The organism is Nocardia grenadensis (genome assembly GCF_050942415.1).
GTDB classification, from domain to species: Bacteria; Actinomycetota; Actinomycetes; order Mycobacteriales; family Mycobacteriaceae; genus Nocardia; species Nocardia grenadensis.
Genome location: NZ_CP192054.1, coordinates 1,887,302 through 2,002,644 on the forward strand (window position 1 = coordinate 1,887,302; position 115,343 = coordinate 2,002,644).

General features: G+C 69.2%; 101 protein-coding genes (1 of these 101 cut by a window edge). 61 read left to right on the top strand and 40 right to left on the bottom strand.

All coding sequences use genetic code 11. The annotated features are described in order from the left end of the window. The 4 genes in view from ACQPYS_RS08515 to ACQPYS_RS08530 are tightly spaced (at most 25 nt apart) and all read right to left on the bottom strand, a layout consistent with a single transcriptional unit that may run on beyond the window. Positions 1–16, bottom strand: the start of a protein-coding gene (locus tag ACQPYS_RS08515) for an LppM family (lipo)protein (RefSeq protein WP_433492237.1). It extends 755 nt beyond the left edge of the window; only the first 16 of its 771 coding nucleotides appear in the window; it begins with the start codon at positions 14–16; its stop codon lies off the left edge, out of view. Between the two features lie 25 nt (positions 17–41). Further along, positions 42–884 (bottom strand): carotenoid biosynthesis protein, encoded by an 843-nt coding sequence (locus ACQPYS_RS08520; protein WP_433492238.1) that lies wholly within the window; start codon positions 882–884, stop codon positions 42–44. Further along, on the bottom strand, positions 869–2,434 hold the full coding sequence (locus ACQPYS_RS08525) for a phytoene desaturase family protein (protein ID WP_431941548.1): 1,566 nt from the start codon (positions 2,432–2,434) through the stop codon (positions 869–871). Before ACQPYS_RS08525 ends, ACQPYS_RS08520 begins: the two co-directional genes overlap by 16 nt. Continuing rightward, complete coding sequence (locus tag ACQPYS_RS08530; protein WP_433492239.1) at positions 2,431–3,048, bottom strand: GNAT family N-acetyltransferase; 618 nt, start codon at positions 3,046–3,048, stop codon at positions 2,431–2,433. Before ACQPYS_RS08530 ends, ACQPYS_RS08525 begins: the two co-directional genes overlap by 4 nt. A gap of 234 nt (positions 3,049–3,282) precedes the next feature. On the opposite strand from ACQPYS_RS08530, the gene ACQPYS_RS08535 reads away from it, so the two are divergent. From ACQPYS_RS08535 to ACQPYS_RS08650, 24 genes are all read left to right on the top strand, one after another. After that, entirely contained in the window at positions 3,283–3,675 is a 393-nt protein-coding gene (locus tag ACQPYS_RS08535) for an SAV_6107 family HEPN domain-containing protein (protein WP_063036374.1), read from the top strand. Positions 3,676–3,868: 193 nt separating this feature from the next. Further along, complete coding sequence (locus ACQPYS_RS08540; protein WP_063036373.1) at positions 3,869–4,300, top strand: DUF3040 domain-containing protein; 432 nt, start codon at positions 3,869–3,871, stop codon at positions 4,298–4,300. A gap of 485 nt (positions 4,301–4,785) precedes the next feature. After that, positions 4,786–5,217, top strand: coding sequence for a division/cell wall cluster transcriptional repressor MraZ (gene mraZ / locus ACQPYS_RS08545; RefSeq protein ID WP_039823743.1), 432 nt, complete (start codon positions 4,786–4,788; stop codon positions 5,215–5,217). Positions 5,218–5,496: 279 nt separating this feature from the next. Then, a complete protein-coding gene (gene rsmH, locus ACQPYS_RS08550; RefSeq protein WP_433492240.1) occupies positions 5,497–6,474 on the top strand; it encodes a 16S rRNA (cytosine(1402)-N(4))-methyltransferase RsmH in 978 nt (325 codons plus the stop codon). Between the two features lie 229 nt (positions 6,475–6,703). Further along, positions 6,704–7,606, top strand: coding sequence for a hypothetical protein (locus ACQPYS_RS08555; protein WP_433492241.1), 903 nt, complete (start codon positions 6,704–6,706; stop codon positions 7,604–7,606). Further along, on the top strand, positions 7,603–9,570 hold the full coding sequence (locus tag ACQPYS_RS08560) for a peptidoglycan D,D-transpeptidase FtsI family protein (protein ID WP_157107236.1): 1,968 nt from the start codon (positions 7,603–7,605) through the stop codon (positions 9,568–9,570). Before ACQPYS_RS08555 ends, ACQPYS_RS08560 begins: the two co-directional genes overlap by 4 nt. Positions 9,571–9,659: 89 nt before the next feature. Continuing rightward, positions 9,660–11,276 (top strand): UDP-N-acetylmuramoyl-L-alanyl-D-glutamate--2,6-diaminopimelate ligase, encoded by a 1,617-nt coding sequence (locus ACQPYS_RS08565; RefSeq protein ID WP_433492242.1) that lies wholly within the window; start codon positions 9,660–9,662, stop codon positions 11,274–11,276. Further along, positions 11,273–12,826: a UDP-N-acetylmuramoyl-tripeptide--D-alanyl-D-alanine ligase gene (locus tag ACQPYS_RS08570; protein ID WP_433492243.1), complete on the top strand. Its 1,554-nt coding sequence runs from the start codon at positions 11,273–11,275 to the stop codon at positions 12,824–12,826. The genes ACQPYS_RS08565 and ACQPYS_RS08570 overlap by 4 nt, the downstream gene beginning before the upstream one ends. Beyond that, complete coding sequence (mraY, locus tag ACQPYS_RS08575) at positions 12,823–13,899, top strand: phospho-N-acetylmuramoyl-pentapeptide-transferase (protein WP_030523849.1); 1,077 nt, start codon at positions 12,823–12,825, stop codon at positions 13,897–13,899. Before ACQPYS_RS08570 ends, mraY begins: the two co-directional genes overlap by 4 nt. A gap of 49 nt (positions 13,900–13,948) precedes the next feature. Further along, positions 13,949–15,415 (top strand): UDP-N-acetylmuramoyl-L-alanine--D-glutamate ligase, encoded by a 1,467-nt coding sequence (gene murD, locus ACQPYS_RS08580; RefSeq protein ID WP_433492996.1) that lies wholly within the window; start codon positions 13,949–13,951, stop codon positions 15,413–15,415. Continuing rightward, a complete protein-coding gene (ftsW, locus tag ACQPYS_RS08585; RefSeq protein WP_431941543.1) occupies positions 15,412–16,848 on the top strand; it encodes a putative lipid II flippase FtsW in 1,437 nt (478 codons plus the stop codon). The genes murD and ftsW overlap by 4 nt, the downstream gene beginning before the upstream one ends. Continuing rightward, positions 16,845–17,990 carry an undecaprenyldiphospho-muramoylpentapeptide beta-N-acetylglucosaminyltransferase gene (gene murG / locus ACQPYS_RS08590; protein ID WP_433492244.1) on the top strand — a complete coding sequence of 382 codons (1,146 nt, stop codon included), beginning with the start codon at positions 16,845–16,847 and terminating at the stop codon, positions 17,988–17,990. The genes ftsW and murG overlap by 4 nt, the downstream gene beginning before the upstream one ends. 11 nt (positions 17,991–18,001) lie before the next feature. Continuing rightward, the gene (gene murC / locus ACQPYS_RS08595) at positions 18,002–19,498 is read left to right on the top strand and encodes a UDP-N-acetylmuramate--L-alanine ligase (protein WP_063036367.1); all 1,497 of its coding nucleotides are present in this window, start codon (positions 18,002–18,004) and stop codon (positions 19,496–19,498) included. Between the two features lie 33 nt (positions 19,499–19,531). Then, on the top strand, positions 19,532–20,197 hold the full coding sequence (locus ACQPYS_RS08600; protein ID WP_433492245.1) for a cell division protein FtsQ/DivIB: 666 nt from the start codon (positions 19,532–19,534) through the stop codon (positions 20,195–20,197). A 385-nt stretch (positions 20,198–20,582) separates the two neighbouring features. Then, the gene (gene ftsZ / locus ACQPYS_RS08605; protein WP_431941540.1) at positions 20,583–21,875 is read left to right on the top strand and encodes a cell division protein FtsZ; all 1,293 of its coding nucleotides are present in this window, start codon (positions 20,583–20,585) and stop codon (positions 21,873–21,875) included. Positions 21,876–22,000: 125 nt separating this feature from the next. Further along, entirely contained in the window at positions 22,001–22,732 is a 732-nt protein-coding gene (gene pgeF / locus ACQPYS_RS08610; protein ID WP_431941539.1) for a peptidoglycan editing factor PgeF, read from the top strand. Between the two features lie 160 nt (positions 22,733–22,892). Next, positions 22,893–23,711, top strand: coding sequence for a YggS family pyridoxal phosphate-dependent enzyme (locus ACQPYS_RS08615; RefSeq protein WP_431941538.1), 819 nt, complete (start codon positions 22,893–22,895; stop codon positions 23,709–23,711). 268 nt (positions 23,712–23,979) lie between these two features. Continuing rightward, entirely contained in the window at positions 23,980–24,756 is a 777-nt protein-coding gene (locus ACQPYS_RS08620; RefSeq protein WP_431941537.1) for a cell division protein SepF, read from the top strand. 90 nt (positions 24,757–24,846) lie between these two features. After that, positions 24,847–25,149, top strand: coding sequence for a YggT family protein (locus ACQPYS_RS08625; RefSeq protein ID WP_030523839.1), 303 nt, complete (start codon positions 24,847–24,849; stop codon positions 25,147–25,149). 63 nt (positions 25,150–25,212) lie between these two features. Then, the gene (gene wag31 / locus ACQPYS_RS08630; protein WP_063036362.1) at positions 25,213–26,058 is read left to right on the top strand and encodes a DivIVA-like cell division protein Wag31; all 846 of its coding nucleotides are present in this window, start codon (positions 25,213–25,215) and stop codon (positions 26,056–26,058) included. Between the two features lie 56 nt (positions 26,059–26,114). Further along, positions 26,115–26,312 carry a hypothetical protein gene (locus ACQPYS_RS08635; protein ID WP_030523837.1) on the top strand — a complete coding sequence of 66 codons (198 nt, stop codon included), beginning with the start codon at positions 26,115–26,117 and terminating at the stop codon, positions 26,310–26,312. Positions 26,313–26,674: 362 nt separating this feature from the next. After that, on the top strand, positions 26,675–29,812 hold the full coding sequence (gene ileS, locus ACQPYS_RS08640) for an isoleucine--tRNA ligase (protein WP_433492246.1): 3,138 nt from the start codon (positions 26,675–26,677) through the stop codon (positions 29,810–29,812). A gap of 297 nt (positions 29,813–30,109) precedes the next feature. After that, a complete protein-coding gene (locus ACQPYS_RS08645) occupies positions 30,110–31,051 on the top strand; it encodes a hypothetical protein (RefSeq protein WP_433492247.1) in 942 nt (313 codons plus the stop codon). Positions 31,052–31,367: 316 nt separating this feature from the next. Further along, complete coding sequence (locus ACQPYS_RS08650) at positions 31,368–31,847, top strand: NlpC/P60 family protein (protein ID WP_433492997.1); 480 nt, start codon at positions 31,368–31,370, stop codon at positions 31,845–31,847. A 33-nt stretch (positions 31,848–31,880) separates the two neighbouring features. Here ACQPYS_RS08650 and ACQPYS_RS08655 read toward each other — a convergent pair whose 3' ends face one another. Then, a complete protein-coding gene (locus ACQPYS_RS08655) occupies positions 31,881–32,756 on the bottom strand; it encodes a UTP--glucose-1-phosphate uridylyltransferase (protein WP_063036358.1) in 876 nt (291 codons plus the stop codon). 397 nt (positions 32,757–33,153) lie between these two features. On the opposite strand from ACQPYS_RS08655, the gene ACQPYS_RS08660 reads away from it, so the two are divergent. From ACQPYS_RS08660 to ACQPYS_RS08685, 6 genes are all read left to right on the top strand, one after another. Continuing rightward, entirely contained in the window at positions 33,154–34,590 is a 1,437-nt protein-coding gene (locus tag ACQPYS_RS08660) for a DNA polymerase IV (RefSeq protein WP_433492998.1), read from the top strand. 96 nt (positions 34,591–34,686) lie between these two features. Further along, positions 34,687–35,193, top strand: a complete 507-nt coding sequence (locus ACQPYS_RS08665; RefSeq protein WP_063036542.1) for a hypothetical protein — start codon at positions 34,687–34,689, stop codon at positions 35,191–35,193. 135 nt (positions 35,194–35,328) lie between these two features. Continuing rightward, the gene (locus ACQPYS_RS08670; RefSeq protein WP_433492999.1) at positions 35,329–38,541 is read left to right on the top strand and encodes an arabinosyltransferase domain-containing protein; all 3,213 of its coding nucleotides are present in this window, start codon (positions 35,329–35,331) and stop codon (positions 38,539–38,541) included. A 34-nt stretch (positions 38,542–38,575) separates the two neighbouring features. After that, the gene (locus ACQPYS_RS08675) at positions 38,576–41,002 is read left to right on the top strand and encodes an HAD-IC family P-type ATPase (RefSeq protein ID WP_433492248.1); all 2,427 of its coding nucleotides are present in this window, start codon (positions 38,576–38,578) and stop codon (positions 41,000–41,002) included. Positions 41,003–41,422: 420 nt separating this feature from the next. Continuing rightward, positions 41,423–42,475: an IS110 family transposase gene (locus tag ACQPYS_RS08680; RefSeq protein ID WP_433492249.1), complete on the top strand. Its 1,053-nt coding sequence runs from the start codon at positions 41,423–41,425 to the stop codon at positions 42,473–42,475. A gap of 287 nt (positions 42,476–42,762) precedes the next feature. Next, positions 42,763–43,581 (top strand): PhzF family phenazine biosynthesis protein, encoded by an 819-nt coding sequence (locus tag ACQPYS_RS08685; protein WP_063036514.1) that lies wholly within the window; start codon positions 42,763–42,765, stop codon positions 43,579–43,581. Here the strand turns inward: ACQPYS_RS08685 and ACQPYS_RS08690 are convergent, their stop codons facing one another. From ACQPYS_RS08690 to lspA, 3 genes are read right to left on the bottom strand one after another with little or no spacing between them, the layout of a single operon-like run. Beyond that, complete coding sequence (locus ACQPYS_RS08690) at positions 43,582–44,280, bottom strand: hypothetical protein (protein ID WP_433492250.1); 699 nt, start codon at positions 44,278–44,280, stop codon at positions 43,582–43,584. 6 nt (positions 44,281–44,286) lie between these two features. Continuing rightward, on the bottom strand, positions 44,287–45,213 hold the full coding sequence (locus ACQPYS_RS08695) for an RluA family pseudouridine synthase (protein WP_063036505.1): 927 nt from the start codon (positions 45,211–45,213) through the stop codon (positions 44,287–44,289). After that, the gene (lspA, locus tag ACQPYS_RS08700; RefSeq protein WP_084480821.1) at positions 45,210–45,950 is read right to left on the bottom strand and encodes a signal peptidase II; all 741 of its coding nucleotides are present in this window, start codon (positions 45,948–45,950) and stop codon (positions 45,210–45,212) included. Before lspA ends, ACQPYS_RS08695 begins: the two co-directional genes overlap by 4 nt. Before the next feature lie 217 nt (positions 45,951–46,167). On the opposite strand from lspA, the gene ACQPYS_RS08705 reads away from it, so the two are divergent. From ACQPYS_RS08705 to ACQPYS_RS08735, 7 genes are all read left to right on the top strand, one after another. After that, the gene (locus ACQPYS_RS08705; RefSeq protein ID WP_433492251.1) at positions 46,168–47,058 is read left to right on the top strand and encodes a hypothetical protein; all 891 of its coding nucleotides are present in this window, start codon (positions 46,168–46,170) and stop codon (positions 47,056–47,058) included. Between the two features lie 92 nt (positions 47,059–47,150). Next, the gene (locus tag ACQPYS_RS08710; RefSeq protein ID WP_063036503.1) at positions 47,151–47,612 is read left to right on the top strand and encodes a VOC family protein; all 462 of its coding nucleotides are present in this window, start codon (positions 47,151–47,153) and stop codon (positions 47,610–47,612) included. Between the two features lie 85 nt (positions 47,613–47,697). After that, entirely contained in the window at positions 47,698–48,450 is a 753-nt protein-coding gene (locus ACQPYS_RS08715; protein WP_433492252.1) for a LytR/AlgR family response regulator transcription factor, read from the top strand. Next, positions 48,447–48,815, top strand: coding sequence for a hypothetical protein (locus ACQPYS_RS08720; protein WP_431940956.1), 369 nt, complete (start codon positions 48,447–48,449; stop codon positions 48,813–48,815). Before ACQPYS_RS08715 ends, ACQPYS_RS08720 begins: the two co-directional genes overlap by 4 nt. 45 nt (positions 48,816–48,860) lie before the next feature. Further along, positions 48,861–50,618, top strand: a complete 1,758-nt coding sequence (locus ACQPYS_RS08725) for a cation acetate symporter (protein ID WP_431940955.1) — start codon at positions 48,861–48,863, stop codon at positions 50,616–50,618. A 162-nt stretch (positions 50,619–50,780) separates the two neighbouring features. Next, entirely contained in the window at positions 50,781–51,134 is a 354-nt protein-coding gene (locus ACQPYS_RS08730) for a DUF485 domain-containing protein (RefSeq protein ID WP_431940954.1), read from the top strand. A 2-nt stretch (positions 51,135–51,136) separates the two neighbouring features. Beyond that, entirely contained in the window at positions 51,137–52,765 is a 1,629-nt protein-coding gene (locus tag ACQPYS_RS08735; RefSeq protein ID WP_433493000.1) for a solute symporter family protein, read from the top strand. Between the two features lie 106 nt (positions 52,766–52,871). On the opposite strand, the gene ACQPYS_RS08740 is transcribed toward ACQPYS_RS08735, so the two are convergent. Together ACQPYS_RS08740 and ACQPYS_RS08745 are read right to left on the bottom strand one after the other, a co-directional pair. Next, positions 52,872–54,041: a sensor histidine kinase gene (locus tag ACQPYS_RS08740; protein ID WP_063036599.1), complete on the bottom strand. Its 1,170-nt coding sequence runs from the start codon at positions 54,039–54,041 to the stop codon at positions 52,872–52,874. 435 nt (positions 54,042–54,476) lie between these two features. Beyond that, complete coding sequence (locus ACQPYS_RS08745) at positions 54,477–54,923, bottom strand: hypothetical protein (protein ID WP_433492253.1); 447 nt, start codon at positions 54,921–54,923, stop codon at positions 54,477–54,479. Between the two features lie 252 nt (positions 54,924–55,175). Between ACQPYS_RS08745 and dnaE the strand changes: the two genes are divergently transcribed. Then, the gene (gene dnaE / locus ACQPYS_RS08750; protein ID WP_084480819.1) at positions 55,176–58,727 is read left to right on the top strand and encodes a DNA polymerase III subunit alpha; all 3,552 of its coding nucleotides are present in this window, start codon (positions 55,176–55,178) and stop codon (positions 58,725–58,727) included. Between the two features lie 16 nt (positions 58,728–58,743). On the opposite strand, the gene ACQPYS_RS08755 is transcribed toward dnaE, so the two are convergent. Together ACQPYS_RS08755 and ACQPYS_RS08760 are read right to left on the bottom strand one after the other, a co-directional pair. Continuing rightward, positions 58,744–59,058 (bottom strand): hypothetical protein, encoded by a 315-nt coding sequence (locus tag ACQPYS_RS08755; RefSeq protein ID WP_063036489.1) that lies wholly within the window; start codon positions 59,056–59,058, stop codon positions 58,744–58,746. Continuing rightward, entirely contained in the window at positions 59,055–59,558 is a 504-nt protein-coding gene (locus ACQPYS_RS08760) for a YbaB/EbfC family nucleoid-associated protein (RefSeq protein WP_431940952.1), read from the bottom strand. Before ACQPYS_RS08760 ends, ACQPYS_RS08755 begins: the two co-directional genes overlap by 4 nt. A gap of 247 nt (positions 59,559–59,805) precedes the next feature. On the opposite strand from ACQPYS_RS08760, the gene ACQPYS_RS08765 reads away from it, so the two are divergent. Beyond that, entirely contained in the window at positions 59,806–59,973 is a 168-nt protein-coding gene (locus ACQPYS_RS08765; RefSeq protein WP_081877120.1) for a DUF4236 domain-containing protein, read from the top strand. A 10-nt stretch (positions 59,974–59,983) separates the two neighbouring features. On the opposite strand, the gene ACQPYS_RS08770 is transcribed toward ACQPYS_RS08765, so the two are convergent. From ACQPYS_RS08770 to ACQPYS_RS08810, 9 genes are all read right to left on the bottom strand, one after another. Then, positions 59,984–60,397 (bottom strand): hypothetical protein, encoded by a 414-nt coding sequence (locus ACQPYS_RS08770; protein ID WP_433492254.1) that lies wholly within the window; start codon positions 60,395–60,397, stop codon positions 59,984–59,986. A 311-nt stretch (positions 60,398–60,708) separates the two neighbouring features. Continuing rightward, entirely contained in the window at positions 60,709–61,434 is a 726-nt protein-coding gene (locus ACQPYS_RS08775; RefSeq protein WP_431940949.1) for an amino acid ABC transporter ATP-binding protein, read from the bottom strand. A gap of 3 nt (positions 61,435–61,437) precedes the next feature. After that, positions 61,438–63,228: an ABC transporter substrate-binding protein/permease gene (locus ACQPYS_RS08780; protein WP_433492255.1), complete on the bottom strand. Its 1,791-nt coding sequence runs from the start codon at positions 63,226–63,228 to the stop codon at positions 61,438–61,440. A 73-nt stretch (positions 63,229–63,301) separates the two neighbouring features. Next, complete coding sequence (locus ACQPYS_RS08785) at positions 63,302–64,285, bottom strand: phosphotriesterase family protein (RefSeq protein WP_431940947.1); 984 nt, start codon at positions 64,283–64,285, stop codon at positions 63,302–63,304. Between the two features lie 298 nt (positions 64,286–64,583). Further along, positions 64,584–65,870, bottom strand: a complete 1,287-nt coding sequence (locus ACQPYS_RS08790; protein ID WP_433492256.1) for a PucR family transcriptional regulator — start codon at positions 65,868–65,870, stop codon at positions 64,584–64,586. A 413-nt stretch (positions 65,871–66,283) separates the two neighbouring features. Next, positions 66,284–67,144, bottom strand: coding sequence for a helix-turn-helix domain-containing GNAT family N-acetyltransferase (locus tag ACQPYS_RS08795; protein ID WP_433492257.1), 861 nt, complete (start codon positions 67,142–67,144; stop codon positions 66,284–66,286). A gap of 393 nt (positions 67,145–67,537) precedes the next feature. Continuing rightward, positions 67,538–68,824: an amidase gene (locus ACQPYS_RS08800; RefSeq protein ID WP_433492258.1), complete on the bottom strand. Its 1,287-nt coding sequence runs from the start codon at positions 68,822–68,824 to the stop codon at positions 67,538–67,540. Then, positions 68,821–70,641, bottom strand: a complete 1,821-nt coding sequence (locus ACQPYS_RS08805; protein WP_433492259.1) for a hydantoinase B/oxoprolinase family protein — start codon at positions 70,639–70,641, stop codon at positions 68,821–68,823. The genes ACQPYS_RS08800 and ACQPYS_RS08805 overlap by 4 nt, the downstream gene beginning before the upstream one ends. A gap of 1 nt (position 70,642) precedes the next feature. Beyond that, positions 70,643–72,721, bottom strand: a complete 2,079-nt coding sequence (locus ACQPYS_RS08810; RefSeq protein ID WP_433492260.1) for a hydantoinase/oxoprolinase family protein — start codon at positions 72,719–72,721, stop codon at positions 70,643–70,645. A gap of 249 nt (positions 72,722–72,970) precedes the next feature. Between ACQPYS_RS08810 and ACQPYS_RS08815 the strand changes: the two genes are divergently transcribed. The 7 genes from ACQPYS_RS08815 to ACQPYS_RS08845 all read left to right on the top strand — a co-directional run bounded on the left by ACQPYS_RS08815 (position 72,971) and on the right by ACQPYS_RS08845 (position 80,445). Then, complete coding sequence (locus ACQPYS_RS08815; protein ID WP_063036475.1) at positions 72,971–73,531, top strand: MaoC family dehydratase; 561 nt, start codon at positions 72,971–72,973, stop codon at positions 73,529–73,531. After that, positions 73,528–74,739, top strand: coding sequence for a CaiB/BaiF CoA transferase family protein (locus ACQPYS_RS08820; protein ID WP_433492261.1), 1,212 nt, complete (start codon positions 73,528–73,530; stop codon positions 74,737–74,739). The genes ACQPYS_RS08815 and ACQPYS_RS08820 overlap by 4 nt, the downstream gene beginning before the upstream one ends. Then, positions 74,736–76,115 carry an MmgE/PrpD family protein gene (locus ACQPYS_RS08825; protein ID WP_433492262.1) on the top strand — a complete coding sequence of 460 codons (1,380 nt, stop codon included), beginning with the start codon at positions 74,736–74,738 and terminating at the stop codon, positions 76,113–76,115. Before ACQPYS_RS08820 ends, ACQPYS_RS08825 begins: the two co-directional genes overlap by 4 nt. A 40-nt stretch (positions 76,116–76,155) precedes the next feature. Continuing rightward, entirely contained in the window at positions 76,156–77,319 is a 1,164-nt protein-coding gene (locus ACQPYS_RS08830; RefSeq protein ID WP_433492263.1) for an acyl-CoA dehydrogenase family protein, read from the top strand. Then, positions 77,316–78,173 (top strand): HpcH/HpaI aldolase/citrate lyase family protein, encoded by an 858-nt coding sequence (locus ACQPYS_RS08835; protein ID WP_063036467.1) that lies wholly within the window; start codon positions 77,316–77,318, stop codon positions 78,171–78,173. Before ACQPYS_RS08830 ends, ACQPYS_RS08835 begins: the two co-directional genes overlap by 4 nt. Before the next feature lie 55 nt (positions 78,174–78,228). Then, positions 78,229–78,978, top strand: coding sequence for a FadR/GntR family transcriptional regulator (locus ACQPYS_RS08840; RefSeq protein ID WP_431940938.1), 750 nt, complete (start codon positions 78,229–78,231; stop codon positions 78,976–78,978). 243 nt (positions 78,979–79,221) lie between these two features. Next, complete coding sequence (locus ACQPYS_RS08845) at positions 79,222–80,445, top strand: serine hydrolase domain-containing protein (protein WP_433492264.1); 1,224 nt, start codon at positions 79,222–79,224, stop codon at positions 80,443–80,445. A 4-nt stretch (positions 80,446–80,449) separates the two neighbouring features. Here ACQPYS_RS08845 and ilvA read toward each other — a convergent pair whose 3' ends face one another. Together ilvA and ACQPYS_RS08855 are read right to left on the bottom strand one after the other, a co-directional pair. Beyond that, positions 80,450–81,805 (bottom strand): threonine ammonia-lyase IlvA, encoded by a 1,356-nt coding sequence (ilvA, locus tag ACQPYS_RS08850; RefSeq protein ID WP_433493001.1) that lies wholly within the window; start codon positions 81,803–81,805, stop codon positions 80,450–80,452. Between the two features lie 109 nt (positions 81,806–81,914). Next, positions 81,915–82,349 carry a nitroreductase family deazaflavin-dependent oxidoreductase gene (locus tag ACQPYS_RS08855; protein ID WP_063036459.1) on the bottom strand — a complete coding sequence of 145 codons (435 nt, stop codon included), beginning with the start codon at positions 82,347–82,349 and terminating at the stop codon, positions 81,915–81,917. Between the two features lie 158 nt (positions 82,350–82,507). Between ACQPYS_RS08855 and ACQPYS_RS08860 the strand changes: the two genes are divergently transcribed. Both ACQPYS_RS08860 and ACQPYS_RS08865 read left to right on the top strand, forming a co-directional pair. After that, on the top strand, positions 82,508–82,738 hold the full coding sequence (locus ACQPYS_RS08860) for a hypothetical protein (protein WP_433492265.1): 231 nt from the start codon (positions 82,508–82,510) through the stop codon (positions 82,736–82,738). Positions 82,739–82,874: 136 nt separating this feature from the next. After that, positions 82,875–84,287: an amidase gene (locus ACQPYS_RS08865; protein ID WP_431940935.1), complete on the top strand. Its 1,413-nt coding sequence runs from the start codon at positions 82,875–82,877 to the stop codon at positions 84,285–84,287. Between the two features lie 11 nt (positions 84,288–84,298). Here ACQPYS_RS08865 and treY read toward each other — a convergent pair whose 3' ends face one another. Next, positions 84,299–86,701, bottom strand: a complete 2,403-nt coding sequence (treY, locus tag ACQPYS_RS08870) for a malto-oligosyltrehalose synthase (protein ID WP_433492266.1) — start codon at positions 86,699–86,701, stop codon at positions 84,299–84,301. Positions 86,702–86,923: 222 nt separating this feature from the next. Further along, on the bottom strand, positions 86,924–87,481 hold the full coding sequence (locus ACQPYS_RS08875; RefSeq protein WP_063036450.1) for a cupin domain-containing protein: 558 nt from the start codon (positions 87,479–87,481) through the stop codon (positions 86,924–86,926). Between the two features lie 29 nt (positions 87,482–87,510). Here ACQPYS_RS08875 and ACQPYS_RS08880 point away from each other — a divergent pair, with 29 nt between their 5' ends. Further along, positions 87,511–87,945 carry a MarR family winged helix-turn-helix transcriptional regulator gene (locus tag ACQPYS_RS08880; protein WP_433492267.1) on the top strand — a complete coding sequence of 145 codons (435 nt, stop codon included), beginning with the start codon at positions 87,511–87,513 and terminating at the stop codon, positions 87,943–87,945. Positions 87,946–88,124: 179 nt separating this feature from the next. Beyond that, positions 88,125–89,414, top strand: a complete 1,290-nt coding sequence (locus tag ACQPYS_RS08885) for an adenosylmethionine--8-amino-7-oxononanoate transaminase (protein WP_433492268.1) — start codon at positions 88,125–88,127, stop codon at positions 89,412–89,414. 62 nt (positions 89,415–89,476) lie between these two features. Here the strand turns inward: ACQPYS_RS08885 and ACQPYS_RS08890 are convergent, their stop codons facing one another. The 8 genes from ACQPYS_RS08890 to ACQPYS_RS08925 all read right to left on the bottom strand — a co-directional run bounded on the left by ACQPYS_RS08890 (position 89,477) and on the right by ACQPYS_RS08925 (position 98,349). Next, positions 89,477–91,078: a DUF2339 domain-containing protein gene (locus tag ACQPYS_RS08890; RefSeq protein WP_433492269.1), complete on the bottom strand. Its 1,602-nt coding sequence runs from the start codon at positions 91,076–91,078 to the stop codon at positions 89,477–89,479. A 563-nt stretch (positions 91,079–91,641) separates the two neighbouring features. Further along, a complete protein-coding gene (locus ACQPYS_RS08895) occupies positions 91,642–93,369 on the bottom strand; it encodes an aminotransferase class I/II-fold pyridoxal phosphate-dependent enzyme (protein WP_433492270.1) in 1,728 nt (575 codons plus the stop codon). Positions 93,370–93,630: 261 nt separating this feature from the next. Further along, entirely contained in the window at positions 93,631–94,263 is a 633-nt protein-coding gene (locus tag ACQPYS_RS08900; protein ID WP_431940966.1) for a response regulator, read from the bottom strand. A gap of 117 nt (positions 94,264–94,380) precedes the next feature. After that, the gene (gene macS, locus ACQPYS_RS08905) at positions 94,381–95,553 is read right to left on the bottom strand and encodes a MacS family sensor histidine kinase (protein ID WP_433492271.1); all 1,173 of its coding nucleotides are present in this window, start codon (positions 95,551–95,553) and stop codon (positions 94,381–94,383) included. Between the two features lie 20 nt (positions 95,554–95,573). Further along, positions 95,574–95,798 (bottom strand): hypothetical protein, encoded by a 225-nt coding sequence (locus tag ACQPYS_RS08910; RefSeq protein WP_063036443.1) that lies wholly within the window; start codon positions 95,796–95,798, stop codon positions 95,574–95,576. Positions 95,799–95,807: 9 nt separating this feature from the next. Then, positions 95,808–96,539 (bottom strand): dethiobiotin synthase, encoded by a 732-nt coding sequence (bioD, locus tag ACQPYS_RS08915; protein ID WP_433492272.1) that lies wholly within the window; start codon positions 96,537–96,539, stop codon positions 95,808–95,810. Continuing rightward, positions 96,536–97,690 (bottom strand): 8-amino-7-oxononanoate synthase, encoded by a 1,155-nt coding sequence (locus ACQPYS_RS08920; protein ID WP_433492273.1) that lies wholly within the window; start codon positions 97,688–97,690, stop codon positions 96,536–96,538. Before ACQPYS_RS08920 ends, bioD begins: the two co-directional genes overlap by 4 nt. 74 nt (positions 97,691–97,764) lie before the next feature. Next, a complete protein-coding gene (locus ACQPYS_RS08925) occupies positions 97,765–98,349 on the bottom strand; it encodes a TetR/AcrR family transcriptional regulator C-terminal domain-containing protein (RefSeq protein WP_063036440.1) in 585 nt (194 codons plus the stop codon). Positions 98,350–98,502: 153 nt separating this feature from the next. On the opposite strand from ACQPYS_RS08925, the gene bioB reads away from it, so the two are divergent. From bioB to ACQPYS_RS08945, 4 genes are all read left to right on the top strand, one after another. Then, entirely contained in the window at positions 98,503–99,528 is a 1,026-nt protein-coding gene (bioB, locus tag ACQPYS_RS08930) for a biotin synthase BioB (protein WP_433492274.1), read from the top strand. Between the two features lie 50 nt (positions 99,529–99,578). Beyond that, positions 99,579–99,788, top strand: coding sequence for a hypothetical protein (locus ACQPYS_RS08935; protein ID WP_431940965.1), 210 nt, complete (start codon positions 99,579–99,581; stop codon positions 99,786–99,788). Between the two features lie 2 nt (positions 99,789–99,790). After that, positions 99,791–100,492 carry a DUF2567 domain-containing protein gene (locus ACQPYS_RS08940; protein ID WP_433492275.1) on the top strand — a complete coding sequence of 234 codons (702 nt, stop codon included), beginning with the start codon at positions 99,791–99,793 and terminating at the stop codon, positions 100,490–100,492. A 271-nt stretch (positions 100,493–100,763) separates the two neighbouring features. After that, a complete protein-coding gene (locus ACQPYS_RS08945; RefSeq protein WP_245664568.1) occupies positions 100,764–101,294 on the top strand; it encodes a DUF1353 domain-containing protein in 531 nt (176 codons plus the stop codon). A gap of 79 nt (positions 101,295–101,373) precedes the next feature. Here ACQPYS_RS08945 and ACQPYS_RS08950 read toward each other — a convergent pair whose 3' ends face one another. Beyond that, positions 101,374–102,132 carry an NUDIX hydrolase gene (locus ACQPYS_RS08950; RefSeq protein ID WP_433492276.1) on the bottom strand — a complete coding sequence of 253 codons (759 nt, stop codon included), beginning with the start codon at positions 102,130–102,132 and terminating at the stop codon, positions 101,374–101,376. 60 nt (positions 102,133–102,192) lie between these two features. On the opposite strand from ACQPYS_RS08950, the gene nadA reads away from it, so the two are divergent. From nadA to ACQPYS_RS08980, 6 genes are all read left to right on the top strand, one after another. Continuing rightward, positions 102,193–103,248, top strand: coding sequence for a quinolinate synthase NadA (gene nadA, locus ACQPYS_RS08955; protein ID WP_431940923.1), 1,056 nt, complete (start codon positions 102,193–102,195; stop codon positions 103,246–103,248). A gap of 48 nt (positions 103,249–103,296) precedes the next feature. Then, positions 103,297–104,916, top strand: a complete 1,620-nt coding sequence (locus ACQPYS_RS08960; RefSeq protein ID WP_433492277.1) for an L-aspartate oxidase — start codon at positions 103,297–103,299, stop codon at positions 104,914–104,916. A 118-nt stretch (positions 104,917–105,034) separates the two neighbouring features. Continuing rightward, positions 105,035–105,895, top strand: coding sequence for a carboxylating nicotinate-nucleotide diphosphorylase (nadC, locus tag ACQPYS_RS08965; protein WP_433492278.1), 861 nt, complete (start codon positions 105,035–105,037; stop codon positions 105,893–105,895). Between the two features lie 489 nt (positions 105,896–106,384). Then, positions 106,385–106,579 carry a hypothetical protein gene (locus ACQPYS_RS08970; protein WP_433492279.1) on the top strand — a complete coding sequence of 65 codons (195 nt, stop codon included), beginning with the start codon at positions 106,385–106,387 and terminating at the stop codon, positions 106,577–106,579. A gap of 140 nt (positions 106,580–106,719) precedes the next feature. Further along, positions 106,720–107,583, top strand: a complete 864-nt coding sequence (locus tag ACQPYS_RS08975) for an arylamine N-acetyltransferase family protein (RefSeq protein WP_433492280.1) — start codon at positions 106,720–106,722, stop codon at positions 107,581–107,583. A 53-nt stretch (positions 107,584–107,636) separates the two neighbouring features. Further along, positions 107,637–108,107 carry a MarR family winged helix-turn-helix transcriptional regulator gene (locus tag ACQPYS_RS08980; RefSeq protein WP_063036433.1) on the top strand — a complete coding sequence of 157 codons (471 nt, stop codon included), beginning with the start codon at positions 107,637–107,639 and terminating at the stop codon, positions 108,105–108,107. Between the two features lie 282 nt (positions 108,108–108,389). Here ACQPYS_RS08980 and ACQPYS_RS08985 read toward each other — a convergent pair whose 3' ends face one another. Beyond that, positions 108,390–109,568, bottom strand: coding sequence for a winged helix DNA-binding domain-containing protein (locus ACQPYS_RS08985; protein ID WP_433492281.1), 1,179 nt, complete (start codon positions 109,566–109,568; stop codon positions 108,390–108,392). A gap of 89 nt (positions 109,569–109,657) precedes the next feature. Between ACQPYS_RS08985 and ACQPYS_RS08990 the strand changes: the two genes are divergently transcribed. Beyond that, complete coding sequence (locus ACQPYS_RS08990; RefSeq protein ID WP_433492282.1) at positions 109,658–110,632, top strand: alpha/beta hydrolase family protein; 975 nt, start codon at positions 109,658–109,660, stop codon at positions 110,630–110,632. A 13-nt stretch (positions 110,633–110,645) separates the two neighbouring features. On the opposite strand, the gene hisH is transcribed toward ACQPYS_RS08990, so the two are convergent. The 5 genes from hisH to ACQPYS_RS09015 all read right to left on the bottom strand — a co-directional run bounded on the left by hisH (position 110,646) and on the right by ACQPYS_RS09015 (position 115,083). Beyond that, complete coding sequence (gene hisH / locus ACQPYS_RS08995; protein WP_063036430.1) at positions 110,646–111,278, bottom strand: imidazole glycerol phosphate synthase subunit HisH; 633 nt, start codon at positions 111,276–111,278, stop codon at positions 110,646–110,648. Between the two features lie 64 nt (positions 111,279–111,342). Next, complete coding sequence (gene hisB, locus ACQPYS_RS09000) at positions 111,343–111,975, bottom strand: imidazoleglycerol-phosphate dehydratase HisB (protein WP_063036429.1); 633 nt, start codon at positions 111,973–111,975, stop codon at positions 111,343–111,345. Between the two features lie 20 nt (positions 111,976–111,995). After that, positions 111,996–113,153 (bottom strand): histidinol-phosphate transaminase, encoded by a 1,158-nt coding sequence (locus tag ACQPYS_RS09005; protein WP_433492283.1) that lies wholly within the window; start codon positions 113,151–113,153, stop codon positions 111,996–111,998. Continuing rightward, on the bottom strand, positions 113,150–114,487 hold the full coding sequence (gene hisD, locus ACQPYS_RS09010) for a histidinol dehydrogenase (protein WP_433492284.1): 1,338 nt from the start codon (positions 114,485–114,487) through the stop codon (positions 113,150–113,152). Before hisD ends, ACQPYS_RS09005 begins: the two co-directional genes overlap by 4 nt. Positions 114,488–114,651: 164 nt before the next feature. Then, positions 114,652–115,083 (bottom strand): hypothetical protein, encoded by a 432-nt coding sequence (locus tag ACQPYS_RS09015; protein WP_431940911.1) that lies wholly within the window; start codon positions 115,081–115,083, stop codon positions 114,652–114,654. Positions 115,084–115,343 lie beyond the last annotated feature (260 nt).

The following is a 115,343-nucleotide window of genomic DNA, read 5'->3' on the forward strand; positions in this document are numbered from 1 at the left end:
CGGGACTCGGAGGCACGGATGACATGGTGCCAGGCCGGAACTCACCGACGCCATGCGACGGGCCCGACGGTTCGCCGATCGTGCCCGGCCCCGCGTCCGGTGGCGTCGCGTACCAGCCGGACCAGCAGCGGAACCCCGAGAAACCCGAGGACGACGCTCCCGTAGCCGGCCGAATACGGCAGGCCGAGAAACACGGCGTGGGCCAGCGCGGAGCCGAGCCAGGTCCACAGGAACATCAGGATCGGGACCGCGGGCCGTTCGACTCCGCGCGCGGTTCGCTCCCAGAAAGTGAGTGCCGCGGCCATCACCGCCGCCACCGCCAGCCAGCCGAGATAGTTGGTGTACGGGACGGCAGCCAGGCCGGGCAGCCCCGAATCGGTGTTCTGCCAATGCCACTGACCGTCGGCCACCATCTGGGGATCCAGGAACAGATCCCAGCCCACCGCGCCCACCGCAGTCGCGCCGATCCGCGCCGCCGGTCGCGGGCACAGCAGGCCCGTGACCACCCAGATCGGATACAGCCCGCCGGTCCACGCGAGCGGGACCACCAGCGGAACGTCGAACAGTTGTGGTCCGATCCGTCCGTCCGCGTAGTCGTAGGCGCCGAACGGTATCCCGGTCGCCGTGCCCACCGCCTCGGCGACCAGGCCGACTCCGGAGACGATCACCAGGAATCCGGCCGCGTAGCCGATCCCGCGCGTCACCGCCGCGTGCAGCAGGGCCGTACCGGCGGTCAGCAGGACCACGGCCACCGTCACCGCGTCACGGGCCGGACCAGTGGTCAGCGGGTAGGCGATCTGGGTGCCGACCAGCACGACGAGCAAACCGGCGGGCAGGAGGTCCTGCCACCGCCCGGCCGCCGGACCGGCTAGCGGCGTACCCACCGGCGGATCCCGCGACTGTCGCGCAGTACCAGGCGCGCGGCGGTACGCCCGCTGGCACCGGACACGCCGCCGCCGGGATGGGTCGACGCACCGGTCAGGTAGAGCCCGGGCGCGCCGGGCACCCGCTGCCCGGACAGTTCCGGCAGCGGCCGCCACAGCATCATCTGGTCCAGACTCATCTCCACATGCATAACATTGCCGCCGCGTAGCCCCATCTCGCGCTCCAGGTCCACCGGCGTCTGGATATGCCGGTCCAGCACCGAGTCCGCGAACCCGGGCGCGTACCGATCCAGTTCGCCGATGATCCGGTCCGCTTCGGATTCGGCGTGCCGGGCCCATCCGCCGTCCTCGTCGAGCCGGTAGGGGTGCCACTGCGACCACAGCGAGAGCTGATGCTGCCCGGCGGGTGCGATACTCGGGTCCAATGCGCTGAAACTCATGGCGAGTACGACGGGCCGGGGCGGTAACCGGCCGCCCAGCGCACTGCCGTGCGCCAGCGCCAGCCGGCGCCGATCCGAGACCAGCAATTGCAGTCCGGTCGCCGATTCGGCGGGTGTCGCACCCGGGTATCGAGGGATATCGCTGGTCGCGGCCCGCACCACCATGCCGATTCCGGGGCCCACCCGAATCCGCCGCTGCCACCGTCGGAGCGGTTCCGGATCGAAGCCGCCCGCGCGTAAGAGTTCCAGTGTGGTGAGGATATGGGTGCCCGCGATCACCGTATCGGCGGTATATTCGCGTCCGGCCGCGGTGCGGACCCGCCAGCCGTCGACCCGGCGGGTCAGGGCGGTGACCGCGTCACCGGCCGTGACCTCGCCGCCGTCGCCGCGCAGCCGGGCCACCAGTGCCTCGGTGAGCGCACCGCTGCCGCCCACCGCCCGGCCGGGCGGCAGCGTGTGCATGAGCGCCGCGAACGCCACCATCGGTGCCGTGCCGGGTTCGGACATGGGCGGCCCCGACTGCGCCCCGAACCACGCCAGTGCCGCCTTCAGTCGCTCGTCGTCGAACCAGGTGTCCAGTAGCGCGTCACCGGACTGCAGGAACTCCCGGGACAGCGCGCTGCCGCCGTCGCGGGCGTCCAGCCCCCAGAACGACCGCAGCAGCCGGCCCCCGGTGGGCGCGCCGCCGAACGAACGCATCACCCGCCGGGCCCGCGGCGCCCAGACGTCCACGAAGCGCCGGTAGGCCGCGGCGTCGCGGTCGCCACAGGCGGCGGCCACCGACGCGCAGGTCCGCTCCGGATCGCGGTGGAACACGATCGGCGGCGCTCCGGTCTCCGGGCAGGCCGGGGCGAAGGCCCAGGGATCGCAGTCGAGGTACCGCAGCCCGAAGCGCTCCAGCTCGAGTTCCTCGATGATCCCGGTGTGCCGGACCATCAGATGCGCCGAGGAGCCCCGATCGACCCGATGGCCGGGGAAACGCTCCACGGTCGATACGGCCCCGCCCAGGACCGTATCGCTTTCCAGGACGTGGACCCGGCGGCCCTCCCGCGCCAGATAACAGGCCGCCACCAGCGCGTTGTGGCCGGAACCGATGATCATCACAGTCATGGCAGCAGCGGCAGCGACCGGCCGAGGATCCCGAAGCGGCGGTTGTCGCCCGCGAACACGAAATCACGCAGGACGTCGCGGAAACCCATCCGCCGGTAGAGGCGCCAGGCCCGGTTGTCCTCCTCGCCGACCTCCGGGGTGGACAGCAGCACGGACCGCTCGGGCCGGTCGCGCAGCAACTGTTGGAGCAGGGTCGCACCGATACCGCGGCCCTGCGCACTCGGGTGCACGTGGAGCTCGGTGAGTTCGAAATAGTCGCCGAGCAACTGCGCCGCGGCCGGCTCCGGCCACCCGGAGCGGCGCATCCCCGCGTGTACCTGCTGCTGCCACCACTGATGGGGGCCGCCCCGATAGCCGTAGGCGATGGCGACGAGCGGGGAATGGCGTAGATCGAATTCGCCGTTGTCCTCGGGTACCACCGCGGCGGCCGCGTGCCAGCCCGCGCGGTGGGTGTGCTCGGTCCACATCGGTGCCCGATGGTGCTCGGTGCCGTGTGGATAGTCCATGGCTGCGACATAGACCGCCAGTGCGTCGTGCAACCGGGCGCGCAGCGCGGCTACCGAGAGGTCGACGACGACCGGGACGGGAAGGTGGTTCGACTTGACGGCTGTCATTGCGATATCGGTGGGCTCTTTCGCGGTCGGCAGGGCGGCGGGTTTCGGCGCACGAACATGTCGGTGGTCGTCTCTATATTCAAGCTCGAGCCAAACGTTCGAAAACTTGTTCGCCCCCGCGGTGCACGCTCAGCCTGCCATACCGGTGGACCGCCGCGGGGGTGACAGGCGAGATACGGAGGGACGGCTATGTCGGATCGAAGCGTGCACCCGGTGCAACCGGGACGGGCGGGGATGCTCTTGCGGCGCGCCGACGGGCTGCTCATGGAAGCGGCGGGGGAGCGGGATCCGCGGGAACGTTTCCGCGGGGCCTATCTGGCGGCCCTGCGCGGGGCCGGCGCGGTGCTGGCGCTCACCGGCGCCGATACCGCGCCGCGGGCCCGCTCCCGTAACGCGTGGGTGATGTTGCAGCGCGCCGCGCCCGAATTCGTGATGTGGGCGGATTATTTCAGCGGCCATTCCGCGACCCGGGCGGCGCTGGAGGCCGGGCTGCCCCGGGCGATCGACGATCCGGCGGCCGACGAGTTCTCCTCGCGGGTGGCCGCCTTCCTGCACGACGTCGAGGATCTCATCGCCCCGGCCGCCCGGCTGCGCGCCGCCGGTGACGGAGACGACTCGCTCCGATAGGAACCGCCGCCGCCCCCGGACCTCTGGATTCGGCCGTCGCCGGATTCGATCCGGCGACGAACTTCGTTCGGCTGCACCCATATGGTGGTACCACTCTTGGCGAACTCGTATCATTGATGACAGATAGCCGCCAAGGGGTTATCTGTCGCCTACCCGGAGGCGACAGCCACGACCTAGTGCCGGGGGAGGTACCGTGCCACTCTCCGAGCACGAGCAGCGCATGCTCGAACAGATCGAGAGCGCGCTCTATGCTGAGGACCCGAAGTTCGCGTCGTCCGTCCGTGGTGGACGTCTTCGTACAACCTCGAGTCGCCGTCGACTCCAGGCCGCGGCCTTGTTCGTACTCGGCCTCGTCCTACTCGTCGCGGGCGTCGCCCTTCCGGTGCGACCCGGCGGCTTTCCGATCATCAGTCTGATCGGGTTCATCGTCATGTTCGGTGCCGGAGTGCTGCTCCTGCTCGGCGGCGCCAAGGGCGCCACGCCCGACCGCGGCAGCGGTACATCGAGCGATTCCGGCGGTACCGGATCATCGGAGCGGGCAGCCGGCGGGCGTGGGCGTCCGCGTCGTTCCGGTGGATTCACCGAGCGCATGGAGGATCGTTTCCGCCGAAGGTTCGAGGAGTAGGCGACCCGGCGTTCGCGCCGACCCGGTAATCGACGGACAGCGGTGCCGCACCCATCCCGGTGCGGCACCGCTGTCCGTGTATGCGCCGGACCGTTCGCTCGCGGGATGCCCGGGTGCCCGCGGCCCGGCGCTACGTGCCGGGGGCCACCTTTTCCCATCTCCCCCCACCGTGTTCCTCCACCGCGCCCCACTGCTCCGGCCGCACAGGCGTGAACAGTGGGTTTGCTGGAAGTTGACGGGGTCCGCCGGAGTCGGTGGCCGGGGACGCGCGCAGGGAGGCAGGGCCTGCGAAATGTTCGCTCGGCCGGTGATAGCTGGGGTGACCTGCGAAATCGAACGGCCGGGGAGGCACATCACCCCGTGTTTCGATTGAAAGTGGGGGAAAGTGGGGTAATGTGGAGCGCGCACTACAGGAGAGGCCGTGAGGCACTCGACCGGCGTAGCCGGTCAACACCATTCGAGGTGGTCCGGTAGGAGGTATCGGGTTGTTTCTCGGTACTTACACACCTCGTCTGGACGACAAAGGGCGACTCACGTTGCCCGCAAAGTTTCGAGACGATCTGGCGGGAGGGTTGATGGTCACCAAAGGACAGGACCACAGCCTTGCCGTCTATCCGAAGGACGAGTTCAGTGCGCTCGCCCGGCGCGCCGCGTCGGCATCCCGGAGCAACCCGCAGGCGCGGGCTTTCGTCCGGGCGCTGGCAGCGGGCACGGACGAGCAGCGGCTCGACTCGCAGGGTCGGATCGTGTTGTCGGCCGAACATCGCCGGTACGCCAACCTCACCCGCGACTGTACGGTCATCGGTTCGGTCGACTTCCTGGAGATATGGGACAAGCAGGCGTGGGAGACCTACCTCGCCGAGCACGAGGAGGACTACGCACAAGCGAGAGACGAGGCACTGGGCGGAATCTTCTAGCCCGCGCGAGTGCCACGCGGCCTCTGCCCGGACGCGGACCCTGACGTACTTCCCCGACGCCAGGTGCCGCTTCGGTCAGAGACCCCGCGGCATTCGTCACGTCACCGATTTCCTTCTGTCGCTCACCCCGTGGACGCGCCGGATCGAACGGTGGCGCGGCCGCATCTCGCGCAATCAATTGTTCGCCCGCTTCGGCGCCGGTGATCCGCACCCACCTGAGGTGTGGATGCGACCCGAATCGGGTCGTCACGGAGCGAGGCACGGATCCGGGAGGCCGATTTGAACCGTGAGCAGCACGGCACGCGACACGTCCCTGTTCTGCTCACCCGCGCCGCCGAATTGCTCGATCCGGTACTCGGCGGCCCGACCGCCGTCTACCTCGATGCGACGCTGGGGCTCGGCGGTCATGCCGAGTACTTCCTGCGCACCCACGCCGACCTCCGGCTCGTAGGCCTCGACCGCGATACCCGCGCGCTCGAGCTCACCACCGACCGTCTCCGGCCCTACGCCGACCGAATCACCCTGGTACACACCCGGTACGACGGGATCGCCGCCGCACTCGCGGAGGCCGGTCTGCCGGCCACCGGTTCGGTCAGCGGCATCCTGATGGATCTCGGGGTCTCGTCCATGCAGCTGGACGAGGCGGAGCGAGGTTTCGCCTACTCCGTGGACGCTCCGCTGGATATGCGGATGGACGCGACCACCGGCCCAACCGCCGCGGATGTGCTCAACACCTACAGCCAGGGCGAGATCGCCCGGGTGCTGAGGGTCTACGGCGAGGAACGGTTCGCGAACCGGATCGCCGCCGAGATCGTGCGACGCCGCGTCCGGCAGCCGCTGCGTACCAGTGCCGAACTGGTGAGCCTGCTCTACGACACCATCCCCGCGCCGGCCCGCCGGACCGGCGGGCATCCGGCCAAGCGCACCTTCCAGGCACTGCGGGTGGAGGTGAACGGCGAACTGGATTCGCTGCGTGCGGCGCTTCCGGCCGCGCTGGCGGCCTTGCGCCCGGGCGGCCGGATCGTGGTCATGTCCTATCAGTCGCTCGAGGACCGGGTGGTCAAGCACGAGCTGGCCGAGCGCGCGAAATCCCGCACACCGGTGGGGCTTCCGGTCGAACTCCCGGGTATGGGGCCGGAGTTCCGCATGCTGACCCGGGGCGCCGAACAGGCCGGCCCCGCCGAGATCGAGGAGAATCCCCGCGCCGCGCCGGTCCGGATGCGCGCCGCCGAGAAGATCGTGCAGGAGGCGGGATGACACCGGGCACCGGCACCGGCCACGCCGCAGCGGTGGCCCGCGGAGCAGCGAATTCGCTTGTCCGCGTGGCGCGACTGCGGTACGACGGTGTGGGTGCCGGATGCGGATATCACAGTGGTGTCCGCGAAATCGTGGTGTCAGGGGAGCACCGGCTGGGCATTACGGACCACAGCACAGGCGTACGCGGGCCGGAACCGCGGGCCATCACACCGATACGGGGGTGTCAGGTATGAGCGTGAGCACACGTACCGAGACCGGGCGGCCGGCTCGGCGGGTACACGACGCGGAGCGGGTGAAATCCGGTGCCGCGCAGCGGGCCTACGCCCGGCGGCGGCAGCGCACCGGGCCGTCCGGTACGGCGCCGGCGGTCGCGCCGCGGTCGGAACTGGCGGGTCGCGGACCGTTCGTCGCCGCCATTCTGGCCATGTTCGGCTGTGGTCTCGCGCTCACGCTGGTACTGACCACCCGTGCCGCCGAGGACAGCTACCAGCTCAGCGACGCGCGTGAGGCCAACCGGGTGCTCTCCGACGAACGCGCGGCCTTGCAACGGGAGGTCGCCGCCGCCGATTCGGCGCCCGAACTCGCCACTCGTGCCCGGGAACTGGGCATGATCCCGGCAGTGGATCCGGCGCGACTGGTCGTCGCCCCCGATGGAACGGTCACCGTGGTGGGCGAACCGAAACCCGCCCAGGGGCCGCCGGCCCCGCCGCTGAACGCACCCCGCGGCGGAGCTCCGCGCTCCGGTGGGGATCCGGGCGAACGGATCGTGCCGGTTCCGACGCTGCCGCGATCGGACTCGGCCGCGCCGGGCTCGGGCGGTGTGCTCGCGGCCCCGGAGACCGATCCGACGCCCGTGCCGCGGCCGGGCGAGGACGTCCCGGGCGCTGCCGCCCCGGCCGATGGCGCGGTGCCGCCGGTCGAGGGTGCCGCCCCGGCCGATGGCGCGGTGCCGCCGGTCGAGGGTGCCGCCCCGGCCGATGGCGCGGAACCGCCGGTCGAGGGTGCTGCTCCGGCCGAAGCGTCCGTTCCGGTCGAGGACGCGTCCCCGGCGCCGGCGGATACGCCCGGCGCTGTCGAACCCACCTCGGTCGCGCCGCTGCCGCCCGTTACGGCGGGTGAGGAGATCCGATGAACCGGCGCGGGTCGGGGCGTGGGCGCGATTCCGCGCCGAGATCCCGGGCCGCGACCGATCGCGGAAAATCGAAGAAGCGATCCGCCGAGGTCGCCCGGTCCACGCCCGGGCGGTCCCGGCAGCCACCCGGGCGGTCGCGTCCGGGTGGGCGATCCGCGCCGAACGGGCCGGTGCGGATCCGGCTCGGCGTGGGCCGGTTGATCATGCTGGTGGCACTGACCGTGGTGGCCCTGCAACTGCTGTGGATCCAGACCATCGCCGCGCCCACGCTGTCGGCGCAGGCGGCCGGGCAGCGCACGGCCTACCAGGATCTTCCCGCCACCCGCGGCACCGTCACCGACCGCAACGGCAAATCCCTGGCCTTCACCATCACCGCCCAGTCGCTGAACTTCCAGCCCGTCCGGGTGCGCAAGGATCTCGCCGACGCCCGGGCGAAGGACGATTCGGCGCCCGACCCGGATCGGCGGCTCGAGGATATCGCCGGGACCATCCATCGGATCCTCGGTGACGAAGGGCCCAAGGAATCCGATCTGCTGGAGAAACTGCGCAGTGACCAGACCTTTGTGTACCTGGCCCGCAACGTCGACCCGCGGAAGGCCGACGAGATCACCGCGAAGTTCCCCGAGGTCGGTACCGAACGCCAGGACCTGCGCGAATACCCGGGGGGTTCGCTGGCGGCCAATATCGTCGGGGCCACCGGCTGGGACGGCCACGGCCGGGTCGGGCTGGAGGCCTCGCTGGATTCGGCGCTCGCCGGCACCGACGGCTCCTACACCTATGACCGAGGCTCCGACGGGGCCGTGATCCCCGGCAGTCTCCGTGACCGTCAGCCCGCCGTCGACGGCAACAATGTCGAACTCACCCTGGACTCCTACCTGCAGAACCATGTGCAACAGCAGGTGCAGCAGGCCAAGGACCGCTCGGGCGCGAAATCGGCCTCCGCGGTGGTGCTGGACGCCAAGACCGGCCAGGTGCTGGCCATGGCCAACGACAACACATTCAATCCGGCGCTCGGTCCGCAGCACTGGGATCCGGCCGGGCTGGACAACCCGTCGGTGACCCAGCCCTTCGAACCCGGATCGGTCAACAAGGTGGTGACCGCGGCCGCGGCCGTCGAATACGGCCTCACCACGCCGGACGAGGTGCATCAGGTGCCCGGCCGCATCGATATGTCCGGAGTGACCGTCGGTGACGCCTGGGAACACGGTGTGGCCCCCTACACCACGACCGGGATCTTCGGTAAGTCCTCCAATGTGGGCACCCTGATGCTGGCGCAGCGGGTCGGCGAGGACCGGTTCGCCGATATGCTCGAACGCTTCGGGCTGGGCCGGCGCACCGAGGTCGGGCTGCCCGGGGAGAGTTCCGGCCTGCTGCCCGCCCGGGACCAGTGGTCCGGTGGTACGTTCGCGAACCTGCCCATCGGGCAGGGCCTTTCGATGACCACCCTGCAGATGACCGGTATGTACCAGGCCATCGCCAACGACGGGCTCCGGATGCCGCCGCGTATCGTGCGCGCCACCGTCGCCCCCGACGGGACCCGCACCGAGGAACCGGCGCCCGACGGCGTGCGCGTGGTGAGCCCCGACACCGCGCGCACACTACGCACCATGTTCCAATCGGTGGTGCAGAACGATCCGACCGGAGTGCAGATGGGGACCGGCGCCGCCGCCGCGGTCGACGGCTACCGGATCGCCGGGAAGACCGGGACGGCGCAGCAGGTCGACCCGAACTGCGGGTGTTATTCGAGCTCCTCGTACTGGATCACCTTCGCCGGTATCGCACCCGCGGACAACCCGCGCTATGTCATCGGACTGATGCTCGACGCGCCGGTGCGCAGTTCCGACGGCAGCGGCGGGCAGTCGGCCGCACCGCTGTTCCACGACATCGCCTCCTGGGCACTGCAGCGGGATCGGATTCCGCCGTCGAGCGAGCCGGAACGGCAGTTCGTCCTGCAGGCGTCGTGATTCGGCGAACCGGCTTACCCGACCGTGACCCGGCGTCGGTAACCTGACTCGTCGTCGTATCCGCGCTTCATCATGCAGAGAGGAATCCTGTGCCCGCGCAGTCCAGCCAGCCCTCGCTGCGGCCGGCCCGGCCGCTGTCGACACCGCTGCCCGACCTGCTGGATCTGATCGACGCCGAACTTCGGCCACCGGTCGCCACCGACCTATCCGTCACCGGGATAGAACAGCGCTCCGACGCGGTTCTACCCGGTGATCTGTTCACGGCGTTACCCGGCTCCCGGGCGCACGGCGCCCGGTTCGCCGCGGACGCGGTGGCCCGCGGCGCGGTCGCCGTACTCACCGACGCCGCCGGGGCGGAACTGGCCGGTGACCTGCCGGTGCCGGTCCTGGTGCGGAAGAACCCGCGCGCCGTCCTCGGCGAGTTGTCCGCGGCGATCTACGGTCATCCGTCGGAGCGGTTACGGATCATCGGGATCACCGGTACCTCCGGTAAGACCACTTCGTCCTATCTGGTGGAGGCCGGACTGGCCGCCGGGGGTCTGTCCACCGCCCTGATCGGCACCATCGAGACCAGAATCGGGGGCCGCCGAGTCCCGAGCGCGCTCACCACGCCCGAGGCGCCGCAATTGCACGCCATGTTCGCGCTGATGGTGGAACAGGGTGTGGACGCGGTGGTGATGGAGGTCTCCAGCCACGCCCTGACCCTGGGCCGGGTGGACGGGGTGCGGTTCGCGGTCGGCGCGTTCACCAACCTGTCGCAGGACCATCTGGACTTCCACGCCGATTTCGAGGACTATTTCGCCGCCAAGCGCCGGCTGTTCGAACCGGAGTCCCCGGTCGCCGCTCGTACCGCCGTGGTGTGTGTGGACGACGCCTGGGGCCGCCGCCTCGCCGACGGCCTCGACGCGCCGATCCGGGTGGCGACCAGCGGACCGGCGGACTGGTCGCTGGCCGGTCCCGCCCGCGCCCACGGCGGGGAACAGGAGTTCACCGCGGCCGGACCGGATGGCGAGACGCCGGTGCGGCTGCGCCTGCCCGGTGACTACAACGTCGCCAACGGTCTGCTCGCGGTCGCGGTGTGCGCGGCCGCCGGAGTGGCGCCGGGGACCGCCGCGCCCGCGCTGGCCACGGTGGATGTACCCGGCCGGATGCAGCGGGTGGAACGCGGGCAGGAGTTCCTGGCCCTGGTGGACTACGCCCACAAACCCGCCGCCGTGGAATCGGTGATCGCCACGATGCGCACCCACCTGGCCACGGCGGGCAGCCGGGGCCGGTTGGCGGTGGTGGTCGGCGCCGGCGGCGACCGGGACACCGGTAAACGCGGCCCGATGGGCGCGGCCGCGGCCCGCGGCGCGGATCTGCTCATCGTCACCGACGACAACCCACGGACCGAGGATCCGGCGGCGATCCGCGCGTCGCTTATCGCGGGCGCGCAGAGTGTCGCCGACGAGCAGCGTGGCGAGGTCCGTGATATCGGTGACCGGGCCGCGGCCATCGCGGCCGCGGTCGGTTGGGCGCACCCCGGCGATGTGGTGCTGGTGGCCGGCAAGGGCCACGAAGCAGGGCAGGAGATCAACGGGGTGAAGTATCCGTTCGACGACCGCGAGGTACTCGCGGCGGCGATCGATTCGGCATTGGGACACAGTTCCGGGGGCGCGGACAACGGTTCGTGGTCGACGGGCGCGGAGGACTTGACAGTTTCATGATCGAAATGACACTGCGGGATATCGCCGAGGTCGTGGGCGCAACGCTGCACGACGTCGGTGACCCGGAGGTGAGGGTGACCGGGTCGGTCGAATTCGATTCGCGCCGAATCGGTCCCGGCGATATCTTCCTGGCGCTCCCGGGCGAGCGCGTCGACGGCCACGACTACGCGGCCGCCGCGATCGAGGCCGGTGCGGTTGCCGTACTGGCCGCCCGCCCGGTCGGCGTGCCGGCCATCGTCGTGCCCCCCGCGCCGGGATCGGTGCCGTCGAGCGCGCTCGCGCTGAGCCATGATTCGACCGGCGCCGGCGCCGCGGTGCTGACCGCGCTGGCCGCGCTGGCCCGGGAGAGCGTGTCGCGGCTGGTCGCGGCCGGGGGGCTGACCGTGGTCGGCGTCACCGGATCCTCGGGTAAGACCTCCACCAAGGACTTGCTGGCGGCGGTGCTCGCACCGCTGGGACCGGTGGTGGCCCCACCCGGCTCCTTCAACAACGAACTCGGGCATCCCTGGACCGCCCTGCGTGCCGGTCCGGACACCCGGTTCCTGGTACTGGAGATGTCGGCGCGCGGGCCCGGGCATATCGCCGCGCTGGCCCGGGTGGCGCCCCCGAGTATCGGGGTGGTCCTCAATGTGGGTACGGCGCATCTAGGCGAATTCGGTAGCCGCGAGGCGATCGCGCAGACCAAAGGTGAACTCGTGGAGGCGCTGCCCGAAACCGGTCTGGCCGTGCTGAACGCCGACGATCCGAAAGTCAGCGCGATGGCCGCGCGTACGGCGGCCCGCGTGGTAACTGTCGGGCACGCCGCCGGCGCGCAGATCCGGGCCGGCGCAATCACTCTGGACGAGCAGGCCAGGGCGTCGTTCACCCTGCACACCCCGCTCGGCGCCCGTCCGGTCACCCTGGCCGTGCACGGGGAACACCAGGTCGGTAACGCGCTGTCGGCCGCCGCGGTGGCCCTGGAGTGCGGCGCCGACCTCGACACCCTCGTCCCCGCGCTCACCGACGCCCGCGCGGCGTCGGCGCGTCGTATGGACGTACGCACCAGCGCCGCCGGGGTCACGGTGATCAACGACTCCTACAACGCCAACCCGGATTCCATGCGGGCCGCGCTCAAAGCGCTGGTCACCATGGCCCGGACAGGCGACACCCCCCGGCGGAGCTGGGCCGTCCTCGGCGAAATGGCCGAACTCGGCCCGGAGTCGGTGGTGGAACACGACGGGATCGGCCGCCTCGCGGTCCGCTTGGATGTGGACCGGCTCATCGTGGTCGGGACCGGACGACCCTCCCGGGGCATGCACCAGGGAGCGGTCATGGAAGGCTCATGGGGTGAGGAATCGGTGCTCGTCCCGGATATCGAAGCGGCCGTGGAGTTGCTCGCCGCCGAAGTCGGCGCGGGTGACGTGGTGCTGGTGAAGGCATCGCAATCGGTCGGCCTGTGGGCGGTCGCCGAACAACTGCTGGCCGAGGGTGAGCAGAACACGGGTGCCGGCACACCGGCATCCGGCGGCGCCGGCGCCGCCGACGGGGTGAGCACGGAGGCAGTGCGATGAGACAGATCTTGTTCGCGGCGGCGATCGCACTGACGGTGTCGATCCTGTTGACGCCGCTACTGATCCGGATATTCGCCCGGCAGGGTTTCGGGCAGGAGATCCGGGTCGACGGACCGGCCAGCCATCAGTCCAAACGCGGTACTCCCACCATGGGCGGCGTGGCGATCATCATCGGCATGTGGGCGGGGTATCTCGGCTCCCATCTGATCGGAATCGGTTACGAGGCCGAAGGTCCCACCGCCTCTGCGCTGCTGGTCTTGGGCCTGGCCACCGCGCTGGGCGTGGTCGGGTTCATCGACGATTTCATCAAGATCCGCAAGGGTCGCAATCTCGGGCTCACGGCCGCGGGCAAATACCTGGGCCAGATCACGGCGGCAGTGGTGTTCGGTGTGCTGGCGCTGCAGTTCCCGGGTGGCAGCGGACTGTCCCCGGCGAGCCGGCAGCTGTCGTACGTGCGCGATATCAACACCGTCTCGATGAGCGTGGTCGTATTCCTGGCCTTCGTCTGCCTCATCGTGGTGGCCTGGTCGAACGCGGTGAACCTCACCGACGGCCTGGACGGTCTGGCCGCGGGGTCGATGAGCCTGGTGCTCGGCGGCTACGTCGTCATCACGTTCTGGCAGTACTACCACTCGTGCGAGACCAAACCCGAGACCGGCTGCTACAACGTCCGCGACCCACTGGATCTGGCCCTGGTCTGCGCGGCCGGCACCGCGGCGTGCATCGGATTCCTGTGGTGGAATGCCGCGCCCGCCAAGATCTTCATGGGTGATACCGGATCGCTGGCCCTGGGCGGGCTGCTCGCCGGGCTGTCCATCACCACCCGCACCGAACTGCTGATGGTGGTCATCGGTGCGCTGTTCGTCGCCGAGGCGGCGTCGGTGGTGCTGCAGGTGGCGGTGTTCCGGACCACTCGCAACCGGCTGTTCAAGATGGCGCCGTTCCACCACCATTTCGAATTGAGCAAATGGGCGGAGACCACGGTGATCATCCGGTTCTGGTTACTGGCCGCGATGGCCTCGGCCGCTGGACTCTCCCTGTTCTACAGCGAATATCTCTCCGCGGTCGGGTGAGTTGACGATGGAGGAACATACGCCCAGGGCCCTGCGTTCGCCGGGCCCGATGCTGGAATTCCTGCGCGGCCGCGAGGTGCTGGTCGCCGGTTGGGGTGTTTCGGGTCGTTCGCTGGTCACGCCGCTGCGCGATATCGGCGCCCGGCCCGTGGTGACCGACAGCGGCGCCGCGGCTCTGGCCGAAGCCGCCGGACTGGGGCTGGATATCGCGCCCGCGCCCGAAATGGAGAACACCGACTGGTCGCGGTTCGCGCTGGTGATCACCAGTCCGGGCTGGCGGCCGGACTCCCCGGTGCTGGCCTCGGCGGTGTCCGAGGGTATCCCGGTCTGGGGCGATGTCGAATTCGCGTGGTGGGTCGATCAGGCCCGGATCTACGGTCCGGTCCGCAAATGGCTGGTGGTGACCGGGACCAACGGGAAGACCACGACCACGCAGATGACCCATTCCATTCTGCGGGCCGCCGGTATCCCCAGTGTCGCCTGCGGCAATATCGGACTGCCGATCCTGGACGCCTTGCGCCGCAATCCGGGACCGCAGGTGCTGGCGGTGGAGTTGTCGTCGTTCCAGCTGCACTGGGCGCCGTCGGTACGACCGGAGGCCGGAGTGGTGCTGAACGTGGCCGAGGACCATCTGGACTGGCACGGTGGGCTCGACGCTTACGCCGCCGCCAAATCGCGGGCCCTGCTGGGGCGGGTCGGGGTGGTCGGACTCGACGACCCGGTGGCCGCCCGCCTGGCCCGCCGCTCGAAGGCGCGCCGCACGATCGGGTTCCGGATCGGTGTTCCGGCCGACGGTGAGCTCGGCGTGGTCGACGGCAAACTGCTGGACCGGGCCTTCACCAAGGCGGCGATCCTGGCCGAGGCCAAGGAGATCAGCCCGCCCGGCCCGGCCGGTGTCGCCGACGCCCTGGCCGCGGCCGCGCTGACCCGGGCCATCGATGTGGCGCCGCAGTTCGTCCGGGAGGGCCTGATCGAGCACAAGGTCGGCCCGCACCGGTCGGCGCTGGTGCGTGAACTGGGCGGCGTCGAGTTCGTCGACGATTCCAAGGCCACCAACCCGCATGCCGCGCGGTCGTCGATCCTGGGCCATCAGCATGTCGTCTGGATCGCCGGCGGCCAGCTCAAGGGCGCCGGTGTCGAGGATCTGGTGGAGGAGGTCGCCGAGCGGCTGGTCGCCGTCGTGTTGTTCGGTGCCGACGCCCCGGTGATCGCGGCCGCGCTGGCGCGACACGCGCCGGAAGTCCCCGTGGTCGAGTTGGATACGCGGGATCATGCCGGTATGGGGCAGGCAGTCATGGACGAAGCGATCACCGGGACCCGCAATACCGAAATCGCCGACGCGGTGATGGAGCGTGCGGTGCGGGAGGCGGCGGCGTTCGCCGGACCCGGCGATACCGTCTTGCTCGCGCCCGCGGCGGCCTCGCTGGACATGTTCACCGACTACACCCACCGGGGCCGCAGCTTCGCCGGTGCGGTGGAGGACCTGAAGGACGAGGACCTCGGGCGGCGGTTATGAGACCGCGCGGCACGCGACAGGTACAGGTGGGCCGATTCGGCGCCTGGCTGGCGCGGCCGCTGGCCTCGTTCCATCTGGTCGTCACCATCGCCACCCTGCTCACCGTGCTGGGTCTGGTGATGGTGTTGTCGGCCTCCAGTGTGGAGTCCTACGCCGACGGCGGGTCGGCGTATTCGCTGTTCGTACAACAGATGATGTACGCGATGGTCGGCGCGGTGCTGTTCTATCTCGCGCTGCGGATACCGTTCCGGCGGCTGCGTCAGCTGTCCTTCCCGGTTTTCGCGATATCGGTACTGCTGCTGGTCCTCGTATTGATCCCGGGGGTCGGCAGTACGGTCAACGGCGCCCGCCGCTGGATCGATCTGGGGTTGTTCTCGATCCAGCCGTCGGAGCTGGTGAAGGTGACGTTCGTGGTGTGGGGCGCGCACCTGCTGATCTCGCGGCGCGCCGCGGGGCGGGCGGCCAACGATCCGGGTGGTTTGAAGAATCTGCTGGTGCCGCTGGTTCCGGCCGGCCTGCTGGTGTGCCTGTTGATCGTGCTGCAGCCGAACCTGTCCACCACCATCGCACTCGGGATCGTCCTGCTGGCGCTGCTGTGGTTCGGCGGCCTGCCGGTGCGACTGTTCGTGGCCATCCTCGCCTCGGGCGCCATCGCCGCCCTCGCGCTCGCGCTCTCGGCGGGCTACCGCTCCGACCGGATGCGCGCCTTCTTCAATCCCGCCGACGACCCCCAGGGCATCAACTATCAGGCCCGCCAGGCGATGTACTCGCTGGCCGACGGCGGCCTGTGGGGTCGAGGGCTCGGGCAGAGCCGGGCCAAATGGAGCTATTTGCCCAACTCGCACAACGACTTCATCTTTGCCATCATCGGCGAGGAACTCGGGTTCCTGGGCTGCGCGCTCGTGCTGGGCCTGTTCGCGCTGTTCGTCTACGCCGGTCTGCGGATCGCCGCCCGCTCGGTGGACCCCTTCCTGCGCCTGCTCACCGCGACCGCCACCACCTGGATCACCGGGCAGGCACTGATCAACATCGGTTACGTGGTGGGTCTGCTGCCGGTCACCGGACTGCAGTTGCCGCTGGTCTCGGCGGGCGGTTCGTCGCTGGCACTGACCCTGTTCATGTTCGGCATCATCGCCAACGCGGCCCGGCACGAACCCGAGGCGGTGGCGGCCCTGCACGCCGGACAGGACGGGCGGGTCAGTCGCCTGCTGCGACTGCCGAAACCAGAGGTCTACCATCCCGTGCGGGCCCGCGCCGCGGCCGGCCGTGACCGGGGCCCAGCGCGCCGCCCGGTCCGCACCGAGCCGCGGGACGAGCCCGTGCGGGCCCGGCCGCGCGCCAACAGCCGCGGTACCGACACCCTGCGGGCCACCCGGGCCTGGGAACCCAGCTATTCGGTGACACACGCACGAGAACGGGGAAGAAACAGGTGAGCGCACCTCAGTCCGCAGGCGAGCACACGGCATCGCGCACGGACGGGATATCGGTGATCGTCGCCGGTGGCGGTACGGCCGGGCATATCGAACCGGCCCTGGCCGTCGCCGACGCGTTGCGGCGACTGGATCCCGGGATCCGGGTGACCGCGCTCGGCACCGCGCGCGGACTGGAAACGACCCTGGTGCCCGAACGGGGATACCCGCTCGAACTGATCCCGCCGGTGCCGTTGCCGCGCAAACCCAGTGCGGATCTGCTGCGGCTGCCCGGCCGGGTCCGGGCCTCGGTACGCCGTACCCGCGAGATCATCGACGCGGTCGAGGCGGATGTGATCGTCGGGTTCGGTGGTTATGTGGCATTGCCCGCCTATCTCGCCGCGGGCCGCGGGGCCCTGCGGCGGCGGCGCGCGGTGCCGGTGGTGGTGCACGAGGCCAACGCGATGGCAGGTATCGCCAACAAGGTCGGCGCGCGGCGCGCGACCCGGGTACTGGCCGCGGTACCGGATTCCGGGCTCGACGCCGAGATCGTCGGCATCCCGGTACGGGCCGCGATCACTTCACTCGACCGGGCCGGGCTGCGGGCGCAGGCGCGGGAGCATTTCGGGCTGCCCGCGACCGGTCCGGTACTCCTGGTGTTCGGCGGTTCCCAGGGGGCGCGGTCGCTCAACGACGCGATCTCGGGCGCGGCCCCGCAACTGGCCGCGGCCGGTATCTCCGTCCTGCACGCCCACGGTCCCAAGAACACGCTGGATATCGGATCGGCAGATCCCGCCGCGCCCTATGTGGCGGTGCCCTACCTGTCGCGGATGGATCTCGCCTACGCCGCCGCCGACGCGGTGGTCTGCCGGTCCGGGGCGATGACCGTCGCCGAGGTGTCGGCGGTGGGATTGCCCGCGATCTACGTACCGCTGCCGCACGGAAACGGTGAACAGGAACTCAATGCCCGGCCCGTCGTCGCGGCCGGTGGTGGCAGAATCGTTGCCGACCCCGAACTGTCCCCGAAATATGTGATCGACGAGGTGATACCGCTGCTCACGGATCCAGCACGCATAGCCGAGATGGGCCGTGCCGCCGCCGGCGCGGGCCATCGCGATGCCGCCGACGAGGTCGCCCGGATCGTGTTGCGGGCGGCGGGCCGGTGAGCGGGGAGCAGATGACCGCACCGGAGACCGGTCCCGGCGCGCTGCCGCCGGAGTTGGCCCGGGTGCATATGGTCGGTATCGGCGGCGCCGGTATGTCGGGGATCGCCCGCATCCTGCTGTCGCGCGGTGGCGAGGTCTCCGGCTCCGATGCCAAGGAGAGCCGCGGTGTCCTCGCCCTGCGGGCCCGGGGCGCCCAGGTGCGGATCGGGCACGACGCCGGTGCGCTGGATCTGCTACCCGGCGGGCCGACGGTGGTGGTGACGACCTACGCGGCCATCCCCAAGACCAACCCCGAACTGGTGGAGGCGCACCGCCGCGAGATCCCGGTGCTGCTGCGGCCGACCGTGCTGGCGGCGCTGATGAGCGGGCATCGCACGCTGCTCGTCTCGGGGACGCACGGGAAAACCTCCACCACGTCGATGCTCATCGTCTCCCTGCAGCACTGCGGGCTGGACCCGTCGTTCGCGGTGGGTGGTGAACTCAACGAGGCGGGCACCAACGCCCATCACGGCAGCGGCGATATCTTCGTCGCCGAAGCGGACGAGAGCGACGGCTCCCTCCTGCAGTACGACCCGGATGTCGCGGTGGTCACCAATATCGAATCCGACCACCTGGATTTCTTCGGTTCCGACGCCGCCTACGTGCAGGTGTTCGACGATTTCACCGATCGCCTCGCCGACGGCGGACTGCTGGTGGTGTGCCTGGACGACCCCGGCGCCCGGGAGCTGGCCGAGCGCACCGGGCAGCGGCTGGCCGACCGCGGCGTGCGGGTCCTCGGGTACGGCACCGGGGAGTTGCCCGACGCGCCGGTTCCGGTCGGGGTGCGGCTGCACAGCTGGGAACCGCGGGATGTCGGCGGTATCGCTCACTTCCAGCTCGCCGACGAACCCGCCCCGCGCACCCTGCGGTTGTCCGTGCCCGGCCGGCATATGGCGCTCAACGCGCTGGCCGCGCTGCTGACCGCGCGGGCCGCCGGCGCCGACGTGGACGAGATCATCCAGGGGCTGGAGGGTTTCGGTGGTGTCCACCGCCGCTTCCAGTTCGTGGGCCGCGAGAACCGGGTGCGGGTCTTCGACGACTATGCCCACCATCCCACCGAGGTCCGGGCGGTGCTCGGGGCCGCCGCCGAACTGGTGGAACAGGAGGCGCGCGACGGCGCGCTGGCCCGTCGGGGCCGGGTGATCGTGGTCTTCCAGCCGCATCTCTACAGTCGCACCGCGACCTTCGCCGCCGAATTCGGCGCGGCCCTCGATCTGGCCGACGAAGTGGTGGTGCTCGATGTCTACGGGGCGCGTGAAGAGCCACTGCCCGGGGTCAACGGCGCGCTGGTCGCGCAGGCGGTGCACAAACCCGTGCACTACCAACCCGATATGTCGCGGGTGGGCCGCCAGGTCGCGGGTCTCGCCCAGCCCGGTGATGTCGTGATCACCATGGGCGCCGGCGATGTCACCATGCTCGGCAGCCAGGTCCTGGACGGACTACGCGCGCGTCCGCAGTACGGGCGGTGAGGCGGGGTGCGGGCCGGAACGCGACGATTCGGGGTGGGCGGATCGCGGCGTTTCCGGCTGTGGGCGTTGCCCGCCCTCGCCCTGGTGATCACACTGGCCGCGCTCGCCTGGTTCTCGCCGCTGCTCTCGGTCCGCGAGGTACGGATCGACGGAGCGGGCGAGATCCCGGCGGAACAGATCCGCGAACTGCTCCAGGTCCCCGAGACCGGTTCGATCCTGCGGATCGATACCGCGGCGATGGCCGCGCGGGTGGCGACCATCCCGAAGGTCCGCAGCGTCCGGGTGCAGCGGGTGCTGCCGTCGACCGTGCGGGTGCGGATCGAGCCGCGAACCCCGGTGCTGTACTACGACTCTCCCGAGGGCGCGCATCTGCTGGACGCCGGCGGTATCGAGTACGCGATCGAGCCCGCGCCGATCGGGGTGCCGCAGTTGGTCACCGCCCGGCCGAGCAGTACCGACGAGCTCACCCGGGCCGCGGTCGCCGTGGCCCGGGTGCTGCCGCCGGCGCTGGAGGTGCAGGTGGAAACCATCCGTGCCGCGGGCGCGTCGGAGATTTCCCTGACATTGCGCGACGGTCGCACGGTACTGTGGGGCAACAGCGAGGACGGCGAACGCAAATCGGCGGTGGTGCTGCCGCTGCTCACTCAGCCGGGAACCGTGTTCGACGTCTCGAGTCCCAGTCTGGTCACGGTAAAATGATTCCCAGCAATCTTGTTCGGTTCGACCCTGTTCGGTACGCAGCTCCGCCTCGGCCCCGGACGCTCACCCGGAGACCGCATGTGGCGGGAGCCGGGGGCGTCCCACGATGTGGGCGCGGGCCGCTGGGCAACCGTTCACGATACGTCGCGTACCGCCTTGGTAGAAGGAAGTTCGCCGAAGAAACTGGTTATCGTCTCGGCGCGCCTGCGAGCGGATCGCGACGGCGGCGAATAGCGTTCCGCACCAGTCGGATACTTGACATAACTCCAACCCTATGGTTGAGGTTCAGGGTTTGCTCGGATCGTGGTCCGCGGATAGTGATCGCGCGGAACGATATCGGGCATCCGAAAACGACAGACTTTGGATCGAAGGAAGGCGAGAGCTCATGACGCCCCCGCACAACTACCTTGCCGTGATCAAGGTCGTCGGTATCGGCGGCGGCGGCGTGAACGCCGTCAACCGAATGATCGAGCAGGGCCTCAAGGGTGTCGAGTTCATCGCGGTGAACACCGACGCCCAGGCACTGCTGATGAGCGATGCCGACGTGAAGCTCGATGTCGGGCGGGAGCTCACTCGAGGGCTCGGCGCCGGCGCCGACCCCGAAGTAGGTCGTAAGGCCGCCGAGGATCACAAGGACGAGATCGAAGAGGTGCTCAAGGGCGCCGATATGGTCTTCGTGACCGCCGGTGAGGGCGGCGGCACGGGCACCGGCGGCGCGCCCGTCGTAGCGAGTATCGCGCGCAAACTGGGTGCGCTGACGATAGGTGTGGTCACCCGGCCCTTCTCCTTCGAGGGGAAGCGCCGCGGTAATCAGGCCGAGGTCGGTATCAACCTGCTACGCGAATCCTGCGACACCCTGATCGTCATTCCCAATGATCGGCTGCTGCAACTCGGCGATGCCGCGGTGAGCCTGATGGATGCCTTCCGCTCGGCCGACGAGGTGCTCCTCAACGGTGTGCAGGGCATCACCGACCTGATCACCACCCCGGGTCTGATCAACGTCGACTTCGCCGACGTCAAGAGTGTGATGTCCGGGGCCGGTAGCGCGCTGATGGGTATCGGCTCGTCCAGAGGAGAGGGCAGGTCGGTCAAAGCGGCCGAGGCGGCGATCAATTCACCGCTGCTGGAGGCCTCGATGGACGGTGCGCACGGGGTGCTGCTCTCGATCGCCGGTGGTTCCGATCTGGGCCTGTTCGAGATCAACGAGGCCGCCTCGCTGGTGCAGGAGGCCGCGCATATCGAGGCCAACATCATCTTCGGTACGGTGATCGACGATTCGCTCGGCGACGAGGTGCGCGTCACCGTGATCGCCGCGGGATTCGACGGCGGTGGTCCCGCCCGGCGGACGTTCGATCCGGCGACCACTCGGGGATCGCTGGGTTCCGGACGGACCGCGGAGATCTCGGCGCAGTCGCGAACCGCCGAACTCGGCCAGTCCCGGACCGCCGAACTCGGCGCGGCCCGTGGCCATTCCGAGGAGCCGGCCTCGACCCGATCAACGGATCCCGGTTCGGCGATCGCGCGCGGTCCGGCACCGAGCTACCGCGATACCGAACGTACTCGTCCGCCGGTGGATCCGACGCTGACCCACAACAGCCGGTCCCATATCCAGCCGCCGCCCGATCTGCCCGACGATGACGACGACGATGTGGACGTCCCGGATTTCATGCGCCGCTGAATCAGGTGCCGTGGCACCGACGGTGATCCGTCCGGGCCGAGTGCGCGGGCGGTCGGCCGTGGTGAGTGCGCGTGCCGCCGCCGGACGAGAAGGGGCCGCTGCGAACTGCCACTAGGCTCGGTGGCATGACAGCGGCATCGGTACTCACCGTTCGACGGGTCGTCACCACGCGCGCGGGAGGTTCCTCCGCGCCGCCCTACGATTCGTTCAACCTCGGCGATCACGTCGGCGACGATCCGGCGGCGGTGCGGCGCAACCGCGCCCGGCTCGCCGCGACGCTCGGCCTTCCCGCCGATCACGTGATCTGGATGGAACAGATCCACGGCCGCACGGTCGCCACGGTGGACGGGCCCCGTACCGAACCGTTTCCCGGTACCGATGCCCTGGTCACCACCCGGCCGGGACTGGCGCTGGTGGTGCTGTCCGCCGATTGCGTCCCGCTGCTGCTGTCGGACGAGGAGGCGGGGGTCGTGGCCGCCGTGCACGCCGGGCGGGTGGGCGCGCGTATCGGTATCGTGCCGCGGGCGCTCGAGGCGATGGTCGCCGCCGGCGCCCGGCTCGATCGGATCGGTGCGCTGCTCGGTCCCGCCGCCAGCGGCCGGCAGTACGAGGTGCCGGCCGAGATGCGGGCCGACGTGGAAGCGCACCTGCCCGGTAGCGCCACCACCACGGTGCGCGGCACCCCCGGCCTGGACCTGCGCGCGGGTATCCGGCGCCAGCTCACCGCGGCCGGGGTTGCCGCGGTCGCCGAGGATCCGCGCTGCACCATAGAGGACACCACACTCTTCAGTCACCGCCGCGGCGCGCCGACCGGACGATTGGGCAGTGTGATCTGGATGGAATCGGGTACAGCGTGAAGGGCCGAGCGGTCCGCGGCGCCGCGTCCGGCCGTCGCGACCGCGCGGTCGGCGCGAAACATCAACTCGCGCATAATTTTCGAGGCACGGCCGATGCTCGGTCACTGGGAGATGGGAGACCGATGACGGCGCAGAGACCGTGGCGGATCGGCACGTGGAGATGAGTAGGGGCCGTAGCGAGCCCGAATCCACCCGAACGGCGGCGGATTCCACCGACCGGCCGGGGCAGTCCGTCCCGGACAGTCACGGCACGGAGGCTGGAAACGACTCCCGTACCGCGGAACTGGCCGATAACCTCGCGCGTCTGCTCGCACGTATCGATGCAGCGTGCGCGGCTGCCGGCCGGGATCCGGGGGAGGTCCGGCTGCTGCCGGTGACGAAATATTTCCCGGCCTCCGATATCGCCGCGCTGTATCGTCTGGGCCGCCGTGACTTCGGGGAGAGCCGCCCGCAGGAGGCCGGTGCCAAGGCCGCGGAGCTGGACCGCCCCGGGATGCGCTGGCATCTGATCGGCCGGCTGCAGCGGAACAAGGCACGCCAGGTGGTGCGCTGGGCGCATGCGGTGCATTCGGTGGACAGCGAACGTCTGGCGACCGCGCTCGCCGCGGCCACCGCGGCGGCCCTGGATGCCGGTGAGCGGAGCACTCCGCTGAAGGTGCTGATCCAGGTGAGCCTGGACGCCGACCCGGCGCGCGGTGGGGTGGATCCGGCCGCCTTGCCGACGCTGGCCGACCGTATCGCGGACGCCGCGGAACTGCGCCTGGCCGGGATCATGGCCATTCCACCGCGGGCCGCCGATCCGGACGCGGAGTTCGCCCGCTTGGCCGAATTGCACGCCCGGCTGCGTACCGGACATCCAGGGGCGACGGAGTTGTCCGCCGGAATGTCCGATGATCTTGAAAGAGCTATTGCCCATGGATCCACCTGTGTGCGTGTCGGTACCGCTCTAATGGGTGCCCGGCCGATAACCTCGGCGTAGCAAACAAACCTCATCAGTCACATTCGACACATATGCTGGGACACGACGAGGGCTGAGCAAGACTTCAACACCCGGCCGCCACCGGGGCCGAAGGAAGGTCGACCAGAATGAGCGAGCGCAGCGAGCGAGTACTCGACGCAGCCACGAGCGTGATCATGACGGAGCCGAGCGACAGCGCGGCACGGTCATCGAGCGAGCGCAGCGAGCGAGTTGTGGGCGCAGCCACGAGCATGCTCGTGACGGGGCCGAGCGGCAGCGAGGCACGATCATGAGCACGCTGCACAAGTTCAAGGCGTACTTCGGCATGGTTCCGCTCGAGGATTACGAGGACGACTACGTCGACGATCGCACCCCGCGTGGTGTCGAGGATCGTGGCGGGCGCCGGCCGCGTGAATACTCCGACCGCGCCCCCCGTGACTACGACGATCGCCCGGACTACGACCGGTACCCCGAGGGCCGCTACGACGCTCCCGACTACCGCGACGTGCCCTACAAGTCGTCCTACCAGCCCAGCTACCCCGCGCCGCGCCGGGACGACTACCCGGGCGACGCCTACGACGACGATTACGAGGGACCACGCCGCCCCACCCGGATCGACGCCGCCGCCTCCGGCCGGTATCGTCCGGGCGGCGGTGCCTCCCTGCGCGGCGCGACCAGGGGAGCGCTGGCAGTCGATCCCGATGCCGAGGAGCGACGGCTGGCCGAGCGGGTCCGCCCCGAGCCGGTTGCCGCCCGCCGTCCCGCGATCTTCGAGGACGGAGGTCCCTTGTCCAAGATCACCACGCTGCGTCCGCGTGATTACAGCGAAGCCGCGATCATCGGGGAGCGGTTCCGTGAGGGCAACCCGGTGATCATGGATCTGGTCGACCTCAGCAATGCCGATGCCAAACGCCTCGTCGACTTCGCCGCCGGACTGGCCTTCGCCCTGCGTGGGTCGTTCGACAAGGTGGCGACCAAGGTGTTCCTGCTCTCCCCGGCCGATGTGGACGTATCGGCCGAAGAGCGTCGCCGCATCGCGGAAACCGGGTTCTACAACCAGAAATAGCGAGCGGCTCGCCCGGCCGGGCGCCGCATGGTACGAACAAGATCGGCGCGGGCATTTTGCACCGCGCCGATTTTGCGGCAGAGTGAGGTCGTGGCCTTGTTCGCGGTGCTGTACTTCGTACTGTTCATCTTCTGGCTGTTGCTCATCAGCCGGGTGATCGTCGAGTTCATCCGGAGCTTCGCCCGCGACTGGCGTCCCACCGGGGTGGTCGTCGTGATCCTCGAGGTGATCTTCACCATCACCGATCCTCCCGTGAAGCTGCTGCGGCGGTTGATCCCACCGGTCTCCCTGGGCGGAATTCGGCTCGATCTGTCGATTATGGTTCTGCTGTTCCTGGTCTTCATCCTGATGTCGGTGGTGAGCCGGCTCGGCCAGCCGGTAGCTCCGGTGTGACAGAATGGGCCGTGAAGACTTGCCAGAGCCGCTAGATCTGCCAACGCGCGAAGGGATCCTTCCATGCCGCTGACCCCAGCCGATGTGCACAACGTCGCGTTCAGCAAACCGCCTATCGGCAAACGCGGCTACAACGAGGACGAAGTCGATGCCTTCCTGGATCTGGTGGAGCAGGAACTTTCCCGGTTGATCGAGGAGAACGCCGACCTTCGCCAGCGGGTTGCCGAGCTCGATGCCGAATTGGCCGATGCCAAGGCAAGCCGGGGTCCGGCCGGGCCGGGCCTGGGCAAACCGGTGCAGCAGGCCCCGCCTCCGGAACCGATCAAACCCCCGGTCCAGGCGCCACCGTCGGCACCCATCCCGGTGGTTCCGGCCGCCCCCTCGGCCGCCGATGCCGCGGCCGATGCGAATATGCAGGCCGCCAAGGTACTGAGCCTGGCGCAGGAGATGGCCGATCGGCTCACCAGCGATGCCAAGAGCGAAGCCGAGAATTTGCTGGCGAACGCCCGGGCCAATTCCGAGCGGATGGTCAACGACGCGCGGGTGCGCTCGGACGAGATGATCGCCGACGCGCGGCACAAGTCCGATGCCATGCTCAGCGACGCCCAGACCCGCTCCGACAGCCAGTTGCGCCAGGCCAAGGAGAAGGCCGACGCGCTGCAGGCCGACGCCGAGCGCAAGCACACCGAGATCATGGGGACCATCACCCAGCAGCGCAATGTGCTGGAGAGCCGGATCCAGACCCTGAAGACCTTCGAACGGGAATACCGGGTGCGGCTCAAGTCGTATCTGGAATCGCAGCTCGAAGAGCTGGAGAACCGTGGTTCGGCAGTGCCCGTCGATGAGGGTGACTCCTTCGATACCGGGGCCAACCAGCTCGCTCCCGCCTCGTTCGGCAAAGGCGAGTAAACGCCCGATACCGCTGGGAGCGCACGGGCGCCCGGCCTGCTGTTCTGGGGGTCATCATGCTTGTCCTGACACTGGCGCTGGCCACGATCGGCCTGGCCCTGCTGATCCTGTCCCTGGCGACCGGATCGGTGATCTGGGCGTGGGGCTGTATCGCGGTGTGCGTTGCCGGCGCCGTGGTGTTGCTGGCGAGCGCGCTGTCCATGCGCGCACCCGATGAGGAACTGCCCCCGCGGGATCAGCACGCGAAGCGCTGACGAGAAAAACGGGCGAGAACCAAAACGTCCTTCCGGGTTGCGAGATGCTGCGGCTCCGCGGGCGGTTGTATAAGTGGTTGACCGTCCTGGTTAGAATCAAACCTGTAAGTCGGCGACGATCCGGCCATCACCGGGGAGCTTTCGGAAGAACGGCGTCGTGCGGCGCTCCCCAGGTCGCGCACGCTCAGTAGAACCGAACGGGTGAGCCCGTCACAGCTCGTAACGAGAGGTCCACCCGGTTCGCCGGGGCCGGACAAGCGGGGTGGTACCGCGGTTCCGGCGCACCCGCTGCGCCGCGATCGTCCCCGTGCCGAGATATCGCGCCTCAGGGCGCGCCGGGCACGAGGAGATGTGTATCCGCGATGGCGGACGAGAAATCCAGTAGCAGCGCATATCCGCGCGTCGATCTCGGCGGCGGATCCGGTGTGTCCTTCCCCGAGCTGGAGCGGGCCGTGCTGGACACCTGGGCCGCCGACGGAACCTTCCGCGCCAGTATCGACAACCGGGCCGGCGCCGAGGAGTTCGTCTTCTACGACGGGCCCCCGTTTGCCAACGGTCTGCCGCATTACGGTCATTTGCTGACCGGCTATGTCAAAGATGTCATTCCGCGTTTCCAGACCATGCGCGGTAAGCGAGTCGAGCGACGTTTCGGTTGGGACACCCACGGGCTGCCGGCGGAAATCGAAGCGGAAAAGCAGCTCGGTATCACGGACAAATCACAGATCGACTCGATGGGGCTCGCGGAATTCAATGCCGCGTGCAAGTCGTCGGTGCTCCGGTATACCGGTGAATGGCGCGATTATGTGACCCGGCAGGCCCGCTGGGTCGACTTCGACAACGACTACAAGACACTCGATCTCGACTTCATGGAGTCGGTGATGTGGGCGTTCAAATCGCTCTATGACAAGGGCCTGATCTATCAGGGCTTCCGGGTGCTGCCCTACAGCTGGTACGAGCAGACACCACTGTCGAACCAGGAGGCCAAGCTCGACGACGCCTACCGGATGCGCCAGGATCCGGCGGTGACAGTGGATATGGTGCTCGCGGTTCCCGCGGACCACCCATTGCGGGACCTGGACGGCGCCAATGCGCTGATCTGGACCACCACGCCGTGGACGTTGCCGTCCAACCTCGCCGTCGCGGTACACCCGGACCTGCGCTACGTGCAGGTGCGCGGGGCGGATGGCAAACGCTATGTCCTCGCGGCCGAGCGGGTCGGCCACTACACGCGGGAACTCGGTGAGCTCCCCGAGGTGCTCGGGGAGTACGCCGGGGCCGCGCTGGTCGATCTGCGCTACACGCCGCCCTTCGACTTCTTCGCCGGGCATCCGAATGCGCACCGGGTGCTCTCGGCCGACTATGTCACCACCGATTCCGGTACCGGCATCGTGCACATGGCACCCGCCTTCGGTGAAGAAGATATGGATGTCTGTAGCGCGAACGGTATCCAGCTGGTGCAGCCGCTCGATCCGGGCGGCAAGTTCACCTCCATGGTGCCGCCGTACGAGGGCCTCATGGTGTTCGACGCCAATCCGGTGATCATCAAAGACCTCAAGGCCGCCGGAAAACTGTTGCGGCAGGAGACCGTCGACCACTCCTATCCGCACAGCTGGCGTTCCGGCCGGCCGCTGATCTATATGGCCGTGCCTTCCTGGTTCGTGGCGGTGACGCAGTTCCGCGAGCGCATGGTGGAGCTGAACAAACAGATCAGCTGGGTACCCGAGCACATCCGCGACGGGCAGTTCGGAAAATGGCTCGAGAACGCGCGCGACTGGAACATCAGCCGGAACCGGTACTGGGGCAGCCCGATCCCGGTGTGGATGTCCGACGATCCCGCTTATCCGCGGATCGATGTCTACGGTTCCCTCGACGAACTCGAACGCGACTTCGGAGTGCGGCCCACGGATCTGCATCGTCCCGCGATCGACGAGCTGACCCGGCCCAACCCGGACGATCCGACCGGGCAGTCCACCATGCGCCGGGTGCCGGAAGTGCTGGACTGCTGGTTCGAATCGGGGTCCATGCCGTACGCGCAGGTCCACTTCCCGTTCGAGAACACGGAGTGGTTCGGCTCGCACTTCCCCGGCGATTTCATCGTCGAGTACAACGGCCAGACCCGCGGCTGGTTCTACAACCTGCACGTCCTGTCCACGGCGTTGTTCGACAGCCCGGCGTTCAAGAACGTCGTCGCGCACGGCATCGTGCTCGGCGACGACGGGCTCAAGATGAGCAAGTCCAAGCGCAACTATCCGGATGTGAACGAGGTGTTCGACCGGGACGGTTCCGACGCCATGCGCTGGTTCCTGATGAGTTCACCGATCCTGCGCGGCGGCAATCTCATCGTCACCGAGCGCGGTATCCGCGAAGGCGTGAGCCATGCGCTGCGGCCACTGTGGAACGCCTGGACGTTCCTGCAGCTCTACGCCGCCGAGCCGGGGGTGTGGCGGACGGATTCGACCAACGCGCTGGATCGCTACATCCTGGCGAAGCTGGCGCAGACGCGCGATGTGATGACCACGGCGCTGGAGGAGTTCGATATCGCCGGCGCCTGCGAGGAACTGCGCACCTTCGCCGACGCGCTGACGAACTGGTATGTGCGCCGGTCGCGGGCCCGGTTCTGGGCCGAGGACCGCGACGCCGTCGACACCCTGCATACGGTGCTCGAGGTGGTGACGCGGTTGGCGGCTCCGCTGCTGCCGCTGATCACCGAGGTCATCTGGCGGGGTCTGACCGGTGAGCGCTCGGTGCACTTGACGGATTGGCCGGCCGCCGATGCGCTGCCGCACGATCCGGAGCTGGTCGCCGCGATGGACGAGGCGCGCAGTGTGTGTTCGACCGTGCTGAGCCTGCGCAAGGCGCAGAAACTTCGGGTCCGGCTGCCGTTGGCGGAGGTGACGATCGCCGCCTCCGATGCGGAACGGCTGGCGCCCTACGCCGATATCATCGCCGACGAGGTGAACGTCAAAAAGGTCGATCTGACCACCGATGTCGCCGCGCACGGTCGGTTCGAGCTGGCGGTCAACGCGCGTGCCGCCGGCCCCCGCCTGGGCAAGGATGTGCAGCGGGTGATCAAGGCGGTCAAGGCGGGCGACTGGTCGGAGAGCGCCGACGGTGTGGTCAGTGCCGCCGGCATCGAACTGCTGCCCGAGGAGTACACCCAGCGACTGGTGGCGGCCGAACCGGAATCGACCGCCGCCCTGCCCGGTAACGCGGGCCTGGTGGTGCTCGATTCGGTGGTCACCGAGGAGCTGGAGGCCGAGGGCTGGGCCCGCGATGTGATCCGGGATCTGCAGGAGACCCGGAAATCGCTCGGCCTCGACGTTTCCGATCGCATCACGGCGACCCTCGAGGTATCGGCCGACCGGGAGGACTGGGCGCGCACCCATCGCGAGTTGATCGCGGGGGAGATCCTGGCGGTCGAGCTGGACTTCGGGCCGGCCGGCCCGGACGCCGCGGAACTCACCGGCGGGGCGCGGGCCCGGATCGTCAAGGCGGGCTGAGCCATCGCTGCCGGCCGGATCGCCGCTCCGGCCGGCAGCGTGGCGCCGGTGCCGTCCGGCGGAACAATACTGCCGTCGTGTCCGTTTCGACGCCCTTCGACTGTGCGGTCACCCGAGAATTCTCACACGGGGGCTGCCGGCGAGGAGGCCGCCAGTGGCCCCGGCACCAGGTTCTGTGCACCAGGTCCCGGCCACGTCCCAGCAGTTCGCGCAGGTGGCTGTCCGGCCGGCGAACAGAATGAGCTGCGGTATCCGTGCCCCTGACCGGGCCGGTGGCGCGCACTAGGGTGAAGGCTTATGGCTTCGGACAACCCCGACGAGTGGTGGCAGCATTCCCCCGAGGGACAACAGAAGAGTTCTCCGTCGGGTCAGTGGCAGCAGGGGTACCCGGCCCAGGGGGGACAGCAGAATCCGGGCATGCCGTGGGGGCAGGCCGCGGGCCACGGGCCGCATCCCGCTCCGCAGCAGGGCGCGTGGGAGATGCCGCCGCTGGGGAGCGGAGGATACGGCGGTCCGCCGCCGAAGAACAATGGGCCCTTGATCGGGGTGCTCGTCGCGGTGGTGGTGCTGGTCCTCATCGGTGTCGTCGGGCTGGTGGCACTGCAGTCGCGGGGGTCGGCGGAGAACACCGCGACCGGAACGTCCACGGAGGTGACCGGTTCCGCGCCTGTGTCGAGTTCGGTGCGCGCTACCTCCACCACCGCCACCACCAGTGCCCTGCCCTCCGTGGGCGAACCGGTGCTGCGTGAGGGGCTGGCGCCGGTCGCCGTGCTCGGCCCTACCTGGCAGGCCGGTGAGAGTACGTACACGATGGCGTTCAAGGACTGGCCCTTCGCTTTTCGGGCGCCCGGTTCCTGGGGATGTATGAAGGGGTCGATCGAGAAGATCCCGGATGCCCAGGCGTGGGGTTGTGTGGACGAGAGCAATTCCGCTGCGGGACAGAGGGTCAACCTCATCCTCCGCAAATGCCCAGCGATCTGCGATGCCGCCACGCAGGCCCGGTTCGATGCCGACTGGTTCGATGCGCCGGACAAGGCGCGGAAGTTCGACGACCGTACCTCCTACGTGGAGGCCGCGACCAATGACGAAGGCAAGTTCACGGTGGATTTCAGCCGATTCTTCGCCGCGGAACCGGGTGGTGATCCGGTCTGGCAGGTGGGGGTCTACCTGGAGTCGCCGACAGCCACCAAGGACGTGGTTCTCAAGACGCTGAATGACGTGGCCACCCAAACGCAATAAACATTTTTGTGATGTTCATCACACGCTAGATGTTTGCTAGAAGCTTGTCGACCCCCTGCGGGCCGGGCAAAATCATCCTCGATACCGCTGAGTCCGGTTCCTCGGACCACCGGGAACGGTGATCATTTCGTTCGGTTCTACCTGAGTGAAGTTGCGCCGGAGCCGATTCACCCGGCGTGACCCCTGTGGTTGGCGGTGTCCCCACCCCCGTGACGGATGCCGCGAGAAAACCGGGATGCCGCACGGTGTCCTGGGCACCGACGGGCAGAAGGGTGGGCAAGTGATCGGAATTGCACTGCGCCGGGGTATCGCCGGCATGCTTTTCGCGACGGCCGTCGGCGCCGTCGCCGCCGGCCCCGGGTGGGCGCAGACCGGCAGCGGGGCCACTGGATCGGCCTCCGGATCCGGATCGCTCAGCGCCAGCGGCTCGGCCGCGCTACCGGTCTCCAGCAGCAACGGGCTCGGCGCGCTGGCCGCCGCGACCTCGCAGACCGGGAAGATGTATGAATGGGGCGCCACCGGCCCGGATACCTGGGACTGCTCCGGTCTCGTGCAGTGGGCCTTCCGCCAGGTAGGCGTCACGCTGCCGCGCACCACGTGGGAGCAGGCCGAAGTGGGTGTTTCGGTGCCGCGGTACGCCCTCTCGCCGGGTGATGTGATCATCATCAATTCCGACGCTTCCCATGTCGGGATCTACGCCGGCTTCGGCCAGGTGCTCAATGCCTACGGCGCCGGGGTACCGGTCGGGCTCACCCCGATCGACCAGTTCTACATCTACAGCATCCGCCGTTTCTGAGGCTGCGGCGGCAGCGTCGCCGCCGAACCGTGGTCAGTCGACCTGCCGGCGCAGCAGTGGCCCATAGTCGGGGTGGGCCAGCGCCGAGGCGAACTGCGCGATGAGATAGTCGCCGGGGTTTCCTGTGTCGTACCAGCGGCCCTGGATGACCTGCCCGTAGACCGCATGGTTGGCGGCATAGGCGTTGATGGAATCGGTCAGATAGACCTCGCCGGTGCGGTGCGTGTACCAGTTCTCCGTCTGCGCCCGCAGTTCGTCGATGATCCCAGGCGTCACCACATAGCCGCCGATCGCGGCGAAGGCCGAGGGGGCATCCTCGGGTTTGGGTTTCTCCACCAGGCCCGATATGCGCAGCAGACCGTCGTCCAGGTCCTCCCGGACCACCGGGACGCCGTAGCGCTGCGATTCGTTCGGATTCATCGGCATCAGTGCCAGCACCGGGCAGCCCGTCGATTCGTAGGCGCGGATCAGCTGCTGGGCCCGTGGCTCCTCGGCGACGAAGACGTCGTCGGGCCACAGCACCAGCATCGGTTCGTCGGCGGCGGTACGGGCCGCATTCAGTACCGGGGTCCCGTTCCCGTATGGGCCGTGCTGATCCAGATAGGTGATGTGACCCAGCCGGGACAGTTCGCCGACCTCTTCCACCGCGTCCGCGTAGGCGGTCTTGCCGTCGGCGCGCAGCTGGGCCACCAGCGCGGGATTGGGCCGGAAATGGTCCTGGATCAGCGATTTTCCGCCACTCACCACAATGGTGATATCGGTGATCCCGGAGGCCACCAGCTCACGCACCGTGTGTTCGATCACCGGCTTGTCGCCGACCGGCAGCATCTCCTTGGGGATCGCCTTCGTCAGCGGTAATAGTCGGGAACCGATACCGGCAGCGGGAATGACGGCCTTACGGATCTTCATCGTCCGATCATCACATATCCGTCGGCCGGGGCGCGGTATCCCGGCCGGGTCCAGCGATCCCGGAAACGCCGGGTGGCCGGGTCGATCGTGGCGGGCGGGCGGCCCGGCGGCAGGGCCCCGTGACAGGTCGGCGGGCCGAGAGAACTCGTGGCAACCGGGCGTGGGCCGCTCCGCATCCTGTCTCCTGTCGGTACGGCCGCGTACATTCTGCGCTCATGGACTCCACGGTCACCTGCAGCGGCCGCGGCGGGCGCGGCCGCTGCCGGGTGCCGCAGTGGCGGCCGGCCGGTGCATCGCGAGCCGCCCCGTGGTGACCGACCGGCATCCCGGCACCGGCGCCGGGCCGGTCCTGCCGCTGCTGGGCGAGACTTCCCGGCGCTGGGTGCTCCATATCGATATGGATGCCTTCTTCGCCTCCTGTGAACAGCTCACCCGCCCCACTCTGCGCGGCCGCCCGGTGCTGGTCGGCGGGGCCGGGGCGCGTGGAGTGGTGGCCGGGGCCAGCTACGAGGCGCGGGTATTCGGTGCGCGTTCGGCCATGCCGATGCAGCAGGCGCGACGGCTGGTCGGGGTGTCGGCGGTGGTGGTCCCGCCGCGCGGTGCGCTGTACAGCGTGCTGAGCGGCCGGGTTTTCGAAACCTTGCGCGCCCGGGTCCCGGTGCTGGAGACCCTGTCGTTCGACGAGGCGTTCGCCGAACCGGCCGAACTGGCCGGGGCGAGCGCGGCGGAGGTGGAAGCGTTCTGCGCCGGACTGCGGGCAGCGGTGCGGGAGCGCACGGGCCTGGTCGCCTCGGTGGGTGCCGGTAGCGGGAAACAGCTGGCCAAGATCGCCTCCGGGATGGCCAAACCCGATGGGATCCGGGTGATCGCACCGGGCGAGCAACAGGCATTGCTGTCCGCCCTGCCGGTACGCAAACTCTGGGGTATCGGCCCGGTGGCCGAGGGCCGCCTGCGCACCCTCGGGATCGAAACCGTGGGTGCCTTCGCCGCGCTGCCCGAGGCCGAGGCGGTATCGATTCTGGGCGGCAGTATCGGCGCGGCGCTGCACCGCCTCGCCCGCGGTATCGACGACCGCCCGGTCGCCGAACGCGCCGAGGCGAAACAGATCAGCGCCGAGACCACCTACGAACACGACATCGTCACGCTGGAGCGGCTGCGCCCGGCGATCGGTGAGATGGCCGCCGCCGCGCACCGCCGGCTCACCCGCGACGGCCGCGCCGCCCGGACGGTGGTGCTGAAACTCCGGCGCGCCGATATGGGTATCACCACGCGCTCCACCACCCTGCCCTACGCGACCGAGGATCTGCCCACCCTGACCGCTGCCGCGCAGCGGGCCGCTATCGATCCGCGGGAGCTGGGGCCGATCCGGTTGGTCGGCGTCGGCTACGCCGGGCTGTCCACCATCCGGCAGGAATCGCTGTTCCCGGAACTGGACCGACAGGGTGGCGAGCTCACCGGATCGTCCGGCGTGGCCGCCGGTGGGCCGGCTTCTCTGACGGCAGCCGAAGAGACCTCTGTGGATTCGGTAAGACATCCGGCGGGACCGGCGAGTTCCGTGGACAGGACGGCCGGTTCGGCTCCACCGTCGGGTGGGGAGGCCGAAAACCCGCCCGGCCCGCGGGCTTCCAGCGTTTCCGCTGGTAGCGCTACGATCTGGCGGCCGGGCTCGGATGTGCGACATCCCGAATTCGGATTCGGCTGGGTGCAGGGGGCGGGCCACGGACGAGTGACCGTCCGGTTCGAGACCCGCTCGACAGGACCGGGGATCGCGCGTACTTTCGCTGCCGACAATACGGAGTTGTGCTCAGCGGATCCGCTCGCCAGCTTGTCCTGAAGGCCCGCCGGGTAGGTTGGTCCGGGCAGCGTCGCCGGTTCCGGTGGCTCTGTCGTAGTGCACGACACCGAACCCTCGAACGCAAAGGACGAGCAGTTGAAGCTTCGCAAGACCGGACGTATCGCGATCGCCGGCGTGGCCGCCGTGGCCGTGCTGACCCTGACGGCGTGTGGTAGCGATGATTCCGACTCGGACAGCAAGGCCGCGAGCACGACGTCCGCGTCGGTGGCCGCCTCGGAAGAGATGTCCGACCTGCCGCCGGTGCCCACCGTGGCCGACCTGAACTCTCAGCTCCAGCGCGCCCTCGACCCGGCCGTGCCCAACGAGGAGAAGCTGGAAATGGTGCAGGGCGCCGAGGCCGATCCGGAACTGCCGGGCAAACTGGCCCAGTTCTACACGGATTCGGGCGCCACCATCGAGGTCACCGAGGTCAACGATTTCGCCGACACCATCAACGCCAAGGCCGACTTCAAGCTGGGCGACACCCAGAACGTGGTCGATGTCCCGTTCGTCGCCGAGGACGGTGTGTGGAAGGTCGAGAAGACCTGGACCTGCAATATGCTCGCCCAGGCCCAGGTGCAGTCCCCGGCCTGCGTGGCCTGATCCCGCAGCGTACAGACCAGCCGGTCCGCTACGAGCGGACCGGCTGGTCTCGTTCTATGGCTGCGACGGTATCGGTGAGCGCAGCCGCAGCGGTGCGTGCGGTCCCGGCTAGGATTGCGCCCCGTGGCTGACACGATGGTGGTGGCGGCGCCCGAGCCGACAGATCTCTCCGACCGTCCCCGATCCCGATCGCGGGGTGGCTGGGCACGGCCGGTCGCGCTGGTGTCGGCGCTCATCGGAGCACTGCTGGCGATAGCGGTACCGCTGCTGCCGGTCCGCGTCGACGCCGCCACATTGTCCTGGCCGCAGGACGATTCCGCCGCCTCCGTCGAGGCCCCGCTGGTCGCGTACGCGCCGTTGGACTACACGGCCACGGTGCCGTGCGCGGCGATCCAGCAACTCGGGCCGGGCGGCGGGGTATTGACCGCCACCGCCCCCTACGGCGCACCCGACCTGGAACGCTACGGCTTCCTGGCCCGGGTCCGGCCCGCGACACCGGAGACGGGTGCGCAACTCGATGTCGTCCTGCGTAACCAATCGCTGTTCAGCGTCCCGGTCGCGGAACTGCCCCCGAACTGCGAACTCGACGTACACGCCGGGATGACCGAATCCGTGGCCTCGCTCACCGGATCCGAGCCGGTGGTGCTCAGCGGGGACTTCCGCCCCCAGCTGGTCGGTGTGTTCAGCGATCTGGCCGACCCCGCGGGCACCCTGGTCACCGCCGAGGTCGACAGCCGGTTCACCTCCAGCCCCACTCCGCTGAAACAGATCGCGATCTGGCTGGCCGTCGCCGCGACACTGATCTCGCTGTTCGCGCTGCACCGGCTGGACGGTCTCGACGGGCGCCGCGCCCGCCGGTTCCTGCCGGCCCGCTGGTGGACCTTCCGTCCCGTCGATGTGGTGGTGCTCGGCACGCTGATGCTCTGGCATTTCATCGGCGCCACCACCTCCGACGACGGCTACCAGTTCGGTATGGGCCGGACTTCGCAGGCCGCCGGATATATGGCGAACTACTTTCGCTACTTCGGGGTCCCGGAGAACCCGATCGGCACCCCGTACTACGACCTCATCGGCCTGATGGCCGATCTCACCACCGCCAGCCCCTGGGTACGGCTGCCGAGTCTGCTGGCCGGCATCCTCGCCTGGCTGGTGATCAGTCGCGAGGTGGTGCCCCGGTTCGGGGCCGCGCTACATCGCAACCGGTTCGTCCCGTGGACCGGCGCGCTGGTGTTCTTGGCCGTATGGCTGCCGTACAACAACGGGCTGCGGCCCGAACCCATCGTCGCGCTGGGCGTCCTGCTCACCTGGTGTTCGGTCGAGCGCGGGATCGCCACCCGTCGGCTGTTGCCGTTCGCGGTCGCCATCCTCATCGCCGCCTTCAGCTGCACCGCCGGCCCGCACGGCATCATCTGCGTGGCCGCCCTGCTGGCCGGACTGCGACCCCTGGTCAGGATCCTCGCCGCCCGCGCGCCGCGGATCGGCTGGCTCGCGCAACTGCTGCCGCTGGCCGCCGCGGGTGTCCTCGTACTGGTGGTGGCCTTCGCCGACCAGCCGTTCAGCGCCATGATGGAGATGCGCCGGGTGCACGAACTGGCCGGCCCGCATGTGCTCTGGTTCGACGAATACTTGCGCTACCAGTACCTGTTCATGGGTACGGTGGACGGCTCGGTGGCCCGCCGCTTCGGGATCTTCGTGATGATCGCCGGGCTGGCGGTATGCCTGCTCACCCTGCTGCGAAAAGGCGGCCGGATCCCCAGCACCGCGGTGGGGCCCTCGCGCCGCATCCTCGGCGTCACCGTCGGCGCCATGGCGCTGATGATGACCACACCCACCAAATGGACCCATCACCTCGGTGTCTTCGCCGGGCTGGCCGGAGCGGTGGCGGTGCTGACGGCCGTCGCGATCGGACCGCGGGTCATGCGCGCACCACGCAACCGGGCACTGTTCGCCGCAGCGGTATCGTTCCTGCTGGCTCTCGTGTTCGCCGGGCCCAACGCTTGGTGGTACGTCTCCTCCTACAGCATCCCGTGGTGGGACAAACAGCCCTCGGTGGCCGGTATCGCCTTCAACAAGGTCTTCCTGCTGGGCGCGGTGGTGCTGCTGGCACTGGCGGCGTGGTGGCATGTGCGGGCACCCGATGACGGACGGCATCGGATCTCGCGCTGGGGCTGGCGGTTCGCCAAGGTGCCGGCACTGACGGTGGCCGCCGCGTTCATGGTGCTGTTCGAGGTGGCGTCGTTCGCGAAGGGCGCCGTCTCCCAGTACCCGGCCTTCTCGCTGGCGAGTTCCAACCTGAGCGCTCTCGCCGGGAACACCTGCGGCCTGGCCCCGCACGTACTGGTGGAGACCGACCCCAACCGCGGGATGCTTGCTCCGCTCTCCGGTGATCCCGTGTCGGCCCTGGCCGGTACCGGAACGGGTTTCAGTCCCACCGGAGTCGCGGCGGATCTGAGCGCCGATGCCGAGGAAGGCGCCGATGCCGCCATCGCCGATTCGGTGGGCGCGGCGACCGCGGGCACCGGTGTCGCGACCGAAACCGACAGCCCCACACTGCCGTTCGGCCTGGATCCGGAGACCCCCGTCCTGGGCAGCGATCACGCCGACGGCCCGGCCCAACTGACCTCCGGCTGGTATCGGCTGCCCCCGGTCGCCGACCGCGCGGATATTCTCGCCCTCAGCGCCGCGGGCCGTATCTGGTCACAGGACGCCGACGGTGTGGTGACCCACGGGCAGTCCCTGGAACTGGAATTCGGTTCCACCACCGCGCCGGGTGGTTCGGCCGCGGACCCGGTCCCGCTGCGCCGGGTCAATCCGATCGATATCGGCCCGGCGCCGTCGTGGCGTAATCTGCGGGTTCCGCTGGCGCCCTACGCCGATGCCGACACCGTGCGGATCGTCGCCGCCGATCGCGACCGCGACCCACGCCAGTGGCTGGCCTTCACCCCGCCGCGGATGCCGCGGACCCAGGATCTGAACACGGTCGTCGGATCCACCGATCCGGTGCTGCTGGACTGGGCGGTGGGCCTGCAGTTCCCGTGCCAGCGGCCCTTCGACCACCGCGTCGGGATCGCCGAGGTGCCGAAATACCGCATCCTGCCGGACCGGATCGGCGCGCACGACACCAATCTGTGGCAGAACCACGATGGTGGCGGCCCGCTGGGCTGGACCGGTCTGTTGCTGTACGCGCGCACCCTGCCGACCTATCTCGATCAGGACTGGGATCGCGATTGGGGCCAGCTGCAACAGTTCCTCCCCATCGCCCCCGACGCGGTCCCGGCCCGCCCGCGCACGACGCAGGAGGACCACTCCGGGACCTGGACACCCGGCCCGATCAACGTCGCCTGGTGAGCCGCGCGCCGCGGCGCTGGCTACTCTGACAGCCATGTCGACAACTGTGCAGTCCGTCGGGATGCCCGGTCTCAGCGCCGCGGAGGTGGCGCAGCGCCGGCGCGACGGGCTCACCAACGATGTGCCGGACCGGGCCAGCCGCTCGGTGCGCGATATCGTCCGGGCGAATGTGTTCACCCGGATCAATGCCATCCTGGGGGTGCTGTTCGTCCTGGTGATGGCCACCGGATCGGTGATCGACGGAATGTTCGGCCTGTTGATCGTGGCCAACAGCGCGGTCGGCATCGTGCAGGAGATCCGAGCCAAACGCACCCTGGACCGGTTGGCGATCGTCGGACAGGCAAAACCGACTGTGCGCCGGGACGGTAAGGCCGAACAGGTCGCGCCGAGCGAGGTAGTCCTCGACGATCTCATCGAACTCGGGCCGGGTGACCAGATCGTGGTCGACGGTGAGGTGGTCGAAGCCGAACTGCTCGAGATCGACGAATCGCTGCTCACCGGCGAATCCGATGATGTCGCCAAGGAATCCGGCGCGCAGGTGCTCTCCGGCAGCTACGTGGTGTCCGGTTCGGGCGCCTACCGGGCGACCAAGGTCGGCAAAGACGCCTACGCCGCGAAACTGGCCGACGAGGCCAGCAAGTTCACGCTGGTGAACTCCGAACTGCGCAACGGCATCGACACCATACTCAAGGTCATCACCTATCTGCTGATCCCGGCCGGTGCCCTGAGCATCTACAACCAGCTGGTGTCCAGCGGCGAAACCTGGCGGCCGGCCGTCACCGGGATGGTGGCCGCGCTGGTGCCGATGGTGCCCGAGGGCCTGGTGCTGATGACCTCGATCGCGTTCGCGGTCGGGGTGGTGCGACTGGGCCAGCGCAAATGCCTCGTGCAGGAGCTGCCCGCCATCGAGGGACTGGCCCGGGTGGATGTGGTGTGCGCGGACAAGACCGGCACCCTCACCGAGAACGGTATGCGCCTGGCCGAACTCCGGATGATCGACACCGGTCCGGACGCCGAGGACCAGGCCCGGCGGGCGCTGGCCGCCATGGCCGCCGACGATCCCCGGCCCAATGCCAGCGTCGCGGCCATCGCCGAAGCGCTTCCCGAGACACCCGGCTGGGAGTACACGGCCGTGGCGCCGTTCTCCTCGGCCAAGAAATGGAGCGGTTTCTCCTACGGAGAGCACGGCGACTGGCTGCTGGGCGCACCCGATGTGCTGCTCGACACCGGGTCGGCCGATGCCCGCGCCGCCGAGGAGCTCGGCGCCACCGGCCTGCGCGTGCTGTTGCTCGCCCGCGGCGACCGCGCCGTGGATGCGACCGGCGCCCCCGGCACCATCACCCCGGTCGCCCTGGTGGTCCTCGAACAGAAGGTACGGCCCGACGCCCGCGACACCCTGGACTACTTCGCGAGCCAGGACGTGTCGATCAAGGTGATCTCCGGCGACAACGCCGTCTCGGTGGGCGCGGTGGCCTCCTCCCTGGACCTGCCCGGCGGCGACCACGCCGTCGATGCGCGCACCCTGCCCGAGGACCGCGCCGAACTCGCCCGCGTGCTGGAGGAGCGGACCACCTTCGGGCGGGTCCGCCCCGACCAGAAGCGGGCCATGGTAGGCGCGCTGCAGTCCCGCGGGCACACCGTGGCCATGACCGGCGACGGGGTCAACGACGTGCTGGCACTCAAGGACGCCGATATCGGTGTGGCCATGGGCGCGGGCAGCCCCGCCACCCGGGCGGTCGCGCAGATCGTACTGCTGGACAACAAATTCGCCACCCTGCCGTATGTGGTGGGTGAGGGCCGCCGGGTGATCGGCAATATCGAACGGGTCTCCAACCTGTTCCTGACCAAAACCGTCTACTCGGTGCTGCTGGCCTTCCTGGTCGGCGCCGCCGGGGTGGGCTCGCAGATCTTCGGCTACGAACCCATCGGCTACCCGTTCCTGCCCCGGCACGTGACGATCGCCGCCTGGTTCACCATCGGTATCCCCGCGTTCATCCTCTCGCTGGCCCCGAACAACGAACGGGCCCGTACCGGATTCGTCGGCCGGGTGATGCGGCTGGCGATCCCCTCGGGCGTGGTCATCGGCACCGCGACCTTCGTCGCCTACCTCATCGCCTACGCCGGCCCCGAGGCCGGTGAACAGCAGAAGATGCAGGCCGGCACCACCGCGCTCATCACCCTCATCATGATCGCGGTCTGGGTGCTGGCGATCGTCGCCCGCCCCTACACCTGGTGGAAAGTCGTGCTGATCGCCGTTTCGGTGGCGGCGTACCTTGTGCTTTTCACAGTGCCCTTCACCCGTGAATTCTTCGCGCTCGACCCGTCCAACCTGCGCCTGACCACGGCCGCGTTCGCCTGTGGTGCGGTGGGCATCGTGCTGGTGGAGGTCGCCTGGTGGGTTCAGGCGAGTGTGCGAGGCGAGTCGCACAAGCTGATCCCCGCGGCGCCGGGTGAATCCTGAGGTAAGCGCCGGCGAGGCGGGCTCACTCGCGAAGGTGCTGTGTTTTCGGCGCGCTGGCGCGCGCGGGGTTGAGGCCCCCTTGGTCTCGCCGTTTCGGCCTCGAGACTCGCGCCTGCGGCGCATGCGCTTCGAGGCCTGAACGGCGAGACGGGCCTCAACCTTTTGAGGTGTCTCGTAGAACAGTGAGGATGGGTGTGGCCCCGCAGCGCGTGGTTCTGACCCTTCGTAAAACTGACCGTGGTGTCTTGGTCGAGATCTGTCGGATCAGGGTTGCTGCGGGGCCACTGCCCGCACCGGGCGTGGTGGCCGTGACCTCATAGGAGCCTGTTACCGCAGACCCGTCACTGTTCTGTCCGCCTGCCCGGCCGGTGCGTGCCGCCCCACCGAACCGGTCGAGACAGCAGGACGGACCTTTCCAGCATGACCCATCACGAAGTCGAAGTCGATGTGACCGGTGGGGTCGACACCCACCGCGATACCCACACCGCGGCAGTGCTGGACCCGCTCGGGCGGGTGCTGGGCACCGCGCAGTTCGCTGCCGACGCCGCCGGTTACACAGCGCTGCTGGCGTGGATGCGCGGGTTCGGGCGGGTGACCCGCATCGGTGTCGAGGGCAGCGGCGCCTACGGCGCCGGACTGGCCGCGAGTCTGGCCGAGCAGGCGATACCAGTGGTGGAGGTCGATCGCCCCGGCCGTAAAACCCGCCGGTTCCAGGGTAAATCCGACCCGATCGACGCGATCGAAGCCGCACGGGCCACGCTGGCCGGTCACCGTACCGGCACACCGAAACAGCGTGCGGGCCGGGTCGAAGCGGTGAGGGTTCTGCGTATCGCGCGCCGCTCGGCGATCACCGCGCGCGCCGATGCCACACTCAGAATCAAAGCGTTGATCGTCACCGCACCCGAACCCCTGCGGGCCCGGCTGCGTGGGCTCACCGATACCGCGCTGATCACCACCTGCGCCGGGTTGCGTCCCGGCCGCGCCGATATCGGGTCACCGACCGGCGCGACGAAAACCGCGTTACGGTCGCTGGCGCGTCGTCACCAGCAACTCACCGTCGAGATCAACGACCTCGACGAACTACTGACCCCGCTGGTCGCCGCGATCAACCCGGGTCTGGTCGCCGCCCACGGCATCGGCACCGACACCGCCGGCCAACTCCTGATCACCATGGGAGAAAACCCCCACCGGATCCGTTCCGAAGCCGTGTTCGCACGCCTGTGCGGGGTCGCACCCATCCCTGCGTCCTCCGGACGCACCCACCGTCACCGCCTCAACAGAGGCGGTGACCGGCAAGCCAACGCCGCCCTGCACCGCATCGCGATCACCCGCTTGCGCTGGGACCCCGCCACCCGCGCCTACGCCCAACGACGCACCACACAAGGCCTGACCAAAAAAGAGATCATCCGCTGCCTCAAACGCTACATCGCCCGCGAGATCTACCACCTCATCACCAACCCACCCACCACTTGACATCCATAGGAGCATCTCGACACATACGGGTTACGTCGGTACCCGATGTCCGGGTCGGATGCCGACCCGACCGCCTGGCCGACCCGGCGTCTGATCGCCTTCACGAACAGCGGCGCCCCTTCGGTGCCGAGTTCGGCGAGGCCCTGAAAGGGGCGAGGCCCGTCCCGTCGTTCAGCGCCCGAAGCTCATGTGCCGCAGGCGCGAGTCTCGGGCGCTGAGCGACGGGACCAAGGGGGCCTCGGCCCCGCGCGCCGCAGGCGCGCCGAAAAACACAGTACCTTCGTGGCATGGAGGTTCTGCTGCACCAGATCGACGCGTTTGCCGACGCACCGTTCTCCGGGAACCCGGCAGCGGTGATGCCGTTGCCCACGTGGTTGCCCGATACCGTGTTGCAACAGTTGGCCGAGGAGAACAATCTCGCCGAGACGGCCTTCTATACCTCCCGGTTACCTCCGGAGGCCGGGGCGTCGCCGGGGGACTGGCCCGCGTATCACCTGCGCTGGTTCACGCCGATGACCGAAGTGGTGATGTGCGGGCATGCCACGCTGGCGGCGGCGGCGCAGATCCTGTGCGATATCCAGCCGGGTGAGGACCGGGTCGGGTTCTTCACCCATAGTGGATGGTTGCGGGTGGATCGCACCGATGACGACGAGTACGTGCTGGATCTGCCCGCGGTGGCATCCGTGCCGGCCGAACCGGATGCGGCCCTGGTGGCGGCCTTGGGGGTGGAGCCGGTGCGGGTGTATTCGGGCGCGGATGTGGTCGTGGTGGTGGACAGTGAGCGGCAGGTCCGGGAGCTGGCACCCGCCCTGAGTGCCTTTCCGAAGGTGCAGCGGGGGGTGGTGGTCACCGCCCGGGGTGACGAGGTGGATTTCGTCTCGCGGTTCTTCGCGCCGGGGGTGGGGGTGCCGGAGGATCCGGTGACCGGTTCGGCGCATGCCCAGCTGGCACCGCTGTGGAGTGCCGAGCTCGGGCGCAGCAGGATGACCGCGCGGCAGCTGTCCCGGCGGGGCGGCTCGCTCGACGTCGAACTGGTCGAGGACCGGGTGTTGCTGACCGGTCGCTGCCGCCGCTATCTGGACGGTGTGGTGACGCTGGACTTCTGATCAGGCCGGTGGGACGGGCCCGTCGTCCGGCGGCGGGCCGACGGGGTCGGTGCTGTCGGGAAGCAGGGGGTCGACGGCGAACCGTCCGGCGACGGCGTCGCCCGGAAGTGCCTCCACCGCGCGGATTCCGGGGCGTGCGGTGAGGTCGCGGAGCCGGGGCAGCGGGGCGCGGACAACGACGCCGGGAGAGCAGGCGCAGCCCGCGCGCAGCCGGGTGATGGCTACGTCCAGGATGCGGGCGGTGCGGTCGTCGCCGACGTAGCGGCGTTGATCGTCCAGCTGCCAGGCGGCGTCGGCGCCGGAGCGTTGTAGCGCGACGTCACCTGCGGGGGTCTGGACCGCGACCAGCGGGGTCGACACCCGGGGCAGCGGGACCCGGTACAGCGCCTGTCCGATGCGCAGATCACCGACCTGGTCGCGGAGCGCGGCGGCGGGCCGGTACTCGGTGAACGACACCAGCGCCCACCGGTCCGCGGTGTCGGTCCCGGTGAGCGATTCTTGGGCCCGGTCGAGGTATTCGCCGATGGACTCGCCCTGGTCGGGGCCGAGGCGGTCGGTGGAGACGATCTCCTCGGCCGGGGGAATCAGATAGCCGAGCGCGAGGACGACGACGCCGCAGGCGGCCGCGGCCGCGCCGTAGCCGAGCCCCCGGCGGAGATTGCGGGGCCGGTGCGGCGGGGCTGCGGGTGCCTCGGACACAGGCGATCAGGCGTCGCGCAGCACGCGCAACGCGTGGGTGAGGTCGTCGGGGTATTCGCTGGTGATCTCCAGGTAGCGGCCGTCGGCGGGGTGCTGGAAGCCCAGTGATCGGGCGTGCAGCCATTGGCGTTGCAGTCCGAGCCGTTCGGCCAGCCGGGGATCGGCGCCGTAGGTGAGATCACCGCAGCAGGGGTGGCGGATCGCGGAGAAGTGCACCCGGATCTGATGGGTGCGGCCGGTTTCCAGGTGGATATCGAGCAGGCTCGCCGCCTGGAACGCTTCCACGGTGTCGTAGTGGGTGACGCTGGGCCGGCCGTCGGAGGTGACCGCGAACTTCCAGTCGTTACCGCGGGCGCGGCCGATGGGAGCGTCGATGGTGCCGCTGCTGGGATCGGGGTGACCCTGGACCAGGGCGTGGTAGCGCTTGTCCACGGTGCGCTGTTTGAACGCCCGTTTGAGCACGGTGTAGGCGTGTTCGGACTGGGCCACCACCATCACCCCGGAGGTGCCGACATCGAGGCGGTGCACGATGCCCTGCCGTTCGTGCGCGCCGGAGGTGGAGATCCGGTAGCCGGCCGCGGCCAGCCCGCCGACCACGGTGGGCCCGCTCCATCCGACTCCGGTGTGTGCGGCGACGCCGACCGGTTTGTCGACGGCGACGATATCGTCGTCGGCGTAGAGGATCTTCATACCCTCCACCGGTTCGGCTTCGATACTCAGCTCCCGGCGCGGTTCGGGGAACACCACTTCGAGCCAGGCGCCCGCGGTGAGCCGGTCGGATTTGCCGGCGGCCACTCCGTCGAGCTCCACCGACCCTTCTTCGGCGAGAGCCGCGACGGCGGTCCGGGACAATCCGAGCAGCCGCGCGAGGCCGGCGTCCACCCGCATTCCGTCGAGTCCGTCCGGGACGGGCATCGTCCTGGTCTCCCTCATGCGGCGGTCTCCTTGCCGTCGGCGGTGGCGGACGTTCCGGGCCCCGGGCCGGCGGTGGATTCCGGGGCGGCGCCGGACGCGGAGTCCTCGGGTGTGGCGTCACCGGTGGAGCGGTCCCGGCCGGGGCCGGGCTCGTCGGCCGAGGCCGGATCCGTGGTGGACACGGCCTTCTCTTTGTCCTTGTAGCGGGTGCCGTCGGGTTCGAAACCGAAGACGGTGAGTGTCACCAGCAGGATCGCCCCGCATACGATCGAGGAATCGGCCACATTGAACACCGGCCACCAGCCGACCGAGACGAAATCCACCACATGCCCCTGCAGCGGGCCCGGCTCGCGGAACAGCCGGTCCATCAGGTTGCCGAGCGCGCCGCCGAGGACCCCGCCGAGTCCGATCGCCCACAGGGTCGACCGCAGGGTGCGGCCGATACGCAGCACCCCGATCACCACCGCGGTCGCGATCAGGGTCAGCAACCAGGTCATGCCGGTGGCCATGGAGAACGCGGCACCCGGATTGCGCACCAGCACCAGTTCCACGAAGTCGCCGATGATCGACACCGATTCGCCGGGACGTATCCGCGCGACCACGATGATCTTGGTGACCAGGTCGAGCGCGAACAGCGTCGCGGCGATCGCCAGCAGTAGCCGTAGCCGCTGCCGCGGCTGCGCGCCGGTCCCGCCGGTGTGGTCGTCGGGGTCCTGCTCTGGCGTAGGCCGGTCCTCACTCACGCCGACCATCATCTCTCGAGGGGAAACGGCCCAGTACCGTGGGCACCCGCGCGCACCGGTGACGGGCCGCCGCCCCGGGTGTGTCGCGGCGTGGGGCGCCGCTGCCGGCCGGTGCTTCCGGAGGTCGGCGCGATGTCCCAGCCCACGCTCAGGTACGCCTCGTAGGCTGTCGGGCGTGACGGTGTTGTGTTCGTTTCCCACGCCCCGCCTGGCAAGGTCCAGAGTGCTGATGGTGGTTCTCGCGGTGGGTCTCACCGCTTTCGGTTCCGGCTGCAGCGACGGCGGCGACTCCGGAGCGGACGCCGACGGCACCGAACCGCTCGGAATAGGCGAGGTCACCGTGCCGATCGCGGCGGCCGTGGTCACCACCGTGGACCACGGCGAGGAGCCCCGGTCGACGTTGCGGCCGTCCTACTACGACGGCACGATCCAGGCGGTGACGTTGCGCACGGATCACCGTATCCAGCAGCAGATCGATTCCCAACAGGTCCGCGATTTCTCCAGTCCGGCGCTGACCATCCCGATGACCGCCACCAGCGACGCGGGCGGGGTGGAGCTCACCCTCGGTTCGGTGACCACTCCCGATCCGGCACTGTCGGAGGCACTGACCGCCGCCGACGGGACGCACGCCGGATTCGAGATGAGTGAACTCGGCGGGATCACCGCGCTGCGGCTGGCGCCCGCCCCCGATACGTCGAATTCGGCGCGCGCCGCCCTGGAACAGGCCTTCTACCAGGCGGTCTACCGATCCATCACCTTCCCCGACGAACCGGTCGGAGTGGGCGCGGTCTGGCGGGTGCAGCAGACCGTGGGCGGCGGTGTCGACCTCGACCAGGTCACCACGGCGACCCTGGTCGCCCGCGACGGTGGGCGGTTGTCCATTCGGCTCGACGTCACCCAGACGCCGAAATCGAGTATCTGGGATCTGCCGAACGAGGCAGGCATGCTCGATATCGAGGACTACGCGATGCAGGGCAGCGGAGATATCACCGTGGATCTCGGCCTGCCGCTGCCGGTGGCCGGGTCGATCTCGATCGGCGGCCACCAGTCCTACCGCGACCCGCGCACCTCGACGGTGCTGCGTCAGGTCATCGAGACGAACGTCAGTTGGGGCGACTGATCGGGCGGCCGGGTCCGGCCAGGGCCCGCGGCGGGCACCGAGCATAGGCTCACAGATATCCGACACAACTCTCCGAGACCGGAGGTCCCGTGATGTCCGATATCCCGCCTGTACCCGAAGGCTATCCCACTATTTCCCCCGGTCTGGCGATCGCCGGCGCCACGGACGCGGTGGAATTCTACAAACGGGTGCTGGGGGCCATCGAACGGATGCGTATCCCGGGCCCCGACGACACGGTGCTGCACTGTGAACTCCTGATCGGCAATTCGGTGCTGATGCTCGGCGACCCGGCCCCCGATATGGCGTTCCGGGATCCGCATTCGATCGGTGGCACCCCGGTCAACCTCTACGTCTACGTACCGGATATGGATGCGGCCCACGCCGCGGCGCTCGCCGCCGGCGCCATCGAGATCAGCGCCCCGCAGACGCAGTTCTACGGAGACCGGACCGGTTCGTTCGTGGACCCGTGGGGGCATCAGTGGACCGTCGCCACCCATGTGGAGGATATCGAGCCCGAGGAGATGCAGCGGCAGATGGACCGGCTCGGATCCTGATCGGCCCGAAACCCCCGTACCGGCACCGCGGCCGGACCCCGATGACTACCATGGTCGAGTCGAAGGAGCAGGAAGGGTCTGGCGGATGCGGGTGCTTGCCGTGGACGACGAGCAGCCGGCGCTGGACGAGTTGCTCTATCTGTTGCGCGCCGAACCCGTGGTGACCGCGCTGCACGGCGCCGCCGACGCGACCGGCGCGCTCCGGATTCTGCGCGCGCACGCGGTCGACGCGGTCTTCCTGGACATCAATATGCCGGGCCTGGACGGTATGGAACTGGCCGGGGTGCTCGCCGAATTCGTGCACCCGCCGGCGATCGTCTTCGTCACCGCGCACGAGGATCACGCGGTGGCCGCGTTCGATCTGGGTGCGGTGGACTACCTGCTCAAACCGGTGCGCCGGCAGCGGCTGAGAGCCGCGGTGCGGCGGATCGCCGAGCGCCGGACCCGCACCGACCCGGAGCCGGAGCCGGGCACGGCCGGGGGCCACGAAGTTATTCCGGTCGAGCTGGGTGGGGTCACCACACTGGTGCACCGGTCCCAGGTGAACTGGGTGGAAGCCGAAGGCGACTACGCCCGGCTGCACACCGATACCGGTTCCCATCTGGTGCGCATCCCGCTCTCGGCGTTGCAGGACCGCTGGCGTGAGGATTTCCTGCGGGTGCACCGTTCGTATCTGGTGGCGCTCGGGCGGGTGACCGGGCTGCGGACGGTGGGTTCGGGGACGCTGGTGTGTCTGCGCGGGGCACAGCGGGTGGAGCTTCCGGTGAGCCGCCGCCAGGTGCGCGAACTCAAACAGCGGCTGGTGCACGGACCGCATCCGTCGCCGGACCGGCGATGATCGGCCCCGCCCCGCGCCCGCCCCGCCGGCGGGTGGTGCTCGCCGAACGCCGGGGCGCGCGCCGCGTCCGGACCCGGGTGGAGGTCGCCGAGCAGACCGAGATCGGCGAGGCGCTGATCGGCGGGCTCATCCGGGCGCAACTGGGGCTGGCCCTGAGCTGTGGCCTGGTGATCGCCCTGCTCCTCGCCGCGCTTCCGCTGCTGTTCGGCGTGACCGCGGTCGCCGAGGCCGTGGTGCTGGGTATCCGGCTGCCGTGGCTGGTGCTGGGCGGCGCCGCCTACCCGCTGCTGTGGCTCACCGGGCGGGTGTACCTGCGGCTGTCCGAGCGCAACGAGAACGATTTCCTCGAGCTCACCGGTGATTGAGCCGCCCGCGCCGCGGTCACCATCCCGGCCGAAGGGCAGGCCGGGATGGTGACCGCGCCCGGCCTCACGGTGGCGGCGCTGCTCGCGGCGGCGCTGGCCACGGTCGTCCTCGGTGTGTACGGGGTGCGCTGGGCCCGCACGACCTCGGACTTCCTGGTGGCCTCCCGCAGTGTCGGCCCACGCTGGAACGCCGCCGCCGTCTCCGGTGAATACCTGTCCGCGGCGTCCTTTCTGGGGGTCGCCGGGTTGATCGCCAAATACGGCGCCGATGCCCTGTGGTACCCGGTGGGCTTCACCGCCGGATACTTGGCGCTGCTGCTCTTCGTGGCGGCACCGCTGCGGCGGTCCGGGGCCTACACCGTGCCCGATTTCGCCGAGTTCCGGTGGGGTTCGCCGCGGTTGCGGCGCCTCGCCGCCGTGGTGGTGGTGCTGGTGTGCGCGGTGTACGTGATCCCGCAGTTCCAGGGCGCCGGGCTGACATTGCGCATTCTGCTGGGCGTACCGGGTTGGGTGGGCGCGGTCGCGGTGGCGGTGATCGTGGTGGCCAATGTCGTTTCCGGGGGGATGCGGTCGATAACCCTGGTCCAAGCCTTCCAGTACTGGCTGAAACTGACCGCGGTGGCGCTGCCCGCGCTCGTCCTGCTGGTGCATTTCTTCGCCGCCGACCGGCCCGGCGGCGATCGCGAACTCGGCGCGCCGGCCCCGCCGACGGTGAGCGAACAGACCACGGTGGAGGTGACCACCCCGGTACTCGTGCGACTGGCCGCGCCGCAGTGGGTCTCGGTGCACGGGGTATTGGACGACCGCGCGGTGGACGGCCCGGTCCTGCTGACGGCGGGCATCCACGAACTGGCTCGGGACACCCGGCTGGTGCTCGAACCGGGCGCGACGGTGCCGGTGGTGGCCGGTGCCCCGGCCGACGGCGCGCACTGGCTGCTGCCCGGCGGCGGTTTCGCCGGACCGCATCCGCGGTACGAGGTGTACTCGCTGATGATCGCCACCTTCCTGGGCACCATGGGATTGCCGCATGTCCTCGTGCGCTTCTACACCAACCGTGACGGTCGGGCCGCCCGCTCCACCGCGCTGGCCGTGATCGCGCTGGTCGGCACGTTCTACTTGTTCCCGGTGCTGCTGGGCGTCTTCGCCCGGCTCTACGTACCGCAACTGCTGATCACCGGGACCTCGGACGCCGCGGTCCTGCTGCTGCCCTCCTCGGCGCTGGCGGGGCTGCCCGGGCAGCTGCTGGCGGCGCTGGTCGCGGCGGGCGCCATGGCCGCTTTCCTGTCCACGTCCTCGGGGCTGGTGGTGAGTATCGCCGGCGTGCTGAGTACGGATGTGCTGCGCGGGCGGATCCGGGATTTCCGGGTCGCGGCGCTGGTCGCCGGCGCGGTACCGCTGACACTGTCGCTGGGCGTGGTGTCACTGGACCTGTCCCGCACCGTGGGGCTGGCGTTCTCGCTGGCGGCCGCGACCCTGTGCCCGCTGCTGGTGCTCGGAATCTGGTGGCGGGGTCTCACCGCGGTGGGTGCGGCCGCCGGATTGGTGATCGGTGGCAGCGTGGCGGGCGCGGCGACCCTGGTCTCCGTGCTCGGTGGAGTTTCCGACCGGCCGGCGGGCGGCTGGGCAGCGGCGCTGCTCGGATATCCCGCGGCCGTGGCCGTCCCGCTGGCCTTCGCGACCATGGTGCTGGTCAGCCGCTGGACCCCGCGGCCGCCGGGGGTGGGCCGGGCGTTCGTCCGGATGCACGCTCCGGAGCGGCTCGGTATGGGCGCCGATCGCGTGCCCGGACACCGGACGGACTGATCGGCGACAGCGATCTGGCCCGACCGTTCGTCGCGGCCCAGCGACCGCTCACCGCACACTTACCCGCCTCCACCGAGTGACTCCCGTCACAGGGGTCTCGAATCGCCTTCGGGTCGCTACCTTCTGCTCAGGTAGTACACGTCACATGATGAGGGACCCGGCATGACCGATATCGATCTCGACAGAAGCGGGGAGCGGGCCGGCCCCCCGCCCGATTTCGTCGCCGCGCAGACGAGCCCGGAGTTCCAGGAACTCCGTAACAGGCTGCGCCGCTTCATTTTTCCCATGGCCGCTCTATTCCTGCTCTGGTACCTCGGTTATGTGCTGCTCGGCGCGTACGCGCACGATTTCATGGCCACTCCGGTGTTCGGGGAGATCAATATCGGACTGCTGCTGGGGCTGGGCCAGTTTCTCTCGACCTTCGTGATCACCGGTCTCTACGTCCGCTTCGCCAACCGGGAACTGGACCCGCGGGCGGCCGCGCTCCGCGCCGAACTGGAAGGAACCCGGTCGTGACCATGCTGTACGCCGCCGACGCCACGGTCGGCAATCCGGTGGCCAATATCGCCATCTTCGCGCTGTTCGTCGTGGTCACCATGGTCGTGGTGTTCTGGGCGGGGCGCAATACCTCCGGTGCCACCGACTATTTCACCGGTGGCCGCGGTTTCACCGGGCCGCAGAACGGCATCGCCATCGCCGGGGACTATCTGTCCGCGGCGAGTTTCCTCGGGATCGCCGGCGCCATCGCGGTGTACGGCTACGACGGCTTCCTCTATTCGATCGGCTTCCTCGTCGCCTGGCTGGTGGCGCTGCTGCTGGTGGCCGAAATGCTGCGTAACACCGGCAAGTTCACCATGGCCGATGTGCTGAGCTTCCGGCTGAAGCAGCGGCCCGTGCGCACCGCGGCCGCGATCAGCACCCTGGCGGTCTCGCTGTTCTATCTGCTCGCCCAGATGGCCGGTGCCGGTGGTCTGGTGGCCCTGCTGCTGGATGTGTCCAGTAAGAGTGGGCAGGCCGTGGTGATCGCCGTGGTCGGTGTGCTGATGATCGTATACGTGCTGGTGGGCGGGATGAAGGGGACCACCTGGGTACAGATCATCAAAGCGGTCCTGCTCATCGCGGGCGCCGCGGTGATGACGGTGATGGTGCTGGCGAAGTTCGGGTTCGATCCCTCCGGCATCCTCTCCGGTGCGCAGAGCGCGATCGGCGGGTCCGAGGACGCGAAGGTGGCCGCGCGCGATGTCCTGGCCCCTGGCGCGCAGTACGGCGGCAGCGAGATGTCGAAACTGAATTTCGTCTCGCTGGGCCTGGCACTGGTACTGGGTACCGCGGGTCTGCCGCATGTGCTGATGCGCTTCTACACCGTGCCGACCGCCAAGGAGGCCCGCCGTTCGGTGGTCTGGGCGATCGCGCTGATCGGCGCCTTCTACCTGTTCACCCTGGTGCTCGGCTACGGCGCGGCGGCCATCGTCGGCCCGGACCGGATCCTCGGCGCGGCCGGCGGACAGAACGCCGCGGCGCCGTTGCTGGCCTTCGAACTCGGCGGCGTGATCCTGCTGGGCATCATCTCGGCGGTGGCGTTCGCGACCATCCTCGCGGTGGTCGCCGGCCTCACCATCACGGCCTCGGCGTCGTTCGCCCACGACATCTACGCCAATGTCATCCGGCGCGGCAAAGCCGATGACGCCGCGCAGGTCCGGGTCTCCCGGATCACCGCGGTGGTGATCGGCGTGCTGGCCATCGTCCTGGGCATCCTGGCCAATGGTCAGAACATCGCCTTCCTGGTGGCGCTGGCGTTCGCGGTCGCGGCCTCGGCGAACCTGCCGACGATCCTGTACTCGCTGTTCTGGCGGCGGTTCAACACCACCGGCGCCCTGTTCAGCATGTACGGCGGGCTGATCTCCACAGTGGTGCTGATCGTGTTCTCCCCGGCGGTTTCCGGATCGTCGACCGCGATGCTGCCGGATCTGGACTTCGACTGGTTCCCGCTGTCCAACCCGGGGATCGTGTCCATCCCGCTGGCGTTCGTGCTCGGCGTGATCGGCACCTACCTCGGCGGCAAGAACCCGGAAGATCCGGCCAAGGCCGCGGAAATGGAGGTCCGGGCACTGACCGGCGTCGGCGCCGAAAAAGCGATCGCGCACTGAGTGCGGGTCCGGATGCTGTGTCGGCGGCCTCCGGACCCCGTACCGCTCGGCGCCGGCCGGCCGGTCCCCGCTCTGTGAGGGTGAGCGGGGCACGGCCGGTTTCGCGTCACGGCCGGATTCCGGGGCGGAACTTGGGCACCCGCATACTCACTCTCGTCCCGGCGCCGGGCGCGGTATCGACCACCAGTCCGTAGTCGTTGCCGAAGGCGGCTCGCAGCCGGTCGTCCACATTGGCCAGGCCGATATGCGCCCCCTCCGCGGCCGTATCGAAGGACCCGGACCGCAACAGGTCGGGATCCATCCCGGCGCCGTCGTCCTCCACGCTGAGTACACAGTCGGTGCCGGCGTCGAGTGCCTCGATGGTGACCGTGCCACCGCCGGGCGTGGCCGCCAACCCGTGCCGTACGGCGTTCTCCACCAGTGGTTGCAGGGCCAGGAAGGGCAGGGTGACGCCGAGTACCTCGGGGGCGATCCGCAACCGCACCTGGAGCGCCGGCCCGAACCGGGCGCGTTCGAGTTCGAGATAGCGTTCGATATTGCTGAGTTCGTCGGCCAACACCGTGTACTCCCCGGCGTCGCGGAACGAATACCGGGTGAAGTCCGCGAAATCCAGGATGAGTTCCCGGGCCCGGTCCGGGTCGGTACGGACGAACGAGGCGATGGTGTTCAGGGCGTTGTAGATGAAATGCGGGCTGATCTGGGCCCGCAGCGCCCGGACCTCGGCACGGTCGAGCCGGGCCCGGGAGGCATCGAGTTCGGCGAGTTCCAGCTGGCCGCTGGCGTATCGGGCGACTTCGGCCAGCGCGCCGAGCGCACCGGGGCCCGGTCGGCTCCCGGTGATCATCCCCAGCGCCCCCACGACGGTGCCGTTGTCGCTGAGCAACGGCTGGGTCACCAGCGTGCGCCCCGGATGCTCGGTATCGGGCAGCTGCGCCAGCACCGGCCGCTGTGCCGCGACGGCTCGCCGGGCCGTCCCGGTGAACTCGGCCGCCGGCGGCTCGTGCACACCGTCCCAGGCCAGGAGCGCGCCCTCGGGATCGCTCACCCCGAGCCCCTCGGCCCCGACCAGCGCACGCAGATGCGGGGCGGCCTCCTGCGCGGACTCCCGGGTGAGGCCCCGGCGCAGCGGCCGGGCCGCCAGGGAGGCGGTGTGCAGTGCCGTGTGTACCGCTCGTTCGGCGGGGGTGGTGACCATTCGCCGCGGACGCGCCCAGACGAGCAGTGCCGCGGCGATCAGTACGGCCGCGCCGGATACGGCGAGCAAGGTCGCGGTCATCGCACTCCCTGTCCCGTCACGCCGCGGTACCGATCCGCCGATCCGACGCGCGGCTTCGCCGACGCTCGACTCCGGCACATGCTACGAGCAGGCGCACCGGCGGCTCGGCCCGGCCTTCGGAGCACCGTGCGTGCCCACCGCGGCTCGGCCACCTCTCACGTCCGGCCGCCGGTCGCTGCGTGACCGGGTCGCCGGCCGATCGTTACCGGTCCGGCTCGCCGACGGGGGCCGGCCATCGTCTCACGCTTCCCGCGGCAACCGCCATTGCCGCGGGAAACCTTCTCCGGAAGCGATGACCGGCCCGCGTCGGCGAGCCGAGATCGGAGATCCGGCGCGGCGATCGCGCCGGGTGGAAGGGGCCGGGTCACGGCCGCTCGGGGGCGCCCGGGAGCGATTACGCCGAACGAGCCGGAAGCTGTCTGCGGGGGCCGGTGATCACCCCTGGTACTTCTGGACGGTGAACTCCACCGCTCCCGATTGGGGGAGGTGGGCCGCGCCGACGGTGACGGTCGCGGTGAAACGCCCGATCCCGGGACGGAACAGGGCCGAGCGGCCGTCGTTCATCCAGTGCCCCGGGCCGTTCGCGTGCTGGGTGGCCGACCCGGTCTCGCCGGTGTCGAGGTTGCGCCAGTTCAGGGTGATCGGCAGGGTGCACGACCCGATGCCGAACATGATGGTCGAGACGGTGAACGACGCGTGCTCCGGATAACCGGGACCGTTGACCGAGGTGTCGACCTGGGCGACGCACGGGCCGTCGGTGAGGGCGTAGATCGTCTGGAACGAACCGCCGTCGGCCGCGGCGGGCGCGGCGGTGGCCACCAGCGTGCCCACCGCGAGCGCCGCGGCGGCGGGCAACGCGAGCGCGGTCCTGCGTGCTGTCATCGTTCACCTCGCTGGTCGGTCGTACACGTGCGGGGGTCGATCGTGGGCCGGGCGGAGATCCGCCGGATGTGACGCGGCACGACCCTACCAGTGACCGAGCGTGCCGGGGGCCGAATCGGTTTCCCGCGTCGGGACACCTGGCCGACACGCCCGGGTCCCACGGGCACGCCCATCCGGCGCCGAACCGGTCGGACGGTGCGCATAAACTCGCTACACCAACCCCCGCCGAGCCATTGGGAGGAAGGACAGATCTTGGCCGCCTCGTCCGGATTCGTTCATCTGCACAACCACACCGAGTACTCGATGCTCGACGGTGCCGCCAAGATCTCGCCGTTGTTCGCCGAGGCCGACCGGCTCGGTATGACCGCGGTGGGAATGACCGACCACGGCAATATGTACGGCGCGGCCGAGTTCTTCCACTCGGCGAAGAAGGCCGGTATCAAACCGATCATCGGGATCGAAGCCTATATCGCCCCCGGCTCCCGGTTCGACACCAAACGTATCCAGTGGGGCGATCCCAGCCAGAAGAGCGACGATGTCTCCGGTTCCGGTGCCTACACCCATATGACCATGGTCGCCGAGAACGCGACCGGTCTGCGGAATCTGTTCAAACTGTCCTCGCTGGCCAGTATCGAGGGCCAGCTCGGTAAATGGGCGCGGATGGACGAAGAGCTCATCGCCGCGCACGCCGAAGGCGTTATCGCCACCACCGGCTGCCCCTCCGGCGAGGTGCAGACCCGGTTGCGGCTGGGGCACGAGCGTGAGGCGCTGGAAGCGGCCGCGAAATGGCAGGAGATCTTCGGCAAGGACAACTTCTTCCTCGAGCTGATGGACCATGGCCTGTCCATCGAGACGCGGGTTCGCTCCGGCCTGATCGAAATCGGCAAGCGGCTGGGTATCCCGCCGCTGGCCACCAACGACTGCCATTACGTGCACGAATCCGATTCGACCAATCACGAAGCGCTGCTGTGTATCCAGACCGGTAAGACGCTGTCGGATCCCAATCGGTTCAAATTCGGCGGTAGCGGCTACTTCCTGAAGTCGGCCGCGGAGATGCGGGAACTCTGGGATGCCGAGGTGCCCGGCGCCTGTGACAACACGGTGCTGATCGGCGAACGCGTCGAGTCCTACGAGGAGATCTGGACCCACCGCGACCGGATGCCCAAATTTCCGGTCCCCGAGGGCGAGACCGAGGCGTCGTGGCTGCGCAAGGAGGTCGCGCGCGGGCTGGAGTACCGCTTCCCGGACGGCGTCCCGCAGAAGTATCTCGACCAGGCCGATTACGAGATCGGCGTCATCTTGGAGATGGGCTTCCCGGCCTACTTCCTGGTCGTCGGCGACCTGATCAACTATGCCCGCGAGGTCGGCATCCGGGTGGGTCCGGGTCGTGGTTCGGCGGCCGGTTCGCTGGTCGCATACGCGCTCAAGATCACCAATATCGACCCGCTGCCGCACGGTCTGCTGTTCGAGCGGTTCCTCAACCCCGAGCGCGTATCGATGCCCGATATCGATATCGACTTCGACGATCGCCGGCGCGGCGAGATGGTCCGCTACGCCACCGAGAAGTGGGGCAGCGACCGGGTCGCCCAGGTGATCACCTTCGGCACCATCAAAACCAAAGCGGCCATCAAGGACTCGGCCCGGGTCCTGTTCGGGCAGCCGGGTTTCGCGATCGCCGACCAGATCACCAAGGCGCTGCCCCCGCCGATCATGGCCAAGGACATCTCGGTTGCCGGGATCACCGATCCCGGACACGAGCGCTACAAAGAAGCCGCCGAGGTCCGCACGCTCATCGAGTCCAATCCGGATATCGCCAAGATCTACGACACCGCGAAGGGCTTGGAGGGCCTGATCCGCAACGCGGGCGTGCACGCCTGCGCGGTGATCATGTCATCGGAGCCGCTCACCGACGCTATCCCGGTGTGGAAGCGGGCTCAGGACGGTGCCATCATCACCGGCTGGGATTATCCGTCCTGTGAGGCCATCGGCCTGCTGAAGATGGACTTCTTGGGCCTGCGCAACCTCACGGTGCTCGGCGACGCGATCGACAACGCCAAATCCAACCGCGGTGTCGAGATCGATCTGGACTCGCTGCCGCTGGACGATCCGTTGACCTTCGAACTGCTCGCCCGCGGCGACACCCTGGGCGTGTTCCAGCTCGACGGTGGGCCGATGCGCGATCTGCTGCGCCGGATGCAGCCCACCGCTTTCGAGGACATCGTGGCCGTCGGCGCATTGTATCGCCCCGGCCCGATGGGCATGAACGCGCACAACGACTACGCCGACCGCAAGAATGGGCGCCAACAGGTCAAACCGATCCACCCGGAGCTGGAGGAACCGCTCCACGACATCCTCGGCGAAACCTACGGTCTGATCGTCTACCAAGAGCAGATCATGCACGTCGCCCAGAAGGTGGCCGGGTACTCGCTCGGACGAGCCGATATCCTGCGCCGCGCGATGGGCAAGAAGAAGGCCGAGGTCCTCGAGCAGGAGTTCGAAGGTTTCGAGAAGGGTATGCAGGAGAACGGTTTCTCCAAGGCCGCCATCAAGGCGCTGTGGGATACCATCCTCCCGTTCGCCGGATACGCGTTCAACAAATCACATGCCGCCGCCTACGGCCTGGTGTCGTACTGGACCGCCTACTTCAAGGCCAACTACCCCGCGGAGTACATGGCCGCGCTGCTCACCAGCGTCGGCGACGATAAGGACAAGGCCGCAGTCTACCTGGCGGATTGCCGGCGCCTCGGGATCACGGTGCTGCCGCCGGACGTCAACGAGTCCGAGCACAACTTCGCCTCGGTCGGCAAGGACATCCGCTTCGGCATGGGCGCGGTCCGCAATGTCGGTACCAACGTGGTGTCGTCGATCATCTCGGCGCGTGCCGAGAAGTCGAAGTTCACCGACTTCTCGGATTACCTGAACAAGATCGATACCGTGGCCTGCACCAAGAAGGTCACCGAATCGCTCATCAAGGCCGGGGCCTTCGATTCGCTGAACCATCCCCGCAAGGGGCTCATGCTGGTGCATTCGGACGCCATCGACGCGGTCATGTCGACCAAGAAGGCCGAGGCCATCGGTCAGTTCGATCTGTTCGGCGGAATGGACGACGACAGCGGCGAATCGGTGGCGTCGGTCTTCGATGTGAAGGTGCCCGACGAGGAGTGGGAGAGCAAACACCGTCTCGCGCTGGAGCGGGAGATGCTCGGGCTCTATGTCTCCGGCCATCCGCTCAACGGTGTCGACCATGTCCTTGCCGCTCAGGCCGATACCCAGATCCCGACCATCCTCGAGGGCGATATCAAGGACGGTACCCAGGTCACCGTCGGCGGTATCCTCGCCTCGGTGAACCGCCGGATCAACAAGAACGGCCTGGCGTGGGCGTCCTGCCAGCTCGAGGATCTCACCGGTGGTATCGAGGTGCTGTTCTTCCCGCAGGCCTATTCGGTGTACGGCATGGATGTGGTGGAGGACGCGGTGGTCCTGGTGAAGGCCCGCGTCTCCATGCGGGACGACCGGATCTCGCTCATCGCCAATGATCTCGCCGTACCGGATCTGTCGGCGATCGGGGTGGCGAAACCGCTGGCCGTCACCATCTCCACCCGGATGTGCACCCCCGATAAGATCGGCGAGCTCAAGCGGGTGCTGTCCCGGCATCCCGGGACCTCGGATGTGCACGTCCGGCATGTGGGCGCGCGCGAGAAGACGACCCTGCTGAAACTGGACGACAGTTTGCGAGTGGAGCCGTCTTCGGCGCTCATGGGCGATCTGAAGGCCCTGCTCGGGCCGGGCTGCCTGGCGAGCTGAACGTGCGGGCGGCCGGCTACTGTGCCGCCTGCTCGACGCCGGTGGCGTTGTTGTCGTCCTGGACCCCGAAGTCCGTGGCGACCGCGCCCACGCCGTCCCCTACTCCGTTCACCGCCTGCTGCAGCAGATCGAGGCCCGTCAGGCCCTCGGCGGCCGCGGGCGCGTACTTCCCGCCGAACTCCTGGCCGATCTCGTCGGCGCCCCAGCATTCGCCCTCGGCCTCGATGACCGCGAGCGCGGCGCGCACCGCGTCGGCGACCTTGTCCGCCACCCTCGTGATCGCCGGGCGGGCGGCCTGCAGGGCTTCCTCGTCGACCCGGATATCGGTCATCGCCCACCCTCCAGATAGCCGCGGCTGCGGTAGAACTCGTCTTCTTCCTCCCGATCCATCGGGGTGGGCGGCTCCGCCTCGGTGACCGGGTCGGGGAACAGATCGGCGGTCAGCGATTTGATACTCGGCATACCGGGTGCGATATCGGGGAGGTCCGGGATCTCGCCCGCCATCTCCCGCACCGGTGCCCAGGCCTCCCGGGACAGGTCGGCGGCCTCCCGAGCCGCCCGCTGCGCCGTCTCCAGGATGGAGCGGCCGAGCTTCTCCGGGGTCGATCGTTTGAACGCCTCCGGTGTCAGGTGCACCTCCACCGGCACGCCGGCGGTATTGGCGTCGATCCGGACCAGGTTGTCCGCCGACCAGACACTCACCGTGGTGGCGGCGAGTCGCTGCCGCACCTCGGTCATGGCCTGCCGCTGCTGTTCGAGCGTGCTCAGCAATTCCGCCACACTGTCGCGCAATACGCCGGTGGCCGGCCGGGCCGGGTCGCCATCGCTCATCGATCCCTCACTTCCGCGGAGCTGCTTTCCTACCCCTTCGACGCACCACCACGCCGAACGGTTCCGGGCCGCTCGTGCGACCCGGTCGCGGCAGATATATATCACCGTGGACCGATCCGTGCCGCCGGTGCCGCCCGTACGGATCGGGTGCCGGGCCGTGTCCTATACAGCACGGCCGGCCGACCGGCGAAAACCCCAGGGGCTTATCCTGATCCGTTATCCTGGGGCGGAGCAAGGGAGGTCGCTCATGCCCATCAGGTTCCGTAAACGCCAGTCCTTCGGGCCGTTGAAATTGAACTACACCCAGTCGGGCCTGTCCTCGTGGAGTATCAAGATCGGCCCGTGGTCGTGGAACTCCCGGACCAAGAAGAACAGTGTCGATCTACCGGGGCCGCTGAGCTGGCGCCAGCGCTGAGCGCTCGTCGTCATCGGATCGGGCGCAGTTCGATCACTACACCGCCCTGCTGCCAGGTCTGGTAGATATCGGCCTTGTTCGGATTGCCGGCGGGATCGAAACCGATGCCGTTGTAACCCGAGTTGGTCCGGTTGTCCCGGGCGATGATCTCGAACAGCCGCAGTACATCCTCGGCTTCGGTGTGCACGACCGGGTCGAACTGTTCCGGCCGTCCGCCGCGGGTGATGGTGAGCGGGGTGCCGGTCACCAGGTTCCGCACCCACGGGCGCCGGGACGTGCCGATCAGCAGTGTCTGTCCATGCGCTGTGTAGGCGACCGGAATATCGTAGGTGCGCCCGGATTTGCGGCCGACCACGTGCACGGTCGCCAGCCGCTTACCGATCACCCCGGACAGGCCCGGCAGCCGTAGCAGCGTGCGGACCACCCGGTTGGTCAGGCCCTGGGCCCGGCCGATGGGCCGTAGGGGTTCGCCGATCCGGAATCCTCGCTCATGGGTTCAGTATCGTCGCCTCAGAGCGTGTCCGGGAACTGCAGTCCGTGGGCCTTGTCGATGTTGCTGCTGTCCCGGCCCACGGTCGGCGGCGGGGTTTGTCTCGGTGGCCTGTGCATCACTCCCCGGTGATGAGCCGACACACCGCGTTCCGGTACTGCCTCGACCCACGGTCGAGCAGTGTGCCCGGCTTGCCCGGCACGCGGGTGCGGCCCGGTTCGGGTTCTACCAGTGCCTGCGCGCTGTCAGAGAACCTGGTCGAGAAACCTGCGCAGCCGCGGAGTTCCGGCGTTGTCGAACAGTGCGTCCGGACTGCCCGACTCCACCACAACACCGCCGTCCATGAACACCACATGGTCGGAGACACTGCGGGCGAATCCCATCTCGTGCGTCACCACGATCATCGACATACCGCCCGCGGCCAGCTCAGACATCAGCGCGAGCACACCCTTGACCAGCTCCGGGTCCAGCGCGGAGGTGGCCTCGTCGAAGAACATGATGTCCGGTTTCATGGCCAGCGCCCGCGCGATCGCCACCCGCTGTTGCTGACCACCGGAGAGGTTGGCGGGCCGGGAATCGGCCTTACCGGTGAGGCCCACGACCTCGAGCTGTTCCAGCGCCAGCATGCGGGCCTCGTCCTTGGACAGGCCGCGCAGTTTGCGCGGTCCCAGCGCGATATTGTCGGCCACCGTCCGGTGCGGGAAGAGATTGAACTGCTGGAAGACCATCCCGATGCGCTGCCGCAGCCGGTCGGGGTTCTCGGCGAGCACCGATTCGCCGTCGATCAGGATATCCCCGGCATCGGGTTCGTGGAGCCGGTTGAGCACTCGCAGCAGGGTGGACTTACCGGAACCGGAGGGGCCGATCACCGTGGTGGTCGTGCCCGCGTCGACATGGATATCCACCCCACGCAGGATCTGATTACCGCCCAGCCGTAGGTGGAGTCCGGTGCCGGTCAGTGAGGCGCTCATCGGTTACCCCCGGCCTTCGGTGATGGCGGACTGCTCGACCGGGTCGATCGGCTGATCGGGCCGGCCGGTGCGCATCCGCCGGTCGATGTAGTTCACCAGATGGGTGAGTGGGATGGTCAGCAGTAGGTAGACCAGCCCGGCGGCCACCAGCGGTGACAGGTTGCCGGTCTGGGCGTTGAGATCACGGCCCACCGCGAACAGTTCGCGCTGGGTGGCCAGCAGACCCAGGAAGTAGATCAGCGACGAATCCTTGATCAACGCGATGAACTGGTTCATGAGTGCGGGCAGCACCCGGCGCACCCCCTGCGGGATCACCACGAGCGTCATCGCCTGCCGGTAGCCGAAGCCGATCGCCCGGGCGGCCTCGAGTTGTCCCGGCTCCACCGATTGGATACCGGAGCGGAAGATCTCACCGATATAGGCCGAGGCGAGCAGTGCCAGTGCCACCGCGCCGAGCCAGTACGGATTGTTGCCGGTGAGACCGCTGACCACTGGACCGATGCCCAGGCCGATGAGCAGGATGATGACCACCGCCGGTAGACCGCGGAAGATATCGGTGTACACCCGGGCCGGCCAGCGCAACCAGCGGGTCCGCGAGATGCCGGCCACCGCGAGCAGCATGCCGATCAGGGTTCCCAGTACACCGGAGACCAGCGCGAGGATCAGCGTGTTGGGCAGACCGGTTTTGAACAGATCAGGCACGGCCTGCCGGTAGAGCGACCAGTCGAAGAAGGTGTCGCGGAGCTGCTCCAGCGTCGATTTCGGCGCCTGCGTGGTCTGCTGCTGCGGGTCCTCTTCGGTGGCGAGGGCGGCGAAATCGGGCAGCTGCGGGACCGGCGCGGACTTCGATCCCGGCTTCCAGCCGGGCGGCAGTTCGCGGGGCACCCAGTCGCTGTAGAGGCGGGCGTAGGTGCCGTCGGCGATCACCGCGTCGAGACCGGAGTTGAGCGCGTCGATCAGCGGCTTGTTGTCCTTGGCGACCGCCCAGGCGATGAAATTGTCCAGGCTGAACGAATTGTCCACGACCGAGGTCGCATCGCCCGGCGCGATCGCGCCCCGGGCCTGCGCCGATGGGGCGACCCAGGCGTCCACCTGGCCGGTTTTCACATTGGCGTAGGCGGTGTTGTAGTCGGGGAACTTCACCGGGTCCAGGCCGAGTTCGTTGACCACGTATTCGTCCTGGACCGTGCCCTGCACCACCGCTACCCGGGAACCCGGCCCGAGATCGGCGAACCCGCGCACCGGGCCGCCGTCCTTGGCCACCAGCGAGAAGTAGCCGAAATCGTAGCCGTTGGTGAAACCGACCAGCTCGCGCCGGGCGTCGGTGGTGGTGATGTTGGACGACCCGATATCGAACCGTTTGCCCGCGACCTGGGCCAGCAGGCCGGCGAACTCGGTTCCGGAGAACTCGACCCGCAGCCCGATCTTCGCGGCCACCGCGCGCAGCAGTTCGTTGTCGAAACCGGTGAACGCGCCGGCGGAGTTCACACAAATACTGGGCGGCGCGTCGGAGAGCGTGCCGATACTCAGTACGCCGGGCCGGATCAGGCCAAGCCGGGAGACGTCCACCGCGGCCGGTGGTTCGGTCGACTCGGTGGTGAAACGATCTTCCTTGCCCGCACCCGGCGCGGTCAGGTTCGCCGGGGCCGCGGTGGCCGCCTCCGGCCCCGGCGGCGCGCACAGGTCGCGGGCGGCGCCGTCACCGCCGCTGCCGCACGCGGTCGCCAGCAGGGCGACGGCGACGAGCAGAAAGGCGAGCAGCGCGCGGGCGCGCGGAACGGGCAGACCAGGCATGATCGACCACCCTAGCGTCCGGTCCGGTCCGCGCACGCGGGTCGGGTGGGGTCGCGGTGCCGCGGCCGCCGGTTCACCCGGCGGCGAAGAACCTGCGAGGCACCTCGACGAGCATTGTCTGCAGCTGCCGCTCCTCGATCCCGCGATCCAGCACATAGGGGAAGACGTCGTCGAACAGGTGGGTGTAGTGCCACTGCGGCAGGACCGCCGCCCGCATGGCCGGTTCTATCCAGTCGATATAGCAGCTGGCGTCCTGCGAGAGCACCATACGCTCGGCGTAGCCGCGGCGCACCATTTCGATGAGAGTATCGGCGCGCGCCTCGAAGGTGGTCTCGAGATTGATCCCGAAGCGGTCCATGCCCAGGACGAATCCGGCGTCCGCGAGCGCGGTCAGATAGTCCAGGTCGGTGGTGTCACCGCTGTGGCCCAGGACGATCCGGCTCGGATCGATCCCTTCCTCGGCGCACATGACGCGTTTGACCTCGAACCCGGACCCCGATTCGGGGTGGGTGTGCACGGTGATCGGCACCCCGGTCTCGTGATGCGCCCGGGCCACCGCCCGCATCACCCGTTCGACGCCGGGTGTCAGCCCCTCCGCGTCGATCGCGCATTTGAGCATGCCCGCCCGGACGTCGGTCCCGGCGATACCGTCGCGGATATCGCCGACGAACATATCGACCATCGGATCGGGGACATGGGTACCGACCAGCGGGTCGAGTGCCGGCCCGCGGTGGTGGAAGAAGAACGGCACATCGTTGTAGGTGTAGAGGCCGGTGGCCACGATCAGTTGCAGCGGGACCCGCTGGGCGATCTGCGCGATCCGCGGAATGTAGCGACCCAGACCCACCACGGTCGGGTCCACGATCGTGCGTACCCCGGCCTCGTAGGCGGCGGTCAGCTGCCGGACCGCGTCCTCGATCCGCTCGTCCTCCGAACCCCACTCCTGCGAATAGTTCTGCTGCACATCGGAGCTGAGTACGAAGACATGCTCGTGCATGAGGGTGACACCGAGATCGGCGGTGTCCACAGCACCACGGACGGTTTGGATCGAGGGCACGGAGGACTCCTGGAAAAGGGCAGCGCGATGACGCCGGCACGACGGATGGATGGGTCCGCGACACCACCGTGGCGGGCGCGGTGAACCGGTTGCCGGCCAGCCAACTACCCGGGTGGACGCCGGTTTCCGGAGATAACTGAACCTTACGACGCGAGCTGTGGTGCGGACCATATTCCGGCCGCATGAAAGCTCGGCCGGCATTTGTGCGCTGAGCACATGTCGGTGGCACACGCGGCGAAATCCCCGTCGTGCGCTCCGGATTGTCCCCGCCGGGACCGGCCGCAACGGTGCCCGCGGCTCAGTTCTGCCCCGTCTCCGGTCGCAGCACCGCGGCACCGAGCAGGTGGGTGGCCTGCAGGGCCAGCCGCGGATACAGATCCGCACCGGATGCGTCGATACTCACGCCGATGAGGTTCAGCGCCTGCCGGACCCGGTACTGGACCGTATTGCGATGGACGGCCAGGCGCGTGGCGGCCGCCGCGTAACTGCGGTTCACGGCGAGGAACACGCGCAGTGTCTCCCGTAACCAGAGGTTGCGTTCGTTGTCCACCGCCAGTTCGCCCAGTTCGTCGGCGACGAATTCGCGCAGCGTATCGATATCGCCGGCCAACAGGGCGACCGCCGATACATCGGGATGGGTCAGGACCCGGGCGCCGTGTTCCCCGGCCAGCAGCGCGAGCCGGCGCACCCGGTCGGCCTGCCCCGCGGTGCGCCGGAATCCGGCGAGCTCGGTGCCGTAACCGCCGAAGGCCATCCGAACGGGGAGGGCCCGGTCGGAGAGCAACTGTTCGATCGCGGCGCTGTCGACGGGTGTCTCGTGCGGGAGGGCGAACCACAGCCGAGCCTCGTGTTCGTCGACCGGTACCAGCAGGTTCCCGTGCGCCCGGTCGAACACGGTGGTCAGCGCCGTGCGGAGGTGGTCGAAAACCTCCACGGCAGTGGCGGGGTCGATATGCGGATCGGTCCAGGTGTCGATCGCGATATGCCCGCGGGTGAGTGGATAGTGCAGTACCCGCTCCGCGGCCTCGGTATCGGTGGTCGTGCCGTTGAGCAGCCGGGTGACCCACTGCTGCCGGAGCCCGCCCCGGTTGCCGACCCAGCGGTCGCGTTCCTGTTCGTAGGCGACACCGACCTGCTCGCAGACCCGGTCGATGTATACCGAGGTGCGGTTGACGATATGGACGATCGCTGAGGTGGTCACCGGGCCGCCGCCGCCGAACTCGATCGCGTAGCGCATACCCGTGTCCAGGAAACCGGCCTGGCCGATGCGATAGGCCCGGATCAGCGCCGAGGCCGGCACATCGCGCTGGGCGAGGATCCGGGCGTACGCCAGGGCGCGTTCCGGGGCCCGCACATCGTCCTCGTCGGCCTCGTTCTGCAGGAACTGCAGAGCTTCCATCAGGTTGTCGGCCGTACCGTCCTCCATCAGTTCACGGAGCCGGGGGTCCTGGTCCAGTGCCGGCACCTGAGTGCGCATCAGGTGCGACAACTGGTCGATGAACTCGTCGCGATCCCGGAGGAATGTCTGTGCTACCAGCCCCACCACATCTTCGGTACTGTGCGCCGCCGCCTGTCGTTGCTCCACAGTGGTAATGATCGCGTGTTCCGTCCGCCGAGGGGCCGGGCGGGCGGTCCTGCCCGTCCGTGTCGGCCCGGGCGGAGCCGAACCGGTGCCCCGGCCGGGCCGGACGGTGTGATCGGACCTGACCGCGACCGGTCGCGCCCTCGCCTGTTATCCGGCGACGGCCGGACTGCTGCCGCTGCCCGGCCCGGAACCCGGCCGCCCCACCCGGGGCACTGTCGTTCGCGATCGGCGCACTCCTGCTCGATCTCGTGGTCCGAGTGGTCAACAGTGTGGCCTGGCGCCTGGGCGAGCGCCGGGGTAGCGGAGCTGTGCGTGCTGTGCGGTCTGTCGACCCTGCGGCTGAAAGTGATCCTGCGGCCGGTCACCGGGCCATAGTGGCGGAGCCGCGCCGCCACGGCCCCCGGCCGGGCCGATCAGTTCAGCGGACTGCGCCGCTCCAGCAGTACCGCGTCGCGCCAGCGACCTTCGAAGCGGCCGCTGCGCTCGCGGATACCGACGGTGCGGAAGCCGGCCGTGTGGTACAGGGAGATACCGATCCGGTCCTCCGGGAACGCGGTCGTCTGCAGGACGCGCAGGCCCGCGTCCTCGGCGGCCGTGACCTGGCGGCGCAGGAGTGCGGTGCCGACCCCGCGACCCTCGAGCTCGTCGGCGACCATCACGCAACTGTCGGCGATATCCCGATAGAACTCGTGGCCCGAGACCGGGGTGAGGGCCGCCCACCCGGCGATCCGGCCGTCGGCTTCGGCGACCCAGCGGTGCCCGGGCAGCCACTGGCGGTCCAGGGTCTCCCGGTCGGGTACGTCGGCGGCCCCGACAGCGGGGTAGGACGCCCCCCGTTCGGCATGGATGGCGCGCACCGCTTCCCAGTCCGCGTCGGTCAGCGCCCGGACGGTGATATCGCCGGGCGGCTCGTCCGGGCAGGGCGGCCGGGGGGTGAGCAGGCCCATCACCGCGTCGGCGGTGTGCGGCAGTTCGGTGCAGCGGTGTGGGTCGACGGTGACGAGGGTGGCAGTGCCCTCTTTGTGTACTGTCACGAACCCGGCGTCGGTGAGCTTGCGGACATGGTGGGAGACGGTCGGCTGTCCGATACCGAGTGCTTCGGCGATTTCGCCGATGTGGATGCCGGCGGGGCTCGTGGCGACCTGGTGCAGTAACCGGACCCGGGTCGGGTCGGCCAGGCAGGAGAACCAGCCTGCGTAGATGGCCGCGTCGGCGACCGGGAGCGCGTCGCCGCGCACCTGGTCCCGCGCGACCGGCGGTGCCAAGGAGGTCATGGGGCCACTATATCGACGGAGGATATTCGGTCCGAGAAAGCGCGTTTCAGATATATATTCAGTGTCGTCGATATTGTCCGGTGCCGGTCCCGCGGGTATAGGCGATTGTTTTCGGGTAGGCGCGCGAGTGAACGGGCTATGGATATCGGAATACGGGCGTGACCGGGGGTTCTGGGCAATATCGGCTACCGAGTGCCGCAGGGTCCGGACCGGCCGGCGGATCACTGGTAGCAAGTATGTTCGTTTTCTCTATCCGGAGGCGGCGGTATTCTTTACCGATTTGTTTCCTTGCGTCACCCGAATTGCCGCAGGCCGGGTGTAGCCGTAACGAAATTCCCGGTCGGTGGCCGTCCCGGCCGATCGTGATCGGGTATCGCGGCCGGGACGGCTGCGCTACCCGAGCCGGACGGGCGGGCGGCGTCGATGCCAGGTGGTCCGTTGTTCGAGCTGTTCGGCCAGTTCGAACAGGGTGGTTTCCCGGCCCCGTGCGGCGGTCAGCTGGGCGCCTATCGGCATACCGGATCGCCGGTGGAACCCGATGGGAACACTCAGTGTCGGACCGTCGTGCAGCGACCACGGATACGTCAGCTGAGCCATGCGGCGTGACTGCGCGAGTACACCGGCGGACTCGGTGATGAGTGGAACATCGACCGGCATGGTCGGGGTGAGGATCACGTCGGCATTCCGGAAGTAGTCCGTCATCGCCGCCCGGAACCGATCGCGCTGCGTCAGCGCCGCTACGCGCTGGTCGTGGGAGATGCTGCGGCCCAGCGAGATCCGTTCCAGCGTCGCCGGCTGGAACCGGTGTGGTTCCGCGCGTAGCCGCTGGTCGTGTAGCCGGGCCAGGTCCGAATAGAGCAGGGTGTACACCACATCCTGCGCGGAGTCGCTGTGCGGTACGGGCGCGTCGATAATGGTGTGACCCATATCGCCGAGCAACCGTGCGGCCGTGTCGAAGGCGTCTCGGATCGCCGGGTCGATTTCGGTGGTGATGAAAGGCCACGGCACGGCGACGCGCAGTCGATCGCGCGACGGAGCCGAAAGATCCTCGCCGACGAGTACGGAATAGGCGGTGCGCACCGCGGCGACCGTACGGGCGAGGGGGCCCACGGTGTCGAAATCGGGGCTGACGGGGTATACCCCGGCGGTATCGATGTATCCGGGCGAGGGACGCAGGCCGATGATCCCGCAGCAGGCCGCGGGCAGCCGGATGGAGCCGCCGGTGTCGGTGCCCAGGGCGATATCGACCAGGCCCGCCGCGACCGCGGCGCCGGACCCGCCACTGGACCCGCCGGGGACCCGCGAAGAATCCCACGGATTGCGCGGGCCGCCCGCCGCCGAGTTCTGCGAGGTGACCCCCACCGCGAATTCGGCGAGGTTGAGGGTGCAGGTGATCGTCGCGCCCGCTCGCTTCAATCGGGTGACGACGGCGGCATCACGTTCGGCGATCCGGTCCGCGAAGAACTCCGAGCCGCAGGTCGACCGCACCCCGGCGATCTCGATATTGTCCTTGACCCCGAGCCGGTACCCGGCCAGCGGGCCGCCGGCGACCTCGGTATCGGTCCCGAACCGCTCGGGCACCCAGGAGATGACCGTGTTCAGCTGCCGGGCGACGTCGGCCGCCGCCGCGGACGGCCCGGCGGGGCCGGACTCGCCGGCCCCGCCCGACCGCAGGCTCACGCCGGTACTCGCGCGGCGCGCAACGCTTCGGTACCCGCGGTGTCGACGGTCCAGGTAGCGGTATCGATCACGACACCGTAGTCGCGGCGGGCCTCCTCGGCGGTGAGGTATTCGTCCCAGACATCGGAGAGCACTGCCTGCGGGTCCCGCCGGAATGGATCGCCGAACCCACCACCGGAGGGCATCTTGATCTCCAGCCGCTCCCCGGCCCGGATCACCTCCTGGGTGACCTTCGAGTACAGCACCTCTTCCTCCGGCGTGCCCGGATTGCGGATGAACGAGCCGGATACACCGGCCGACCCGCCGAGGGCGCCGGCCGGCGCGTCGTTGCGATTGTCGGCCTCGGAACCGAAGTAGGTGTCGGTCTGCATGAGCCAGGTCCGCACACTGCCGATTCCGCCGCGCCACTGTCCCGGTGCCGGGGACTCGCCGCGCAGTTCGTAGCGCTCGGCGCGCATGGCGTGATTGAGTTCGGTCTCCTCGATGGGATTATTGCGGGTGTTGGCCATCAGCGAATCGACGGCGTCCATACCGTCCTTACCGTTGCGTGCGCCGTAGGAGCCCTCGTTGATCTCGATATAGACCCAGTACGATTCGCCGTCCGCGGCCAGCCCCGAGTAGGCGATGGCACACAGCGCCGCCGACGAGCCGGCGATCGCGTTATGCGGCACCACCGGCGCCAGCGCCAGGTTGATCGAGTCGAACACCCGGTTGACCTGCGAGAAGCGCGCGAAACAGGAGGCCGGGAAGTTCGGGTTGAAGATACTGCCCTCGGGTGCGTACGCGCGGACCGGACGGAAGCAGCCGTCGTTCTGCGGCACGAACTCCTCGGTGAGTTCCTCGTCGAGCAGGATGGTCCGGATGGCGCTCACCGCCACCGGCAGCACCGACCCCTCGAACGGGACATTGAACGCGGTGGGTACCTGGTCGTTGGACCCGGTCAGGTCGATGAGTACGTCCTCGCCGTCGACCTGGACGCGGACCCGCACCTCGAGGGGGGTGTCGCGATTCTTGCCGTCGTCGTCGAGGTAACCGATCGGTGCCTCGTAGCTGCCGTCGGGGATTTCCCGGATGCGGCTGCGTAGCATCTCCTCCGAATAGTCCATCCACCGTTCGGCGGCACTCATCACCACGTCCAGCCCGTATTTGCCCAGCAGCTCACGGAACCGCTTCTCGCCGATACGCGCCGAGGCGATGAGTGCCTCCAGATCACCGAGGTTCTGTTCCGGCGTGCGGACATTGTCGAGAATGTGCTGGATCAGCATCTCGTTGCGCACACCGGAGTCGTAGATCTTCATCGCGTTCATGAGCTTGGCCTCGGCCCAGACATCGACCACGTCCATGCACAGCCCGGGGAAGTTGCCGCCGACATCGGAGACGTGGCCGGTACAGCCGGCGAAGCCGATGTGCACGCCCTCCCAGAAGATCGGGATGACCACGCCGTAGTCGGGCGAATGCGCAGCGCCGTGATACGGGTGGTTGTGCAGGATGACATCACCCTCCTGATAGGTGCCCGCGAGCCGCCGGTTGATACCGCGGATATAGGCCGGTATCGACCCGCAGTGCATCGGGGTGGAATCCGATTCGCACAGTTCGCGGCCGTTGACATCGAAGATGCCGGCGCCGAGGTCCTCGGCCTCCCGGATCAGGCTCGAATAGGCCATCCGGTAGAGGACCTGGGCCATTTCCTTGGCCATCGAGTTCAATGCCCCGCCGATGACGCGCAGGGTGATCGGGTCGACCTCCACGGTGTTCCAGGTGCGGGTCGCCGTGCCTGCCAGCGATACGCCCTCACGGGGCATCAGGCTCTTCGCCATATCAGGCGCTCCTCTCGATGATGATGTGTCCGACGGTGTCGACCGTGGCCTGCTGCCCGATTCCGACGATGGTGGTCGAGTCGAACTGCTGCACGATGGCCGGGCCCGCGAAGGTGTTGCCGGCTTTCAGCAGTTCGCGGTCGTAGATGGGGGTGTCCACCCATTCCGGATCGGTGGAGCCGTTCTTCCAGAACAGCGCCCGGGTGGTGGACTGCAGGGCCGCGGTGGCATCGGCGGTGCCCTGTTCGATTTCCGCGATCCGGATGTGCTCCACCGCGCCGACCCCGGTGACCCGGATATTCACCAGCTGCACCGGTTTGTCATCGAACCGCTGGGAGTAGGTCCGGCCGTGGGCCTCGTGGAAGACGGCCGCGGTGCGGGCCACCCATTCGGCGGTGATCTCGCCGTCCGGGGCCGGTACCCGCAGTTCGTAGCCCTGCCCGACATAGCGGCAGTCGACGCTGCGCTCGAGCGAGATGTTCTCTTCGGCGATACCGTCGGCGCGTAGCTGGGCGACCGCTTCCGCCGCCAGCCGGTCCATCTCACCCCGGAGCAGGTCGAGATCCGGTTCGGCCGAGGAGGTCCACACCGTGGTCGGCACTTCGTAGCGGATATCGGTGGTCAACAGCCCGACCGCCGACGTGATGCCCGGATGGCCCGGGACGATGACCCGCGGGATACCGAGGTGTTCGGCGATCTGCCAGGCGAACAGCGGGCCGGCGCCGCCCTCGGCGACGAGTGAGAACTCCCGTGGGTCGTAGCCTTTGCGGACCGAGTGCAGCGAGATCGCCTCGGTCATCGAATGCGCGAGGATCTGGAAGATCCCCATGGCGGCATGTTCGAGGTCCGCGCCGAGCTTATCGGCGATATGGGTTTGCACCGCCGTCGCGGCCAGCTCCGGTTTCACCCGCATCGAACCCGACAGGAAGCTGTCCTCGCGCAGCCACCCCATGACCACCATCGCGTCGGTGGAGGTCGGTTCCGTTCCGCCGCGGCCGTAGCAGGCCGGCCCGGGGACGGCGCCCGCGCTACGTGGCCCGACCCGGAACATCCCGCCCTCGTCGATGGCGGCGATGGATCCGCCGCCGGCGCCGATGGTGTCGACCTCGGCCATGGGCACCATCGCGTGGTAGTCACCGATACGGGTGTCGAGCAGGTGTTTCATCCGCAACTGTCCATCGGGCGCGACGCCGATATCCGCGGAGGTGCCGCCGACATCGAGGGTGATGACGCTGGGGTATCCCGAGGCCTTGCCGATCGCGCAGCCACCCAGTAGTCCGGCGACCACGCCGCTGGTGAGCAGCGATACCGGGATCTCGGTCGCGCTGCGTGAGGTGACCAGACCACCCGCGGAGGTCATGAGATGCACATCGTCGCCCACCTGCGCGGCCTTGGCCTTACCGGCCAGATTCTCGATGTAGCGGGAGGTTTTGGGGCCGACGAAGGCGTTGAGGGCCGTGGTCGAGAAACGTTCGTACTCCCGGTATTGCGAGGCGACGTCGCTGGAGAGCGAGATGAAGACGCCGGGGTATTCCTCCATGATGATCTCGCGGACTCGGCGTTCGTGCGCCGGGTTGCGGTAGGCGTGCAGGAACGCCACCGCGATCGCGGCGACACCGCGTTCGCGCAGCAACCGCACCTCCTGCCGTACCGCGTCCTCGTCGAGCGGTGTCAGGACCGTGCCCGCGGCGTCCATCCGCTCGGGCACCGTGCGCCGGTTGCGGCGCGGCACCAGCTGCCATTTCTGCCACGGCAGGTCCTGATAGTTGGAGTAGTTGAGCGGACGCTTCTTGCGCCCGATGTGCAGCAGGTCCCGGAAACCCTCGGTGGTGATCATGCCGACGTCGCTACCGTTGTGTTCGAGCACGATATTGGTCGCCACGGTGGTGCCGTGGAAGAACATCTCGATCTCGGCGACCGAGATACCGGCGCGCTCGGCGAGCACATCGATCCCGTCCATGGTGCCGATCGACGGGTCGTGGTTCGTCGAGGGTGTCTTGTGTACGGTCACCGTCCCGTCGTCGTCCCACAGGACCAGGTCGGTGAACGTACCGCCGACATCCACTCCGATTCGTTTCATCGAAACTCGCTCTCTCCGTTGTTCAGACGACCGCGGTGCCTGGAGGAATCCGTACCGGCGCAGTGACCTGAGCCATAGGCCGCTGGTGGCATCATGCAATACATCCGAGTATTTGGCTAGTAGTCGCCAAAAGTTCTCAAGAACATCCAGGAAGTCTCTATTGTTGACGTCCTAAACATCAGATGTTTAAGGTGGTCCGTGTCACGCCGCGCTCCACCCCGGTGCCGTCGCATCCCCTGAGGAGGACCATTGACAACCCACCCCGCCACCCTCGGGCGTTTCTTCGAGGACTACGTCGTGGGCGACGTGTATCAGCACCCGATGGGACGCACGATCACCGAAACCGACAACGCGTGGATCACCTGCCTGTCGATGAATACGAATCAGAACCACTTCAACGAACACCTCGCGCGGACGAATCCGGTGACCGACGGCAAGGTCATCGTCAACTCGGGTCTGACCATCGCCCTGGTCCTGGGGCTGTCGGTGATCGATATGAGCCAGAACGCGGTGGCCAACCTCGAGTTCACCGATGTGCAGCTCAGTCATCCGGTCTATGTGGGTGACACCATCTACGCCGAGAGTGTGTGCACCGGTCTGCGCCGCTCGCAGTCGCGCCCATACGCGGGAATCGTGTCCATGGTGACCCGTGGGGTGAACCAGGACGGCGAGGTGGTGATCTCGTGGCGGCGTTCGGTCATGGTGGCCACCCGGGAGAGCGGTATCGGCCAGAACTACTTTCCCGAGGTCAAAGCGGCCCCGCTGCACGATCTGGTATCCGGCGCGGCCGAGGAGGTGGCGAGCCGATGAGGCCGCTCGAGGATGTGCGCATCATCGCCGTCGAACAGTACGGAGCCGGTCCGTTCGGCAGTGTGCATCTGGCCGACCTCGGCGCGGATGTACTGAAGATCGAGGAGCCGGGCTCCGGGGGTGACGTCGGCCGTTACGTCCCGCCCTACGCGCAGGGGGAGGATTCGCTGTTCTACGAAACCTTCAACCGCAACAAGCGCAGCCTGTCGCTGGATCTCGGCAAGCCGGCCGGCCGCAAGGTTTTCGAGGACCTGGTGCGGACCAGTGACGCGGTGTACTCCAACCTGCGCGGCGACGTCCCCGCCAAGATCGGGATCACCTACGCCGATCTGTCCCACCTGAACCCGGCCATCGTCTGCTGCAGTCTCACCGGGTTCGGGATGACCGGTCCGCGGGCGAAACAGCCGGGCTACGACTACATTCTGCAGGGCTTGGCGGGCTGGATGAGCCTCACCGGTGACCCGGACGGCCCACCCACCAAATCCGGTCTGTCGCTGGTCGATTACTGTGGCGGCTTCGTCGCGGCACTGAGCCTGATGGCCGGGCTGCACGCCGCACGCCGCGACGGGGTCGGCGGCGATTGCGATGTCTCGCTGTACGACACGGCCATCTCCATGCTCACCTACCCGGCCACCTGGCACCTCAACGCCGGCTACACACCCGGCCGGACGAAGAATTCGGCGCATCCGTCACTGGTGCCCTTCCAGGCGTTCGAGGCATCCGACGGGTGGTTCGTGGTCGGCTGTGCGAAGGAGAAGTTCTGGGCCCGGTTGGCCGAGGCCATCGGAATGCCGGAGTTGCTCACCGATCCCCGGTTCACCGATTTCGCGGCCCGCGGGGTCCACAAGGACGAACTGATCCCGCTACTGGAGAAGCGTTTCCGCGAGGATACAGTCGACCACTGGACCGGGCTGTTGGTTGCGGCAGGCGTGCCCACCGGGCCGATCAACGATGTCGCCCAGGCCCTCACCGAGGAGCACACTCTCGCTCGCGGCCTGATCGCCACCACCGAACACGACGTGTGGGGTGAGGTCCGCCAGGTCGTGTCGCCGGTGCGATTCGGCGAACCGGCCGGCCATCGGCGCGCCCCGAAACGTAACGAGAGTTTCGACAGTGTGATGACGGGGCTGGGTTACAGCGCCGATGCCGTCCGCGAACTCGTCGCGGCGGGCGCGTTCGGTTCCGCTTCCGGTGGGAGTCGGCCGTGATCGCCGCCGATCTCGCGGCCTGGGCACGATCGCTGACCATCGACTCGATTCCGGAGTACGTCCGCGCCGCCGCGCAGCGGCATCTACTCGACGGTGTCGGTAATGCCATCGCTGCGCGCCGGCTCGGCCAGGCCGGGCCCGCCCTGCCCGTGGCCCGTGGACTGGGCGGGCCACCGCAGGCCCATCCGCTCGGCGATACCGCGGCCCTCTCGGCGCCCGCGGCGACCTTTGCCAACGGTGTACTCATGCACGTCCTCGATTTCGACGACACCCACGCGGGCGCCCTGGTACACCCCACGACCGTGGTCGCACCGGCGGTTCTCGCGGTGGCGGAGGAGACCGGGGCCGGCGGTGCGGAGGCGGTGACGGCACTGGTCGCCGGGCTGGAGGTGGCGTGTCGGCTCGGCGCCGCCGCGCCGCACGGCTTCCACTCCCGGGGTCTGCACGCGACCGCAGTGGTGGGTCCGCCGGCCGCCGCGGTCGCCGCGACCCTGCTATACCAGGGGGCGGCGGCGACGGTGGCCGATGCCATCGGGATCGCCGCGTCCTCGTCCGGCGGGCTGCTCGAATTCCTGGATACCGGCGCGAATACCAAAACCCTGCATCCGGGCAGCGCGGGTCTCAACGGCGTGCTGGCCGCCCGGCTCGCGGTGGCCGGCGCGGTCGGCCCGGGTTCGGTACTCGAGGGCCGGCGCGGCCTCTACCGCACACTCGCCGATCGCGCCGCGGACGCCGACGAGATTCTCGGTGACCTCGGCGAACGCTGGGAATGCGCGTCCATCGGAATCAAGCCCTATCCGAGCTGCCAGCTCATGCACGCCGCCCTCGACGCGATCGCCGCCGCGCTGGACACCGCGGCACTACCACCGGAGCGGCTGGCCTCGATCGCGGTGGACGTGCACCCGGACAGTGCCGCGATCGTCTGTGGACCCGATACCGGCCGCCGCCGCCCACGCAGTCCCTACGAGGCGAAATTCGATCTGCCCTGGAGTGTGGCCGCGCTGATCCACGATCGCCGGATCACTGTCGATACCTACGCCGCGTCCTCTATCGCCCGGCCCGAGGTCGCGGCCACCGCGGCCCGGGTCACCGTCACCACGGTCCCCGACACCCGTCCCGCGGCCGACGCTGCGGGATACGCGGTCCTCACCCTCGACGACGGAACGACCGTCACCGGCCGGGTGCCCGCCAGCCGCGGCACGTCCGCCCGGCCGATGGACGACGCCGCGGTGCGCGCGAAGTTCCTCGCGAACACCGGCGGCGGTCCGTCCGCGGAGACTTTGGCGCACACGGTGTTCCACCTGTGGGAGGCCGAATCGGTGGCCGCGGTGACCGGGCTCGCGGCCGAACTCATCCCCGACCACCAACGGTTGTGACCCGCCCGGCGCTGTCACCCGACCAGAACGGATCCCACGCATGGATTTCAGCTTCACCGAGGACCAGCAAGCCTTCCGCGCCGCGCTGCGGCAGCTCGTCGACAAGGAGATCATCCCGGTTGCCAACGAATGGGAGCGCTCCGGCCGCTATCCCACCGAGATCGTCGCCCGCCTGCGCGAGATGGGCCTGTTCGGTATCACCACTCCGGAGGAGTACGGCGGACTCGAACTCGATATGGTCTCGTTCACCCTGGTGTACGAAGAGCTGGCCCGCGGCTGGATGGGCATCGCCGGAATCCTGGGCAGCCACAACCTGGCCTGCTGGATGATCGCCCGGCACGGCACCCCCGAGCAGAAGCAGCGGTGGCTGCCCCGGCTGGCATCCGGGGAATGCCGTACCGGAATCGGGCTGACCGAACCCGGCGCGGGTACCGACCTGCAGGGCATCGCCACCACCGCGACGAAATCCGGTGACGACTACATCATCCGCGGCACCAAGACCTGGATCACCAATGCCCGGCACGCCGATGTGCTGCCCGTGCTGGTGAAAACCGATCCCACCGCGACACCGGCGCACAAGGGGATGAGCATCCTGCTGGTGGATACCGGCACACCGGGTTTCACGGTCTCGCGCGATCTCGGCAAACTCGGCTACAAGGGGACCGAATCGTGTGAAATATTCCTCGACGAGGTCACCGTGCCCCGGTCGACGCTGCTGGGCGGGGTGGAGGGCCGGGGTATGCAGCAGGCTCTTTCCGGCCTGGAGATCGGCCGGCTCAATATCGCCGGCCGCAGCGTCGGCATCGCGCAGGCCTCCTACGATGCCGCGCTCACCTACGCGCGTGATCGCAAGGCCTTCGGTAAACCGATCGCCGAATTCCAGGCCATCCAACTCAAACTCGCCGATATCGCGACCCAGCTCCAAGCGGCCCGGCTGATGACCTACTGGGCCGCGTCGAAAGCGGATTCGGGAGCGCGGGTGGACGCCGAGGCGGGTATGGCCAAATACTTCGCCTCCGAAACCGCGATCACCGCGAGCCTGGAGGCCATGCGAGTGCACGGCGGCTACGGCTACTCCACGGAATTCAATGTGGAACGGTATTACCGTGACGCGCCGCTGATGTCGATCGGCGAGGGGACCAACGACATCATGCGGACTGTGATAGCGAAGGCCCTGGTGGGCGGGTCGGTGACGATCGGATGAGTACCGGGCTGCTGTACCTCTACGTTCCGGGTGACCGCCCGGAACGGTTCGCGAAGGCGGCAGCCTCCGGTGCCGACGCGGTCGTTCTCGATCTCGAGGATGCGGTGCCCCTGGCAGCCAAGGACACCGCACGCCGGGCGGTCGCGGCCTGGCTGGAATCACCGGAGCGTACGGAGGTGCCGGTCTGGGTGCGGGTCGATCCCGGTGCCGGACTCGTCGCCGATGTGACGGCGGCGGTCCGCGGTGGGGCCGACGGCATCTGGTTGCCCAAATGCGACGACCGGGCAGCACTCGATCGTCTCGACGGGCTGCTCACCGAGGTGGAGAAGCGCTTCGGCCGTGCCCGGACCCCGGTCTCGCCGCTCCTCGAGACCGGTACCGGGCTGTGGAACGTGCGCGCCGTCGCGGCGGGCCCGCGGGTGGCGTTCCTCCAGATCGGCGAAGTCGATCTGGCCGCCGATCTCGGTATCACCGTGACCGGCGGGGACGAATTGCTCTGGGCGCGTTCCCGGGTCGTGGCCGCCTCGGCCGCCGCCGGACTGCGTCCCCCGCTGGCGGCCGCTTCGCCGATTGTCGGCGAGGCCGCCGGATTCGCCCGGGAGACCAGGCGCCTGATGGAATCGGGCTTCCACGGCCGGGCCTGTATCCATCCCCGGCAGCTCGCGCCGGCGCGCGACGGTATGACACCGACGAGCGCCGAGGTGAATCGGGCGCGCGACGTTCTCACGGCCTTCGAAGCAGCGGGCGGTGGTGCCGCGACGGATCGCGAGGGGCGTTTGATCGACGAGGCCGTGGCCCGGCACGCTCGTCGGATACTGGCCCGTCGACCGGCTCCGGCAACGCCGATCGACTGATATGCTCCCGGGCCCGTAATGAGGACACCGAGTCCGCGGCGCCTGCGGACGCGGAATGAAAGGTGTGGTGGCAGAGGTGAACAAGTCCGGCCGGCGTCCGGCCTACGAGGTCGTCGCCGACGCCTTGCGTGCCCGCATTCTCGAAGGTGAGCTCACCCCGGGTACCAGACTGCCGCCCGATGCCGAGCTGCGGGCGGAGTTCGGCGTCGGGCAGAGCACGGTGCGGGAGGCCATCCGCTCGCTGGAAAGCGGGAATCTGGTGCACACCACCCGCGGTGTCACCGGCGGCACATTCGTGTCCACTCCGAATATCGGCCGGATGAGCGCCCATCTCGAAACCGGGGTCACGCTCCTGGCCGCCGCCGACAGCGTCACCGTCGACCAGCTGATGGAGGTGCGCCAGCTGACCGAGGTACCCGCCGCGGGTGCCGCTGCTTTCCGGCACACCGAAGCCCAGCTCAGCGAACTACGCGCCGCGCTCTTCGATCCCACCGGTGCGATCGGCCCGGAAACCTACGCCAGCAACCACGAGTTCCATCGAGTGCTACTGCGTGCGGCCGACAACCCACTGCTGGACTTGGTGACGGTTCCGGTTTTCCGGGTGCTCAGCAGCCGGTTCCGCCGCGATACCGCGCCCGAGGGATTCTGGAACTGTGTCGATACCGACCATCGGGCGATCCTGGCGGCGGTGGAACAGCGCGATTCGATGACGGCGATGACGCTGATGCGCCGTCATCTCGACCACCTCGGTGACGTCTACAAGCAGATGGATCTCCTCAAACGACCCAACGGCTCACTTCGGTGAGATCTCCGGGCGATATCGGCGGCCTCGACGCCCCCGCGCCGGTGTGATCGCCATCGGAGGCCGGGCGGAGTTCCGGCCGTATTCCCCGGTTGACAGCTGTCCCGGACGATCACCCGCGAGGTGCCGGGAGGGGTCGCGTGGGGTCCTTCGGCACGTCGTGCTTCGCGGGTGCGGCAGTGTATCGGAGACGTACCGTCCGGGACGGACATTGCCGGAAACCTCGGATGACCTTACTGTGTAAGGATGAGCAGCGTTGCTTATTCCGGCCACGCCGGAGCAGAATTTCGGCGGCTGACGTCCGCGTTCAACCGGGTCTACGGGGGCCGGAAGGGCGTAGGCGCGGCGCTGGCGGTGTATCGGCACGGGGAACCGATTCTCGATATCTGGACAGGGGAGTCCGCGCCGGGCCGGCCCTGGACCCGGGATACCGGCGCGGTGGTGTTCTCGGCGACCAAGGGCATCGCGGCCACGGTTGTGCATCGGCTCGCCGATCGCGGTCTCATCGATTACGACGCCCCGGTCTGCGAATACTGGTCCGCGTTCGGTTGTAACAACAAGGACAAGATCACTGTCCGGCAGGTACTCACCCATTCGGCCGGTCTGTCCGGTGTCGGCGCGCTGGCGGCGCAGGGCGCCGAACTGCTCGACCACGACCTCATGGCCGAACGGCTGGCCGCCGCCACCCCGGACCGGCTGCTCGGCGTGCCCGCCTATCACGCGATGACCTTCGGCTGGCTGCTCGCCGGGCTGGCCCGGGAGGTCACCGGCGTCAGTATGAAGGAACTGTTCCAGCGCGAGGTCGCGCTCCCGCTGGGCATCGACGGTGTGCACCTGGGCCGCCCGCCCGCGGGTTCGGTCACCGTCGCGGCCGAGAGCTTCGGTGCGGGCTTCTCCTTCGCCGGCACCCCGCGCGGTTCCCGGCTGGTCACCCTGCTGCAGGCCATTCCCGGTGCGCTCGGGGTCAGCAGCCGCTCCCTGTTCATTCCCGGTGCCGAGGCCATCCTGACCGGCCCGAACCCGCCGCTGCTGGACAGTGAGATGCCGGCCGCCAACGGTGTGTGCAGTGCCAACGGCCTGGCCGCGGTGTACGAACCACTGGCCTGCAACGGGCTCGCCGGTGGCCGACGGTACCTGTCCGGCGCCACCGTACAGGCCATCCGCCGGATCGAACGGTTCCGGCCGGATACCGGGTTGTTCCTCTACATGGGACCCCTGTGGCATCTCGGGTATCACGCCATGCCCACCCTGGGCGCACCCCGCGGGTTCGGTCATATCGGCCTGGGCGGATCGTTCGGCTGGGCGGACCCGGACAGCGGTATCTCGCTCGGGTTCGCGCACAATCGCCTGGCGATGGAGACCTTGGCCGTGGATCAGTCCGCGTTCGCCTGGCTGCTGCCCCTGGTCATGTCCGGCGCGCGCACGGCCGCCCGGATCGGCCGCGCCGCCCCCCGGGAGGCCGCGGCCTGATCGCTCAGGTCAGATAGCGGTAGGCCGGGGAGCCCGGTTCGAGCCGTTCGCACTGGATCGGGGAATGGGCGATCCGGTCCAGCAGTGGTTGCAGGCCGGTACGTTCGCCCAGTTCGACACCGACCAGCGCGGCACCGGTTTCCCGGTTGTTGCGTTTGACGTATTCGAACAGGGTGATGTCGTCGTCGGGGCCCAGTACTTCGTCGAGGAACCGGCGCAGCGCTCCCGGTTCCTGCGGGAAGTCCACCAGGAAATAGTGCTTGAGCCCCTGGTGCACCAGGGAACGTTCGATGACCTCTCCGTACCGGGACACATCGTTGTTCCCGCCCGAGACCACGCAGACCACGGTGGACCCGGGTTCCGGGGGCGAATCCAGCAGCCCGGTGACCGCCAGCGCGCCCGCGGGCTCGGCGATGATCCCCTCGCTCTGGTACAGGTCCAGCATGGCGGTGCAGATAGCTCCCTCGTCCACCCGCAGCAGCCGGAAGGAGCCGGCGCCGCCGGGGGGTTCGGTCGAGATGAGCAGCGGCAGCGAGCCGTGCGAGACCACTCGCCCGCCGAACCCGGCCACGGCCTCGTAGGGGACCCGGCCGACCCGGCGGACCGCGGCGCCGTCGACGAATGGATCGATCTCGGGCAGGGTCACCGGCCCGCCCGCGACCAGTGCCGCGGTCATCGAGGCGGCGCCGGCGGGCTCGACCGCGAGGATCGCCGTCTCCGGGGTTCGTTCCCGCAGATAGGTGCCGATACCGGCGAGGCAGCCGCCGCCGCCGACCGGGATCACCACCAGATCCGGCGCGGCTCCGAGTTGATCGAGGATCTCGGCGGCGATGGTGCCCTGTCCGGCAGCGGTCCGGGTGTCGTCGAACGGGGGCACCATGGTGGCGCCGGTACGCCGGACATCGTCGGCGGCCGCGGTGGCCGCGGCGTCGAAGGTTTCACCGACGGCGATCAGTTCGACGAATTCGCCACCGTGCACCCGGATCCGGTCGCGCTTCTGTTTGGGCGTGGTGGTGGGAACGTAGATGCGGCCGGTGATACCCATGGCCCGGCAGGCGAATGCCACGCCCTGAGCGTGGTTACCGGCGCTCGCCGCGACCACACCCGCCGCGCGCTCGGCGTCGCTGAGCTGGACCACCAGGTTGTACGCGCCGCGCAGCTTGTAGGAGCGGACGACGGTGAGATCCTCGCGTTTGAGGTACACCTGGGCGCCGGTCAGCTGCGACAGCCGCGGGCACAGTTGTAGGGGAGTGGGCTCGATAATGTCGGCGATGCGTTTGGCTGCGGCGTCGATCTCGTCCGCGGTCAGCGCGGGACGGGCTTCTGGCAGGTGAGTGAGCACATCGGACACCCGGTCCATGCTGCCACCCGCCGCGGCCGGAGTGCGCGGCGGGTGGCCGTGTCCTGCGCTTTCGTTCATCTGGACAGCGTGTTACCGGCCTGCCGGAACCACGCCCGAACCGGATCCGTCAGCGCGGGGTCAGGACGAAGACCGGGATCTGGCGATCGGTCTGGAGCTGATAGTCGGCGTAGGGCGGGTAGGCGGCGACCGCCCGCGCCCACCAGAGCGCCTTCTCCTCGCCGAACACCTCGCGAGCGGTGTAGTCCTTGGTGGTGGTGCCGTCCTGCAGTTCCACGTGGGGTTCGGCGACCACATTGTGGTACCAGACCGGATGCTTGGGCGCGCCGCCCAGCGAAGCGACGACCGCGTACTCGCCGTCGTGTTCGACCCGCATGAGCGCGGTCTTGCGAAGTTTGCCGGTCTTGTTGCCGACGGTCGTCAGCACCACCACCGGCATGCCCCGCATGGTGGTGCCCTCGGTACCGCCGGAGTTCTCGATCTTCTCGGCCTGCTCGCGGGCCCAGTCGGAGGTGGACGGTGCGTATTCTCCAGTCAATGGCATATCCGGGAAAACGTCCCGTGCGGGTCCGCTTGTTCCCCGGGTGGTTCGACCTGGCCGGACAGGGCCCGTGGGGCCGCCCACTCCGGACGGCGGAGTGTGTGGGCCGGAAGACAAAAGTTCGATGGACCGAACACCATCGCCACGGGTAGCCTGATCATATGACCGCATCCCATCTCACTGCCCCGCGTGCTGCCGTCCGCGGCTCGGCGGTTGTCGATATCGCGGGGTCGCGCTGGCCGGTGTACAAGCTGGAGGCGCTGATCGTGGGGCTGCTGGTGTTCTTGGTGGCGGCGGTCGTCCTGGGGTCGGCGCAGACCGGGGTGCTGCTGGGGGCGGCGGTGAGTGCTCTGCTGTGGTCCGCCGGGTGGTGGCGCTCGGCGCGTCGATAGACGCCGAGGCCGTGCCGCGCCGGGCGCGACAACACTCACGCGGTTCCGCCGCGTACTAGTCTGGGTCGAGTTGAACACACGTCCACTTGGTTCCGGATCGGATATCCGGGTCCCCGAGGTACACGCGAGCCGATTCATGACCGATCGAGTACATGCCTTCACCGACGACGCGCTGGGCGAACACGATGCGGTGGCGCTCGCCGCCCTGGTCCGCGCCGGTGTGGCGAGCCCGGAGGAACTGGCCCGCGCGGCCTCGGCCCGGGCCGAGGTGGTGAATCCGCGGCTGAACGCGATCGCCTACCGGTGCCCGGAGCCGCGACCGGCCGCCGCCGGAGACGGCGTGTGGTATGGGGTGCCGGCCTTCGTGAAGGACAATGCCGATATGGCCGGGCTGCCGAGTCGCCACGGCAGCGCCGCGATCACGGCGCATCCCGCCGGTAAGGACGACCGATTCACCGCGCAACTGCTGAGTACGGGGGTGACGATCCTGGGCAAGACCACCATGCCCGAATTCGGCTTCACCTCCACCACCGAGTTCGAGCACGGTGACCCGACCCGCAACCCGTGGAACACCGGGTACACCGTCGGCGGTTCCTCGGGTGGATCGGCCGCCCTGGTGGCGGCGGGTGTGGTGCCGGTGGCGCACGGTAACGACGGGGGCGGATCATTGCGTATCCCGGCGGCCTGCGCCGGTCTGGTCTCGCTGAAACCCAGCCGGTTCCGGCATCTGGACAACGCCCAGGCGCGGCAGCTGCCGATCAAACTCGTCTCCGAGGGTGTGCTGTCCCGGTCGATGCGCGATCAGGCGGCCTATCACGCCGCCGCCGAAACCTATTGGCGCAATCCGAAACTCCCACCCATCGGCAGCGTCGAGGGGCCCGCCACCCGGAAACTGCGGATCGGCCTGCTGACCACGGCGTGCAACGGCCTGGAACCCGACGCCGAGACCCTGGCCGCCGTGACCGCGACCGCCGGGATCCTGGAGAGCGCGGGACATACCATCGAGCCGATACCCTCGCCGGTGTCGGCGGAACTCGTCGCCGATTTCCTGCAGTACTGGGGGTTCCTGGCGCAGATGTCGGGGGTCACCGGAAAGCTGAGTCACGGCCGTTCCTTCGACGCCGCCCGGCTGGAGACCTTCACCAAGGGACTGGCCGCCGCCTTCCGCCGGCGGCTGTTCGCCACCCCGGGTGCGCTGTACCGGCTGAACCGGGCCCGCGCCGACTACGACGCGGTACTCACCCGTTACGACGCCGTGCTCTCGCCGGTGCTCACCCACACCACACCGGAGATCGGATACCTGAATCCGGGGGTGCCGTTCGCCGAGTCGATCGAGCGGGTCACGAACTTCGTCGGCTACACACCGATCAACAATGTCACCGGGTCGCCGTCCCTGGCCGTTCCGGCCGGGCTCACCGCGACCGGTCTACCGGTCGGGGTCATGCTCAGCGGGCCCTACGGCGGCGAACGCACCTTGCTGGAACTGGGTTTCCTGCTGGAAGCGCAGGCGCCGTTCCCCCGGATCGACGCCGCGGCGACCGGGTCCTGACGGCGGCGCGGTCAGCGGACCAGCAGCGCGACCGGAAGCCGGGCGAACAGTTTCTCCGTGCGGGCCCGGTTCTGGAACGTATGCCCGGTGAGGCGGTCGGTCCACGATCCGCCCGAGAGTTCGATATAGGTATCGCCCCAGCCGGTTTCCCCGATCGCGACACTGTGCCGGGTGACGGCCACGATGATCTCCGGGTCGGCGTCGACCCGGCCCCGGGCGTAGGCGACGAGTTTGTCGGCGTGCTCACCGTGCCCGAACACCGGGGTGTAGGTGCCGCCGACGAAACATTCCGGACGTTCCCGCCGCAACCACAGCGCGTAGGCGACCAGCCACATCTTGGCGGCGCCCGTGATGTCCAGCGGCGGTGTCGTGGTGAGGGTGTGCAGCATCCCGCCCCGGGATCCGAAATCGACCGGGCGGCGGTTGTCGGGGTCGACCAGCGAATCCTCCCAGACCTCACACCCCTGGTAGATATCGGGGATTCCCGGCGCGCACAGCTGTAGCAGTTTCTGCGCCAGCGAATCCGACCAGGCGTGCGGGGCCAGATCGTGGGCGAGATCGGTGAGCTGGCGGCCGACCGGCCCGTCGATCACCTGATCGAGCCAGGCGTGGACCGCGTTCTCGAAGTCGGCATCGGGTTCCTCCCAGGAGGTGTGCTCCCCGGATTCGCGCATCGCCTTCTCGGCGAACCGGTGCACCCGGTCGCGCAGACCCGGGACCGAGGGCGCCGGCCGTCCATCGGCCGGCCACATCCCGAACATGTTCTGTAGCAGGAACAGTGCGGTGGCCCCGTCGGGCGGGGGAAGCCTCTCGAGCCACAGGGCGACCGCGCGGGCCCACATCCGGGGGACCTGGGACAGCACCCCGATCCGGGCCCGCACATCCTCGCCGCGTTTGGTGTCGTGGGTGGACAGGGTGGTCATCGACGCGGGCCACCGGCGGGCGCGCGAGGCATTGGCCAGATGGAATTCGTTGACGCTGCGGCCGAAACGTGCCGGGTTACCGCCGATCTCCTGTAGTACCACCAGCCGGACCGCGCGGTAGAAGAGGATGTCCTCCACGGCTTTCGCGCCGATCGCGGTGCTCACCTGATGGAACCGGGTGAACGCGGTACCGCCGGCGATCAGCGCGCTCACCAGGACCGCCAGTGGCGCCCGTAGTTCCGCGTTGCGTTTCTCCACCTCGGCGATCACGGCGCTGACCATCCCGGACAACGGGGTGTAGTCGGCCCGGGCGACAGGCAGGAAGGACAGCACCTCGATGGTGGCATTCGTGAGCGCCATGGTGTCGAAATCGTCGGCGCCCGCGTCGGCTTTGATGGCGGCGACCAAGCGACGCATCTCGGGCGCGAGGATGCTCTCCGCGACCGCGCGCTTGATGCGGTGTTCCTTCTCGCCGACCCACCCCCGATCGCTGCCGTGCCCGGTGATGTGGCGGGACAACTCGGTGAGGATCTGTTCCCCGGCCGGTTCGAGCAGCACCCCGCCGAAATCGGCGATGCCGTCGTAGCCGGTGGTCCCGTCGATCGGCAGGGTGGGGTCGAGGGGTTCCCGGTTGGCGAGGGTCTTCTCCACCAGCAGCAGTCGGGTGGGTCCGATCAGCTGCCGTAGGCGCTGGAGGTATCCGGCCGGGTTGGCGAGGCCGTCGACATGATCGACCCGGACACCGTCGATCAGATCGTGTTCGCACCAGGCCGCGAGCTCGCGATGGGTGGCCTCGAATACCACCGGGTCCTCCTGGCGCAGCGCCGCCAGGCCGCTGATCGACAGGAACCGGCGATATCCGCAGATCCCGGATTTCCAGCTGACCAGCCGGTAGTGCTGTTTGTCGTGGATCCGCAGTGCGTTGTCGCCGTCGGTGCCGGGCGCGATGGGGAAACGGAGTTCGTGGAGGGCGAGCAGCGGTTCGGGGCCGGACCGGTCGACGGTGAGGGCGGCCGGATCGTTCGCGCCGCGCAGGACCGGTAGCGCCAGCCGCCCGCCCACACCGTTGCCCGGGCTCCAGTCGATATCGAAGAACGACGCGAATTGCGAGGTGCGACCGTACTGCAGCACATGCCACCACCACATGTTCTGCTGCGGATCGGCGACCCCCACATGGTTGGGCACCAGGTCCATGATCAGGCCCATCCCACGGTTGTGCACCTCGTCGGCGAGTGCCTTGAGTCCCAGCGGGCCGCCCAGCGCGGCGGAGACGGTGGTGGGATCGGTGACGTCGTAGCCGTGGGTGGAGCCTCGCGCGGCCGTCATCACCGGGGAGAGGTAGATATGCGAGACACCCAGTTGCTGGAGGTATTCCGCGATGGCCGCGGCCTGGGCGAAGACGAGTCCGTCCGGGCGCAGCTGAAGCCGATAGGTGCTGCGGACCGGAGTGGCGCGCGGGTTGCGGCGGAAGCTCGGCGGGTCTGCGGGCATACGGTTCTCGGTCGGGTCCTGAGGAGCGCGGCGGGTGGAAAGCGCCGGAGCCGGCCGGCGCGCGGGTGCTGGGAACGGCCGGAATCAGCGTGGATGCTCGGCGTCGCCCGATGGCCGGATACCACGCGGATACACCACCGGCGGTGTCACTTCCTCGATCAGCGAGTCGGACGCGTCCATGGATATGACCCTAGCGTCATTTCGGCGCGCGGATGCCGGGGGTCACTGGCCGATTGCTCGGCCCCGGTCGGCCGGGCCGGTCCAGCGGCGTGCGTAACCGGTTCGCCGGGCGATTGCGGCGAGGCCGCCCAGGACCGCGCGCTGGAGCCAGGCCGGGATTCCGGCGAGGTAGCCGTCCTGTAGTTCCCAGAGCAGGGCGAGTGCCAACGGATTGCGTGGGACGCCGGAGCGGGTGGTCGCGCCCGCTCGGTCCAGGGCGCTCCACAGTGCGAACATCTCCAGATGTCGCAGCGGTGGGCGGATCTCGTGGTCGAGCACCGTATCGGGCGCGACACTCCGGAATTCGTGGACGGTGCGGGCCGGCGCGCGCACCGTATCGCCGGGGCCGGCCGTGAGTTCGCGGCCGTCGACGCGGAAGCCGAGCGAGCCGCGCCGCACCGTCCAGCTCTCGCCGATCACGGGGTGCCAGTGCGGGCCCGCCTGCCGGCCGGGAGTGGGGAGTTCGTGACGCAACCGCAGATAGGGGCCGTGTGCGTCGGTGCCCTCGTCGACCACGGTGACGCGGTGACCGTTGCGAAAGGAGATGACCCGATCCGACATGCCTCTATTAGAAAGGTTACCTTTGTAATATGTCAACGACCCCGTCGCTGCTGAAACTCCTCACACTGGCCGCCCGGGCCGTCGAAACGGAACTGAACGCCGAACTGCGGCCGCGGCTGGCCGCGGAGTTGCGCCCCGCGCACTACGCGGTCTTCCGGTATCTGGATCCGGCGGGATCGCGGGTGGGGGAATTGGCGGAAGCCGCCGGGATGACCCAGCAGTCGATGGGCGAACTGGTGGGCCAGTTGGAGCTGGCCGGGCTGGTTCGCCGGGAAATCGATCCGCAGGACCGGCGGGCCCGGCGCGTGGTCTGCACCGGGACCGGGCTCGCCGCGCTCGAAATGGCCGGGGAGCGGATCGCGCGGATCGAGGATCGGATACGGGCGGATGTGGGGGAGGACGGGGCGCTGGAGCTGCGGCGGCTGCTGGCCCGGGTGGCGGCGGTGCTGGACGGGGTGGGGTGACGAGCGAGGTAGGCGGGACGGCCTGGTCTCCGGCGGCCGCTCCTCCGGCGGTGCCGATATCCCCGCGGCTGCGCGTCGGGGGCCTGCTGTGGGTCCGCTATGTCCGGGGTTGGTAACTTGAACGGCGTTCAAGGTTTCGTGCGGCCGAACGCGGTCGCGCTACGACGTGGAGGATCGCCGTGCTCGACGCCCCCGCCGGACTCACCGCCGCGCAGATCTCCGACCTCGACGCGCGCTTTGTATGGCATCCCTACGGCGGCTTTCCGCCCTCCACCGAACCACTGGTCGTCACCGAGGCCGCGGGAACCCGGCTGACGCTGGCCGATGGCCGCGAACTGGTGGACGGAATGAGTTCATGGTGGGCCGCGGTACACGGCTACCGTCACCCGGTCCTCGACGACGCGCTGGTGGCGCAGTCGCGCCGGATGAGCCATGTGATGTTCGGTGGGCTCACCCATGAACCGGCGGCCCGATTGTGCGAACTGCTGGTGCGGCACACCCCCGACGGGCTGGACCGGGTGTTCCTCTGCGATTCCGGTTCGGTCTCGGTGGAGGTCGCGGTGAAGATGTGCCTGCAGTATTGGCGATCGGTGGGGCGCCCGGCGAAGCGCCGGCTGCTGACCTGGCGCGGGGGATACCACGGCGACACCTTCACACCGATGAGTGTGTGCGATCCGGAGGGCGGCATGCACGCGCTGTGGACCGATGTCCTGGCCGAACAGCTCTTCGTCTCCGCGCCACCCCGGGACTACCGCGACGATTATGTGCGGGAGCTGGAACGAGCCGTCGCCCGGCACGCGTCCGAGCTGGCCGCGATCGTGGTGGAACCGGTGGTCCAAGGGGCGGGCGGGATGCGCTGGCACGATCCCCGCTACCTGGCCGACCTGCGCCGGCTGTGCGACGAGCACGGGGTCCTGCTGGTGTTCGACGAGATCGCCACCGGATTCGGGCGGACCGGCACATTCTTCGCCGCCGAGCAGGCGCGGGTCGCACCGGATGTCCTGTGTGTGGGCAAAGCGCTCACGGGCGGGTACCTGACCCTCGCCGCCGCACTGTGCACGAGCGAGATCGCCGAATCCGTCAGCGCCGCGCACGGCGGACTCATGCACGGCCCGACGTTCATGGGCAACCCGCTGGCCTGTGCCGTCGCGGTCGCGTCGGTGGAACTGCTGCTCGCGCGCGACTGGCAGGCCGAGGTGGCCCGGCTCGGCGCCGGCCTGCGTGCGGGGCTGGCCCCGGCGCGGGCGCTGCCGGGAGTGACCGAGGTACGGGTGCTGGGCGGTATCGGAGTGATCGAGCTGGATCGGCCGGTGGATATGCGCGCGGCCACCGCGGCCGCCGTCGCCGCGGGCGCCTGGATCCGGCCGTTCCGCAACCTGATCTACGCGATGCCGCCCTACATCAGCGACGACGCCGATATCGCGACCGTCGCCGCCGCCATGGTCGCGGCGGCCCGCGCGGATTCCTGAACCGGCACCGGCCCCGGTGGCGAGATGCCACCGAGGCCGGGTCGCGGCGGGTGTCGGTCGGATCAGTACGGGGCCGCGGGGCCGGAATCGGTCCGGTAGGCGCCGTTTTCGGCGAATGCCCGGGCGTAGCGGGTGCCGGCGATGAGCAACAGCACCCCGACCACTAGGAACGCGGTCACCCGGACGAGGCCGCCGAGCGTGGCCAGATCGAACAGGAACAACTTCGCCAGTGCCGCGGCCGTCACCAGCAGCCCGGAGCCGAAAGCGACCTTGGCCGCCGTCGGCGTTCCCCCGCTCAGCCGGCGCAGCCCGTACAGCAGGGCGGCCAGCGCACCGGCCATCCAGACGATGGTGGCGATACTGTGGCCGATCACGAAACCGTCGGCGAAACCGGAGACCACCCCGAGGGATACGGTCGTGGCGGTCACCAGATAGAGGGCCGCGACGCTGCCGCCGACCCACAGCAGAGTAGCGCGGGAGTCGGTGGCTTCGCCGGGATGCCGCGGCGCGATGAACCGGCCCGAACCCCACCGCGCGACCGCGACCACGCCGAGCCCGGCGATCGCCGAGGCCGCGGTCCCGGCCGAGAGTCCGCCTACGGCGATCCGTTCGGTGGACAGGGTGTTCGGTCCGGCGACCGCCAGGAAAGCGAGCCCGCCGAGGGCGGCGTACCCGGCGCCCAGCGCCGCCGCGACCCGGTTACGGGTGCGGCCCGCGATCGCCAGATAGCAGGCGGCCACGAGGAACAGGCCCAGGGCCAGTGTCGATTCGGTGGTCACGCCCCAGAGGGTTTCCAGTAGCGCGAACGAACCGGCGACGGCGGCGACGGTCGCGGTATGGCCGGGTACGCGGACGATATCGCGCACCTTCGGCAGCAACGCGGTCGCGGCGAGCGCCAGCAGGACGACGGCGTAACTCGACGAGATCGCGGTGGCGGACGGTCGGTCGAACAGAGCGGACGCGGCGAGCAACGGAGTGGTGGCCAGCGCACAGGTCAGGGTGGCCACGATATCGCCCGGGCGGTGCCGTACCACGACGACGGTGCCCACCAGGCCCACCGCGGCGACCGCGGCAGCGGCCACGAGTACCAGCACCTTCCGGCCGGGATCGTCGGTGCCGATCGCCACGGCGACGACGGCGATCTGGGTGGCGAGTACGGCCGGGACCGTGCGCACCAGATGCAGGAACGGCCAGTCGTACCGGTACTGCACCGGCACACACGCCAGTTGCAGCACGATCAGGAACGCGAGCAGCGACAGCTCGGTACTGACGAACGGGGCCAGGACCGCGGCGCCCGCGACGACGAGAACCGCCAGGGCCTGGGAACGCCACTGCACCGCCAGGCCCACCCCGGCCGCGGCGACACCCAGTGCGACGGCGAAGCCCGGTACCGGGTGTAACCAGTCGTAGATCGTGGTCGTCGCGATCACATCCAGATAGGCGCCGGCGAAACCGGTGGCGGCCAGCGCGACTCCGCCGACCCGGCCGCCGGTGCGCCGGTACACCCGCATCCCGGCGCCGACCAGGGCCGCCGAGAACACCGCCCCGGCGACGACCCGGGGGACCGGACCGAAGATACCGGCCTGGGCGGCCAGCACCAGCAGCATCACGACACCGATCAGGGTCACCGCCACCCCCGCCACCGCGAGCAACCGGCTGATCACGCCTTCACGTTGCCACCACGGTGTGCGGCGCGCAGCTGAACGGGCAGGGCCGCGATGAGGGGGCCCCGGTGGGGCGGGCGGGCGACCTCGATATACGGGATACGCGGCCGGGTATCCGCTGTGCAGTGGCGCGGCCGGCCGAGGCTGCCGGCGGGCGGCGTGCGCCGGGGCGCCCCAGAGGTGGTCGGGGCTCCCCTGCGCCCGGTTTCCCGGTCGGTCCGTGGCCACGGCCGGTGCTGTCGGGTATCCGGGGTTTTCCGTCCTCGGGGCTGCTGGAGTCGCGGTCCCGGGGACGGGCCCGGCGGGCCGGGACACCACATCGGTGGTGGCTGCCACATCCGATTGTGCCCGGGTCGCTGCCCGGACATGCTGGTGCAACACCTCCAGATCACGGCCGAGGGAGCTCAGCCGATCGCCGAGCGCGCTGAAATTTTTGGCGGTCGCGATGAACTCGCCGGACAGGCGAGAGATGAATGCCGGATCCATCGAAGTCGTCATGATTCGATGGTGGGGCGTGGACGAGTCGGGTGGATGAGTAGGACTACTCGGATCGATGCTGTCGGCTACTCGAGTTCCGGTGATTCGTTCCGGTGGAGGATTCGAGCCCGCGCGTAGTCGGCGAGCAACTTGGAATCGCGCACCCGTCCGCTGTCGTACAGGTCGCCGAATCGGGCACGATAGGATCGGAACCAGTGCGGGTCGTCGGCCAGGAACAGGATGTCGTGTACCGCCATTCGCCGTACGACGAATACCGGCACAGGTGCGCGATCGACCGGGAAGGTTTTGTTTCGGACCGCGGGCGCGCAGCATTCCGGATGAAACTGACCGAGCATCAGGCCGGCTTCCACGATCTGCCGTTTGACCCGCCGGTGTATCTCGTCGACCAGCGGCCATTGGTGTTCGGGCATGGTCGGTAGCGCGACGACGACCGCCTGCCGATTGGGTTCGGAGACCACCCACTCGGTCGATTCGAAGGTGGCGACGGCATCCTCGATAATACGGGCCAGCTCGTCTGCCCCGAAAGCCGGTTCCCAGGCCGCGGCGCGGACGACAACGCCTCCCGCGCGCAACGCCGGCTCGACGAATGGGCAGATTGCACCCGGACGGCCCAAGTCGTCGTGCGGGCGTCCGATGTAGTCGGTGAGCCACTGCGACAGTTGATCCGCAACTGTCGCGTCGAGTCCGGCCACAGCACGGCTCGCGTTCCGCGAATCGACGATATCGCGAACCAGTTCGTCGACGACCGCCTTGCGCACATGGGGCACGGTGACGATATGGGCGCGGTCGCCTTCTGTGGCCAGATGGTACTTCCGGCAGATCCAGTCGACCGGACGGTCGAACACCACGATGATCGATTCCGGGTGCAGGACCGGGTGTTGTCCGGCGTCCTCGAGTTTGGTTGCGGTGTAGGACGCGGTCTCCAGCGCGGTACGCGCATTGTGCTCGAGCCCGGCCACCCCTTTGGACGCCAGGGAGTACCACAGCAGCGCGCTGGCCAGTCCGCTGCGAGAACAGCCGAGTGTGGCATCGGTGGCGCCGACGTACTCGCCTTCCACACGGGAATCGACCAGGCCGGACCGGCACATGGCCACTGCACACGGCACAGGCATCCCCAGCATTTTGTGCATGCTCACCGAGAGACTGCCGACCTCGTCCCGGAGGAATCCCCATGCTCGCCGATGCTCGGTGAAGGGCGCCAGTAGCCCACCGAGAGCAGCATCGAGATGGACGTAGACCTGACCGGCCGGGGCCGCGGCCCGAATGATCGCGTCGATATCGTCGATTGCGCCGGCCATGGTCGTACCGATGGTCGCCACGACCACCGCACCGCGTCCTGCCTCGCCTCGGCAGGCTGCGGCGAGCGCCTCGGCATCCATCCGACCGGTGCTGTCGCAGTCGACGACCACGAGTTCTTTGCGCATGAGCCGCGCGTTCTTACGAATCGAGTAATGCGCGTCCCGACTGCAGAAGATCTTGGCCTCGGGCAACCTCGTGCAACCACGATCCAAACCGAACTGATTGGCCTCACTCCCACCGGCCGCCACATAGCCATAGATCTGCTCAGGTTTCGCATTGGCCAGTCCGGCCATGAAGTCGATGACCGCGCGTTCCATCATCTTGGCGCCGACATCCGACTTATCCGCACTGTCCGGATCCCCGACATTGTTGGCGAATATGTCGAGCAGACCGGACAGCCGCCCGAACCCGAAATCGAGATTGCCGGGAAAGCCCAGTACGTAGGGCTCCTCGCGGCGCATACCGGAGATGTACTCGTCGAGATGCGCCAGCAACTCCTGTGCTGGGCGGGGACTGTGATCGATCGAGTGTCGGCCTGCCGTCGAAAGGATCACGTCTACCGCCTAGTCCACGATTCGGGCGGCGCGACTATCCGTCGCTACGCCCAACCAGATTCGCTGCTCAGCTAACACTGGCTCGGCCTACTCCGCCCTCGCGGCACCTCCCGCTGCTGGCGATAGCGGTGTCGAGGACGCCGAATGCAGGCAGGCTGCCGCCGGCCATGTCTTCCTCTGCACCGGCAGGTGCGCGGCGGCTCAGTCGAGGCCTTGCTCGATGACATAGCGGGTCAATTCGACCCGGTTGGCGAGCTGTAGTTTGCGCAGGGTGGCCTGCACGTGGTTCTCGACTGTGCGATGGCTCAGGTCCAACCGGGTCGCGATCTGCCTGGCGGACAGGCCTTTGGCGACCAGCCGCAGCACTTCGGTCTCCCGGTCGGTCAGCGCGGGCCGGTGCGGTGCGCCGGGATCGGCCGGGGCGGTGGCCATCCGGCGGTACTCGCCCAGGACCAGGCCGGCCAGTCCGGGAGTGAAGACCGCCTGTCCGGCGGCCGTCGCGTGGACCGCGGCGACCAGTTCGGCGGCCGACGCGCTCTTCACCAGATAGCCGGAGGCCCCGGCCTTCACCGCGTCCAGCACATCGTCGCGTTCGCCCGACGCCGAAAGCACCAGGACCCGGCTCTCCGGGGACACCCGTAACACCTCGGCGGTGGCCAGTGCCCCGTTGCCGTCGGGAAGTTGCATATCCATCAGCACCACCCGGGGCCGGGTGGCGGCGGCCCGGCGGGTGGCGGCCGCGGCGTCCTCGGCGGTGGCCGCCACCCGGAAACCGGCCTCGGTGAGATCGCGGGACACCCCTTCGCGCCAGATCGGGTGGTCGTCGACCACCATCACCGAAATCGTCTCCGCCGCCGATTCGCTCACGCCGTCGCTCCTTCCGCGTTCGCGTCGTCCTCATCCTGCCAGAGCCACGGTGCCCGCCGGCGTGCCGAACACGCGGGGACCGGGTCAGCCGCGGGGGATGCGGAACTCCCATTCCGTGCCTTCGCCGGTGGTGGCCGTGGTGAGTAGTTCGGCGGTGCCGCCCAGCGCCGTGATGCGGCCGGTGATCGATCGCGACACTCCCATCCGGCCCTCGTTCTCGGCCTCGGTGAGCCGGCCGGGCGCGATCCCGGCCCCGTCGTCGCGCACACTCACAATCAGTTCCGCGCCGGTGTCCTCCAGTAGGACGAACGCCCGGGCCGCGGGACCCGCGTGCAACTCCACATTGGTGAGGGCGGCCGCGACGGCGGCGGCGATCTCCTCGGCGGTCCAGCGGCCGAGCCGCACCGGATCGCCGGGAGTCGAGACCACCACATCCGGCGCGGCGTAGGCGGTGAGCAAGGGACGCAGGTCGACGGTCGTCACGTCGCCGCCGGTCGCGGCGCCCTGTTCGGAGAGGAGCCGCCGCAGCGCGATCTCCTGCTCCTCGGCGCGCTCGGCCAGTTCGATGGCCGGGCCGCCGATCTCGGTGCCGCGCCGGGTGATGTAGGAGAGGATCTGCAGGACGCCGTCGTGTACCTGGCGCGTCAGCCGTTCCCGCTCCGCGGCGGCCGCGGTGAGCCGTACCGCCCGCTGGAGTTGTTCCTGGGCGCGCCGCGCCGTGTTCGCGGCCAGACCCAGCGCCAGGCCCACCGAGACCAGTACCGGAGCGGTGGCATCGGCCCAGACGTCCTGGCCCCATTGCTGCCGCATGGTGATGATGGTGGCCGCGACCACCAGGCCCGAGACGACTCCCGCGATGGGGCCGCGCAGAATGGCGGCCGAGATCACCGCGTTCGCCGACCACATGGTGGTGGGCAGCGGCTGATGTCCGTGGTACCAGTCGTAGTCGGCGACCAGCGGTGTCGCCGCGATCAGGCCGAGGACCACGAGATGGTCACCGGCGACCACGAGTGTGCGGATGCGCGCGGTCCGGGGGGTGTGCCATTGCGCGAGCAACAGTGCCGAAATCCCCGACCACAGCACCATGAGCGTGATGAAAGCCCAGCTCAACCGCGGGTTCTCGTAGTACCGCACGGAGGCGATCTGCTGGCCCACCGCGTACAGCAGGGTGACCAGCCGGAAGGCCTGCACCGCCCGCCACAGCGGGGCGGTGGCGGCATCGGCGGGATCGGGTTCGCCGATCCGATGAGGGGGCATACGGTGCCTTCCTCGTCCGACTACCGGCAGGGGAGCGGCGACCCGGCGGGGTACGCCCGGTCCCGGTTCGCCGCGAGCGCGCGGCATTCGCCCGGTCGAACACCGCGGCCGAGTTCGTCGTTCGCCGCCACTCCCGCGGGCAATCCCTTCGGCACGATCCGGGTGTGTATCGCTTCGCCGTCGGTCGGGGCCGAGTAGGCGGTGCGAGGCACGGTGGTCTCCCGGTGGGTGCGCGTGGTGGCCATATCCGAACTCTAGGGAGCTGTGGCGGCGATCGGCGGGCGAATGTCCGGTACGGTTCCGACCGGTCCGAGATACCGCGCGGTCCAGGACCGGTCGAACCAGCCCGGGGCCGCCGCCCGGAAGCGCGCCGGACTCCACGACCCCGCCCCCGCCGGTACGGTACCGACGAGTTCGACGCCGGTGACCCGCGGCAGGTCCGCGCGGTTGGTCCGGGTCGCGAGGTCGGGTCGTGCGGGCCACGAACCCACCACCAGTCCGGCGCATTCCACCCCGGCCTGCCGCAGCGCCCAGATGGTGAGTTCACTGTGATTGAGGGTGCCGAGACCGGGAGCGGCGACCACCAGCACCGGGGCCGCCAGTTCGCGGGCGAGATCGAGCAGGGTGAATTCACCGAGCCGGACCAGCAGTCCGCCCGCGCCCTCCACCAGCACCAGATCGGCGGACCCGAGATCGGCTATGGCGGTGGCGGTTTCGGCCAGGGTGAGCAGCGGGGCGCCGCACCGGCGGGCGGCCGTGGCGGGGGCCAGCGGTTCGGGGTAGCGAGCCGGCTCGACGGTCCGGGTCACCCCGGCGAGCGCGGTGACGACAGCGAGGTCGCCTGGTTCGCCGGGGGCGATACCGGTCTGGGCGGGTTTGCAGACGGCGACCTCGTGACCGGCCCCGCGGGCGACCGCGGCCAGCGCGGCAGTGGTGACGGTTTTGCCGACCTCGGTCGAGGTGCCGGTGACGAAGAGCAGGGTCATCTCGCCACCGTCCCGGCGCCGCGGGCCCGGGCGAGAACCGGGGTCAGTACGGCGGCGATGGTGGCGAGGTCGGCGGCCGACAGATCGGCGCGGGCGGTGATCCGCAGCCGGGATGTGCCCTCCGGAACCGACGGCGGCCGGAAACAGCCGACCTCCAGGCCCTGTTCGCGGCAGGCCAGCGCCGCCTCGTAGGCGATCCGGGGATCGCCCAGCACCACCGGGACGACCGCCGAATCCGGAGTGGGTACACCGGCGATCCGGGCTATCTCGGCCGCCCGGTCCACTACGCGCCGGGGCAGTCCGGGGTCCCGGCGCAGGATCCGCAGCGCGGCGCGGGCGGCGCCCACGGCCGCCGGCGCCAGACCGGTGTCGAAGATCATGGTGCGGGCCGTATCGATCAGGTGCGCCCGTACCCGCCCGGCGCCGAGGACCACGCCGCCCTGGGCGGCGAGGGCTTTGGACAGGGTCGCGGTCACCACCACGTCGGGTGCGCCGGCGAGTCCGGTCTCGTAAACGAGACCGCGTCCGCCGGCGCCGCGCACACCCAGCCCGTGCGCCTCGTCGACGAGCAGCACCGCGCCGTGTGCGTGGGTCACCCGGTGGAGTTCGGTCAGTGGTGCGAGGTCGCCGTCGGCGCTGAACACCGAATCGGTGAGCACCAGCGCACGTTCCTCGCTGCGCGTGGCCAGCAGCCGGCGCACCGCGCCGATATCGCGATGGGGGGCTATCTCGACCCGGGCGCGGGACAGGCGGCAGGCGTCCACGAGGGAGGCGTGACAGCCGGCATCGGAGACGATCAGCGAACCCCGGCCGGCCAGTGCGGTGACGGCACCCAGGTTGGCGGCGTAGCCGGAGGCGAACACCAGCCCGGCCGCGAAGCCGGTGAACTCCGCCAGCTCGGTTTCGAGTAGTTCGTGTTCGGTGGTGGTACCGGTGACCAGCCGGGAACCGGTGGACCCCGCGCCCCACCGGTGCACGGCCTCGACGGCGCCCGTGATCACCTCGGGGTGCCGGGCGAGCCCGAGGTAGTCGTTGGACGCCAGATCCAGGCCGGTCGCGCCGACCGGGCGCGGTCGTAGGTGTCGGCGCAGTCCGGCGGTCGTGCGCGCGGCGGCGCGGTCGTCGAGCCAGGCCAGTGGATCGGAGGTCACGGGGGCACCATACTTGAACGGTGTTCAAGGTTGTGTCGAGTGTCCCTCGGTCGAGGGCCGCGCACCCGCTCCGGTCAGCGGATCTCGGCGCCGAGGCGGTGCCGGATACCGGCGGTGAACAGTTGCAGGCCGAAATCGAAGCGGGCCGTCGGATCCTCCGATGCGGCGAGCGTGCCGGCGTCGGCGGCGAGGGCGCCGGCGGAATCCATCTGCATCCGGGACTGTTCGTCGACGGTGTGCCCGAGCACGTAGTACAGCAGCGTGTACGCCGCGAGTTCGGCCTCCGCGCGCGGTATTCCGGCGCGAATGACCGCGGCGGCGAGTCGTTCCCGGCCCTTGCTGGTGGTCAGGCGGGAGGCGTAGGTCGCCGAGACCAGCTCCGCGCCGTCCCGGTAGGTGAGCAGGCAATCGCGCAGCCGGTGGGCCAGTTCGGCGAGTGCTCCCGACCAGTCGCCGGCGCGCGCCGGGTGCTCCATCGGGGCGAGGATGCGGTCGGCCACGGCGCCGAGCAGTGCCTGTTTGTTTGGGAAATGCCAGTACAGCGCGCCGGGCTGGACCCGCAACGCGCCCGCGAGTCGACGCATGGTGAGGTCGGCCAGGCCGTACTGGTCGAGGATGGCGAGGGCGCCGTCCACGACGTCGTCCCGGTGTAACTGCACGGTGCGGACCTCCCGATATCGCTGATTCCTCCTGACGCTACCCCAGCCTGAACACCGTTCAAGCTTTGGCGCTACCCTGCACTGAACACCGTTCAAGTTCTGGTCCCGCACGGACTGGAACCAGGAAAAACTCTCGGACGAAGGGATCCGCCCGTGACACAGGCATCCGATACCACCGCGAAGACCGCGGACGTGCTGGCCCTGGCGCGCGACCAGGTCCTGGAGCGCGGAATCGGACTCACCCGCGAGCAGACCCTCGACGTCCTGCGCCTCGGCGACGACCGACTCGAACCCCTGCTCGAACTCGCCCACGAGGTACGGATGAAGTGGTGCGGTCCCGAGGTGGAGGTCGAGGGCATCATCAGCCTCAAGACCGGCGGCTGCCCGGAGGACTGCCATTTCTGCTCCCAGTCGGGCCTGTTCCAATCCCCCGTACGCGCGGCCTGGCTGGATATCCCGAGCCTGGTGGAGGCGGCCAAACAGACCGCCAAGACCGGCGCCACCGAATTCTGCATCGTCGCCGCGGTACGCGGACCCGACGAACGGTTGATGGCCCAGGTGGCCGCCGGAGTCGAGGCCATCCGCAACGAGGTCGACATCCAGGTCGCCTGTTCGCTCGGCATGCTCACCCAGGACCAGGTCGACCGGCTGGCCGCGATGGGTGTGCACCGCTACAACCACAACCTGGAGACCGCGCGCTCCTACTTCCCGAACGTGGTCACCACACACAAGTGGGAAGAACGGTGGAACACCCTGCGGATGGTGCGTGCGGCCGGAATGGAGGTCTGCTGCGGCGGCATCCTCGGTATGGGTGAAACCCTGGAACAGCGTGCCGAATTCGCCGCCGACCTGGCCGCGCTCGAACCCGACGAGGTCCCACTCAACTTTCTCAACCCCCGGCCGGGCACCCCTTTCGGCGACCTGGAGGTCCTCCCGGCCGCCGATGCGTTGCGTGCCGTCGCGGCGTTCCGGCTCGCCCTGCCCCGCACACTGCTGCGGTTCGCCGGGGGCCGGGAGATCACCCTCGGCGATCTCGGCGCCCGCCAGGGCATTCTCGGCGGTATCAACGCGGTGATCGTCGGCAACTACCTCACCACCCTCGGCCGTCCCGCCGAACAGGACCTGGACCTGCTCGGTGAACTCGAGATGCCGATCAAAGCGCTCAACGAAACGTTCTGATCGGCGATGTCGGCCGGGGAAGGAGCGAGGTCGTGAGTACTGTCGGCGATATGGACGCGCGCTACAACCCGTTCACGGGCCGGCCGATCGTGCCCGGGCTCGACGAACCGATCGCCCGGGCGGTGGCACTGGGCCTGGAACCGCCGCGGTTCTGCGAGCACTGCGGCCGCCGGATGGTGGTGCAGATCGATCCCGACGGCTGGTGGGCGTCCTGCTCCCGACACGGCCGGATCGATTCCGCCCGCCTGGAAAGGCGGTAGCGGTGTCCGGGCGCAACCAGGCCGGGACGCGTCGGGAAATGCGCGCCGCCCTCGTGCTGCTGCTCGTGGTGGTACTGGTGAGCGTGCTCGTGGGAGCCCTGTGGGGTCTGCTGGCGCCGACCGAGCGGGTGCTGGTGGTGGAGCCGGGCCGCGGTGCCGCGCTGGTCGGGGAGAGCCTGCACCGGTTCGACGCGACGGCGTTGTTCGCCGGTGCCGGAGCGGTCACCGGGTTCCTGTCGGCGGTGGCGGCATGGCGGTGGCGCCGGATGCGTGGTCCGCTCCAGTGCGCCGGGTTGCTGCTCGGCTCTGTGGCCGGCGCCTGGATCATGGCGTGGGCCGGGGACATGGTTGTCACCTGGGACAATCCGCGGCTCGAGGATCCACCGGTCGGTCAGATCGTGGCATTGCCCGTGGAATTGGGCACTCAGCTCGCGCTGGTGGTGCAGCCGCTGCTGGCCGGCCTGGTGATCCTGCTGCTGGCCGGGTTGAGCCCGACCGAGGATCTCGGGACCGGTTTCGTCAGTGCCTTCGGTGACTCCCGGCCTCAGCCCTATGCCGATCCGGAGCCCGAAGACGTCGCGTATCGCCCGGTCCCACCGGGCGCCGTGCCGACCGGCGATCCGGCCCGAGCCGGGGCGCCGGCCGGTCCCGGCGGAGGGGCCGGGGGCGATGCGCCCGCCGCCCCGCCGCGCCCGCAGCGCTGAACTGCCGGGCGCGGCGTCGAAGCCACGAAACCACGACGGGCGGCTGCACTTGGTACCGGCGGTGTGCACCCGTCCGGTCGCGGTGGACGGGCGGAATACGCTCGCCGGCGCTGGCATACGACGGATGCGCGTTGCGGTCCCGATCGCGGCGTAGCGACGGCGGCCGGTCGGTACGAGGTATCCCGGTGGGCGGCCGTGCGGCCGGCTACCGGGGTCGTCGCCCATGGTCGTAGGCTGAACGAATTCGGCACGACGACAGGGAGATTGCTTCGTGGGCTTCACCAGTGCGCTCGTGGTCGAGGAGATCGATGGGACGTTCTGGAAGGTCCGGGAACCGCTCGGTTACGCGGGCGCGAATGAACATTTCGAAGTACCCGTCGGGTTCCGGACCGATTTCGCCTCGGTGCCGCGGCCGGTGGTGTGGCTGATACCCCGCTACGGCGTGTACACGCGGGCGGCCATCCTGCACGACTATCTGCTCCGCTCGGAGTTGGTGAGCAAGGTCGACGCCGACGGGCTGTTCCGGCGGGCGCTGCGCGAATGCGCGGTATCGCTGCCGCGGCGCTGGATGATGTGGGCGGCGGTGCGGTTCGGCAGCCGATTGCGCGGCGCCTCCCCGGCGGCTGTGGCGGCGTTCACCGTGATCGCGGTGCTGTCGATCCTGTTCCTGTTCGTCCCCACCCTGGTGGTGACGCTGTTCCTGCTGCTGTTCTGGGCCGTCGAGGTGATCGTCTGGCCGCTGGACCGCGGGGCCCGGCGTCCGGAGAAACAGCCGGTACCGCGGCCGGAGCTGCGGACCTGATTCCGCCGCGGCCGCATGCGCACCCCGGTCCGCGTGGCCCTCGCCTGCCTGCTCGGTCGAGCCCGCGGTCGCCACGGCGTCAGTTGCGCGGGCGGAGCGCGGCGAATTCGTCGGTGACGCGCAGACCGGAATCGCTGAATCGGTAGACCGAGGCGGGGCGCCCCCCGGCCCGTCCCGGGGCGGCGGTGTCCCCGGTGGGGGTGATCACCTTGCGCCGGGTAAGGACCCGCTGCAGGTTCGTCGTATCGACGTCGTAACCCAATGCGGCGCAATAGATTTCCCGCAGGGTGGACATGGTGAACCGATCCGGCGCCAAGGCGAAGGAAATATTGGTGTAGGAGAGTTTCGCGGCCAGTCGTGCCCGGGCGTGTTCGACTACGGTGCCGTGATCGAACGACATCTCCGGTAGTGCGGCCACCCGGTGCCAGGAGGTGTCCTCCGGCAGCTGCGGGTCGGCGGTGAGGGGGACCAGGCCCAGATAGGCCGAGGCGATCCGGCGCGGACCGGGAACCCGGTCGGGGGCGCTGAACACCGACAGCTGCTCGAGGTGGTCCACCTCGCGCACATCCACCTTCTCGGCCAGCTGCCGGCGCGCCGAGGTGTCCAGGTCCTCGTCGTTGCGTAGCCGGCCGCCGGGGAGCGACCAGGTGCCGCGCTGCGGGTCCAGCGCGCGCTGCCACAGGAGGACCGCGAGTTCCCGCTGCCGGCGGGGCGTACGGCGGACCCCGGTCTTCGTATCGCTGTGACCTGCGGCGTTGTCGGCAGGGAAGTGGCGAACCTGGAACACCGCGGTGAGTGATTCATGGATGGTGCTAAACTGGTCCACGTTTTCGATCATAAGTCGAAAACCTGGTTGAGTGCGAATCGGCAGGCCGATCGCGCGGAGGAAGGAGCGACCATGGCGACGATGGGAGCAGATTTGGCCCCGGCGCCGGGTACCGCACTGCGGGAGCGGATCAGCGACGGGCCGTCGGGCTACACGGGGGTCGAGGCGACACCGGAATGGGCGGCCGAGGTGAAACGCCTGGCCCGGCAGCGCAATGCCACCATTCTCGCGCACAACTACCAGCTGCCCGAGATCCAGGATGTGGCCGACCACGTGGGTGACTCGCTGGCGCTGTCCCGGATCGCGGCCGAGGCACCCGAGGAGACCATCGTCTTCTGCGGTGTGCACTTCATGGCCGAGACCGCGAAGATCCTGAGCCCGGAGAAGACCGTGCTGATCCCCGACGAGCGTGCCGGGTGCTCGCTCGCGGATTCGATCACCGCCGAGGAACTACGCGACTGGAAGGCCGAGCACCCGGGCGCGGTGGTGGTGTCGTATGTGAACACCACCGCGGCGGTGAAGGGGCTCACCGATATCTGCTGTACCTCCTCCAACGCGGTCGACGTGGTCGCCTCGATCGATCCCGGTCGCGAGGTGCTCTTCCTGCCCGACCAGTTCCTGGGCGCGCATGTGAAGCGCGAGACCGGTCGCGAGAACATGCACATCTGGATGGGCGAATGCCATGTGCACGCCGGCATCAACGGCGACGAACTCAACGACCAGGCCCGCGCGCACCCCGACGCCGAACTCTTCGTGCACCCCGAATGCGGTTGCGCGACCTCGGCGCTGTACCTGGCCGGTGAAGGCGAATTCCCCGCCGACCGGGTGCACATCCTGTCGACCGGCGGCATGATCGACGCCGCCCGCGCCACGAAATCGAACCAGGTGCTGGTCGCGACCGAGGTGGGCATGCTGCACCAGTTGCGCAAGGCCGCCCCCGGTATCGATTTCCGGGCCGTGAACGACCGCGCCGCCTGCAAGTACATGAAGATGATCACCCCGGCCGCGCTGCTGCGCTGCCTGGAAGAGAACCGCGACGAGGTGCGCGTCGATCCGGAGACCGCGGCGCTGGCCCGGCATTCGGTACAGCGGATGATCGAGATCGGCACCCCGGGCGGCGGGGAATGACGCCGGCCCGGGCGTGACACCGCCGTCCCCACGGACGTGGAGTACGTGATGACCCATCGACTCGATCGCGAGTGGGAGGCCCGCGCCGACCTCGTGGTGATCGGCGGCGGGGTGGCCGGGCTCACCGCCGCCCGCGCGGCCGCGCGGGCCGGGGCGCGGGTGCTGATCCTGAGCAAGGGTGGCCCGGCCGATACCGCCACGCAGTACGCACAGGGCGGTATCGCCGTCGTCGCGCCGCACGGGGATTCGGTGGACTCCCATGTCACCGACACCCTCGCGGCCGGCGGCGGGCTGTGCGATCCCGACGCGGTGCGTTCCATCGTCGCCGGCGGCCCGGACGCGGTGGCGGCCCTGACCGATCTGGGTGCGGTCTTCGACCTCGGCCGGGACGGGCAGGTGTCGCGGACCCGGGAGGGTGGGCACAGCACCCGCCGCATCATCCACGCGGGCGGCGACGCCACCGGCGCGGAAGTGCAGCGGGCGCTGTCGGCGGCCGGTTTACCGGTGCTCTTCGGTACGGCGGTGCTCGAAGTCGTCACCGGCGCGTCCGGCGTCCGAGGAGTGCGCGCCGTCTCCGAACGCGGCCGCGGTCGCGTGCACGCGCCGGCGGTGTTGCTTGCGACCGGCGGTCTCGGGCAGCTGTACGCGTTGAGCACCAACCCGGCCGGCGCGACGGCCGACGGTGTGGCCCTGGCGCTCTGGGCGGGCGCGGCGGTGGCGGATCTGGAATTCGTGCAGTTCCATCCCACCGTCCTGTACACACCCGACGGTTTCGGCCGGCAGCCGCTGATCAGCGAGGCGGTGCGCGGTGAGGGCGCGCGCCTGGTGGACGCGCGGGGCGATTCGGTGACCGCCGGTGTCCATCCGCGCGGTGATCTGGCGCCCCGAGACGTGGTGTCCCGGGCCATCGCGGCGCGGATGCGGTCGCTCGGCGCCGATCACGTGTACCTCGACGCCCGGGAGATACCCGAGTTCACCCGGCGTTTTCCGACCATCACCATGTCCTGCCGCGCCGCGGGTATCGACCCTCGCCGCGATCTGATCCCCGTGGCGCCCGCCGCGCACTACCAGTGCGGCGGTGTGGTCACCGATCTGCACGGGCGTACCGGCGTGCCCGGGCTCTACGCGGCTGGAGAGGTCGCGCGCACCGGGTTGCACGGCGCCAACCGGCTGGCCTCCAACAGCCTGCTCGAGGGGCTGGTGATGGGCGAGCGGGCCGGGCTCGCGGCGCTGGAGCGGCTGGGTGAACCGGCCGGTGTCCCGGGCGGGTCCGGAGAGGTCCGGCCGGTGCTGCCGCGCCCGGAGCTCCAGCAGACGATGACCGAGCACGCCTCGGTGGTCCGTGACGGCGCCGGGCTGACCCGGGCGGCCCGGGTCCTCGGCACCGCGCGCGGCGCCGAGGCGGCGGTCTCGACGACCGCCGTACCGGTGCTCCGGTCCGGCGCATCCGCGGAGATCGTGGCCCGGGTCGAGGACGCCGCGCTCACGGTGACCGCGCGGGCACTGTTGCTGGCGGCGCGAGTGCGCGCCGAGAGCCGCGGCTGCCACACCCGCTCCGATCAGCCGCGGCCGGCACCGGGGCCGGCCCAGCCGATCGTGATGCGCCTCGACGAGGGCGGGGCGCCGCGAGTGGTCACCGAACCGACGCCACTGGCGGCACCGTCGTGAGCGGCCGACCGGCCGCGGCGTTCGCGACCCGCCCGCTACCGGAGGCGGCCGGGCCGGTGCCCGCCGACGAAACGATCCCGCGCGCCCGGACGTCCGGATCGAGAACGAGGAGAAGGCAATGACAGTGGATCACGGTCTGGACCCCGAGGAAGTCGGCGGTCTGATCCGGACCGCGCTGGACGAGGACCTGCGCTACGGGCCCGATATCACCACCGCGGCCACCGTTCCCGCCGACGCGGCGGTGAAGGCCGCGGTGGTGGCCCGGCAGCCGGGTACCGTCGCCGGAATCGATATCGGGCTGCTGGTGCTCGACGAAGTGATCGGCGTCGGCGGCTACGAGGTCACCGAGCGGGTGCCCGACGGCACCCGGATCGCGCCTGGGCAGACGGTGCTGGCGCTGGTCGCGCCGACCCGCGGCCTGCTCACCGCCGAGCGCACCATGCTCAACCTGATGTGTCATCTCTCGGGAATCGCCAGCGCCACCGCAGACTGGGTGGACGCGGTCGAGGGCACCGGCTGCCGGATCCGGGACAGCCGGAAGACTTTGCCCGGTCTGCGCGCCCTGCAGAAGTACGCGGTGCGCGCCGGCGGCGGCGTGAACCATCGCATGGGTCTGGGTGACGCCGCGCTGATCAAGGACAATCACGTCGTCGCCGCGGGTTCGGTCGTCGAGGCACTGCGGGCGGTCCGTGCCGCCGCGCCGGATATCGACTGCGAGGTCGAGGTCGACGATCTCGACCAGCTCGACGCCGTACTCGCCGAGCAGGTGCAATTGGTCCTGCTCGATAATTTCCCGCTCTGGCAGACCCAGGCCGCGGTCCAGCGCCGCAATGCCGTCGCACCGCAGACGAAGCTGGAATCCTCCGGCGGCCTCACCCTCGATATGGCCGCCGACTACGCGCGGACCGGCGTCGATTTCCTGGCGGTGGGCGCACTGACCCATTCGGTCCGGGTGCTGGACCTGGGCCTCGATATGTAGCGATATCGATACAGCCCGGTTCGCGGTCACCCACACCGGGCTTCGGCCTCCACCAGGGCAACGGAAGGCGATCGGCGCCGGCATCCCGCCTCCGGACCGGTGGGTTACGCGGACTTCTGCGTTCTCGGCCCGGGCCGCGCCGCGACACCATCGCGGCGCAGACCCCGCCGCGATGCCCCGACGGGCTCACCCCGGAACATGGCCGCGGACTCCGCGCGGACCGGCGTCGTGGCGGTAGGCCCCGCGAACCGTCCGGCCCCGGTCGATATCCCGATGGCAGCACGCGGGCCATGCGCCTAGCATCGCGCGATGAGGAAAAACGGGCGGCACCGTGTACTCACAGTGGGAGGCCGGCAATATTTCTGGAGGACCACGCACCGGCATGTGCCCGGGTGCGAGGAAATCCTGCGGCTCCGGCCGCGCGGGTCGGTGGCAGGCATAACACTGGTCTTCCGCCCCGGCGGTGAGCGCCATGTGCCCGACGGAGGCGTGTCCGTATCGGGTGTCATCTGGACCGGTGACCGGTCATTGAATCTGAACAAGCCCGGCGTGGTCCGGGCATTCGTCGACGGAGCCGTGCGGCGCGGCTGGATGGCGGACGCCCGCGCAGTCGCTCACCGGGACGGCTGGGAGCTTTTCGATGAGGTGTACGCGCGGAATGCCGAGAGCTCGACGACGCCATGAACGCCGCGACCGGCGCCGCGTGAGCTCGGAGACATCGAGCGCGTCCGCCGAGGCAATCCGGCGGGCCGCCCCCCGCTGCGCTGCGGAACATCCCGCGAGTGCGCGCGGTTGCTCGTTCCGTACCCGGCGAAAGGGATGACATGACGAAACCGGCCGATACCGCCTACCACTGGAACGGTGCGGCACTGGATCTGGACGCGTATCTGGCGCGGATCGGATACACCGGCCCGCGCACCCCGACGCTGGCCGTGCTGCGGGAGCTGGTGGCCGCGCATACCACCACGGTGCCGTTCGAGAACCTGGAGGCGGTGCTGGGACGGCCGGTACCGCTGGATCTGGAAACCCTGCAAGACAAACTGGTCCGGCGGCGGCGCGGCGGATACTGCTACGAGAACGTCATCGTGTTCGCGGCGGCGCTGGAGCGTTTCGGGTTCGGTGTCACCGGTCTGTCCGGTCGTGTCACCATGGGGTCGGGCGGGCTGCGCCCGGCCACCCACGCGCTGCTGCGGATCACCGTTTCCGATGACGACCGGGCCTGGCTGGCCGATGTGGGGTTCGGGGCCGGCCCGTCCGAACCTTATCCGCTGGTCGAACACCCGGACGAGTTCACGCTCGGTGGTTGGCGGTTCCGTCTCGAGCGCACCCGGGGCGAGCTGGGTGGCGACGAATGGGTGCTGCACCAGTTCGCGTCGGCCGGTTGGGTGGACCGCTACACGTTCACGCCGGAACCGCAGTACCGGATCGACTACGAGGTGGGTAATCATTTCGTGGCCACGTCGCCGCGCTCGCCCTTCACCCAGCGGCCGTTCGTGCAGCGTTTCCTTCCCGGCGTCCATCACACGCTCGACGGCAGCACGCTGACCACGGAGTATCCGGACGGAACGAGTGATTGCCGGGAGCTCGAACTCGCGGAGCTGGCGAAGGCGCTCGGCGAGGTCTTCGATATCGATATCCCGGACGAAGATGCCGAGGCGCTGATCACCGCGTCGTGGGCGACCCGCTGACCGGTCCGGTCGGTTTGTGGGAGTCGCCAACAATCGCTTGCTAGATTCCGGTTATGAAGATCGCGCACGAGGACGTCCCCGGCAGGTTGCGTTCCCTGCCGACCCGGCTGATCAACCAGACCGCGCTGCTCGCCGCCCGCGCCACCGAACAGGCGCTGGCCGATACCGGATCGCGGCGATACCACTACGCCGTACTCACCACACTGCGCGAGGCCGGCGCCGCCAGCCAGGCCGAACTCGGGCGTCGTACCGGTATCGACCGCAGCGATATGGTGGCGGTCCTCAACGAACTGGTCGCTCGCGGTTTCGCGGCACGGGAGGCCGATCCGGAGGACCGCCGGCGCAATATCGTCACCCTCACCGAAGCGGGCATCGCACACCTCGCCGACCTGGACCGCCGGCTGGACCGGGCGCAGGACGAACTGCTCGCCGCCCTCTCCGCGGCCGAGCGGCGCACGCTCGTCGGTCTGCTCACCCGCATCCTCGACGCGCATACGGAGTCCGCGGCCCGTGGCCGGCCGTGACCGTCGCGGTACGGTGCCGGTCCACGCCCGGTTCGGGAGTCGTGGATCGTGATCCGCCGGTCACCGCGGGCAGGGGTCCGGCCGCACGGGCGACCGCGGTACGGCCGCACCCGCCGGCAGCTGGAGTCCCGCGGAATCGGCAGTCCCGGATCATGGTGCGCCGATGGACCCGCCCGCCCCGGTACCGCAGACCGGGCCGTCGAACGCGCTGCGGGCGAAGAACACGAGCGGACGACGCTGCATTCGCATATCGGACAATCTACTTCGCCCGAATGCCCGGTCTCATGCGGTGAGTTCTCGTTCCAGCGGGGTGCGGAACCGCGGGATCGGGCGTATCTCCCCGAACCAGCCGGCGGCGCGTTCGGCCTCCGCGTCGACCAGAGCGGTCGCGTCCGCGCCGATATCCTCCAGGAGCCGGGTGACGATCTCGCCGTCCTTGCGCTGGGCCCAGCCACCGACGATCCGGCCGTCGCACCAGATGCTCGGCCCGATATTGCCGTTGCGGTCGAAGAGCCGCGGCTGATGTTCACCGAGATACCAGGCGCGCGACTGCCAACCCATCGGAGTGGCATCCAGCGCGGGCAGCAGCGCGGCCCACGGCGCCGGATCGTCCACCGGTTCCAGGTCGTCGGCCAGGAGCACGCCGGGGCCGCCGTCCAACTCGACCTCCACGATATCCGCCCCGGCCAACGCCTTGCGCACTTGACCGAGCGTCCATCCGGTCCACCACTTGATATCACCGATCGGCGCCGGACCGAACGCGCGCAACCAGGCCCGGACCAATTCGACACGGGCCTCGTCGATTCCGGGTTCGGCAAGTGGTCCGGACAGCCAGGATTCCACCGGCGCCCAGGAGTACTGGCTGCTCGACCAGGTGCCGTTCGGCCGGGTCCGCACGATCCGGCCCTCGGTCCCGAGCAAGACCAGCACCCAGCTGGTGATACTCGTCGGCCGTGAATACGACTTCTCCGGCGCGGTATTGATCTGCGTACGCAGTTCGGGAACGTCCTTGCTCAGCTGGGCTCCGGTCGCGCTGCCCCGGGCCAGCAGGGCCCGATGCGTGCGATCGGCGATCTCGGTGAGCCAGCCCGCCGGGTCGCCCGCGCCGATACCCGCCTGTTCCAGGTACCGGGCGTAGGTGCGGAGCTGTTTGACCGCCAGATCGGTGCCGCAGGAGGCATGCAGCACGGGCACCAGGTCGACCGGTGCGACGAACATGGTGCGCCGCATGGCCAGCATGCGCACCAGCGACCGGTCCTCGTACAGGGCCCGCTCCACCTGCGCGGGGCCGAGATGGTGACCGCGTGCCGCCACGGACAGATGGACGGTGGCCGGGTCGGTGGCGTGCAGCACCACCAGCGACCGCACGATCTCGGCCGGGTCGGTGCCGCGGTGCCCGCGGGCGAGCCGGTGCCGGACGCCTATCCGGGCCCGGCGCTGCGCGGTACTGATCGAGTACATGGCCCGGATGCTAGCGGCAGAATCCGACATCCCGGCCGGTCGCGGCGCGGTTGCGGCGAATGTCTGCCGCGCCGTGGAATATTCGAAGGATGAGCAGACGCGTGATGAGCTTCCTGACCGGGGTGCTGTTGACGGCGTTGACGGCGACGCTGCCGGCCGCCGCGCCCGCCGGCGCGACCCAGGCGTGCTCGGTCCAGCCCCGGCCGGTCTCGATTCCGGTCGACGGTGAGCAGGCCACCGGCCTCGTCTACGAACCGCACGGCTGCGCGGTCGGGAACGCGTTGATCGTCGCGGCGCACGGGCACAAGGGGTCGTCGGCCCAGTACGCCGAGTACGTCACCGCCATCGCCGCGCGGACCGGGACCCCGGTCCTGTCCATGGATATGCGCGGCAGCGCGCAGTGGCGTACGGGGGAGTGGAACTTGTGGGCCGGCTGGCAGGACCTGGTCGCCGCGACCCAGTGGTACAAGGGCGCACATCCCGGCGTAGCGCGCACCATCCTGTGGGGTTGGAGCCAGGGGGCGATGACCTCCGGCCTGGCCGCCGCCTACGGACCGGCCGGATTGTTCGACTACTGGGTCGATACCTTCGGCCCGTCCGATCTGGCCACGCACTGGGCGGGGCCCGCGTCGGACTATCCCGCGCTGCAGGCGCAGATCCAGCGGGACGCGGGTAACTGTGTCCCGGTGACCTGCCCGCTCGCCTATGCGGAACGGTCGCCGGCGCTCCAGGCCGGCCGGATGGGTATCCGGCATGCTTTCCTCATCCACGGAACCGCCGACGAGGTGGTGCCGTTCGCGGCCAGTACCCAGATGCGGGCCGCGCTGATGCTCGCCGGGAAACCCAGCACCATGTACTCGATCGTGAGCGGTCGCACTCTGCACGGAACGGTCGAACCGGGCCGCCATAATGTCGGCCCGGCCCTGTTCGAGGCCGGTTGTGTGGTGGAGCGGCTCGCACTCGGGACCGAACCACTCGACGGTAACCGCGACTATGTGGTCGATGTCGCCCGCGGTGTGGTGGCCGCGCCCCCGCCGCCGCCCAACGCGAAATGCGCGGCCTGACAATCGGCCCGGATCAGAGCGATTTCACCCAGTTGGACAGGAGCTGCGCCCCGGCGTCACCCGACTTCTCCGGATGGAACTGTGTCGCCGAGAGCGCGCCGTTCTCCACCGCGGCCAAGAACCGGCCGCTGCCGTACTCACACCAGGTCAGTCCGGGAGCGGCGAGGTGATCGCTGGGGGGCAGCTCCCAGTTGCGGGCCGCGTAGGTGTGCACGAAATAGAAGCGGGTGGCGGGGTCCATTCCCGCGAAGAGCACGCTGTCGGCGGGTGCGGTGACGGTGTTCCAGCCCATATGCGGCAGCACCGGTGCGTCCAGTTTGTCGACGGTGCCGGGCCATTCCCCGCACCCCTCGGTCTCCACGCCGAACTCGACACCGCGGTCGAACAGGATCTGCATCCCCACGCAGATACCCAGTACCGGCCGCCCACCGGCCAGCCGCTGCCCGATGATCCGTTCACCGCGCACTTCGCGCAGACCGGCCATACAGGCGGCGAAGGCGCCGACACCGGGGACCACCAGGCCGTCGGCGGCGAGCGCGGCCGTGGGGTCGGCGGTGACCTCGACCCGCGCGCCCGCCCGGACCAGCGCCCGCTCGGCGGAATGCAGATTGCCGGACCCGTAATCCAGCAGAACCACCGACGTCATAACACTTCCTTCACAGGCGGTACATGCGGTCCGCGGAGCCCGCAGCGTTGGCGAAGGGACCGCATCACAGCGCTCCCTTCGTCGAGGGCACACCCTGGACGCGGGGATCGGGTTCCACGGCGGCGCGCAGCGCGCGGGCCACCGCCTTGTACTCGGCCTCGGTCACATGGTGCTGGTCACGGCCGTAGAGCACCCGGACATGCAAGGCGATCCGGGCATTGAGGGCGATAGATTCGAAGACGTGCCGGTTGAGCACCGTCGAATACGGTGCCCCGGGCTCGTTGCGGCCGCGGACCGGTGCGCCGGGGATGACGGCGTGCAGCAGGTGATCCGGTTCGCCGGTGTGCACACAGTAGGGCCGGCCCGAGACATCCACCGCGGCATGCGCCAGGGTCTCGTCCATCGGGATATAGGCGTCGCCGAAGCGGCGGATGCCCTTCTTGTCGCCGAGCGCCTGCCCGAGCGCCTGCCCGAAGACGATCGCGGTGTCCTCGACGGTGTGATGCGCCTCGATCTCGATATCGCCCTCGGCGCGCACGGTCAGATCGAAACTGGCGTGGGCGCCGAGCGCGGTGAGCATATGGTCGTAGAACGGGACACCGGTGGCGATATCGGTCTTGCCGGTGCCGTCGAGGTCCAGTTCCACCACGATGCCGGATTCCTTGGTGGTGCGCTCCACCCGCGCGGTTCGGTTCATACTCACTTCCGTCTCGGTGCTCAGCTGTGCGCTATCGGTTCGGTGGCGGCCAGTTTCGCGCTGACCCGCAGGAATTCGTCGTTCTCGGCGGCCAGCCCGATGGTGGCGCGCAGATAACCGGCGATTCCTACATCACGGATGAGCACACCTTCGTCCAGATAGTGCTGCCAGGCGCGCGCGGCATCCTCGAACTTCCCGAACAGCAGGAAGTTCGCGTCACTGGGGACCACCTCGTACCCCAGCTCGGTCAGCGCCCGGACGACCCGGTCGCGTTGCGCGGCCAGTTCGGCGACGCTCGCCAGCGTCTCGTCGGCATGCCGCAGCGCGGCCCGCGCCGCGGCCTGGGTCACCACCGACAGGTGATAGGGCAACCGCACCAGCAGCAGCGCGTCGATGACCGCCGGCGCGGCGACGAGATAGCCGAGCCGACCGCCGGCGAACGCGAAAGCCTTGCTCATCGTCCGGCTGACCACCAGTTTGGCGGGGTATCGGTCGATCAGGCCGACGGCGCTGGGCGCGGCGGAGAATTCCGCGTAGGCCTCGTCCACGATCACGATTCCGGGGGCGGCGTCGAGGATCCGGGCCAGATTCGTGGGCGCGATACTGTGCCCGGTGGGGTTGTTCGGGCTGGTCACGAAGACCACGTCGGGCCGCCGTTCGGCGATGGCGGCGAGCGCGGCGTCGATATCGATCGCGAAATCCGCGCCCCGTTTCGCCTCGACCCATTCGGTATCGATGCCTTCGGAAATGATCGGATGCATCGAATACGAGGGCACGAAACCCAGTGCTCGCCGGCCAGGCCCGCCGAACGCCTGGAGCAGCTGCTGCAGGATCTCGTTGGACCCGTTGGCCGCCCACACATTGGCTGTGTCCACCGTGACCCCGGTCTGCCGGGTGAGGTAGGCGGCGAGATCGGCACGCAGGGCTACCGCGTCGCGATCCGGATAGCGGTGCAGATCGGCGGCCGCGGCCCGGACCGCCTCGGCCACATCGTCGATCAGCGCGCGGCTCGGCGGATGCGGGTTCTCGTTGGTGTTGAGTTGCACCGGCACACTGAGTTGCGGTGCGCCGTACGGGGATTTACCGCGTAGGTTCGCGCGCAGCGGGAGCGCGTCGAGACCGATGGCGGATCCGGGAATCGTGGTCGCGGGGGTCGCCGCGGCGTCGGGGGCGGTCACGACAGCGCCTCGAAACGCGCGCGGACGGCCTGGCCGTGGGCGGGCAGATCCTCGGCATCGGCCAGCGCGACGACATGTCCGGCCACATCTTTCAGGGCCGTCTCACTGTACTCCACCACGTGGATTCCGCGCAGGAAAGTCTGCACGCTGAGCCCGGACGAATGCCGGGCACATCCGGCCGTGGGCAGCACGTGATTGGAGCCGGCGCAGTAGTCGCCGAGACTGACCGGGGCGTAGGGGCCGACGAAGATCGCGCCCGCGCTGCGTACCCGGGCGGCCACGGCCGCGGCATCTGCGGTCTGGATCTCCAGGTGTTCGGCGGCATAGGCGTTGACCACCCGCAGGCCCTGCTCGATATCGTCGACCAGCACGGTGCCCGATTGCGTCCCGGTGAGCGCCGTGGTGACCCGATCGGCGTGTTTCACCACCGGCAGCTGCGCGGTCAGCGCCGTGTCCACCGCATCGGCCAGCTCGGGGCTGTCGGTGACCAGCACACTGGCCGCGAGCACATCGTGTTCGGCCTGGCTGATCAGGTCGGCGGCCACGTGCACCGGGTCGGCGGTGGCGTCGGCCAGCACGGCGATCTCGGTGGGACCGGCCTCGGCGTCGATCCCGACCAGGCCGCGGCAGAGCCGTTTGGCGGCGGTCACGTAGATATTGCCGGGACCGGTGATCAGATCGACCGGCAGCAGCTCGGCGCCGTCGGTATCGGTGCCGCCGTAGGACAGCAGCGCCACCGCCTGCGCCCCGCCGACCGCCCACACCTCGTCGACTCCCAGCAGCCGGGCGGCGGCCAGGATGGTGGGGTGCGGGAGCCCGCCGAACTGCTGCTGCGGCGGCGAGGCCACCACCAGCGATTCCACCCCGGCGGCCTGGGCCGGGACCACGTTCATCACGACGCTGGACGGGTAGACCGCGTTACCGCCGGGCACGTACAGCCCGACCCGCTCCACCGGGACCCAGCGCTCGGTCACGGTCCCGCCCGGCACCACCTCGGTGGTGGTGTCGGTGCGCCGCTGATCGGCGTGCACCGCGCGGGTGCGGTCGATCGCGACCTCCAGCGCGGCGCGTACCGCCGGATCGAGCTCGTCCAGGGCAGCGGCGAGCCGCTGCGCCGGGACACGCACGGAGTCCGGGGTGACCCCGTCGAACTTCGCGCCGAATTCCAGCGCCGCGGCCGCGCCGCGATCACGGACGGCCTCCACCACGGGCCGCACCTGATGCAGTACCGAGTCCACATCGACACCACCGCGTGGCAGCGCGGTGCGCAGTTGCGCGGTCGTGGGAGTGCGACCGCGCAGATCCACGCGGGCGAGCTCGATACGGGATGTCATGGTGGTTTCGGTCCTCGTCTTCGGCCTGGAACATCAGCACAGGGTGCGGCCCCAGCCTAATGGGTGCCCTCGCGCGAAGCCCGGTCGCAGTCCACGCACGTACGGACGGAAGGCGCACGTACACCTGTCGGACCGTGGTCACCGAGCAGATCCGCTCGGTGACATCAGCAGATACGGGTGAAGACGATATCGAAATCGTGATCCCAGCTGCGGGGATCGAGTTCGGAGTCCGACCGCTCCCAGGTGGCGCGCATTGTGTTGCCCGCCTCGTCCAGGTTTCCGGTGAACCGCTGGGATGCGCCGGGGGCGTCACGCCACACCCGCCACAGCGGTCCATCGAACGACCCCTGGTAGATGCGGTGTTCGCCGGTCTGGTCGTACTGCAGGATCACGAGACGGTCCTGGTACAAGTCGTCGGCCCCGACGACTTGTACCAGGCTGATCCCGGGCTCCGGGACCGTGTAACGGACCACCAGGAACCGTGCGTCGGGCATCCACTGGATCACCGTATGCCCGGTGACATCGGGGTACAGGCTGGTGGTCGTGTTCCATTCACCGACCATCCTGCCCATCGCGGACAGCGCGGACTCGGTCATCTACGCGTCTCCCATCGGTGGAGCGAACCCTGACGTTCAGCTACAGCGGCGACGCAGTTCCGCCACCCCCTCGCCCTCGAGTTCGTCGAGGACCACCGGACGGCCGACCATCGCCAACGCTAGCGCCTCGCCCCGGCTCCGTACCGCAGGACCGGACCCTTTGACCCAGTCGAAATCTGTCGCGGCGAACGGTAACCCCTTCGTATACCGCTCGGGTCGGGCCGGTCGAGCACGGCGCGCACCCAGTCGGCGGGGATGTC

Bases quoted from the DNA above. Each gene is read 5' to 3' on its own strand.
- ACQPYS_RS08705 (WP_433492251.1), top strand. From the start codon at position 46,168: ATGGTGGTTCTCGCGGTGGGTCTCACCGCTTTCGGTTCCGGCTGCAGC.
- ACQPYS_RS08655 (WP_063036358.1), bottom strand. From the start codon at position 32,756: ATGAAGATCCGTAAGGCCGTCATTCCCGCTGCCGGTATCGGTTCCCGA.
- murC (WP_063036367.1), top strand. From the start codon at position 18,002: ATGACCGCACCGGAGACCGGTCCCGGCGCGCTGCCGCCGGAGTTGGCC.
- hisB (WP_063036429.1), bottom strand. From the start codon at position 111,975: ATGAACCGAACCGCGCGGGTGGAGCGCACCACCAAGGAATCCGGCATC.
- ACQPYS_RS08525 (WP_431941548.1), bottom strand. From the start codon at position 2,434: ATGACTGTGATGATCATCGGTTCCGGCCACAACGCGCTGGTGGCGGCC.
- ACQPYS_RS08810 (WP_433492260.1), bottom strand. From the start codon at position 72,721: ATGAAACGAATCGGAGTGGATGTCGGCGGTACGTTCACCGACCTGGTC.
- ACQPYS_RS08675 (WP_433492248.1), top strand. From the start codon at position 38,576: ATGTCGACAACTGTGCAGTCCGTCGGGATGCCCGGTCTCAGCGCCGCG.
- ACQPYS_RS08650 (WP_433492997.1), top strand. From the start codon at position 31,368: ATGCTTTTCGCGACGGCCGTCGGCGCCGTCGCCGCCGGCCCCGGGTGG.
- ACQPYS_RS08900 (WP_431940966.1), bottom strand. From the start codon at position 94,263: ATGGTGGTCGACGACCACCCGATCTGGCGCGAAGGGGTGTCCCGCGAT.
- ACQPYS_RS08530 (WP_433492239.1), bottom strand. From the start codon at position 3,048: ATGACAGCCGTCAAGTCGAACCACCTTCCCGTCCCGGTCGTCGTCGAC.
- hisD (WP_433492284.1), bottom strand. From the start codon at position 114,487: ATGACATCCCGTATCGAGCTCGCCCGCGTGGATCTGCGCGGTCGCACT.
- ACQPYS_RS08560 (WP_157107236.1), top strand. From the start codon at position 7,603: ATGAACCGGCGCGGGTCGGGGCGTGGGCGCGATTCCGCGCCGAGATCC.
- ACQPYS_RS08865 (WP_431940935.1), top strand. From the start codon at position 82,875: ATGACCGATCGAGTACATGCCTTCACCGACGACGCGCTGGGCGAACAC.
- ACQPYS_RS08620 (WP_431941537.1), top strand. From the start codon at position 23,980: ATGAGCACGCTGCACAAGTTCAAGGCGTACTTCGGCATGGTTCCGCTC.
- treY (WP_433492266.1), bottom strand. From the start codon at position 86,701: ATGCCCGCAGACCCGCCGAGCTTCCGCCGCAACCCGCGCGCCACTCCG.
- ACQPYS_RS08710 (WP_063036503.1), top strand. From the start codon at position 47,151: ATGTCCGATATCCCGCCTGTACCCGAAGGCTATCCCACTATTTCCCCC.
- ACQPYS_RS08855 (WP_063036459.1), bottom strand. From the start codon at position 82,349: ATGCCATTGACTGGAGAATACGCACCGTCCACCTCCGACTGGGCCCGC.
- ACQPYS_RS08735 (WP_433493000.1), top strand. From the start codon at position 51,137: ATGCTGTACGCCGCCGACGCCACGGTCGGCAATCCGGTGGCCAATATC.
- ACQPYS_RS08535 (WP_063036374.1), top strand. From the start codon at position 3,283: ATGCTCTTGCGGCGCGCCGACGGGCTGCTCATGGAAGCGGCGGGGGAG.
- ACQPYS_RS08755 (WP_063036489.1), bottom strand. From the start codon at position 59,058: ATGACCGATATCCGGGTCGACGAGGAAGCCCTGCAGGCCGCCCGCCCG.
- ACQPYS_RS08990 (WP_433492282.1), top strand. From the start codon at position 109,658: ATGAGCAGACGCGTGATGAGCTTCCTGACCGGGGTGCTGTTGACGGCG.
- ACQPYS_RS08980 (WP_063036433.1), top strand. From the start codon at position 107,637: ATGAAGATCGCGCACGAGGACGTCCCCGGCAGGTTGCGTTCCCTGCCG.
- ileS (WP_433492246.1), top strand. From the start codon at position 26,675: ATGGCGGACGAGAAATCCAGTAGCAGCGCATATCCGCGCGTCGATCTC.
- ACQPYS_RS08660 (WP_433492998.1), top strand. From the start codon at position 33,154: ATGGATGCCTTCTTCGCCTCCTGTGAACAGCTCACCCGCCCCACTCTG.
- ACQPYS_RS08820 (WP_433492261.1), top strand. From the start codon at position 73,528: ATGAGGCCGCTCGAGGATGTGCGCATCATCGCCGTCGAACAGTACGGA.
- ACQPYS_RS08830 (WP_433492263.1), top strand. From the start codon at position 76,156: ATGGATTTCAGCTTCACCGAGGACCAGCAAGCCTTCCGCGCCGCGCTG.
- ACQPYS_RS08860 (WP_433492265.1), top strand. From the start codon at position 82,508: ATGACCGCATCCCATCTCACTGCCCCGCGTGCTGCCGTCCGCGGCTCG.
- wag31 (WP_063036362.1), top strand. From the start codon at position 25,213: ATGCCGCTGACCCCAGCCGATGTGCACAACGTCGCGTTCAGCAAACCG.
- ACQPYS_RS08880 (WP_433492267.1), top strand. From the start codon at position 87,511: ATGTCAACGACCCCGTCGCTGCTGAAACTCCTCACACTGGCCGCCCGG.
- ACQPYS_RS08730 (WP_431940954.1), top strand. From the start codon at position 50,781: ATGACCGATATCGATCTCGACAGAAGCGGGGAGCGGGCCGGCCCCCCG.
- ACQPYS_RS08745 (WP_433492253.1), bottom strand. From the start codon at position 54,923: ATGACAGCACGCAGGACCGCGCTCGCGTTGCCCGCCGCCGCGGCGCTC.
- ACQPYS_RS08680 (WP_433492249.1), top strand. From the start codon at position 41,423: ATGACCCATCACGAAGTCGAAGTCGATGTGACCGGTGGGGTCGACACC.
- ACQPYS_RS08555 (WP_433492241.1), top strand. From the start codon at position 6,704: ATGAGCGTGAGCACACGTACCGAGACCGGGCGGCCGGCTCGGCGGGTA.
- ACQPYS_RS08715 (WP_433492252.1), top strand. From the start codon at position 47,698: ATGCGGGTGCTTGCCGTGGACGACGAGCAGCCGGCGCTGGACGAGTTG.
- ACQPYS_RS08760 (WP_431940952.1), bottom strand. From the start codon at position 59,558: ATGAGCGATGGCGACCCGGCCCGGCCGGCCACCGGCGTATTGCGCGAC.
- pgeF (WP_431941539.1), top strand. From the start codon at position 22,001: ATGACAGCGGCATCGGTACTCACCGTTCGACGGGTCGTCACCACGCGC.
- ACQPYS_RS08875 (WP_063036450.1), bottom strand. From the start codon at position 87,481: ATGTCGGATCGGGTCATCTCCTTTCGCAACGGTCACCGCGTCACCGTG.
- ACQPYS_RS08765 (WP_081877120.1), top strand. From the start codon at position 59,806: ATGCCCATCAGGTTCCGTAAACGCCAGTCCTTCGGGCCGTTGAAATTG.
- murD (WP_433492996.1), top strand. From the start codon at position 13,949: ATGCTGGAATTCCTGCGCGGCCGCGAGGTGCTGGTCGCCGGTTGGGGT.
- ACQPYS_RS08845 (WP_433492264.1), top strand. From the start codon at position 79,222: ATGAGCAGCGTTGCTTATTCCGGCCACGCCGGAGCAGAATTTCGGCGG.
- hisH (WP_063036430.1), bottom strand. From the start codon at position 111,278: ATGACGTCGGTGGTTCTGCTGGATTACGGGTCCGGCAATCTGCATTCC.
- ftsZ (WP_431941540.1), top strand. From the start codon at position 20,583: ATGACGCCCCCGCACAACTACCTTGCCGTGATCAAGGTCGTCGGTATC.
- nadA (WP_431940923.1), top strand. From the start codon at position 102,193: ATGGCGACGATGGGAGCAGATTTGGCCCCGGCGCCGGGTACCGCACTG.
- ACQPYS_RS08985 (WP_433492281.1), bottom strand. From the start codon at position 109,568: ATGTACTCGATCAGTACCGCGCAGCGCCGGGCCCGGATAGGCGTCCGG.
- ACQPYS_RS08935 (WP_431940965.1), top strand. From the start codon at position 99,579: ATGGACGCGCGCTACAACCCGTTCACGGGCCGGCCGATCGTGCCCGGG.
- ACQPYS_RS08950 (WP_433492276.1), bottom strand. From the start codon at position 102,132: ATGATCGAAAACGTGGACCAGTTTAGCACCATCCATGAATCACTCACC.
- ACQPYS_RS08775 (WP_431940949.1), bottom strand. From the start codon at position 61,434: ATGAGCGCCTCACTGACCGGCACCGGACTCCACCTACGGCTGGGCGGT.
- ACQPYS_RS08975 (WP_433492280.1), top strand. From the start codon at position 106,720: ATGACGAAACCGGCCGATACCGCCTACCACTGGAACGGTGCGGCACTG.
- ACQPYS_RS08780 (WP_433492255.1), bottom strand. From the start codon at position 63,228: ATGCCTGGTCTGCCCGTTCCGCGCGCCCGCGCGCTGCTCGCCTTTCTG.
- ACQPYS_RS08910 (WP_063036443.1), bottom strand. From the start codon at position 95,798: ATGGCCACCACGCGCACCCACCGGGAGACCACCGTGCCTCGCACCGCC.
- ACQPYS_RS08695 (WP_063036505.1), bottom strand. From the start codon at position 45,213: ATGAGGGAGACCAGGACGATGCCCGTCCCGGACGGACTCGACGGAATG.
- ACQPYS_RS08720 (WP_431940956.1), top strand. From the start codon at position 48,447: ATGATCGGCCCCGCCCCGCGCCCGCCCCGCCGGCGGGTGGTGCTCGCC.
- ACQPYS_RS08570 (WP_433492243.1), top strand. From the start codon at position 11,273: ATGATCGAAATGACACTGCGGGATATCGCCGAGGTCGTGGGCGCAACG.
- ACQPYS_RS08960 (WP_433492277.1), top strand. From the start codon at position 103,297: ATGACCCATCGACTCGATCGCGAGTGGGAGGCCCGCGCCGACCTCGTG.
- ilvA (WP_433493001.1), bottom strand. From the start codon at position 81,805: ATGGACCGGGTGTCCGATGTGCTCACTCACCTGCCAGAAGCCCGTCCC.
- ACQPYS_RS08670 (WP_433492999.1), top strand. From the start codon at position 35,329: ATGGTGGTGGCGGCGCCCGAGCCGACAGATCTCTCCGACCGTCCCCGA.
- ACQPYS_RS08685 (WP_063036514.1), top strand. From the start codon at position 42,763: ATGGAGGTTCTGCTGCACCAGATCGACGCGTTTGCCGACGCACCGTTC.
- ftsW (WP_431941543.1), top strand. From the start codon at position 15,412: ATGAGACCGCGCGGCACGCGACAGGTACAGGTGGGCCGATTCGGCGCC.
- ACQPYS_RS08740 (WP_063036599.1), bottom strand. From the start codon at position 54,041: ATGACCGCGACCTTGCTCGCCGTATCCGGCGCGGCCGTACTGATCGCC.
- ACQPYS_RS08635 (WP_030523837.1), top strand. From the start codon at position 26,115: ATGCTTGTCCTGACACTGGCGCTGGCCACGATCGGCCTGGCCCTGCTG.
- lspA (WP_084480821.1), bottom strand. From the start codon at position 45,950: ATGATGGTCGGCGTGAGTGAGGACCGGCCTACGCCAGAGCAGGACCCC.
- mraY (WP_030523849.1), top strand. From the start codon at position 12,823: ATGAGACAGATCTTGTTCGCGGCGGCGATCGCACTGACGGTGTCGATC.
- bioD (WP_433492272.1), bottom strand. From the start codon at position 96,539: ATGACCCTGCTCTTCGTCACCGGCACCTCGACCGAGGTCGGCAAAACC.
- ACQPYS_RS08835 (WP_063036467.1), top strand. From the start codon at position 77,316: ATGAGTACCGGGCTGCTGTACCTCTACGTTCCGGGTGACCGCCCGGAA.
- nadC (WP_433492278.1), top strand. From the start codon at position 105,035: ATGACAGTGGATCACGGTCTGGACCCCGAGGAAGTCGGCGGTCTGATC.
- ACQPYS_RS08795 (WP_433492257.1), bottom strand. From the start codon at position 67,144: ATGACCTCCTTGGCACCGCCGGTCGCGCGGGACCAGGTGCGCGGCGAC.
- macS (WP_433492271.1), bottom strand. From the start codon at position 95,553: ATGCCCCCTCATCGGATCGGCGAACCCGATCCCGCCGATGCCGCCACC.
- ACQPYS_RS08805 (WP_433492259.1), bottom strand. From the start codon at position 70,641: ATGGCGAAGAGCCTGATGCCCCGTGAGGGCGTATCGCTGGCAGGCACG.
- ACQPYS_RS09015 (WP_431940911.1), bottom strand. From the start codon at position 115,083: ATGACCGAGTCCGCGCTGTCCGCGATGGGCAGGATGGTCGGTGAATGG.
- ACQPYS_RS08725 (WP_431940955.1), top strand. From the start codon at position 48,861: ATGGTGACCGCGCCCGGCCTCACGGTGGCGGCGCTGCTCGCGGCGGCG.
- ACQPYS_RS08645 (WP_433492247.1), top strand. From the start codon at position 30,110: ATGGCTTCGGACAACCCCGACGAGTGGTGGCAGCATTCCCCCGAGGGA.
- ACQPYS_RS08840 (WP_431940938.1), top strand. From the start codon at position 78,229: ATGAAAGGTGTGGTGGCAGAGGTGAACAAGTCCGGCCGGCGTCCGGCC.
- ACQPYS_RS08615 (WP_431941538.1), top strand. From the start codon at position 22,893: ATGAGTAGGGGCCGTAGCGAGCCCGAATCCACCCGAACGGCGGCGGAT.